Raw genomic sequence first — 112,441 nt, 5'->3', positions numbered from 1 at the left:
GAGGTGCCCGAAGATGACCGCGCCCTGGCTCGGCCAGAACCGGACCGGGATGCGGCGCGCGGGCGTTTCGGTGGGGTCCAGTCGGATCGTTAGCCCGGAGTCGTCGGCCATTTCAGTTACCTCGGGTCGCGGTCGATGCCGGGCCGGATATCCGCCGGGTATCTGGAGTTCGGCTGGGAAGAACGGGTTAGCCACGATCAACCTCCTCGGCAGTCATGGCGTCGGCGAGGCGGCGCAGGCCGATCAGCTGGGACTCGTCTGCGAGCTTGATCACGAGGTACGCGAACGCGTTGAGCACCTCGGGGACGTAGACGTGCGGGGCGATGGCGGCGAACGCGACCGGGTCGCCGCGGTGGACGGCTTCGACGATGGCGACGACGTCGCGCATGGCGTCGCGGTGCTCGCCGGTGAGGTCGGCGGGGAACGTCATCGCTCCCCCAGCCTGCGCATCGCGGCGTCGAAGTCGGACTGCTTCGCCGCGAGATCCTGGTTCAGCGCGTCGATTTCGGCGAGCAGCGCGGGCGCGGCGTTCGCAGCCCACGCCATGTACTCGGCGACTGGGCGGGCCCACGTGCACAGCGGGCCGGTGATGGCATGACTGGGAACTCCACAGCCGCAATGGCATTCGATCGCGATGCCGCCTTGCTCGATGACGAGCTTGGTGGTGGTGGGGTCGATCGCGATGTCGAGCAGTCGGCGGCCCTCGGCGATCAGGTCGGTCAGGTCGGGGGCGGTCACCACTCACCGCCCAGGTTCTTGCCGCGGGGCTCGATGGTGACGAGGGACCGGCCGTAGCCGCAGTGGTCCGGCGGCAGGCACGACACGCTGTAGCGCGTGATGGTGATTACGGGATCGGGGATGGGCGTGGTCATCGCGCATCGTCCTTGGCGGTGGCCGCGGTCGCTGCGGGGGCGAAGATCGTCGCGTCGACCCGTGTCGGCGCCTCGTCGGTGACGAGCTCGAAGTCGCGGCCGGTGAGGCGCTCGGCCGTCATGGTGGTCGGCTTCATCTGCTGGGTGCCGGCCGCGGTTGTGCGGGACACGGTGCAGGTGACCGAGCAGACCGTCGTTGACTCGACGATGCCGTATCCGGGCCGCTCGTAGACGCCGATGCTCTCGACGATGAGGTCTCGGAACTCGGCGCGGTTGGCGTCGCGGTAGTGCTCGCCCAGCCGCACTGTGCGGCCCTTGGCGGTCGTGAATTCCGTTGCGTGCTGGGTGTTTTCGTTCATCGGTCCTGTTCCTTACGTTCCTGGGCTGCTATCGCCTGCTGTGCTCGCAGGCTGGGGATTCGTTCGGCGTAGTCGGTGACGTCGCGGGGTCTTGGTCGGTGGATCGGGCAGGCTCGCATCACGTCGGCGTCGGGCGGGGACAACCAGCCGTTGCGACAGTTCGGGTCGTGCCAGTCGGCATCGGGCTCGTCGTCGAGCTCGTCGCCGCTGCGGTCGCGGATCACGGCTCGACCTCGGGGACGGCGCCGGGCCGCTTGGCGGCGAGGGTGGCTCGGACAAGCGCGGATCCTCGTTTGGCGCGGTCGACGGTGTCGGGGTCGTGATCACACACCGCGGTTCCCCGGTACCCGTCGTCGTCGCACAGCGCGCAGTCGGCGACCTCGCGGGCACGGTCCTCGGCGGCGGCGATCCGGGCGTCAGCGTCTCGCTCAGCCCGCCACCGGTCCCGCTCGGCGTCCCACGCTGCCCGTGCTCGTCGGGCTTCGCCGCAGGGACCGCACGGGGCGGTCGTCGGGTTGTCGAGGTGCTCGGGGCAGCGCACGGGCGGGACGGCCCGGGCAGCCTCGGCGGCTTTGGCGGCGAGCCGGTCGCCCTCGGCGGCTTCGAGGATGTCGCACTCGGGGCAGCCGGACACTCGTCCGTCGGGGTGCTCGTCGTGGAATCGCTGAGGGGTGGGGGTGGTGTCCGTTTCGGCGGGCGTCGCCAAGTGAGTTACCTCGCCGGGGTGACCACCATCGGGGTATGTGGCTGGGGCAGGGGCAGGGGCAGGTAGGGAGGCGACCCCCTGATGAACCCCCCTATGGAGCCCTTCGGTTAGGGGGTAATCGAAGGGGTAACCGATCCCCTGATCGACGGGGTAACCGACCTCCTGATCGAGGGGCGAACCGATCCCCTGGTCGACCCCTTCGGTAACCCCTTCCGAAACCCGCTGTCCGATGGGCTGAGCGACGGGCTCACCGAGGGGGTACGTCGCCGGGTCGATCGCCGTGCGGTCGAGCAACGCAGTCACCACGTCGCGACCCCACCCCTTCGACTCGGGGCGGTCTGCGTAGAGCCGCTTCAGCTCGTGCACGACCACACCGCGCAGAACACTCGAGGCGATCCCACCGAACGCGATCGACATGCTCACCGCGACGTTCGGGTTCTTGAGGATGTCGTCATTGCGGATGAAGCTGCGCAACAACGCCTCTTCCGAGTCCTCGTCGATGACGACGTACAGGGTGCGCACGAGCTCGGCCCCGGCCTCGACGACTTCGCCGGCAGTCCAGCCGTGCGCGTTCGCGGCGATCCGGCCGGGCCGCCAGTCGCAGACACCGGCATAGCTGAGGCTCGGGCTGGTCAGCAGCACGAAGTACAGGTGCTGCGCTTGCGGCGACAGTGCCCGGAAGTGGTCGTCGGACCAGATCCGTAGCCAGATCCGTGCATGCTCGCGTGCCACGCTCGTGGCCTCCTCTCGATAGTGGTGGGTCTTCATGTCGTCGCCGGATCTCATCCACCCGGGGATGCGTGCCGGGCGTCGATCCGGTCGGCGAGATCGCGCAGGGCGCGGGCGAGTAGCGCGTCGTCGACGTTGCGCTCGTTGTGGATCTCCTGGGCGCACAGTGCGTCCGGATCCGCGGGGTCGTTGCCGATGAGCACGACCGCGCACCGGTTGCGGATCGCGGCCACGATCAGCACCTCGGCCGCGTCTCGGGGCATGGATACCGGCGAGCTCACGACTCCCCCTCGGGCTCCGGCTGCTCGCCCTCGGTACCGATGTCCTTGTCTCGCAGCGCGGCGAGCAGCGCGTCGAGCTGGTCGACAGGCACGAGCACATCGCGCAATGGCGACTCGCCGCGCGGGGCGACGATCCCCGCGGTTTCCATCTGCTCGATGAGCCGAACGGCCTTCGCGTACCCGATGCGCAAGCGCCGCTGCAACATCGACGACGAGCCGAACTGTGTGCGCACGACCGCCTCGACAGCGGTCAGGAACAGGTCGAGATTGGTGGTCTCGTCGAACTCGACGGCGTCGATACTCACCGGATTAACCGCGGCCGCGACCATTTCCGAGCGAGCCGCCGCCTCCATCGCGGGCAACCGCTGAGTCCATCCACGCGCCCAGTCGGCCATCTCGCCGCGCTGGTTCTCGGTGATCGTGCGCGGCATGATCAGGCCTAGAAAGCTCTCGCCGCAGCGCACGAGCAGGGCACGCGCACCCTCGTGTGCCTCGATCTCGAGCGCCTTGCTGTAGGCGTTGCCAGCGGCTCGGAAACGGGCGATAGCGTCGCCGCCGAACATCATGTCGGTGGGCACGATCTCTGGCGACGTGTGCTGTTTGTGGACCATGCCCGGGATCGAGCACAAGGTGCCACCATCAGTGGGCATACGCGGGATGGTGAGCGCGCGCCCGTCGACTAGGCCCGAGCAGTCGGTGATCGTAAGCCGGTCCGGTCCGACGTCGAGCCGCAACATCAACTCGGGTTCGTCGGCCTTGTCCTTGCCGCCGGGGTGGATGCGCAACAGCTTCTCGACATCGCCGGGCGAAAGGTCGACGGTGACCGCGGCGTCGGGGCCGGGGCCATCCCAGATCGACACGATTGCCAGACCGGCGGTGTACATGTCGGTCGCGATCACGGTGACGTGCTCGTGGTCGATCGTCAGCCGGATGCGGTGCACGGTGGAGATGTCCTTGTCGGCGCAGGCGTGCACGCGTACCGAGGTCAGTGCCTGCCGGAAGTCGCAGGTTCCGACCTTGATCGTGTAGTCGATGGTGTTCACTCAGCACCCCCGGCGGTCTCGTCTGCGGGCGGGCCCGTGAGGTTGTCGACGAGCAGACCGGAGATCCGGTCCGCGTCGGCCGCGGTGAGGTGGTGCAGCACGGTGATCTCGCGCCCGGCCTTGTCGGTCAGGTACTCGTAGATCTGGGCGTCGTCGGTGAGGCCGTTCTCGCCGAGCAACTCGCCGAGGCGCTTCAGCTGCGCGTCGGTCGCGGCCAGGTTGTCCACTTTCTCGCCCTCATTCGAGGCGCTCTCGTCCGCCTTCCCCTGCTTCGGCTCAGCCGCGGCGCGACCCCGGGGTGCGCGCTTCTGGCGGCCGGTGCCGGTGATCTCAGCAGCGGGCACCCCCGCCTCTGGAACCTCGTCGGCCGAGAACTCGTCGCCGACGGTGGTCTCGCCTCTCTTGATCGACGAGTAGATGACGCCGAGCTGCCCGACGTCGTGACCCGACCAGATGTTCGACGAGCGGCCGAGCTTCGCCTCGAGCTGGCTTGCCGTCACCCCGATCGCGTCATACAGCGCGATGGCGTCGGCGATGCGCTGGGCGATCGGTTTGCCGTTCGCGCCACCGGTTTCGAGGGTGCGGTCGCAGTTGGCTTTTGCCTCCTCAACGAACCATGCGGGCAGCACCGCGAGGATCTGTTCGCGCAGTCTTCTCGCGCCCGCGTTGGCGTTGTTCTCGTAGATGTCGCGCGTCGAGGTCAGCTTGCGCGAAGCCCCGCCGCTGAGGTCGCGGATATGGGGGACGATGAACGTGGTCGAGGCCCTTGCGTTGGTCTGCATATCCCATGCATGGGCGAGCATCTCGGACTCGGCTTTGTCATCGTCACGGCGCAGTTCCTTGATGCCGTAGTCCACGTTCCCCCAGCAGCGCGCCAGCTCACGGGCGAGGTGGATCGAGACGCCGGTGACGTTGCCGTCACCACCGCCGCGGTTGTAGCGGAAGTAGGCGCGGCTCGCGACGGAGGTCTGTGCGGTGGCGTCGCGCATTTCCTGCACGGCCAAAGCTCTGTTGCGGGGGCGCTGCTGGGCGACGGTCACCGCGGCTTGCACCTCGGCGACGGCGCGAGACTGTTCGATGATGGTGGCTTGCGAGGTGATCGACTGCCGGGCAACGGCGTCGGTCGGCTGGTAACGGTCAGGGTGGGTCATAGTGCGAGCAGCTCCTCAGCTCGGTAACGGGTCCATGCGGGGATAGAGACGGTCGGGATTTCGTTGCTGTCGTCGGGCCACACGTCGGCTTCCATGCAGTCGGCGAACATCTCGATGGCGCGGCGGTTGCACCGGCGGCCGAGCTCGACGTCGGCGGCATCGATGCGGGCGATCGTGATCCGGTAGGGCGGTGTCTTGCGCTGGTTGATGAACACGAAGTCGGACACCTTGATGCCGAGCACGAGCAGCCCGTCGACGTAGAACGGCTGCTGCATGAAGTAGCCGTACTCGCCGGCGCTTTTGCCGAAAGCGCGGCGACCGCTGGACTTCGACGTCTTGTAGTCGACGACGATCCATCGGCCGTCGGGCAGGCGAGTCAGCCAGTCCAGGCGCAGCCGTAGCCGCGCGCCGGTCGGCTTGTCGATCCACCAGCCCGAGAGCTCGGCGTCTCCCTCGGCGAAGTAGGCCCCGGCGAGCTCGTGCTCGAGAGCGACCTGTGCCATATCTCGGGCTTGCTGGTCGTCGCCGATAAGGATCGGCACCCGCCCGGCCGCGCGGATCTCCTCGCGCGCCTGCCGGGCATCCTTCGACCGCCAGTCCGGTGCGTCGACTACGACGAGCTCGGCGCCCTTGCCGAGCACATACAAATGCGCGGCGTGCCCGAAGTCGTAGTCGCTCTTCTCGATCCGCGGCTGATTGCGGAACTCGTTCGGGCTGTCGAACAGGATCGTGCGCGCCCCCGACGAGGACAGCGCGGTGCGGTCCGCGTGGTAGACCTCGTCGGGAACGTCCGGGTACAGACCCATGTCGGGGTAGCCGGTGTCGCCGATCAGTGCCAGCGTCATGCACTCACCGACTCGGCGAGCTCGACGGAATTCAGCCAGTCATGCAGCGCCTCACGCTCACGCGCGATCGGCATGTTGAACCCGGCCCAGATCCCGAACCGCTCTTTGCCGTCGCGAGCGAGCTTGCCGCACGCCACGCGCACCGGGCACTCGGCGCAAACCTGCTTCGCCCGCTTGGGCCCGACCGTCTCGCCCGCGGCTGGCCACCACAGTTCGGGATCGGTTGTGCGGCATGTTGCGCCGATGATGTCGCTCACGGCTGCTCCCCCTCGACTACCTGCACGAGCTTTTCCGCGACGGCGTAGGGGATGCCACTACCGGGTATGTGCAGCAGCCACGCACCGCGCAGCTCCTTCGCCCACACCCGCGCACCGGCTGCGAGCACACCGACGGGCGTATCGATGTCCTCGATCGCCTCGACGAGCTGCTTGCCGGGCGAGCCGCCGCGCTGCTGCCGCCCGTAGCACGAGCTGCACATGCCCTTCGCGTGCTGGCGCACGTGCCCGATGCCGTTGAGCTTCGACATCGGCCGTAGACACACCGAGCACGGCGTCGTGACGCGACCAGTGCTCGACGCGGTCAAGCCGAGCATCGCGAGCAGGTCGGCCGCGTCAGCAGCGTCGGTGGCGTGACCGCAGACAGTGAGCACCGCCGCGCGCCGGTCGTCCTCGGTGAGCTCCTCGACCTCGCCGATCGACTCCTCACCGCGCAGGTTCGTGTCGCGCATCAGAACGGCACCTCCTCGGCCTCGAACCGGATGACGAGGCCGTCGTCGTAGGCGTGAACGGTCATAGAGTCGTGCTTCGGCAAAGTGCCGAACGCCGCCTTGTAGTCATCGAGGGCTTCGTCGATTCGCTGCTGTAGCTGCGCGATCGGGATGCCGGGGCCGCCGAGGTTGGTCACCCCGTGTGCCTCGTACTCGTAGCGGCGGATCAGCCGGATTCGTGCGGGCATCAGGCAGCTCCCCACTGTTCGTCGATCCACTGGTCGTGTGCCCGGTCCCATTCGGCGCCGGGATCGTCCTCGGCACTGGGGTCGCATTCGATGCACCCGGTGTCGTCGCACCCACACGGCCCGTCGAACGGAAACTCGACGGGGAATGCGGCAGCGTGGGCCTTGGCCTTGAGGTAGTCGACGGCAGCCGTGCCGCCGAAGAGAACGAAGACGCCGATGAACGCGCCGCCGAGGATGGCGACCTGCACGACGTGCGCGAGCGGGCTCACTGCTCGCCCGCCTTCATTCCGGCGAGGCGGGTGACCGCCACCGCGAGCAGTGCGCCCAGCAGCTCGGCAGGCCACCGTTGGATCGCGACGTGGATCACCGCGTCGTAGTGCTTGAGCGAGTTCGCGGCATGTCCGCAGTCGCAGGTTGTGGTGCTCTCGATCAGCTTGTCGAGTTCCCGCGCGGCTGAGTCGTGCGAGCCTGCGACGGCCTCCCAGCTCTCGCCGTAGACCGTCTCATCGGTTCGTCGGGTCATGACACAAGCTCCTGTCGGGTGAGGGTGGCGCGCAGGGCCGCGCGGGTACGACGGGCCCGATGGATTCGCCTACGCAGGCGCGTTTTCGTGTGGTCGGCTTCGACCAGGCGCTGAATCGCCACGGCGAGCACGGCCGAGAGTCGTTCGGAAGTGCTGGTGGACAGGTAGTTCGCGATCCCGGCGAACTCGGTCGCGGGGTCGACGTTGCGGCCGGTCGTGGCCGCGACCAGGAAATCGAGCGTCTCGCCGGTGAGGGCGTAGACCTCGGCGAGCTCGGCGGTGAGCTGCTCGGCGATCGGGTCGGCGCTCATCGCGGCACCGCACCTTCACCGGCGCAGTCCTCGCAGCGGGTCAGCCCGCCACGATCGAACCGGATCAGGCCACGCCCGGAGCACGGGTCGCAGATCTTGTGCCCGCCGGCCTGCTTGCCGGTCGCGACTGCAATGGCGGCGTCGAGCTGGTCGCGCAGAATGGTGGCCTGCTCCGTTGGCAGGTGCCAGCTCATCCCGGCCCAGCTCTCGCCGACCGAAACGATGATCCTGTCGATATGGGCGAAGTACTCGGTCTTGAGGGGGCCGTGAACCGAGAAACTCGGAATGAAGTCGCTCATCGCACACCAGCCAGCGCGAACTCCAGCTCGTGAGCGGGGCGGCCGTCAGTGATGGCGAGCAGCTCGTCGCGACGCAGCGGCAACGTGGGAGGGTCGTCGACGATCTCGGCGTCGATCACCTCGACGTCGACGATCGGCAGGGTCAGCGTCGGCGCATCCATGGCGGCGACGACCGCGGTCTGCCGGGCGACGGACGACGGGTAGGCGGCCAGCTTTTCGGCTGTGCCGTCCTCGTCGGCGAGCCGGGCGCGGATGGCATCGACGGTCAGGGTCGCGTGTTTCGGCGCGCGGCCGAACAGCCAGGCGGTGAATTTCGTGACGTGCACTAGGATCTCCTGTGTTCTGGTTGGTTACTGGGATCGCGTCCGTCGAGTGGCTGCTCGGCGGACGCATTGGTTACTGGGCTGGTGGCAGGTCGCCCGACGCGGGGATGTACGGATCACCCGCGTCGGGCGACGGGATCCCACGGTCGGAGCCGTGAGACATTTCGGGGCGGACCGCCGCACACGACGCGCATACAGCCAGCAAGGCGAGCGCGAGGTACACGGGCGATTCCCACGTCAGGGCGCACCACAGGATCACGACGCTGCCGAGCGGGACGCTGGCGCGAGCGAGATCAGTGGCGAGGGCGAAGGTCTGGCGTGTCGAGTGCTTCATGCGGCGGCGCTCGGGGTGCGCGGAGTAACGACGATCCCGGCGAACGCGCGGCGAATGACGTGCTGCTGCGCGGCGGTCAGCGGCGGGAACTCGGCCAGGCGTGCAGCGATCCACGCGGCCTTGCGTGCCTCATAGTCGGCGGCCGCTTTGCGCGAAGCGGCCCGCTGGGCGGCATTCATTTGGTGCCGTCCTCGGCCAACGACGGCACCAGGTCCTTGGACTCGATGTCCAGCGCTTCGGCGAGCGCGATGACCTGGCCCGTGTCGATACGCGTCGCAGCGCAACGCTCGATCCGGTTGATCGCCCACACGCTGACACCGGCAGCATCGGCGAGCTGAGCTTGAGTGAGGTTGCGATGTCTTCGCGCCGCTCTCAGCTCAGCTGCGAGGTGCTCCACGCGAGAATTGGTCATATCGCCAAGTTACCGCGCCACATGACCAAGTGCAAGGCCATCTTGCCAATAACTTGCTAGGCGCGCCCACGGCACAGTCACAGGTGGGAGAGCTTGCAAAATTGGCCTATCGGCCCCCAGAATTGGCGATATGGAAAACAGTGACAGCGAAGGCGCCCTGCTGCCACGTGCGCATCGCGCGGTCGCCGCCCAGCTCAGGGCAGAGCGCGCACGACGAAACATGCGCCAAACGGAGCTAGCGAGTATGACCGGGATTCATGTGTCCACGCTCAGCAAGATCGAGCAGGGCAAGACCACCATGTCGTTCGATCAGCTATTCCTGATCGCGAAGGCCTTCGAGATGGAGCCCGGCGACTTTCTCAACGCCGCGCAGCGGGAAGCGAGCCGCGAGTAGATCCGACGCGGGCACGCCGCGAACGATTGCCGCAGCAACCATGTCGGCTGGCGAATGCTCGCTGGTATGTAGGCCTGTCGTCTGACCCATCTCACTCACCCCGTTGTGCGCAAAGCGTGTCACCATCGATCACGGACCCCGACCATCCGCTCAAGTTCCGACTCGACGCAAAACAGCGGGGGGGGGGGCGCCCTTTGCCTCCTCGTCACCCTTCGCATGTGGTGCGGGTCAATGGTTCCTTCGAACATACACGCGAGTCCGAATTGCCGGAATGCCATCCGCGAAAGTCCAGCAACCGCAACGTAATTCATCCTACGGTTCGCGCGGAGTCACCCTAATTGATTCCGGCTGGAAGCGAACCCCCTGCCGCGTCGGCTCGATCTCGATCAACATCAGCGCCGAAATCACTGCGCGGCAACGCGACAACCCACCCTCACTCTCGCGCAGCTTCGTCCACGCGGCCAGCACATCGACATCAGGTCCGATCAGGCCCTCGAAGAGTTGCACGCGCGCCGAGTCCGCCATCGCTGATTCCGCTTTCGCCAACCGCGCCTTCGCCTTCTCCGTGCCAGTGCGCAGTTGCTCGCGCGTGATCTCATCCGCGACAAACGCACTCGCCAGCTCCGTCAGCTTTGTCGAGGCGCTCTTCGCCTCGCGTCGAAGCGCGTCGAGGTCGACCTGCTCGCGGTCGACGAGCAACTCGACCGCATCCGGCTGCGAAAGGCGCCCGATCACAAGGCCATCGATCAGGTCGTCGACGGCTACTCGCTTGCGACTGACCTTCATGCATCCATCGGCACGACACGAGTACTGCGAATGCGATCCGTACACAGGCGATTTGCACGGACCGCACCGGGCAATGCCGCTCAGCAGATACTTACGCGACCGGTCGGGGCCGCGTTTGTCGCGGGCTGGGTCGCTCAGGATTTCGTGCGCGGCCAACCAGACGTCCTCGGAGACCAGCGCGGGAAACGCATCGCGCTTGACGATTTCGCCGAGGTGCACGAGGTGCCCGGCGTTGCGTGGGTGCGACAGGTAAGCGCTCACCCGGGTGCCGTTCCACTCTCCACCGACAGTCGTCTTCACGCCCGCCGCGCGCCAGGCTCGGGCGATCGCGGAAGACTTGATGCCGGCCAATAGATCGTCATAGGCAGCCACGGCGAGCGGGGCCTCGACTGGATGCAGGGTGTAGTCAGCGTTGCGGCCGAAAGACCTCGTTGCGCCCCACGGCTTACCCGCCTCGGCCCGCTGCTGGTGCTGGAGCTTCTGGCGCGCGGACTTGCGCTCCATCTCGGCTTTCGCCACGGCCGCCTTGATCCTCGCGAACAGTCGACCGCTGTCGGTGGACAAGTCAGCGTCGCCACCGCATGTGTTGAGCACCAGCCCGTCTCGCTCGGCCAGGTCGATCAGATGCTCAAGCTCGACCGGCTTGCGGTAGAGCCGGTCGAGATCGAGGGCCACGACGCCCTGGATCTTGCCGGACTCGATGTCGCGGACCATGCGGTCGTACGCGGGGCGAGTGCCCTTGTCGGGGCCGCGGCGCTTGCCGACTGTCGCCGAGACATCGTTGTCGACGTACTCGACGATGTCGGTCCATCCCCGATTGGCGCACAGCGCAAGGCACTCTTTGCGCTGGCGGGCGATGGCCAGACGGTCGTCACGGGAATCGAGAGACTGCCGTAGGTAGATGGCAATGCGCATCCCAGCAACATACCTGTTTGGTCAAGCTGTTAGCAGATACCGAGTTTCAGGTATGTTTGCTCGCCGTGCCTGCGGAGCGCGGTCTCCGCCCGCAGCGGGTCGTTGGTCTCCAGCGCGGCGAGCAGTTCCTCATGTCGGCGCACACCTTCGCGCCGGGCGCCCACCTCGGTTTCCTCACGGAGATTGCGTGCCATCGCGAGCTGTAGCTTCACCAGGATCTGCTCGTACACGAGGTCCAGTTGCCGATTGCCCGCCAGCGCGACGATTTCGGCGTGGAAGCGGCGGTGTGCGTCGTCGCGGGCGACCCAGTCCCTGCGCCGGTCCGCCGCGGTCAGTTCCGCGAGCGCCGCGCGCACCCGCCCCAGCCGCAGGTCCGTACTCGGCAGGGCGACGGTCACCGCGTGCTGTTCCAGCGCCCGCCGCACCTCGAACAACTCGACGATGTCGCGCGCCGACCACACCACGACCCGATACCCACGCCGCGGCAGATGCTCGACGAGGCCCTGCTCCGCCAGGCGCCGCAGCGCCTCCCGCACCGGCGCCCGACTGATCCCGAGCCGCGCGCACAGGGCTTCCTCGCCTACCCGCTCCCCCGGCGCCAACGCGCCGCTGAGAACCTGCGCGCGCACGTGCTCAGCGGTCATCTCCACCAGACTCGCCGGGAGATCGGTCGAATTCGATGCGGCTGCCGTCATGAGTCGAGTCTACGAACAGCGACCGGGGTGGTGCCGACGCCGCTAGACCAGGCGCAGGCTGTCGATCATCTTCTTGGCCTGTTCGGCGGTGAGTTCGCCGGTGGTGCCGCGGTCGACGAGGATGGTCAGGACGAGAGTTGTATTCGCGGCGTTGCGAAAGCCGAAGGTGTAGACGGAGTAGGCATTCGCGGTGCAGCCCGGGATCTGCGGGGTCCACGGGCCCGAGGTCTCGACGAATTGGCCGCTGATTCCGCTCTGGGTCTTCAACGACGTCGGCGCGCTGATCTTTCCGCCGGTCGGGTCCGAATATCCCCCTGCCGCGGCTATTTTCGCGACACTCTTCGCCGCGGCCGCCGCATCGGTCTCGGTGGTCGAGGTCACCGCGGCCATGGCGCGATACACCGAGCCGGGGCAATAGTTGGCGCCCTCGGTCGCCTGACCGCGACCGTCGATCGCGCCCGTCGCATTGGAGAACGACATGGTGTCGCTCTCGGAGTGGAGGGTCCAGGCCGACGGCACGTCGTAGGCGACGCGATAGGAGGCGATGAGCACGCCCTTCGAGCCCGGCGCGAGCGGTGCGGTACTGGTGCCCGACAGTGGTCCTGATTTCGTCGTGGTGGTGGACGTGCTCGCCGAGGTGGTGGACTCGTCCGAGGAGCTGGCAGCGAACCCGACGGCGACGGCGACCCCGATCACCAGCACGACGACCACCGCGATCGCCGCGATGATCGCGCCCGAACCGCTATTGCGCCGCGGTGGAGGCGAATACTGCTGTGGCGCATAGCCGTGCGGCTGCTGGCCGTACGGCGGCTGCTGGGCGAACTGACCCGGTCCGAACTGGGACCCGTACGGCTGCTGACCGATTCCGGGCTGAGACGCATAAGACTGTCCGCCACCGGACTGCGCCGCATACGGGTTGTGACCCGCCCCGGGTTGCTGCCCATACGCCTGCTGACCGCTTCCCGGCTGGGCCGCATACGGATCGTGGCCCGCCCCGGGTTGCTGCCCGTAGGCCTGCTGCCCGGTCCACGGTTGTCCGACCACTGTCGGCGGCGCGAACGGGTGCTGCCCGCTCCCCGGCTGTCCCACTCCGGGCTGCTGCCACTGCTGCCCGGTCCCGTGTTGCTGCCCGTACGGCTGCTCGCCCGTCCCCGGTGGTGCGAATTGCTGTCCGAACACGGTGGGGGGCGCTATCGGATGCTGCCCGCTTCCAGGGTGATTCGCTCCCGGCTGCGGGGTGGCGGTGGGTTGCGGGCCATCTTGCGGTCGGGGGGTCGACTGCTCGGCCGGGTTGCCGGGCGAGCGCAGGATGGTGGGGTCGGCGGGGGGTTGTGCGGCGGGGTCAGGGGTGGGGCCTGACATTCCGGGCGCCTCCCACCACCGATCACTGTCGTTTGCCACGGCCCGTCCTTCCTCGCCATCTGCCTCCACGACCATCGAGCGGGTCGCGTCCGGTCAGATCCCCTCTCAGAGTAGTGGCGAACCACCGTCGCCGAGAACTCGAAATCGTGCGCTCACGGCCCGTTGGGGTTACTCGGGTGTCACTGGACACCGACCGCGGGATCAGTCCCTCAGCCCACCGGAGGTGATTCGGTCGGCGGCGCTCACCGTTGCCGCGCCGAGCTCACTCAAGGCGAGGGCGGACAACCGACTGTCGGGGCAGCTCACGACCGCGGCGACGACCGCACCGGCGCGGTCGCGGATCGGGGCGGACAGCGTGACGACGGCGTTCTCGGGGCCGAGTTCGTCGGGCAGGTAGTCGATGGTGATCAGTTCGGTGATGACGGAACCGAGCTGGGCGCGCAGTGCGGCCGTGATCGGTGAATCACGCAGGCCCGCCAGCACTTCCAGCATCGGTGTCGAATCGTCGACCAGCCGTTCGACCGAATAGCCGCGGGTGCGGATCTCGGCGAGGACGCGCGCGAGGCGGTCGCGGTGGGTCGGGTCGGCGGTGGCCAGCCAGGCCTGCTGGACGGGTTCGGGCGCCCAGGCGATGAATTCGCGACAGACGGGGGGCGCGAGCGGCAGGCGCCTGCCCGGACGGATCCAACCGGCCGATGGATGCCCGACGACCTCGGTGACCACAATGCTGTCCCCGGCGCGCTCGGCGAGGAACACCGGTACACCCACCTCCTCGGACAGGTCTCGCAGGTGCGGCACCGCGGTGCGACGCAGCGGAAACGCCGCTTCGGCACGCCGGGCGACGGTCAGCAGCCGCAGCCCGATGCCGTAGCAGCCGTCGTCGTCGCGCACGGTCCAGCCATCGGCGGTGAGCTGGGTGAGTACGGCGTGCGCGGTGGCGCGCGACAGCCCCGCTTCGCGCACTATCCGAGCCAGCGACAAACGGTCGGTGGCATGTCGTGACAGCAGCTCGAGCACCTTCACCACGCGCTGTGTCGGCGGCGACGCGGCGCCAGGAATCTCGGCATCACCCATCGAATCCGGGGTCACCTCTTGACCGGCGCGCTCGGCCCGGCTTATCGTCGGTGTCACAATACCGAACGATAGCGTCGAATATTCGACATCGCAACCCGTCGGGGAAAGTTCCCCGGCGAACCGCGCGAACGAAGTGGGTGAACAGTGCAGGCGGGGTACGAGTTATCGCATCTGGCGGCCTTGGAGGCCGAGTCGGTGCACATCTTCCGGGAGGTCGCGGCCACACTCGCGCGACCGGCCCTGCTCTTTTCCGGCGGCAAGGATTCCGCGGTGCTGCTGCACCTGGCGCGACGCGCGTTCTGGCCCGCGCCGCTGCCGTTTCCGCTGCTGCACGTGGACACCGGCCACAACTTCGACGAGGTGATCGAGTTCCGCGACCGCACCGCCGAACGCACCGGCGCGCGCCTCGAGATCGCCCGGGTCCAGGACGACATCGACACGGGTCGCGCGGTGGAACGCCCCGGCGGCACCCGCAACCCGCTGCAGACCACCACGTTGCTGCGCGCGATCGGTGAGCACCGATTCGACGCGGCATTCGGCGGCGCACGCCGTGACGAGGAGAAGGCGCGCGCCAAGGAGCGAGTGTTCAGCTTCCGCAACAGCTTCGGCGAATGGGACCCGCGAGCACAGCGACCCGAGGTGTGGAACCTCTACAACGGCCGCCATCAGCCCGGCGAGCACATCCGGGTGTTCCCGCTGTCGAACTGGACCGAGCTCGACATCTGGGAGTACATCGACCGCGAGGCCGTCGAGCTGCCGTCGCTGTACTACGCGCACCGGCGTCAGGTCATCGAACGCGACGGCATGCTGTTGTCGGCCGGCCGATTCATCACACCGAAGGCCGGTGAGCGCACGTTCGAGGCGACCGTCCGATTCCGCACGGTCGGCGACGCCACCTGCACCGGTTGCGTCGAGAGCGGCGCCGACACCGCGGCGAAGGTGATCGCCGAGACCGCAGCCACCCGACTCACCGAACGCGGCGCCACCCGCGCCGACGACCGGATCTCCGAGACCGGCATGGAAGACCGCAAGCGAGAGGGCTATTTCTGATGCGCCGCAACCTGTTACGACTGGCGACCGCGGGCAGCGTCGACGACGGCAAGTCCACCCTCATCGGCCGGCTGCTCTACGACTCCAAGTCCCTGTTCGACGATCAACTCGCCGCCATCGAACGAGTCAGCACCGAACGCGGCGGCGCGGCGGCCGATCTCGCGCTGGTCACCGATGGCCTGCGCGCCGAACGCGAGCAGGGCATCACCATCGACGTCGCCTATCGCTACGTGACGACACCACGCCGCAAGTTCGTCATCGCCGATACCCCCGGGCACGTGCAGTACACCCGCAACATGGTGACCGGCGCGTCCACCGCGGACCTCGCGCTGATCCTGGTCGACGCCCGCACCGGCGTTTCCGAACAGACCCGCAGACACGCGTTCCTCGCGACGCTGCTCGGCGTGCCGCACCTGGTGGTGTGCGTGAACAAGATGGACCTGGTCGACTGGTCGCAGGAGCGTTTCGAGGAGATCCGCACCGAGTTCGCCGCGTTCGCCGCCAAGTTGACGGTGGGCGATCTGAGCTTCGTGCCGGTGTCGGCGCTGCTCGGCGACAACGTGGTCGACGGCTCGGAGCACATGGACTGGTATCCGGGACCGCCGTTGCTGCGCCACCTCGAGGACGTGCACATCGCCTCGGACCGCAACCTCATCGATGCCCGGCTGCCGATCCAGTACGTCATCCGGGCGCAGGAAGGACTCGACCACCGCAGTTACGCGGGCACCATCGCGGGCGGCATCTTCAAGCCCGGCGACGAAGTGGTGGTGCTGCCCGGCGGGCGGTCCTCCCACGTCAAGGAGATCTGGGGCCCGGGTGGCACGAAGGTCGACGAGGCGTTCACCGGCATGGCGGTCTCGCTGACGCTGGACGACGACATCGATGTCGGGCGCGGGGACCTGCTCGCCCGGCCGGGTAACCGTCCACACATCGGCACCGACCTGGACGCGATGGTGTGCTGGTTCTCCGAGAGTGCTCAGTTGCGCGAGGGTGCCCAGTACTTGGTGCGCACCGCGGCGCAGACCTCGTCCGCGGAGGTCACGGCCATCGACTACCGCCTCGATGTGAACACGCTGCACCGGGTCGAGGACATCACCACGTTGTCGCTCAACGACATCGCGCGCATCCGGTTGCGCAGCCGTCGTCCGCTGCTGTCGGACCCGTATCGGGAGAATCGGCGCACGGGCAGCTTCATCCTGATCGATCCGGTGACCGATCAAACGGTCGCCGCGGGAATGGTGACCGGCCGGGAATCCGGGATCGATTCCGCGAATGTCGGCAGCGAACGCGCGGCCCCGGCCGTGGTCTGGCATCGGTCGGCAGTCAGTCGCGCCGAGCGCGACCACGCGGGCGCGACGGTGTGGTTGACCGGCCTGTCCGGGTCGGGGAAGTCCACCCTGGCCGTCGAGCTCGAGCGACTGTTGGTCGCGACAGGCCGGCCCGCCTACCTGCTCGACGGTGACAATCTGCGGCACGGTCTCAACGCCGGTCTCGGCTTCTCCCCCGCCGACCGGGACGAGAACGTTCGCCGGGTCGCCGAAGTCGCCGCGCTGTTCGCCGATTCGGGTGCGGTGGCGATCGTGTCGGTGATCAGCCCGTTCGCCGCACAGCGCACCGCCGCACGGACCGTCCACACCGACCGCGAACTGCCGTTCCACGAAGTCTTCGTCGACACTCCGCTCGCGGAATGCGAGCGCCGCGACTCCAAGGGCCTCTACGCGAAGGCCCGTGCGGGCGAACTGCCCGGCTTCACCGGAATCGGCTCCCCCTACGAACGACCCGACCATGCTGACCTGGTCATCACTCCCGAGCTCGGCTCGCCTGCCGAGATCGCCGCCCACATCCTCCGAGAGCTAGGAATCACAGACCGTTGACCCACTCCAGTACCGCCACCGAATCCGGTAGCAGCACGCCACCGGAACCACTCACCGCGCCGTTCCTCGCCGCGGTAGCCCAGGCCGAAACGCTCATCGCCGGGGCGGAATTCGTCCGCAGCGATCAGGACCTCGCCGAGGGCTACGACTATCTCGCCGCCAGCGTCGCTGCCTGCCTGCGCCTTTCGGGTGCCCACGGCACTTCGCATCCCTATTTCGTGTCCTCGACCGGCCCGTACGCCAAGATGGGCCTGGACAACCCGGACACCCTCTACTACCACGCGACCATCGAGCCGACCGCCGAGTACCTCGTGAGCGGGGTGCGCGGCAGCACCGTCGATCTGAGTTTCCAGGTACTCAAAGGCGACTACACCGCGACCGACGTGCCCGGTGGCGCCGACGCCTTCGACGACCGGCGCATTCCGATCGCCGCCGACGGCAGCTTCTCGCTGCGCTTCGGACCGCCGAAGGCCGACGCCGGGCCGGACTACTTCCCACTCGGGGAAGGCGCGTCCATGCTGGCCGTGCGCGAGGTCTACAGCGACTGGACCGAGCGCAAGGGCTCGATCCGGATCGAGCGGGTCGACACCATCGGCACCGCACCGGTCGAACCGGATCTGGCCCGTCTGCGCAAACGGTACGGTGCGGCGGCGAAGATGCTGCTCACCCGGGTGCACACCTGGTTCAACTTCCCGAAGTGGTTCTACCTCGATCTGCCGGTGAACACCCTCACCGCGCCCCGGCTCACACCCGGCGGACTGAGCACCCAGTACTCCTCGGTGGGCCATTTCGATCTGGCCGACGATCAGGCGCTGGTGATCACCGTCCCGAAATCCGATGCACCGTATCAGGGTTTCCAGCTGGGCAGTCTCTGGTACATCTCCCTGGACTACGTCAACCACCAGACCAGCCTCAATCACACTCAGGCCCAGGCGGATTCGGACGGTCTGATCCGGATGGTGGTGAGCAAGCAGGATCCGGGCATCGCGAATTGGATCGAGACCACCGGCCGCACGCGCGGAATTCTGCAGTTCCGGTGGCAGCGCACCGATCGGCCGATGACCGAGGCCGATGGGCCGACGGTCGAGGTCGTACCGATCGACGCAGTCGCACAACACCTTCCGTATTTCGAACACAACCGGATCGATGCCGCCGGCTGGCGCGACCGGATCTCGGCCCGGCAGCGGGCTTTCGCCGAAAGGATGCTGGGATGAGCGGGGCACTGTTGGACGGCAAGGTCGTCGTCGTTTCCGGGGTCGGACCGGGTCTGGGCCGGTCGATCTGTCTGGAGGCGGCCGCGGCAGGGGCGACGGTCGTGCTCGCGGCGCGCACCGAATCCCGACTGCTCGAGGTAGCCGCCGAAATCGAGGCCGCGGGGGGCGCCACGCTGAGCGTGCCCACTGACATCACCGACGAGGCGGCGGTCCAGAATCTCGTAGCGCGCACGGTCGACACCTTCGGCCGGGTCGACGCGCTCGTGAACAACGCGTTCTCGGTGCCGTCGATGAAGCCCCTCGACCGCACCGATTTCGACCACATCCGGTCGAGCCTGGATATGACGGTGCTCGGCGGCTTGCGGATGACGCAGGCGTTCGCGCCCGCGCTCGCCGAGGCCAAAGGCGCTGTGGTGATGATCAATTCGATGGTGGTGCGCCACTCGGAGCCGCGCTACGGCAGCTACAAACTCACCAAGGCCGCACTGCTGGCCATGTCGCAGACCCTGGCCACCGAACTCGGCGGCAAGGGCGTGCGGGTCAACAGCGTGCTGCCCGGCTACATCTGGACCGATCAGCTGAAGTGGTATTTCGGTCAGGTCGCCGAGAAGTACGGCATCACCGTCGAGCAGGTCTACGAGCAGACCGCGTCGAAGTCCGATCTGAAGCGGTTGCCCGAACCCGACGAGATCGCCCGTGCCGTGGTGTTTCTCGCCTCCGACTGGTCGTCGGCGATCACCGGTCAGACCCTCGACGTCAACTGCGGCGAATACCACAACTAGGAGCTTGTAGAAGATGACTGTGCGCACCGATGTCGGCACCGTGGCCGACCTGCACGCCTCAGCCACCAAACTCACCGGTCTCACCGATTTCGGGGCCGACGACTACACCGAGGCGTTGCAGGTTCTGCTCGACTCGTATCGCGACGAAGCCGGGCTCACCGAGATCGGCTCCAAGATGTCGCGCTTCTTCCTGCGCGGCACGCTGGTCGCCCGCGCGCTGAGCGAAGCGGCGTGGGCGGCGAATCCCGGCTATGTCGACACCCCGGTCACCCGGCCGATTTTCGTCACGGGTCTCCCTCGCACCGGCACCACCGCGCTGCACCGGCTGCTGGCCGCCGATCCGGCCAACCAGGGGCTGGAGATGTGGCTGACCGACTTCCCGCAGCCGCGACCACCGCGCGAGACCTGGGGCGACAATCCCGCCTACCAGCAGATCGACGCGGGCTTGCGACAGCATCAGGTGCAGAACCCCGAGTTCATGGGCCTGCACTACATGAGCGCCTCCGACGTGGAGGAATGCTGGCAGCTACTGCGCCAGTCGGGCATGTCGCATTCCTACGAATGCCTCGCCTACGTGCCGGGCTACTCGCAATGGCTGTCCGGCCAGGACTGGACGCCCGCCTACGCCCGCCACCGCCGCAACCTGCAGCTGATCGGCATGAACGACACCCGCCGCTGGGTCCTCAAGAATCCCAGCCATCTGTTCTGCCTCGATGCCCTCCTGGCGACCTACCCCGACGCCATCGTCATCCAGACCCACCGCGACCCCGCCACCATCATCCCCTCGGTCTGCAGCCTCAACGAACACGCCACCCGAGGCTGGTCAACCACCTTCACCGGCGAAACCATCGGCCGCACCCAGCTCGACCTGTGGTCGCGCGGCCTCCACGAATTCACCGCCGCCCGCACCCGACACCCCGAAGCCACCTTCATCGACATCGACTTCGACGATCTCCGCACCGACCCCCTTGGCGTCGTCGACCGTGTGTACGCCCGTACCGGTGCCGCCCTCACACCCGAAGCTCGAACCGCCATCACCGCCCTCGACAACGAAAGCCGCACCGGCGCACGCAAACCCACCCACCACTATTCCCTCGCCGACTACGGCCTCACCGAGAACATGGTAGCCGAAAGTTTCGGTAGCTGATCTCGAACGGTCAGGCTACCGACGCTCGCCGGGCATCCCCGACCGGATGCCGGCGAGCGCTGCGAAGTCGTGCTTGTCAGCGAGGCCGGCATCGACCCCGACCGGCCGCCACCTCGTGCGGCTTCATTCGTCGACGTCGACCCCGTACCGCCTGGCCAGATCGGCGAGATCGGTCTCGTACCCCTGGCCGACCGCGCGCAGCCGCCAATCTTCACCGCGCAGATACAGCTCGGCGAGCAGCAGGGTGCATTCCACGGTTGCGGCATCGAGCGTGGAACGTATCGCGGTGCTCGATTCCGTGCCTGCGGCGAACTCCAGCTCGATGGCGCCGACGTCGCCGAAGGTAAGACCCGCACCGTCGAGCGAAGCGGCGAGGACGATGCGAGTGCAGTGCTCGGGCAGGTCATCGAGGACCAGGGTGATCGACTGCTCGTTCGGCCCGTCCTCGGAAAGCTTGGCGCCCTGCGATTCTGGCTGGTTGTAGAACAGGAAGTCGTCGGAGTCGTCGACTCGCTCATCGCTGCCGAGCAGGAACGCGACGAGATCCACGGTCGGCGCACTGAGCTGGCTCCACGTTGCCCGCAGAGTCCACGTATTGCCGCCCTCGGCGATCGGTACGTCGATCACCTGACCTCGCGACAACACCGTCGGTTCCGCGGGCCGGATTTCAGCACGAACAGGTGCGGTCGATGCCGCGGGGATCGCCGCGGGCGCGATCGCACCCTGCTCGAGCAGGTCTGGTCCGTGGACCGCCAGTGCGAGTTCGTCGGCCTTTCGCGCGCGCCGGTCGGATTCCCCACCTGCGAGAAGGAGCAGATCTGTCACCGTCGCGGAGAGATTGACCGCGGCCGAACCACCGAGCTCGACGATCCGCGAGCGCGCCGCCGCAGCCTCGCCGTGGGTTCCGCCCAGTACCAGAATCCGCCGACCGGCCAGCGGACCCGATATCGCCCGTGCGGGTGCCGTCGACCGACGTGGCGCCGCAACCGCAGGTACCGCCGCTCCTTTCCGGTGCCCCGGTTCTACCGACTCGAGCAGCGCGGCGAACCGAGCCTCATCGATCACCGGCGTTCCGAACTCGAACGCCTTGCGCGCCTTGCCCGTTTCCGCATGGGCGTTGTTGGTGACCAACACACTGGTTCGGTTGCTCACCGTGCTCGTGACGTCGAGCCCCGCAGCCTCGGCACGGGCGACGAGCTCTTCCCGTTCGATCCGGGTCTCGCCGGTCAGCGCTACCTTCATCCCCTGGCGCAGGGGGCCGGCCACCGCCAGCTTCCCGGGATAGGCGAAGTCACACGGCTGCTTCGGGCCGCGACGTTCGACCGGCCACCTGGACTGCGTCGGCCTGGCCGAATCAGGTGCGCAGTCGAGCAAAGGGGGTGCGATGCCGAGATGGGCCGCGTCGGCGACCAACGCGCGAAGAACATTCGCGAGAACACGGGTGTCGTCGAGCGCATCGTGCGCCTTCTGCTGCGGCACACCGTAATACGTCGCCAGCGTGCCCAACCTGTAGTCGGGTGTCGGCAGCGCGATGCGGCGGGCCAGTGCCAACGTGCACAGTCGGCGCTGCACCGGCAGAGCTCCCCCTGCCCGGGCGAACTCCTGCAGCAGGAACCCATAGTCGAACAGCGCGTTGTGCGCCACCATCACCCGGCCGTCCAGCATGGCCGTCAGTTGGTCGCGCACCTGACCGAACTCGGGCGAGCCCTGCAGCACCTCGGCAGTGAGCCCGTGAATGTGCACGGGACCCGGATCACAACCCGGATCGATCAGGCTGTGGAACTCTCGCGTCACCCGGCCGGTGCCGTCCAGCGTCACCGCCGCGACGGACAGCACCCGGTGCTGGTGCGGCCGTAGCCCGGAGGTCTCGACATCCACCACGGTGAACGCACCGAACCCGGCTGTTTGCTGCTGCTCATCGACCTGCGTCATCCCCTGCATGAGCATCGCATCGTTCGCCGAGCCCGGAACGTTGCACTCGAACGATCAGTGACGCGCGAGTTGCGGTGCGAGACTTCGGCACCGAGTCGGGGCACCCGATCCGGGCCGTTGGCGCCGACGACTGGGGTAACGGGCCGGGGACACCTAGTGCCGCCGAAGGATCACTCGCCGCCCATCGCGATTCGGTAGAGGGTGGCGAGGGCGTCGTCGATGGGGTGTGGCTTCGGCTTTCCGTCGGGGCCGATCTCGTTCCACCGCACGAGGTTTGTCGCGACCGACATCTGGCGGGTGCCGTCGGCGCTGGTCAGAGATAGCGCTTGGGCGCCGAAGACACTGCCGTCGTGACCCCAGAATGTCTGTCCGCCGGGAGTCCGCACCCGGTGCAGGCCGAGACCGTACTCGATCCGCGTACCGTCGAGTGCGATGACGGGCACCGTACGCTGCATCTGCGCCAACGACTCGCGGCTGACGATGTGCCCACCGAACAGCATGCGGTAGAAGCGATTCAGGTCCGCCATGGTCGAGACGAGTCCGGCGCCGGGCATCGCCCACGACATGTTGTAGACGCTGTAGTCGCGCGGCGGATCGATCATTCCGAACAGCCGCTCGTACATTCGCGGGTGCGCAACCGTCAGGGTCGGCCCATCCGGAAACGCGGTGTGCTCGAGCCCGGCGCGTCCGATCACCTTCTCGGCGACATAGGTCTCGAATGCAGTTCCGGTCACCTGCTCCAGCAGTTCGCCCAGCAGGAAGTAGTTGGTGTTGGAGTACACGCCGGGGGTCGCTCCGGGCGCCCGGGTGGCGGGCGGCGCGCTGACGCCCATTCCGATCAACTCGACCGGGTCGAACTGGGTGAACTGATGCTTGTCCAAGCTCTCCGATGACAGCTGTGTCCCGCCGAAAAAGGCTGCGAGGGAAGGAAATGAGTACGGCAGGTGCTCGGCCAGACCGCTGGTGTTGTTGAGCAGCATCCGAACCGTGATCTGCGCGCCACGCTCACCAGGGACCAAGTGCGGCAGGTAGTCACCGATCGGTGTGTCGAGCCCGATCCGCCCCTGCTCGACCTGCTGCATGATCGCGGCCGCGATGAACGTCTTGGTGATGCTGCCTACTCGGTGGACCATGTCGGGGCCGATGGCTTCGCCGGAGGTGACGTCGGCGACCCCCGCCGTGCCACTCCACACCCGGTCGCCGTCACGTACCTCCATGTACACACCGGTCATTCCCGCGTCGCGGACCGCATCCAGCGCGGATTGCAGCGCAGCCGGATCGAGTCCGGAACCTGGTTGCGCAGTGTCTGTTTCGCCGGCCGCCGGCCGCATCGCGCATGCGCTGACGGTCAGGACGGCGACGCCTACCAGCATTGTCAGTGGGATCTTCACGATTTCTGTCCTCTCGTGGTCGGCCGCTGTCGTTCGAAGCGGCGCACCGATACCGTGGCAGGTGTGACCGATGGGGCGCTTTCGAAATCGTGTGGTCCGGCACGGTAGCCGGTGGTCTGGATCCGGCCATGTCATGCTGGGTATTTCGGGCCCCGACCTCGGCGTCGACCGCGGGCGCCGCCCGCCTGATAGGCAAGGCGGCGCCGAGGTTCACTCGCCGCGTTCAGTCGCCGGTCTGCGCCGAATCCAGGGCCGCGAGTAAGGCCACGCCGCGGGGTGCGATCCGATAGCCGGTGCCCAGGCTGATGGTCAGGCCGAGGTTCTTCAGCTTGCGTACGTTGAGTTTGAAGCGGTGCGGGTCACGCCCGAGTTCCTCGGCCAGGTCAGGGGCCCGGGTCGCGGGGCGACGCTGGATGATTCGGAGCGTGTCGTGGGTCCACGGGCCCTCGGGATCGGTCCGGTCCATGCGGGCGAGGCGGGCGACCAAGGCCGCGGCATCGTCGATCCGGTCGTCGGCGGCCAGCGCGTCGCGCGGGTCTTCGTCGGTGAGACAGCGGATCCGGAGCAGATAGATCGGGTCCTGCGGGCCGCCGCGGAGATCGGCGATCACCTCGGCGGGTGCGTCGTAACCGGCGGCGCGCGCGTCCTCGATGCTGATCTGATCGGCGGTGACCGTCGACAGCTGGTCGACGGCGATGCGCCCCGCGCCGGTGCGGTAGACCTTGCCCTCGGTGGCCTGCCGGTGACGCCACCGGCGAAACAGCACCGTCACCGCCCCGCTGCGGATCCCGGCCCAGCGCTGCTTCTCGATCAGCATGCGACGGCCCGCTGCCGCGCAGCCCGGTGGGGTTGGATCGTGGTCGGCTCGTCCTCGATCATTCCGTCAGGCTATCGTGCGCAGCGCTGACGGAGTCACCCCCGCGGATGCCGTCGGTATGCCATTCACCGTCCGGGTAGGTGATGTAGAGCGGGCCCAGATTGCACGGGTTGAGGCAGCCGGTCGGCGTGATCAGGGCGCCGGGGTGGTCGCGGCGCAGAGTCCGGTGCAGCTCGCCCGCGCCGTACACGGTGCAGCGGGGGCCTCGGCAGACCAGGATGTGCGAGGTGTGGTCGGGGATTTCGGACCAGGCCGGGCTGCGGAAGGCCCGCGGGCTCGCCGTCACCGGTGCGCCGTCCTCGGACATCCTGGCACGCACCACATCGGCGAATCCGGCGGCGGTGTCGATGCCGTCGGTGATTCGCACGTCGAGTTCGCTCCCGCGCGTTTCCTTCCAGTTCGCCACCGCGCGCGCGATCCAGGTCTCGAGGTAGCGGTCGCGTGGCACGGCGAGCGGGATCAATGTGACCGGCGATCGGTCGCGGGCGGCGGTATCCAGGGCGGTGTGGATGGTCGGCTCTTCCTGGTCGAGTAGCGCGTAACCGACACCGCAGGCCTCGGCCAGAGCTCGGACGGACGGCAGGTCGACGCCCGACGGAGTCGGCCGGGCGATGAGGACATACCGGCGCGTCATGCGGTGCGCACCGTTCGCGGGGCCGGAATCACCAGCGGTGTGCCCGTCATCGGGTCCTCGATCACCGTGCAGTCGATGCCGAAGACTTCCGACACCAGCTCGGGGCGCACGACCTCGGCGGGTGAACCCTGAGCGACCACCCGGCCGTCCTGCACGGCGACGAGATGGTCGGCGTAGCGGGCGGCGAGGTTGAGGTCGTGCAGGACGACGATGATCGTGCGCGGCAACAGATTTCGCAGGACGTCGAGCACGTCGAGTTGGTGCGCCAGGTCGAGAAAGGTCGTCGGTTCGTCGAGCAGCATGACCTCGGGGTCCTGCGCCAGCGCGAGCGCGATCCACACCCGTTGCTTCTGACCGCCCGAGAGTTGATCCACCGATCGGTCGATCAACGCGAGAGTGTCGGTGGCCACCAGCGCTTTGCGCACGGCCTCGTCGTCCTGCGCCGACCACTGACGAAACCAGCGTTGGTGCGGATGACGGCCACGGCCGACGAGTTCGCCCACGGTGATGCTGTCGGGGGCAACGGGCTGCTGCGGCAACATGCCGAGCCGCCGGGCGACCGTGCGCGCGGGCTGCGGTGCGATATCGGCGCCGTCGAGCAGAACCGCGCCCGCCGTGGGCGCGATCAGCCGGGCCAGTCCCCGCAGCAGGGTCGATTTTCCGCAGCCGTTGCGGCCGACGATGACAGTGATCGCACCGGTCGGGAAGTCGATGGTGGCGTCGGTGACGATCGCGGTGTCGCCGTAGCCGAGGGTGAGTCTCTCGGTGGTCAGGTGTGCGGTCATCCAGCATGTCCGATCCGGGTTGCACGGGCGAGGAGGTAGACGAGAACGGGAGCGCCGAGGATGGCGGTCACCACCCCGACAGGCAGTTCCGCCGGGAACAGCCGCCGGGCGGCCAGGTCGGCGGCGACCACCAGCAATGCCCCGGTGGCAGCCGCGGGCGCCAGGCCCGCACCGCGTTCGGCCAGCAGCCGTCGCGCGATCTGCGGCGCCACCAGGGCGACAAAACTGATCGGCCCGGCCGCGGCCGTCGCCAGGGTCGCGGCGGCGGCTGCGACGACGATGAGCGTGATGCGGTGTGGGCCGCGCCGCCCGGCCAGCGAATTCGCCAGTTCGTCGCCCATTTCCAGCAGCGGCAACGAGCGAGCGAGAACGATCAGCGGCGGCACGACCACCACCAGCGCCGCCGCGGCGAACCCGACGTGGGTCCACTCGCGGTTGGCCAAGCTGCCGGTGAGCCACATGGCGGCCGTGTGCGCCTGGTAGTTGTCGGCGATGGTCAAGATGAACGCGATAGCCGAGGACAGCATCGCTGTGACGCCGATACCGACGAGCACGAGTCGATAGCCGTCGAGTCCGTCCTTGGTGGCCACGGCCACGATCAGCGCCATGGCCACCCCGGCACCGATCATCGCGCCGCCGACCAGCCCCAGCCCGGCGCCACCGAGCAACACACTCACCACCAGCGCGCCGAGCGAGGCGCCCGCGTTGATCCCGATGATCTCGGGACTCACCAGCGGGTTGGTCGCGATTCGTTGCAGGATCGCCCCCGAGATCGCGAAGGCCGCGCCGACACACAGCCCGGTGAGCACGCGCGGCAACCGATCGGCCACCACCACGTCGTACTCGATGAGCGTGCCACCGCCACCGAGGACCCGCACCACGTCAGCGACCGTGAGCGGGTAGTAGCCGATCGTGAGTGACCACGCCGCCACCGCCAGCGCGGCCACCGTCACCAGCACGGTGACGATCGTGGACCGTGTCCCGACGCGAAAGACGATGCGCCGGTCCGGTGTTCGCAGCAGCAGCGTCCCGCTGGGCAGTACGCCGCGCTCGGTGCCCGTCACAGTGTGGCCACCTTTCGATTGCGCACGAGATAGAGAAAGAACGGCGAGCCCGCGAAGGCGGTGATGATGCCGACCTGGATTTCCTGTGGCCGCGCCAGCATCCGTCCGAGGATGTCGGCCACCAACAGCAGCGTCGGGCCCAGCAGCGCGCACCACAGCAGAATCCACCGGTAGTCGTGTCCGGCGAAGAATCGGGCGATGTGCGGGATCACCAGACCGATGAAGGCGATCGGTCCGGCGATGGCCACCGCCGAGCCCGCGAGCAGCACCACGCTCAACGCGCCGGTCGCGCGCGTCGCGACCAGCCGCGTGCCGAGCGTGCGCGCCATGTCGTCACCGATGGCGACAGCGTTCAGCGGCCGGGCCACCACTACCGCCAGCAACAGCCCGACAGCGATGAACGGTGCTGTCTGCCACACGGATTCGATGTCGGCGCGAGCCAGCGAGCCGACCACCCAGAAACGGAAGTTGTCGAACAGGGTGCGGTCCAGCAGGGTGATCGCCGTGGTGATCGACCCACACAACGCGGTGCAAGCAGCGCCCGCGAGCGCCAGTTTCACCGGTGTCGCGCCACCGAACCCCAACGATCCCAGCGTGTAGACGAACGCCGCGGCGACCGCGGCACCGAGGAAGCCGAACCAGATGAATCCGCCCGTCGCCGTGAGGCCGAACGCACCCATCGCGATCACGATCGCCAGGGACGCACCGGCGTTGACGCCGAGCAGGCCGGGCCCGGCCAGCGGGTTGCGAGTGAGCCCCTGCATCACCGCCCCCGCCAGCGCCAACGCGACACCGGCGAGGAGTCCCGCGACAGTTCTGGGCAGCCTGATGTAGCGCACGACCCGGTCGGTGTCGGTCCCCTGGAAATCGGTGAACGCGACCACGGCCTGGTCGAGGGTGAGCGGGTGCGAGCCGATCAGGATGGACGCGACGCAGACAGCCACCAGCGCGGCGCCGGCCACGATCGGACCGGCGCCGCGAGCGCTGCGCGTCACCGCCGGAACAACTCGGGATGGATCAGGGTGGCGACCAGTTCAGTCGAGTGTGCGATCCGCACCCCTGCCGCCCGGTCGGCGAACAGGAACGGGTGCACAGTCGCGTTCCGCACGGCCGCCAGATTCGCGAATGCCGGGTTTCCGACGATCTTGTCGACCTGGGGCTGACCGTCGGCGCGCGTGTAGGTCGCCTTGCAGCACAGGCTGGTCAGGATGATGTCGGGGTCACGGGCGATGAGCTCTTCCGCGCCGACTGGCACGTTGCGCTTCGCGGTGAGATCGGCGAAGGCATTCACGCCACCGGCGGCCTCGATGATCTGGGTGATGAAATCGATGCCGCCTGCCACGGTGTAGGAGCCGTCGTCTTTGGGGGTGACGACCGCGACCCGCGGCTTCCCGGCGTTGCCGACCTTGGCGCGGACCGCGTCGATGCGTGAACTCAGCTGCGTGACAACTTCTTCGGCGCGCTCGGAGGTGCCCCAGAGGGCACCGAGGTCGCGCAGGTCGGCGTACACGTTGTCGAAGCGCACGGTATCGGGGTCGATCGCCTCATCGGCGAGCCCGTCGGCACTCGGGCACAGCGGACTCAGCACCCAGGTGCGCACACCCAACTCGTGCAGGCTCGCCCTGGTGCCGACGCTGTTCTGCGCCGAGGACGCGAACACCCCGTTGAAACCCGACATGACGAAGTCGGGTCGCTGGGCGAGCAGTTCGTCGCGACTGGGCAACTTCTCGACGTATGGCGAGCGTGCCTGCGCGCCGACGTACTCCGGAAGCACGGCGGAGTCCAGGAATGCTGTCCCCACCAGCCGATCGGTGACACCGAGCGCGTGCGCGATCTCGATCGACGGCTGATACGCCGCGTAGATCCGCTGCGGTGGGCCATCGACGGCGACGTCGATCCCACAGTTCACGCGGGTGACAGCAGCTGCGCCCTCCGCGTCGGAGAGGGGTTGCACACCACAACCGGTGACAACGATCGTGCAGGCGAGCAACGCGCCGGAACGTAGGCGCGCGAAAACAGAGCGGGTCAAGAGACGGCCTTCCAGGTCCTCGTGGAATGGGGTACTGCGTAGCCGTGGCCGGTCTCCTGGCTGACGGGATAGTGCGCGGTGAATCCACCTTCCCAGGGCAGGGCCCCAGTGGCTCCGGATGACAGATGTCGTCCGGATCGATTCACAACTCCCGATCACAGTGGCGAGGGCCGCACCGGTTCTACACCGGTTTCCCGAACACCACGGCTGGTGAACTGTAGCAACGTCGACTGCATCGAGGGGGCGGCGCCGGGGCGGGGTGCTCGCGCGCGGTCGCCGAATCCGATACACAGCCGACTCCCAGCCGGGTCCCACCGGGCTCGACGGTTGCGCCGCGAAGATTCAGCTATCGGCCGAGCACTTCGGCCGGCCGACGATCTCGGCGGTGAGATCGAAGATCAGGAGGAACGCTCATGAGAATGAAGTCGACAGTGGCCAAGACCGCGGTGGCGAGCACTCTCGCCCTCGGGGTGCTGGGTGCCACGGCGGGCGTGGCGAGCGCGGATCCGGGTGGGCACGACCAGCAGCGGCCCGGGCAGGGTCAGGAGCACCGGCCGCAGCAACAGCCGGAGCATCACAACGACGCGCCGCAGCACGGCTTCTGGTTCTTCGGCACCTGGGTTCCCCTGCCCTGAGCCTCACCGCGGACCCGGTGCTCCCCGGGTCCGCGGTGCTCGTCTGTGCGAGTTGCGGTGCAGGACTTCGCTGTCCAGCTCGCGAACCCCATCCGTGCCGACGCCGGTGACGAATGGACTGAAGGCGGGTCGGCACCGTATTTCCGGTACCATTCACTCCCCTGAAGCCGACCCGCCTGCTTGTCACCGGCGCCCATCCGGCCTTCGAGCCCTGGAAGAATCAGCCGTCGCGGTTCCGGTCGGCGCACCGATACTCTGGTAAGGGTGACCGACGGTGCGCCTGCGAAATCGTGTGGTCCGACCCGCTCACCGATGGCCTGGATCAGGCCGGGCTATGCCGGGTACATCGGACCCGAACTCGGTGTCGACCTACATTCCACCTCTGTCGCGGTGCTCAGCGTCGGACTCGACGGGCCGTTCGCCCTCGAGACCGCCACCCACGGCGAAATACTCACTCGCAGCGCGTACAGCCCTGCCCGGGCGGTGCATCGGGTGAATACCCTCGGCAAATGGATCCTGCTCCTGTGGTCGCCCGCTTCGGCCATCGCAGGCCAGATGACGACCACCGAGGGGCCGTACGGATTCGCCCACCTGCGCGAGCGCGAACTGGTCGAACAATGCCGGCTACCTGATGCGGACCCCGGCCGAATCCTGGCGATCGCAGTCGGCGGTCCCCCGGCCGATATCGATCCGCGCATCGAACGCGTGGCGGCCGCGATCCGTCGGCATCCGGATCACGCGTTTCGGGCCGAACCGATCGCCGCGACCCTCGGTCTGTCGACATCGCACTTTCTCCGGTTGTTCGTCCAGCAGTACGGGACCACGTTCCGCCGCTATCAACAGTGGGCCCGCGTCATCCACGCGATGAGAGCTGTCGCCGCCGGCCACGACCTGACCCGATCCGCGACGGACGCGGGATTCGCCACACCCTCGCATTTCAGCGAGACCTTTCATCGCATGTTCGGAATGTCCGCCACAGCAGCCCTGCGCTCGGGGCTCCGATTCGACCTCGAAACCACGTCAGCACCTTGATGGTTACCCCGGTCAGCAATCCAGATCACCGCGGGTAACCACGCTCAGGACCGGTCGGACAGGGCGGTGGCGGCTGGGTTGGTGGCATCCCGGATCACGCGCAAGCCGGTGATCAAGCCGTCGAGTTGAGTGGGGGTCAGCTGACCGGTGAGCCATTGCTCGAGGGCAGCGAGATAGTCCGGAAGGACCTCTTCGAGGCGGCGGATGCCCGCATCGGTCAAGGCCGCGTAGGCGCTGCGCCGATCAGCCGGGTCGAGTTGGCGTTCGACCAGACCCGCGGTGGCCAGCCGGTCGACCAGACGGGTGACCCCACTGGTCGAGAGCTCGGTTTGCGTGGCCAGGTCCGACATCCGCAGGCGGCAGCCCGGGGAGCGACTCAGTCGCAGGAGGGCATTGAGGTCGAGACCCGACAGGCCGTGCGCTTTCCAGGTCGGCTCGAGTTTGGCGATGAGGCCGTTGTGCGCCTCGAAGAGCAGGCCGGAGATGGTGAAGCGGGGGTCGTCGAACAGCTCGCGCACGGACATAACGCCAGCATAGCCGATATTTGCCATGCGGATAGTTGACATGAGGAATACCTACGAGTAAACCTATGCGTAAGCATTATTCCGCACGGCAAATATCGGAGAGATCATGCAGAACAACACGTGGGTAGCCGGTTTCCGGACCGGTGTCATCGACCCGAACGAGCAGATCAAGCTCGCCGAATCACGGGAGTTCAGCGACGAGACCGTGCGCCACGTCCTGCACATGGCAGGCGGCGGCGACGCGGTGCGCGTGCGGTTGACCAACCGCTACGGCGCCGCCCCGCTGCGGATCGGTGCCACCCGGCTCGCCCAGCGCAAGACCGGTTCGGCGATCGGCACGGATCGCGAGGTCACGTTCGGCGGCGCGGCGGACGTCACCATCGACGCGGGCGCCGACCTCGTGAGCGATCCGATCGATCTGGCGGTCGCCGCGGGCGAAGACCTGCTGCTCAGCCTGTATATCCCGGCGTCGACCGGCCTGGCCACCTTCTCCCACCAACCCGGTGAGATCGCCTACATCGTCACCGGCGACCACACTGCGGACGTGGAACTCACCGGTGCCCACGAGGTTCCGTTGCGCTTCTTCGTCACCGGGATCGACGTGCTCGTCACCGATCCGACGGCGGTCGCCGTCGCGTTCGGCGATTCCTGGTTCGAAGGCGTCGGCACCACACTGAGCGCCAATCACCGCTCCGTCGACGTTCTCAACGCCCGCCTCACCACGGGATGGGTCGTCAACAACGGCATCGCCGGCAATCGTCTCACCGCCGAGGAGATCGGCGAATCCGGTGTACGCCGTTTCGACTCCGACGCGTTGCAGGTCCCCGGTGTCACCGACATCCTCATCAATTTCGGTATCAACGACCTCATCCTCGGCGCGATGGGCGGCCAGTCTTCCGCGACCACCGAGGAATTGATCGCCGGTTTCACCGACCTGGCCGCGCGCGCCCACGCCGCCGGACTGCGCATCCACGCCGCCACCATCGGCCCCTACGCCGGCTGCGTCTACCCCGGCATGCCGCTGCTGGAAACCCAGCCGACTCGCCACGCCGTCAACGAATGGCTGCGCACCACCGACGTTTTCGATTCGATCTTCGACGTCGATCGCGCCGTGGCCGACCCGCACCGTCGCGACTACATCCGCCCCGAGTTCGACAGTGGCGACGGCATGCACCTCAACGACGCGGGCGCCGCGGCAATGGCAGCCACCGTCGATCTCACCGCCCTCTTCCGCTGACATAAACGATCGAGATCAGCACGCTCGCACCGTGTCCGCTTCGGTGCGAGCGTGCTGATCGGCAAGGGCGCTCAGTGCTCGCGGTCGGTCAACCGCAGGGTCACCTCGATGGGTGGGACCCAGGGCTCGGGTAGTTCGTCCAGATCGGCGAGGGTGGTGTGCACGAAGGCCGCGATCCGATGGCGGGCCGCCGAACTCAGCCGTTCGACCCGGTCCGAGGTCAGCGGACTGTCCGCGAACTCGACCACGGGAGGATCGCCGGCGTCCCCCGCGATCGTCTCCGACCTGTTCTCCGTGCGTCGCACCATCGCGTCCCCCACCCTTCCGAACGGTCTCGGCGGTCGCTCGGGCACAAGCAACCAGCGCCGCCGACATTCATCAGCAAACATCTGGATTACAACATGACCAAGCGTCCACAACAAGCGTTCTTCTCGGCGAATGTTGCGTAGATCGTGACGCCGCACGCCGATCGACACCATGGTTTCAGCGCGTGTCGCCAGCAAGCTATGTTCGGGCGAATCGGGCGTACCAAGCGAGCAGTGCGGGGTCGTCGACGGCGCCGGGATCCACGACGGTCGTGGGATCGGCGCCCTGCAGGAGCTTCTTGATGGGGACTTCCAGCTTCTTGCCGGTGCGGGTTCGGGGGATGCCGGGGGCGATGATGATGTCGTCCGGGACGTGGCGCGGGGAAGTCCGCGTGCGGATGATCGCGCGGATCCCGGCAGTCAGGTCGTCGGTCAGGGTGATGCCGTCGGCGAGCACGACGAACAGGGGCATCCAGTAGCCGCCGTCGGGTTGCTCCGCGCCGATGACCAGGGAGTCGGCGATTTCCGGGAGCTGTTCCACCGCTTGGTAGATGTCGGCACTGCCCATGCGGATCCCGTGGCGGTTGAGAGTGGAGTCGGACCGGCCGTGCACGATCACGCTGCCGTGTTCGGTACGGGTGATCCAGTCGCCATGGCGCCATACACCGGGAAAGGTGTCGAAATAGGCTGCGCGATACCGAGTTCCGTCCGAATCTTTCCAGAATCCGACGGGCATGGAGGGCATGGGCTCGGCGATGACGAGTTCGCCGACTTCGCCGTGCACCGGGTTGCCCTGTTCGTCCCAGGCTTCCAGGGCCACCCCCAGGTAGGGGGCGGACAGCTCTCCGGGCCGGACCGGGACGGTTCGCGCCCCGCCCGCGAAGGCCGAGACCACGTCGGTGCCGCCGCTGATCGACGCGACCGGAATGTGCGCACCGACGTTGTCGCACAACCAGATCGACGACGACGGAGGCAGCGTCGACCCGGTGACACCGATCAGGCGCAAGGCCGTCAGGTCGTGTTCACGCTGCGGCACCACACCTGCCTTCGCGCAGGCCAGCACATAGCCGGGACTGGTGCCGAGAACTGTCGCGCGTACTCGAGCGGCGATGTCCCACAGCGCATCCGGGGCCGGATAGCCAGGGCTACCCGCGTAGCAGACGATGGTCGCGCCGACCAGCAGGCCGGCGACCTGGAAGTTCCACATCATCCAGCTCGGGCTGGTGTACCAGAGAAAGGTGTCGTCGGCACCGATGTCCGACTGCAGCGCCATCGCTTTCAGGTGCTCGAGGAGCACCCCGCCGTGACCGTGGACGATGCCCTTGGGCAGACCTGTCGTGCCCGAGGAGTAGAGCACCCAGAGCGGATGGTCGAAACCCACCTCTGCCGTCGAGAGCGTGGATCGATCGCCGCCGGCGGTGACATCCGCCCAGCTCAGCGTGTCGGACAGCCGCTCCTGCGACACCACGATCGTCGCCACCACCGTGGGCAGACCGGCGCGCAGTTCGGTGACCTCGTCGGATCGCCGGTGCTGCTTGCCTGCGTAGCGGTAACCCGTACACGTCACCAGCACCACCGGCTCGAGCTGCCCGAGCCGGTCCAGCGCCGCCTTCGCCGAGTAGTCCTGCCCGCACGCACTCCACACAGCGCCGATGCTCGCGGTCGCCAGGAAGGCGATCACCGCCTCGGGGATGTTGGGCAGGTAACCGGCGACCCGGTCCCCTGCCCGAACACCCAAGCCGCGCAGCGTCTGCGCGAACGCCGCCACTTGGTCGAGCAGATCGTCCCATGACAACTCGCTGACCGACCCGTCCTCCGTCACCGACACGATCGCGCGACGATCGGGGCGGGCCTGCCGGATCACCTGGTCGACATAGTTCAGCCGAACCTCGGGAAACCATCGCGCCCCTGGCATTTCCGAGGAGGCCAGCACCGGACCGGGGCGGTCGCCGAGTTCGAAGTAGTCCCATACCGAACCCCAGAATCCGTCCAGATCGTCGACCGACCACTGCCACAACGCGTGGTAGTCGGGCACCGCGACGGTGTGCCGCTCGGCCACGAATCGCGCGAAGTCGGTGATCCGAGCTCGGGCGATGTCGTTGTCGTCCGGCACCCACTGCGGTGCCGCTGCCACTGCGGTCATCGGGCGCTCCACCCGCCGTCCATGACATAGGACGAGCCGGTGACCATGCCCGCGGTGTCGGAGGCGAGCCAACCGACCAGCGCCGCGACCTCGTGCGGCTCGATCAGCCGTTTGATCGCGCTCTCGGTGAGCAGCACCTTCTCGAGCACCTCCTGCGCCGGGATCCCGTGCGCGGCGGCCTGCTCGGCGATCTGCTTGTCCACCAGCGGGGTTCGCACATATCCAGGGCTCACACAGTTGCTGGTGACCCCGTGCGGGCCGCCTTCGAGCGCGGTCACCTTCGACAGCCCCTCCAGTCCGTGTTTGGCCGTCACATACGCGACCTTGAACTGAGAGGCGCGGATCCCGTGCACCGAGGAGATGTTCACGATCCGGCCGAAACCCCGCGCGTACATGTGCGGGAGGGCAGCGCGGATGAGCAGGAACGGCGCTTCGACCATCAGTGTCTGCATGGTGCGGAACCGGTGGGGTGCGAAATCCTCGATGGGGCTCACGCTTTGCACGCCCGCGTTGTTCACGAGAATGTCGGTCTCGAGCCGCAATTCGACCAGTGCCTCGACCTCGATCAAATCGACGTTCCACGCGTGCCCGCCGATTTCGTGCGCCACCGCCTTCGCGGCGACTCCATCGATGTCGGCGACGGTGACCTCGGCGCCGCGCGCGGCCAACTCCCGCGCGCACGCGGCCCCGATACCGCTCGCCCCACCGGTGACCAGAGCTCTGCGTCCCGTGAGATCGGTCATGCGGGAACACCTTTCGTGGCGGAAGCGTCGGCGAGGTCGACAGATTCGAGGTCGATGCCTCGGGTCTCCTTCGCGCACACCACCGCGATCACGGTGACCGCCGCCGCGCACGCCAGGTACCAGGCGATCGGGACCGACGAACCGAACTCGTCGAGCAGCTTGACCGCGATGATCGGCGCCAGCGAACCCGCCACGATCGAGGTGACCTGGTAGCCCAGCGACACACCGGAGTAGCGCATCCGGGTCGGGAACATCTCGGCCATGATCGCCGGCTGACCGGCGTACATGAATCCATGGAACACCAGCCCGATGATGATGGCGGACAGGATGATCACGCTATTGCCGCTGTCCATCATCGGGAAGGCGAAGAAGCCCCAGGTGGCCGCGGCGACCGCTCCGGCCAGGTAGACCGGGCGGCGCCCGACACGGTCACCGAGGCGACCAGCTACCGGAATCACCACCATGTGCACGGCGTGGGCGATGAGCAGCCACCACAGAATCGTCGTGGTGTCGGCGTGCACGTGAACCTTGAGATAGGTGATCGAGAACGTGACGACCAGGTAGTACATGATGTTCTCGCCGAAGCGCAGACCCATCGCGGTGAACACACCGCGCGGGTACTTGCGCAGCACCTCGAACGGGCTGAACGAGGCGGCCTTGGCCTGGTCCATCGACTGCTGCGCGGCCACGAAGATCGGGGCGTCGGTCACCTTGGTGCGCACGTAGTAGCCGACCAGCACGACCACCGCCGACAGCCAGAACGCCACGCGCCAGCCCCAGCTCAAAAACGCCGCGTCCGACAGGGTCGAGGTCAGCACCAGCAGCACGATCGTGGCGAGCAGATTGCCCGCGGGTACGCCGGCCTGCGGCCAGCTCGACCAGAAGCCGCGACTGCGACTCGGGCTGTGTTCGGCCACCAGCAGCACCGCGCCGCCCCATTCGCCGCCGATCGCGAAGCCCTGGACGAAGCGCAGGATCACCAACATCGCCGGTGCCCAATAGCCGATCTGGGCGAAGGTCGGCAGACAGCCCATCAGGAAGGTCGCCGCACCGACGAGCACCAAACTCACCTGCAACAACTGCTTGCGGCCGTATCGGTCGCCGAAGTAGCCGAAGACGATGCCGCCGAGCGGGCGCGCCGCGAAACCGACGGCGTAGGTGATGAAGGCGGCCAGGATCGCGTCGAGGTCGCTGGTGTCCTTGGAGAAGAACACCTTGCTGAACACCAGGGTCGCGGCGGTGCCGTAGAGGAAGAATTCGTACCATTCGACGACGGTGCCCGCCATCGAGGCGGCCACGACCCGCCGCAGTCCGCTGGGGGCTTCGTCCGGGTCGTCGCCGGTCGGTCGTATCGCGTTCCGCACGCTCATCGCACTACTCCTTCGATGTTCCAGGCCACATCACGCCGTCGATGTGATGTGGCCCACAAGCCGTGAGGAGAGTATTCGTGCAGATCCATCTCGGTGACAATGGCCAGTTTCGCAGCAGCAATCTGCGAAACTGCACATGTGAGTCATTCTTCGTCGACCTCGGGACGCAGGCCGAGCGCTGATGATTTGCTCGTGCTCCTCGCGGTCGGCCGGTCGGGGCGCTACATCACCGCCGCCGAAGAGCTCGGCATCAACCACACGACGATCTCGCGTCGCATCGCCGCCCTCGAACATGCCATGGGCGGACGGGTGCTGACCCGGGTCACCGGCGGCTGGGAGCTCACCGACCTGGGCCGCGAGGCACTGACAGCGGCCGAAGCCGTCGAGGCCGCCGTCCGATCCCTCGACTCGAGCGCGGGCGAACGCACACTCGAAGGCGTGGTGCGGATTTCGGCCACCGACGGTTTCAGCGCCTACCTCGCGCCACCGTCCGCGGTGCGCGTGCAGCGCAGACATCCGGGCGTCACCGTCGACATCATCGCCGCGACCCGGCGAGCATCCACCCAGCGAACCGGCCTCGATATCGAAGTGGTGGTCGGTACACCGCAGGTCCACCGCGCCGAAGCGATCGAACTCGGCGACTACTGCCTTCGCCTCTACGCCTCCCGCGACTACCTCGCCGAACACGGCGTCCCGACCACCGTCGCCGAACTCACCCGCCACCCGCTGGTCTACTTCATCGAATCCATCCTCCAGGTCGACGACCTCGACCTGGCCCTCGCTTTCGCCCCCACCCTGCGCCGATCCGTCTCCTCGACCAATGTCTTCGTCCACGTGGAAGCCACCAGGGCCGCCGCGGGGATCGGGCTACTCCCCTGCTTCATGGCCGACCGCCACGCCGACCTCGTCCGGGTCCTGCCGGACGAGGTCCGCGTCCAGCTCACTTACTGGCTCGTCGCCCGGCGCGAAACCCTGCGGCGCCCCGAAGTCGCGGCGGTCGTCGAGGCACTGCGGGCTACGGTCCACGAACGCCGTGCGGAGCTACTCGGCGACCACGGCGCCGAGTAGACACGTTGTCTTCCGCAGGTCTCAGGCGGCTGCTTCTGGTGCGGGCTCCGGTGAAGGCAACGCGAAGCAGAGCGCCGCACTCACCACCAGCGCCGCGATGATCGTCAGGGCGCACGCCGTCAGAGCGCTGCGGTAGCCGTCACTGGCGGCGACCCCGAAGAAGATCGCGCTCAGGGACGCGACACCCACTGCGCCACCGAACTGCTGGCCGGTGGTCCAGATCCCCGACGCCGACCCCGCGTATCGCGTCGGCACCGTCGACAGGAACAAGGTCGTCAACGGCGGCTGGACCAGGTTGATGCCGACACCGACGACGAACAGCCCCGGCGCGAGCAGCCATGGATTCACATCGGTGGTCGCGGTCAGTGCCGCGCCCAGCACCGCCAAGGTGCCGACGGCGCCGAAGAGGGTACCGGCGACGACGGCGTAGCGGCCGAACTGCATGGTGAGCCGTCCCACCAGCGGGGCGACCGCCAGTCCGCCGACCGAGAACGCGACGGTCACGACGCCTGCGCGCAGCGCGGTGTAGCCCTGACCCTCTTGGAGCCAGAGAACGAACACGAGCAGGAATCCGCTGAAGGCGGCGAAGGCGACCAGCTGAACAACAAGGGCGACACTGCTGATGCGCGCGCGGAGCAGTTCCAGTGGCAAGAGCGCGCCGGCCCGGCCGACGGCATCGCGATTCTCGACGATGGCGACGAGCGCCACCGCGGCGATGCCCGCGGCCAGCAACAGCCAGATCCACGGCGCCCAGTCATAGGTGCGGCCTTCCAACAGCGGGAACACGATGGCGACCAATCCGACGGTCAGGCCGACCGCGGCGAGCCATCGTGGCCGCAGCGCACCTTCGGCACGGTTCTCCGGGACCAGCCAGGCGCCGAGGCCGAGCAGGATGACGGCCGCCGGGACGCTGACCCAGAAGATCGCGCGCCAACCGAGACCGGCGACGTCCGCGGTGACCAGGACGCCACCGAGCAGCAGCCCGCCGGCCTGCGCGAGTCCCGCGACCACACCGAATATGCCCAGGACAGTGGCGCGTTCGGGACCGCGGAACAGGACGAACAGGCTGGACAGAACTTGCGGCGCCAGGATCGCCGCGGCCGCGCCTTGGGCAGCGCGACTGGCGATCAGTTCGGTGGGGCTGTTCGCGAGTGCCGACCAGGCTCCGGAGAGAGCGAACAGCGCCAAACCGACCAGGAACACCCGTTTGCGGCCCCACAGGTCGCCCAGTCGGGCCGCGGTGATCAGCGCTGCCGCGAAAGCGAGCAGATAGGCCGTCGCGATCCAGCCGACCTGGGACGGAGTTCCCCCGAGGTCGGCCTGGATCGCCGGGAGGCCGACGTTGACGATGGTGACGTTGAGCAGGTCCAGGGTGAATCCCAGGACGAGCACGACCATCGCGGCCCAGCGCCGCGGGTACAGCGCTTCGGTCGCGTCGTCTCGGGTGGAAGTCGATGTGCTCATCAGGTGTAGCTCCCTGCGTGGCTAGGTGTCCGGTGTGTGGTCGTCGATGGCTCCGGCACAGACGCCGTCAATGCTGTGTTCGGCGCCACGTGGTCCGACCCGTCGCCGACCAAACCGTGCCGGCGCAGGATCGCGTGCACTGTCGACACGGCCGGGACACGGGCCGATCCGGCTCGCAGCAGGTGCGTCCGGATTCTGCGTGCGCCCCACTGCGGGCGGTCCAGCCGGACCCGCACCACGACGGCCTCGATGTCGGCCGACGTGCGGGCGGGGAAACTCTTCGGGCGGCGCGACCGCGGCGCCAACCCCGCCACGCCGTGTTCCCGGTAGCGCGCGAGATAGCTGTAGTAGCTCTTGCGCGAAATGTTGTATCGCCGGCACACCTCGGTCACCGTCAACCCGTTTCGGTCGGGTGCCTGCAGGATCTCCAGCCACGGCTCGGCCTCGAGACCGATCACCGCGCCGCGTTCGTTCGGCGGGCGGGTTCCGCCTCGGCGAACATGCTGGCGGGCAAGCGGATCGAGCCTGTCTCCGGGGGTTTGCATCATAGATATCTCCCGACGTGGAACAGAGCAATTGAACTTGCTGGTTCACTTTAATGTCCTCGCATACACCTCGCAACTCGGTATATAAAAATGAACCCGCCAGGCAACTTCGACCGCGATTGCGCTATGGTTCAAGGATGGCTGTAGCAACACCGCCGACCGGACAGTCGGCCTCGCGTGGACGGATCGACAAGCGGCAGGCGATCCTGGACGCGGCGTTCGTCGTCTTCGCTCGCCGCGGGTACGCGCAGGCGGGCGTGCAGGAGATCGCCGAGGTCGCCGGTGTCGCCAAACCGACCATCTACAACCACCTCAACGACAAGGAAACGCTGTTCCGGCACACGCTGGCCGCCGTGAGCGATGCGGTGCTGGCCGAGAATCTGGCGGTGGTCGAACGCTTGCGCAATCCTGGTGAGGATCTGCGCGCCACCCTGGAAGACGTGGCGTACCGACTGATCCGGTCCTGCTGTACCGAGCAGTCCCGGTCGCTGCGCTGGCTCACCTACGGTCAGGTCGCGCAGTTTCCCGACCTGATGGACGTCGTGGTGAGCCGGACCTCTGATCAGCTCGGCGACGCGCTCGCGGATCGGCTGGCGCGCTTGTCGCTGTCGGGCCACCTGCGCGCGAGCGATCCGGCGATCGCCGCCGAGCAGTTCCTCGTGCTGATCACCGGCCCGATGGAGGGCCGCACCCGCCTGGGCACCCGCAAGGTCTCCACCGCCGAGATGCACGCGGTCGCCACCGCTGCCGTCGACACCTTCCTGCGCGCCTATGGGACACCGGAGAACTCGTGAGCCACCAACCTTTTCGATTCGGCCTCGTCACCGTTTCCCCCGCCGACCCGAAGGCATGGACCTCGACCGCGCGATGGGCCGAGGACACCGGGATCTCGGCGTTGCTGCTGCCCGACCTGCCCGCACCGGTGCCCGCGCCACTGACCGCGCTCGCCTACGCCGCCGCGGCGACGACCACGCTCGGGGTCGGAACGTGGGTGCTGGCCAACGACTTCCGCAATCCGTTCGTTGTCGCCCGTGAAGCCGCCACCCTGGACCTGGTGTCGGGCGGCCGCTTCCAGCTCGGGCTCGGCGCCGGTCAAACCGCCATCGGCTACGGCGAACTCGGGATCGCGGCCGAGTCCGACCGGATTCGGTTCGAGCGCCTCGCCGAGTCGGTGGGCATCGTCAACGCACTGTTTCGCGGTGAGCGGGTCGAGGCGACCGGCGCCCACTACGCGAACACAGGAACGACCCTGGTTCCCGCACCGCCGCGGAAGGTGCCGCTGCTGCTCGCCGCGGGCGGGCGGCGGGCGATCGAACTCGCCGCGACCGAAGCCGACACCGTCGCGTTCAGCACCTTCTCCCGCGACCAGCTCACCCGTCAGGTCGAGTGGCTCGAGAGTGCGGCAGGCCCAAGGCTTTCCGGAATCGAACGGGCACTGCGCTTCAGCACCCCGACGAGCACCATCGGTCCGCCGATCCCCGATGATGCCCCGAACCTGCTCACCGGATCGCCCGCGCAGGCGGCCGACCAGCTGCGCCGTCTTCGCGACGAGTTCGGAATCTCCTACATCGTTCTCGACGACGACGCGGCGCGCGAGCTGGCGCCCGTGGTGAGCCTGCTGTCAGGTACCTGAGCTCCCGTCGACGAGGTCGGTGCCGGGGATGGCGGCCAGCAGCTGACGGGTGTATTCGTGGGCAGGATCGTCGAAAAGCTGCTCGGTGGTGCCGATCTCGACAATGCGGCCCTGTCGCATGACAGCGACGCGATGGGCGATCTGGCGCACCACCGCCAGATCGTGCGAGATGAACAGGTAGGCCACGCCGGTGTCGGCTTGCAGCTCGGCGAACAGGTCGAGGATCTGCGCCTGCACCGAGACGTCCAGGGCCGAGACCGGTTCGTCGCAGACCACCAGCTCCGGCGACAGGGCCAGCGCCCTGGCGATCGCGACCCGCTGACGCTGTCCGCCGGACAGTTCCGCGGGCCTGCGCCCCAGCGTCGACGCGGGAAGCGCGACCCGGTCGAGCAATTCGCGCGCCCGCGCCGCTCGCGAGGCGCGGTCACCGACGCCGAAGACCCGCAGCGGCTCGCTGATCACATCCTGGATCGAGAACCGCGGATCCAGTGACTCGTACGGATTCTGATAGATCACCTGGGCGCGGCGCCGCAGCTCCCGCAATCGCGCGCCTTTGCTGGCCGTCACATCGTCGCCGTCGAACACGACGCGCCCCGACGTCGGTGGGGCAAGGCGCAGAATCATTCTGGCCGTGGTGGACTTGCCCGACCCCGACTCCCCCACCAGTGCCAGGGTCTCCCCTCGGTGCAGCGAGAAGCTCACACCGTCGACGGCACGGACGATCTTCGCGCGGATCTTCGCGCGTGGCAGCGGGAACTCCTTCACCAAGTTCTCGACCGCGAGCAACGGTTCGGCGCCCAGCCGACATGGCCGGGCCCGGACACCGGCACGTCCGGGCACGCTGCGCAACAGCTGCTGGGTGTACGGATCGCGCGGGTTGTCGAGTATCTCGCGGGTCGGCCCGCTCTCCACGATCCGGCCCCGCGACATCACCGCGATCCGCTGGGCACGGTCGGCGGCGACTCCGAGGTCATGGGTGACCAGAAGCACTGCGGTGCCGAGGGTTTCGGTCAGGCTCGTGATGTGGTCGAGGATGCGTCGCTGCACGGTGACGTCCAGCGCGCTGGTCGGCTCGTCGGCGATGATCAGCGCCGGGTTCGCGGCGATGGCTATCGCGATGAGCGCCCGCTGGCGCATGCCGCCGGAGAGTTCGTGCGGATACTGTCCGGCACGGGTCTTGGCGTCGGGCATCCCGGCCCGCTCGAGCAGGTCCACCACTGCCTCCGGTGCTGAGCGCCGGGTCGCCAGGCCGTGGATGAGCAGGACCTCGGCGACCTGTGTGCCGATGCGCTGCACCGGATTCAGCGAGACACCGGGGTCCTGCGGGATCAAGCCGATCTGCGCCCCACGAATCGCGCGCAGCTCCCTGTCTCCCGCTCTGGCCAGGTCCCTGCTGCCGAACTGGATCCGTCCCGCGTCGATGTGCCCCGCGGCCGGTAGCAACCCGGTGATGGCATGCGCGGTCGAGCTCTTGCCCGAGCCGGATTCTCCGACCAGCGCGACGATCTCGCCCGGCGCGATGTCCAGATCGACCGCCCCTACCGCGCGCACCCGCCCGGTACTGGTGCGGTAGGAGATCGACAGGCCACGCACTTCCAGCAGATTCCCGGTCATCGTCGATTCGCCCACTCTCCATCGAGTGCCCGCGCGATCCGGTTGGTCGCGAGCACGACGAACGCCACCATGAGGCCCGACATCGTCGAGATCCACCACGCGTTGGCGAGATAGTTCCGGCCGCTCGAGATGAGCGAGCCCCACTCCGGCGCCGGTGGCACCGCGCCGTAACCGAGAAAGCTCAGCGACGACACCGCCAGCACGGCGGTTCCGAGATCCAAGGTGGCCAGCACGACCACCGGGCCGATGGCGTTCGGCAGGACGTGCCGGCCGAGCACCGTGTACCAGCGCGCCCCCGACGACCACGCGGCCTCGACGAACACCGCCTGCCGTAATCGCAGCACCTCCGCGCGCATCACCCGGGCGAAGCCGGCCACGCTGGCCACGCCCACCGCGATCGCCACCTTCACGGTGCCGTAGCCGAGCGCGGTCACCAGCGCCAACGACAGGAACAGCGACGGAATCGACAGCAGCACATCGGCGAAGCGCATCAGCACGTCGTCGACCCAGCGGCCGACGAACCCGGCGATCAGGCCCATCGCGCCCCCGACGACGAACGCGACAGCCACCGCGATCACCGTCGCCTGCAACGACAGCGCGGTGCCGTGCACGACGCGGGTGAACATGTCGCGGCCGAGTTCGTCGGTGCCGAACCAGTGCTGTCCGCTGGGCGGCGCGAAGATCTCCGATGGGACGCCGAGCAGCGGATCGCGGGCGGTGAACAGCGTCGGCCACACCGCGGCCAGCACCACCAGCACGAGCGTCACCACCGAGAGCACCAGACCCGGCCGGTACAGCAGGAACCGCGGCAGTCTGCGCCAGTCGAAACCCGTGCGGTACTCGTCGTCGTCGAACTCGTCGACGACGGTTCGGAGGACGGCCGCCTCGGTCAGCACGGTGTCGGTCACGCGTAACTCCTCGGGCGCGCGACCACGATCCGTGGGTCGAGCACCGGGTAGATCAGGTCGACGATGAGGTTCACCACGACGAAGACGAACGCGCCGAACACCACAACGCCCTGCACGAGCGGAATGTCCTGCACGCTCACCGCGCCCGCCATGACTCGCCCGAGTCCGTTGCGCGAGAACACCGTCTCGATCACCACCGCGCTGGCCACCAGCTGTCCGACGAGCAGTCCGACGATGGTGAGCGCGGGCAGCGACGCACTGCGCAGCGCGTGCCGCAGATGGACCCGGATCCGGCTGGCGCCCTTGGCCCGAGCGGTTTGCACGAACGGCGCGTCCAGGGTGGTCAGCAGGCTCTTCGCCAGTACCTGCGCGATCAGCGCGCCGGTCGGGATGGCCAGCGTGATCGCGGGCAACACCAACCCGGCCAATCCCGCGTTGCCGAACGCGGGGAACAGCCGGATCCGAAACGACAGCAGCTGCACCAGCATCAGGCCCGCCCAGAAGGACGGGATCGAGATCGCCAGCGGCGGCAGCGACAGCAGCACCTGCCGCAGCCAGCGCCGCGAGGTGTAGGTGGCCGCCACGGCGAGCCCGCCGCCGAACAGCACGGCGAGCACCAGCGCCGCCGCCGTGAGCTGCAGCGTCGGCGGTAGCGCCGCGGCGATCGTGCCGGTCACCGACCGGCCCGTGGCCACCGAATCACCGAAGTCGCCGACCAGCGCCCGGCCCAGATAGTCGAGGTACTGCACCACGATGGGCTTGTCGAAGCCGTACTGTGCCCGCAGTGCGGCGAGCTCGGCCGGATCTACCGGCGAAGAGTTCAGTCCGCCGCCCGCCATCGCCGACACCGGGTCGCCCGGCAGGAATTCGAGCACGAAGAACGACACGGTGTACGCCGCCCACAGCACCCCGACCGCCTGGGCGAGACGGCGTAACACGTACCGTCCCATGCCGGTTCAGCTCCGCCAAGTGTCGTGCAGCCGGGTCCGGCTCGACGACTCGAAGGTCAGGCCGTGCACGGTCGGCGCCGCCGCGAGCACGGTCTCGAGTTCCACCACCGGGATCACATACGCATTGCGCACGACCAGCTGTTGGGCTTGCTCCACGAGGGGTGCGCGCTTGGCCGGATCGGCTTCGGCCGCCTGGGCGGTGAGCAGCGCGTCGAGCTCGCTCGGTGGGAGCCGGTAGGCGTTGACCTGCTGGGTCGAGTACAGCGTGCGCAGGCAATCGGGATCGGCCCGGCTCAGGTCACCGCCCCACAGTCCGTCGAAGTCACCGGAACCGAGCAGCGCCGGGAACTGGGTGACCTGCAGCTCCTGCAGCTGCAACTCCACCCCGACCACCTTGAGTTGCTGCTGCACCAGTTCCAGCGCCGCGCGGGTGTTCTGGGAGTTGTTGAACCACACCACGGTCAGGCTCAGTCGGGTGTTGTCCTTGCGCCGGATGCCGTCACCGCCCACCTGCCAGCCGGCCGCGTCGAGCAGCGACTTGGACCGGGCGACATCCAGGGCCAGATCCGCCGACAGATCGGTGTAGCCGGGAGTCGTGTGCGAGAGGATGCCCGTCGCGGGCACGGTCCCGCTGGCGAAGACCGCCTCCACGATCTGACGCCGGTCGACCGCAGACTGAATCGCCTTGCGCACCTGCACATCCCGCAGGATCGGCCGAGAGTTGTTGAGGCCGAGGTTGAATACCGCGCCCGGGTGCGATCGCGTCAGCAGGGAGATGCCCGACGCCTTCAACCCCGCTTCGTCGGCGCGGCCCAGACCGGTGGCGACGTCGAGCTGGCCGGACTGCACACTGCCGGCGCGGACCCCTGATTCGGGGATGACGGTGAACTCGATGGAGTCGAGGTAGGCCTCGCCCTGCTTGGTCCATAGCGGCGAGCCCCACCCGTAGCCGACCCGCTTGCTGATCGTGATCGACTGGTTGGGCATGTATTTCGACAGCACGAAGGGTCCGGAGCCGATCACGCCGTCGCTGCAGCGCTGCTGGGGCGTCTTCGCGGCATCGGCCGTCGAGATCAGGCCGAGCGCGGCGGTCGAGGTCGCCTGCAGGAACTGCGCGTTGGGCTGTTCGAAGGTGATCTTGGCGGTGTGCTCGTCGACGACCTCGGTGCCGACGTAGCCGGTGATATAGCCCTTGGACAGGATGGCGAGTGCGCCCAGCTTCGGGATCGCGTCGAAGTTCGCCTTCACCACCTGCGCGTTCAGCGGGGTGCCGTCGCTGAAGGTCACGTCGGGTCGCAGCCGGAAGGTGAACGACCTGGCGTCAGGGCTCACCTCCCAGCTCTGTGCCAGCCACGGCACCGGCTTGCCGGTGGTGGGATCCTGGTCGGTCAGCGAATCGACCGTCTCGCGCAGCGAATACAGGGTGTCGCTGCTGCCCACCTGCTGCGGATCGACACAGCCCGCGTCGGAGGCGACCGAGAACTTCAGCGTGCCGCCGGATCTCGGTGGACCGGCATCGCCGCCTTGCTCGCCACCGGCGCCACAGGCACCGGTGAACAGGGTGACCACCGCCGCCGATGCCACGGCACAGCGAATCGACTTCGAACGCACAACACTGCTCACGCAAGAATTCCTCTGTCTACTGCCCGGATTCACGTGGGACTCACGGCGGGCGACACGACGAAACATTTCACACCTTGAAATACCCGGTCAACAATTCGGATCACCTCGCTCGGAATACATCGTCGCACCGAATAGTGCGGTACGCCATCGGGCGGTATCGAGCACCGTGCTAGCTTCGCATCGTGTCGATTACCGAACGGCGCGCCGCGCGATGGGTTGTCGCCCGGCAGAGAAAGGACCGACGTGACCGCTGTACATGACAATCTGCTCGCCACGATCGAAGCGGAGCGGGCGATCTTCCGAACGTTCTACAAATTCTTCCGGATCGCCGACACACAGGAGAGCGAACGGTTCAGCGAGTGCTTCACCCCCGACGCGCTGATCGAGTACCGGATCATGCCCGGCCCGCCGGTGCTGTTCCACGGTCGTGACGAGTTCACCGATCACATGAGCCGGGTGCCCAAGTCGCAACGCTCCCTGGTCGCCCATGTCATCGGGCAGGCCACCATCGAGTGGAACGGCGACAAACCCCTGCTCACCGCCTATGCGACCGTGTGGCACTGGTTCTCCAGCACCGCCGCCACCGATGTGGGCCGACCGGCTGACTGGGTGGTCATCGGGCTGGTTCAGGACGAGTTCGAGCAGTACGAGGGTGAGTGGCTCATCTCGCACCGGGATGTCCGGCATGTCGCGGGCCGGGTCGCCGCGGGCCACGGCCCGGGCTGAATATCACGGTTGCCCACCGCCGGAGATCGGGCCGGACTCGGCGACGAGTCCGGCCCGATCTCGCGTACACAGAACTTCGCCCGCAATGGCAAGGCGAATTGTTCGGAGACATCGGTGACAATATGTTCCGGTGACTTGGGAAACAATTCACTCGCTCGATTTACGACGCCATGATCGAAATGTCACCGATGTCTCCACAACACTTGCGCGACCGTCCAGGCGATATTCGAACCCTGCGGGCGTGGCAGTCGAAACCTACGGTCGAACCGCAGGGTTTCCGACGCGACTTGTGACCTCTGAATATCGCGTGCAATGGTGATTCCAGCCCGGCCGGAGAAACACGGTGGCCGCGGTTTTCCCGGAGTCCGCTCCGGTACGTGTACGGAACGAGAGGTGTCACAGCGATGTCAGAAGTCCTGGACCTGGTCGAACAGGTCGAGCAGCTCACCGAACGACTCGAGACGCTCGAGGCCGTCCGCGCGCTGAACACCTTGCGCCACGACCTACCCCGCTACATCAACGAGGGCCGATGGGACCAGGTCGGCGAACTGTTCAGTGCCGACGCCTATCTCGACTACCGCCATCTGGGCCAAGCCGACGGTCGAGCCGCCATCCAGGCGTACTTCGCCGGGCTGCCGCAGCTCATCGAGGACAACAGCCCGGCGGGTCAGGTGCTGGTCAAGCAGTTCCTGCACGGGCACGACGTGGAGATCCTCGGCGATCGGGCCACCGGAGTGTCGTTCTTCGAGGAGAAGGTCGTCTTCGACACCGAAAGCTCGTTCGTGGCAGGCAAGTTCACCGACGAGTACGTCCGTGAGGGCGGCCGGTGGCGGTTCGCGCGAATCGCCCTCGACCTGTACTGGGTCATCCCGTACTCGCGCGGCTGGCAGCAGTAGCCGACGTTCGACAACAGAGAGGCTCGTCATGCTCCAGAAGAACACGACCAAGCGCATCGGGTACTGGCTGCTCCACCTGCACCAGCAGTTCGACGTCGCCACCGGCGCGCTGCTGCACGAGCAGAAGCTCACCCGCCGGGACTGGCAGATCCTGCACGCCCTGCAGATCGGTCTGGGCAGCGTCGCCGAACTCGACGCGGCGTTCGAGCCGTTCCTGGTCTCCGACGGCGCCCAGACCTACCAGCCGATCGTCGACGACTTCGTCGGCCGCGGCTGGGTCGAGATCTCCGACGCGACGCTGCGACTCACCGCCGCGGGCGAGACGGCGCACGAGCGCGCCGAAGCTCTGGTGAACGCCCACGCCGACGAATCGCTGCGTGGCATCACCGAGGAGGAATTCCTCGCCGCGAACGCGGTCCTGGCCAAGATCGCCGACAACATCGCCACCGAATGAGCTCGCGAGGAGCGTCATGACTTCCCTGTACGACCGACCGTTCCGCTTCGGTCTCTGCCTGTTCACCCCGTCCACCAGGGCCGAATGGATCGCCAAGGTACGCAAGGCCGAGGAACTGGGCTACGACGTCATCTCGGTGTCGGACCACCTCGGCATGCCCGCCCCGATCCCGACCCTGCTGCTGGCCGCCGAGGCGACCGAGCGGATCCGCATCGGCACGCTGGTGTTCAACACCGCGTTCTACCATCCGACGGTGCTGGCCCGCGACCTCGCCACGGTCGACCGCTACTCCGGCGGCCGGGTGGAACTCGGGCTGGGCGCCGGCTACGACCGCGCGCAGTTCGACGCGGCCGGCATCCCGTTTCCCACTGCGGGCGAACGGGTTTCCCAGCTGGAGCGCACGGTCGCGGAGTTCCGCAAACCCAAGTCCGAGCTCGACCAGTACGCCCGGTTCGAACAGCCCGGCGGCCCGCCGATCCTGATCGCCGGTCGCGGGGCACGGGTCCTGCGGCTGGCGGCCGCCCACGCCGACATCATCGCCTTCACCGGCACCACCGAGGTCCGCGACGGCGACGGGCTGAAGCTGGGTGGCATCACCGAGGTCACCGACCGGATCGACTACGTGCGCGGGCTGCTCGGCGACCGGATCGACCAGGTGGAGTTCAACATTCCCATCCACAAAGTGCTGCCCAAGGGCGCGACCGACGGCGTGACCGACGTCTGGCAGAACCGGCTCGACCTCACGCCCGACGAGCTCGCCGAGCTGCCGTCGCTGCTGTTCGGCACCCCCGAGGAGAACGCCGACACCCTGCGCGAACGGCGCAAGACCCTCGGCCTGACCTACTACACCGTGCTCGAACCCGAGATGGAGGCCTTCGCCCGGATCATCCAGGCGCTCCGATAACGGGCCAGCACAACGTCTTTCGCACGCGGAGGAGACCGATATGACCGAACGAACCACGGTGGACACCGGTACCGGGTACGGCCGCAAGGCTCCGTCCTACGACGCACGCCTGACCGAGGTCGGCCCCGGCACACCGATGGGCGAGGCGCTGCGGCGGTACTGGCACCCGATCGCCACTTCAGCCACCCTCACCGCCGAAGCACCCCATCGCACCCGTGTCCTCGGCGAGGATCTGGTCGTCTTCCGGGACGGAAGCGGCCGCGCGGGGGTGGTTTTCGAGCGTTGCGCGCACCGCGGTGCCAGTCTGTTCTTCGGCCGGATCGAGGACGACGGGCTGCGCTGTGGTTATCACGGCTGGAAATACGATGTGCAGGGGCGATGCCTGGAGCAGGCCTGTGAACCCGATCGTGGCAAGCGCCGCGATGCCGCGCGTCAGCCGTGGTATCCGGTCGAGGAACGCTACGGGCTGGTGTTCGTCTACATGGGCCCGCCCGACCGCAAGCCCGTGCTGCCACGCTACGACGTGCTCGAGGACCTCGCCGAGGGTGAGCAGTACTTCGCCGAGTGGCCGTTCCCCGGACTGTCGGTCACCGGCGCCGAGCAGGATTTCCACTGGCTGCTGATCTACGAGAACACGATCGACCCGGTCCACATCAACTGGCTGCACTCCCAGCACAGCGGCTACCAGTTCCTCGGCACCGGCACCACCGGCTTCCCCGAGGACTTCTTCGACCCGTACACCCTGCCGGGCCGCGTCAGCTACGACCGCACCGATTTCGGGGCGAAGTACGGTGTCCGGTTCCTGGACAAGGAGCGCGACGGGGTGCGGACCGAGCGGGTCTGGGGCGCCGAGTTGCACCTGCCCAATGCCACAGTGCTGCCGGACTGGGTCGAACTGACCCCGGATACCAAGGCCGACATGGTGATCTGGGCGGTCCCGATCGACGACACCCGCCATCGCGCGTTCTTCTCCATCCGCGCGAGCGATCCCGCACGCGTGCAACGGTTCCTGTTCGGCATCACCCAGGACGGCAAGAACTCCTGGGAGCTGACCGACCAGGAACGTCAGCGCTTCCCCGGCGACGGCGAGGTGATGACCTCGCAGGGTCCGGTCGCGCTGCACTCCGAGGAGACCTTGGCGACGACGGACCGTGGCGTGGTGCTGCTGCGCCGGTTGCTGCGGACGATGATCGACGACGTGGAGGCGGGCCGTGATCCGCAGGGGGTGAGTCTGATCGAGGAGCCGGTGAGACACACCCAGGCTGGTCTGTTCACCCTCGCCACAGCCGCCGCGGACGGAACCGTGGCAGCGGTGCCTGCGGCCGGTGTCTGACCGGGGCAGCCCCGTGACCTGGATCGATGCGGTGGTCCATGCCCGCACCCCGGCGACCTCCGAGATCGCGGTGTTCGAACTCACCCCGGTCGACGGCACCGAGTTCCCCTCCTACACAGCGGGATCCCACGTCGATGTGCACCTGGGTTCGGGCCTGGTCCGCCAGTATTCACTGTGCGGACCGCCCGAGCCTGGCCGATACCGCCTGGCAGTGTTGAACGTCGCGAACTCGCGCGGCGGGTCGCGGGCGATGCACGCGCTCACGGTGGGCGAACAGGTGCGGATCTCTCCCCCGCGCAACCACTTTCCGCTCGCCGAGACAAGCAGCCATGTACTGATCGCGGGCGGCATCGGAATCACACCGCTGCTGGCCATGCTGACGCACCTCGAGCAGACCGGGGCCGACTACGTTCTGCACTACAGTGCTCGAACCCGCTCTCGCGCGGCCTTTCTCGACGAGCTGTCCGCGAATCCCCGCGTCCGGTTCCATTTCGACGGCGAAGACCCGAGCCTACTGCTCGACATCACCCGCGATCTGGGCGATCCGAGACCGGACACCGCGGTCTACGTCTGCGGGCCGGACGGCTTCATGGACTACGTCGTAGGCAAAGCCGAAGCCCTCGGCTGGCCGCGCACAGCACTGCACACCGAACGATTCGGCACCGACCTCACCGCGCCGACCGAGTCGCAAGAGGCCGGATTCACGGTCCGCCTGGCCTCCACCGGCGCCGAATACCTCGTCGGCGACGACCACAGCGTGCTGGATGTCCTCCTGGACAACGGTGTCGACGCGCCCTTCTCGTGCCAGCAGGGCATCTGCGGGGAATGCGTCGTGCGGGTACTGGCCGGCGAACCCGACCATCGCGACGACGTCCTCACCGACGCCGAACGCGCCGACGGCATGTTCACCACGTGCTCGTCACGAGCCCACTCCCCCGTCCTCGAGGTGGACCTCTGAAGACAGTCAGCCGAGTCTGGGCACGAATCTCGAAAATGAGTGGCGGCATCCGGTTCCCGAGGGCAAGGTCGGCTGTGTGGTGAGCAGCGATATGTGGGATGCCGCACAGGCCGAACGCTACGACCGCGATTCGGCCTTCATGCGCACGCCCGAAGCGCTCGATCCGACGGTGCGGTTCCTGGCGGACGCGGCAGACGGTGGTGCCGCGCTGGAATTCGCCATCGGGACCGGCCGCGTCGCGATTCCGCTGATCGAGCAGGGCGTCGACGTGAGTGGAATAGAGCTGTCCGCGCACATGGTCGACCAACTGCACCGCAAGCGCCCCGAGGTGCCGGTGATCATCGGCGACATGGCCTCGAGCCGGGTGCCGGGCGAATTCTCCCTGGTGTACCTGGTGTGGAACAGCCTCGGGAATCTGCGAACCCAAGCCGAGCAGGTCGAGTGCTTCCGCAATGCCGCACGGCATCTCGCACCCGGCGGCAGATTCGTTGTCGAGCTGTGGGTTCCGGGCATCCGCCGGTTTCCGCCCGGGCAAGCGGCGGTGCCGTTCCATGTGGGCAGCCACCATGCCGGATTCGACACCTATGACCTGAGCACTCAGCAGGGCACATCGCATCACTACCGACACCGTCCGGATGGCACGGTGACCTACGGCGTCAGCCACTTTCGCTACGTCTGGCCCGCGGAGTGCGATCTGATGGCGCAGTTGGCCGGGTTGTCGCTGGAGCGACGGAGCGCGGATTGGCTCGGTACTCCGTTCACCGACGACAGCGAGAACCATGTGTCGGTCTGGCGTAAGCCGCCGGACCGGACACAGGACCACGACGAGTCGACGGTGAGGTAGCCGACCGCCGACTCAGTGCCGCCCTGGTGCTTCGAGCCTGGAGCGGGCGATACCCGCCGCGCTTTCCCCCACGGCGAGCCACAGCGAGGCGATGTCCTCGACGAGGCTGCTCCGGTCGATGGGCGCGGTCCCTTCCGCCCAGGACAGGATCGCCTGGGCGGTTCCGCCGATGACGAAGGCCGGAGCACTCGCGGCGAGCGAGTCGTTTTCCAGTTCGACACCGTGCACGCTGCGGGCATGGCCGATGAGAATCGCGGTGAGGCCCTTCATCGCCTCTGCTCGCCGAGCATGGGCAGTAGGACTGTCGGCCACGCCGCCGAGTAGGACCAGCGCCTTCCGCGGGTCGGTCCCCAACGCGCCGACCACCGCATCGACCGCGGCGCGCGCCTGGTCTGCGAGGGACAGCTCGATCGAGTCCACGTAGGCGGCGACAGCGGCCTGACCCACTTCCACCGCTACCTCATCGATTACCTCGCTCGCCAGCGTGTCTAGATCGACGAAGCTCTCGTAGAAGTACCGCTTGTTGAGTTGCGCCTCGACGCAGAGTCCCGCGACGGTCGCGGATCGCCACCGATTCTCGGCCATCGCAGTCAGGGCCGCATCGATCAACTGGGAGCGCCGCCGCCGGACGCGATCCGGTGCGGACTCTCCCCCGTAGCTGCGTTTACCGGCTGAGGACACGCGCAGCATTCTCCCACCTCCGCGACAGCCGGTTCACCGTTGACATCCGTCGAGCAATTCTGGCACAGTTTCGTACCAGTTGATTCAGGTACCACTACGTACCAGATCGGAAGTCGAGTGATGACCGCAGACCTGAAGGGTGTCGAGATGCCCGAGGAACACCTGCCGAACGCCACCGCGATGCTCGATGAGCTCCGCGCGCTGGCCGAGCACAGCCCGACTCGGGCGCGGACGGAGACGTGGTCCTACCTCCGTGCGCTGGGAAGCCGAGACGACCACGACGCGCTGTCACAGCTCTTCGGCGCGGGCGTGGAACCCCGCGATCTGGACGGCAAGCTCGAAGGCCAGATCGTCGGGAAGCTGTTCGGCATTCCCGAAGCCGCACTCGCCAACCAGCTCATGAAGGTCGACCCGACGTGGCGGGGTAAATCCTTCGATCTGGCGGCGGGCACGGGATCGAATCGCCTGTCCCCGATCGCGCTGCTGGCGATGCCCCTGGTCACCTTCGGCTACCTCGGACTCCGCATGGTCGGCGGCGAGGCCGAAGGGTTCCACTTCCACCATTCCGTCGACCGGGGTCTCATCGAGCCGCGAGTCACAGTGCGCGCCTTGGACTATGGCGTGCCACACCACAAGAACCCCGGCGTTCGCACCTTCCCGATCCGCAAGACGCGCGACGAGATCGTGGAACTGACGCCCGGCGTATACCTCGGCCGCGCACTGTTGTTCACCGGGGCCGAGAAGATCCGTCTCATCGCCTATTTCGCCCTGCGGCACCCCGTGGGCAGCCCGCTGTGATCGGGCTCGACGGCGCCAACGTCTGTGTGACCGGTGGCGCCCGCGGCATCGGCCGCGCCACTGTCGCGGAACTGACCCGTCGGGGAGCGACGGTCTGGATCGGTGATCGCGACCTCGCCGCCGCCCAGGAAACCGCCGAGACACTCGGTGCCCAGGCGCGCTACCTCGACGTCACCGACGAAGCCAGCTTCCAGGAATTCCTTCGCGCAGCATCGGAGCGAGCGCCCATCGATATGCTGGTCAACAACGCCGGAATCCAGCTGATGGGCCGTTTCGTCGATCACGACCTCGCCGCGCTACAGCGTGAGCTGGCGATCAACCTGGGAGCGGTACTGACCGGAACGCACCTCGTCCTACCCGACATGATCCGACGTGGACGAGGACACATCGTGAACGTGTCCTCGATGGCGGGCAAGGTCACCACCCCGGGTATCGCGACCTACTGCGCGTCGAAATTCGGCGTGGTCGCCCTCTCCCGGGCCGTCCGAGCAGAACTCGCCGGAACCGGCGTCACCCTGACCACCGTCATGCCCGCCGCCACCCGAACAGACCTGACCGCCGGGGTGTTGCTTCGCCTACAACCCACCCTCACACCCGAAACCGTCGCCGCTGCCATCGTCGACAGCGCGGAACACGGCCGAGGCGAGGTGACCGTTCCCCGATACCTCGCCCCGATCGGCCTGCTCGAGGAAATCATCCCCGCGCAGATCATGTGGCACCTCAAACGATTCGTCGGTGGTGCCGATTACGGCGCTTTCGACCCGGTCGGACGACAGGCGTACCTCGAGCGGACCCGATCATCCTGAAAGCGCCCGCCGAGATCGCGCCACCGCTTGCGTCAACCCACCACCCGGTGACGTCTGGTGGGTAATCGGCTAGCTCTGCTGTTCGGGTGTGGAAATCGCCGTCGAGCTGACGTCGGGCGCGATGCGGCGGGAGAATCCGGTCAGTACCTGCCCCGGTCCCAGCTCGACCAGTTCGTCGTAGCCGTCGCTCGCGGCCCGTCGGACGGTCTCCACCCAGCGGACCGGGGCCAGCAGTTGGCCGCGCAGCAGTGCGCGGATCTCGGTGGGGTCGGTGACGTAGTCGGCCGTCACCGCGCTGAGCACCGGAACGAGCGGCGGCCGGAGGGTGTAGCGGTCGAGTTCGGCGCCGAATTCGGCGGCGATGTCGGCCATCAGGGGCGAATGGAAGGCTCCGGCGACCTTGAGCCGCACCACTTTCGCCGCGCCGGCGGACCGGGCCAGGTCCTCGAGGTCGGCTACGGCGGAGGCGGCGCCGGAGACCACGGTCTGGGTCGGCTGGTTGTAGTTGGCCACACCGACAACGCCCGAGGTGACGCGGGCGCACAGCGCGTCGACCTGCTCGGCGGGTAGGCCGATGACGGCGCTCATCGCGCCGTCGTAGCGGCGGGAGACCTCGGCCATGAGCTCGCCGCGGCGGCGCACCAGTTGCAGGACGGTGTCCTCGTCGAACACTCCAGCGACGGCCAGGGCGGTGAACTCCCCCAGGCTGTGACCGGCGACCGCCGCGGGCGGCAGTCCCCGCTGTGTCCGGACCGCGCTGAGGGCCAGGCTGGTGGCGACGATCGCGGGCTGGGCCACATCGGTGGCCCGCAACTGCTCAGCGGTGCCGTCGACGCACAGCTGGGTCAGCGGGATACCGAGAATGTCGTCGGCGCGGCGGAAGACCTCCTCGGCCACCGGGTAGTCGGTGATCCACGCGGCCATGCCGGGCCGCTGGGAGCCCTGCCCGGGGAACAGTGCCAGGGTCCTCGGGCCCGTCGCCAGCTGGTCGGGCTGTTCTCGGATGAAGACATCGACGGTCATGACTGGGACCTCCTGGATGTGACTGTGGTTGTCATGGAACGACTTTCGCCGGTGCGGATGCCGCGGAGGCGCGAAGTTCGCTGCTCGCGGCGAGGACCGCGAGCAGCCCGGCGACCGCGATCACCGCCGCCGCGGGACGATAGGCATCGAAGGCCACCGCCACTCCGACAGTGATCGGCAGCACGAACGCCGCGCCGAACTGGACACCGGTTTGATACAGCGGCACCGCGATCGGGCGGAGTTCGGCGGGCACGGTGGCGGTCGACTGCATGTTCAGCGCGGCGAACGAGAGGACGAACCCGGCTTCGATCAGCAGCAGCACCGGCAGCGCGTCGGTCACGTAGTCGTGGATCTCGGGTCGGGCGAACAGCAGCAGGTGCCCGGCCAGCGTCGCCACCGCGCCGGCGAGGATCAGGCGCGCGGTGCCGTACCGCTCCACGAACCGTCCCGCGAACGGAACCGACAGTGCCAGCGGCAGACTCGCGGGTAGCAGTCCGACGGCGATCTGCCACGGCACCCAACCGAGCGACTCGTGCAGCTGCACCGCGATCACCACCAGCAGTGCGAGGTAACCGCCGTTGAGCGCTCCCGCGCCGAGGCCGGATCGTGCCAGCGAACCATTGCGCAACAACGGTTTCGACAGCCGCGGCGGTGTGGCGACCGGCGGGTCGGGGATAACCCGCCACGCGGCGACGAGCAGGGCGAGCGCGATCGGCGCGGGGAACACGAACAGCAGGTGCCAGTTCAGCGCGGTGAGCCAACCCGACAGCAGTAGACCGGTGGTGAATCCGGCCGCGCCGAAGACCGCGTACACCGAGATCGCGCAGCGCTGCTGGGCACCGGCCGGGAACTCCGCGGCGATCACCGCCAGCCCGGCGGGTGCGGTCAGCGCGGCGGCGGCGCCCTTCACCACGCGGGTCGCGACGAGCAGGGCCAGGTCGTCGGTGAGCCCGCCGATCACCGAGGCGACGGCGAACAGCGCCATGGCGACGAGATAGACCTGCCTGCGCCCGAACCGGGCGGCCAGCGCGGGCCCGGCGAGGAGCAGCGCGGCGAACCCCGCCGCGAAACCGCTGAGCAGCCACTGGGTTTGCCCGATCGACCGGTTCAGTTCGGTGGTGAGCACACCGAGTGCGGGCACCAGGATGGAGCCTTCGATGGCGTCGAGAATCATATTGCCCGACAGCACCAGCAGCAGTATCCAGCGGCGCCGATCCCAGGTCGGCGCCGCTGGTCGCACGTCAGCCATGGCCGTTGCGCGCCGAGATCGGGCCGCCGGTGCTCACCTGGAACTGCTTGTCCAGCAACGGTGGCAGCTGTTCACTCACCAGCTCGATGTGGCGGGTGACCAGGTCGTCGGGCATGCCGGCGATGCTGGCCCAGAAGATCAGGTGCCGCACCGGCAGACCGGCCACCCGTTCGTGGATCCGCACGGCAGCCTGTTCGGGGGTGAGGATCTCGAGCAGACCGAAGGATCCGTCCTCGGGGCGTTGGCGCAGCTGATCGAGTTCGAGGGCGGGCGGCACCGGCGCGTCGGTGCCCTCCACCGACAGCTGCCGGTAGGAGTTCATCTGGTGCGCGAGGTGCGGTGCGACCCGAGCCCAGGCGGCCTCGGGGTCATCGGCCAGCAGGATCGGCAGCAGATCCGAGACCCGCGCGGACTCGGGATCGTGACCACCTTCGATGAGTCCCTCGCGGTACAGCGGGAACAGCTGGTGCGAGATGTGCAGGAATCCGATGCCGAGGCGCCCGGCGAGGCGGGCGCCGCGCGGACCGTAGAACCCGCCCCACAGCGGCACGGGATCCTGGATCGGCCCCGGCGTGATCCCGCCGGTGGCCCACAACCGCTGGATCTCGGCGATGTTGTCGCCGGTACGAGCGAACCGGCGGCTGAAATCGGTGTCGAAGAGCTGGTATTCGGGCAGGCGGTAGCCGGCGCCGAGACCGAGTTCGAGACGGCCGCCACTGATCAGATCGACCAGTGCCGCCTCCTCGGCGAGCTGGGCCGGCTTGCGCAGGGCCGGCAGCACCACGGCGGTGCCGATGCGCACCCGCTTGGTTCTGGCGGCCGCCGCGGCGGCGAAGGTGAGCGGCTGCGGGAGATAGCCGTCCTCGAACAGGTGGTGCTCGGTGAACCAGACTCCGCCCGCGCCGCGCAGGTCGGCCTCCTCACAGAACTCGAGGGTGCGGGCGTAGTGGTCGGCCCACGGGCGCTGCCACTGTGCGGGGTTGCGCAGGTCGAAGAGCAGTCCGACGTCCATGGTGGCTCCGTTCGTCAGCGGGTGGATCCGGTCCACGCGCGGGGGTCGGTGAAGGCGGGTCGGCGTTCCAGACGCCGCCAGCGAGCGACGGGCCTGGTCGGGGTCGGCGCCACGGCGGCGGCCCGTCGCCGGGCGAGCAGCAGCACGAGCAACGCGCCGAGTTCGTCCGGGTCGGCGCTGCCCTTCTCGACGCGAAGGAAGGGCACCGGGTCCTCGACGCTCATTGCGGCGGATTCCCGTGCTTGCGGCGGGGCAGATCGGTGTCCTTGCCCGCCAGCATGGCGAAGGCGCGGATCAGCACGCCACGGGTGTCGCGCGGATCGATCACGTCGTCGATGAGTCCGCGCTCGGCCGCGTAGTAGGGATGCACGAGTTCCTCGCGGTACTCGGCGATCTTGCGGTCCCTGGTGGCCGCGGGATCCTCCGACGCGGCGATCTCGCGCCGGAACACCACGTCGGCCGCGGCCTCGGCGCCCATGACGGCGATCTCGTTGGTCGGCCAAGCCAGCGCGAGATCGGTGCCGATCGACAGCGAGTCCATCACGATGTAGGCGCCGCCGTAGGACTTGCGCAGTACCAACGAGATTCGCGGCACCGTCGCGTTGCAATAGGCGTAGAGCAGTTTGGCCCCGCGACGGATGATGCCCGCGTGTTCCTGGTCGACGCCGGGCAGGAACCCCGGCACGTCGACCAGGGTCAGCAACGGAATGTTGAACGCGTCGCAGAACTGGACGAACCGCGCGCCCTTCTCACTCGCGTCGATGTCGAGCACCCCGGCCAGGCTCATCGGTTGGCTGGCCACCACCCCGACCACGTGGCCGTCGAGCCGGGCCAGCGCGCACACCAGGTTGGTCGCCCAGGTGGCCTGTACTTCGAAATAGTCTCCGTCGTCGACGATTTCGGCCAGCACCTCGCGAATGTCGTAGGGGCGGTTGCCGTCCAGCGGCACCAGGTCGGTCAAGGCGGTGGTCTGCCGGTCGGCGGGGTCGGCGGTGAACGCCACCGGCGGCAGCTCCCGATTGTTGGCGGGCAGCATCGACAGCAGCGCGCGAACATCGGACAGGCACGATTGTTCGTCGTCGTAGACGAAATGGGCCACCCCCGAGATCGAGGCGTGGATGTCGGCGCCGCCGAGTTCGTCGTGGGTCACCACCTCGCCGGTCACGGTGCGCACCACATCGGGGCCGGTGATGAACATCTGCGCGATATCGCGCACCACGAAGACGAAGTCGGTGAGCGCGGGCGAGTACGCCGCCCCGCCGGCGCACGGCCCGAGCATCACGCTGATCTGCGGGATGACTCCCGAGGCCCTGGTGTTGCGGCGGAAGATCCCGCCGTAGCCCGCCAGCGCCGTCACGCCCTCCTGGATGCGGGCGCCCGCACCGTCGTTGAGCGAGACCAGCGGAGCGCCCGCCGTGACGGCCATGTCCATGATCTTGTGGATCTTCTGGGCGTGTGCCTCGCCGAGTGCGCCGCCGAAGATCCGGAAGTCGCTGGCGTAGACGAAGACCGTGCGCGTATCCACGGTTCCCCACCCGGTGATCACGCCGTCGGTGTGGGGTCTGCGCGCCTCCAGTCCGAAGCCGGTGGCCCGGTGTCTGCGCAGCGGCTCCACCTCGACGAACGAACCGGGGTCGAGGAGCAGGTCGATGCGTTCGCGGGCGGTGAGTTTGCCCTTGGCGTGCTGGCGTTCGGTGGCCGCCGGGTCGGGGCCCAGACGTGCGGCGCGCTTGAGCGCGTCGAGTTCGTCGAGCCGTTGGGTGTACCCGGTGGGTTCTTGCACTGTCGTCATCGGATCTCCTGATGTGGTCGGCGGCGGCCGTGCTGTCAGCCGAGTAGCGTCCCGCCGGTGGCGTCGATGAACGCGCCGGTGATCCAGCGGGCTTCGTCGGTGGCGAGGAAGGTGACGACATCGGCGACGTCGACCGCCTCGCCGACGCGTTTGAACGCCGAGAACTGCGCCATCTGCTCGACTGCCTCCGGGATGTCGAACACGGCGCTGCCGTTGTTGGTGATGCCGGGCGCGACGCTGTTGACGGTGATCCCGCGTGGTGCCAGGTGTCGGGCGAAGTGCAGCGTGATCTGTTCCACCGCACCCTTGGTCATCGAGTAGGCCACCTGGTCGGGGCTGGCGAATCGGGTGAGTCCGGAGGAGATGTTGATGATGCGCCCGCCTTCGGGCAGCAGGCCGAGAGCGCGCTGCACGATGAAGAACGGCGCGCGCACATTGACCGCGAACAGCCGGTCGAAGTCCTCGGGTGTCACGTCCTCGGGGGCGACGCCGGCCGGGGTGGTGACACCGGCGTTGTTGACCAGGATGTCGAGTGTGGTCTGCCCTGTCCGTTCCTTGAGTCCCTGTTCGAGACCGAGGAACAACTCGTGTACGCCGCCTGTCGTGCCGAGCTCGGCCCGCACGGGAAACGCACGGCCGCCGTCGTTCTCGATGACCTCGACGGTCTCGCGGGCCGCGGCCTCGTTGTCCGCGTAGTGCACGGCCACGAGCGCGCCCTTGGCGGCGAGCTGGCGGGCGGTCGCGCGGCCGATGCCGCGGCTGGATCCGGTGACCAGGGCGGTCTTGTTCGTCAGGCTCATCGATATCTCCTTGGAATCGAGTGGTGCGGGCGCCGGGTCGCCGGGACCGGGCAGGCCGCTGATCATGCGGGCGAGATGGGATCGGACATCGCCGAGCCGCAAGAGCTCGGCGAACAGCTGCCTGGCGGGTTCGACTTCCGGTCCGCCCAGCAGCAGCAAGGTCTGGGCGCGGATATTGGTCAGGGTGCGCGCGCCGACGGCGTGGCGGGTGCGGTGATAGCCGTCGAGTTCGGCCTCGCCTGCGGTGCCGGTGATCGCGGCGATCAACCGGCTCGACAGGTCGGCCGCGTCCTGCAAGCCGAGATTGAGGGCTTGGCCGCCCACCGGCATCTGCCGATGGGCCGCGTCACCGGCGAGCAGGACCCGGCCGCGCCGGTACCGGGTGACCTGCCGGCTGGTGTCGTCGAACGCGTTGCGCCACAACGGTGTTCCGTGTCCGATCGACTCGCCGGTCACCCGTTCCCAGGCGTCGGCGATCTCGGCGAACTCCGGCTCCCCGCCCCCGGCGCGGGGTGCGGCGCCGTAGACGTGCACCATCACCCTGGTGCTGCCGTCGGGCCAGCGCGAGGACACCGCCAGCCCGTGCGGGAGCCGTTCGAATCGACGGGCCGGGATATCTATTCCGGCCACGTCGGCTCGCAGCATCTCCCGCCCGGCCTCGAGACCCGCCAGCTCGAATCCGGCCAGCTCGCGCACGGTGCCGCGTTCCCCATCGCAACCGACGAGGTAGGCGCCCCGGTGGGTGTGCCGTTCACCGTCCGGGGTGACGGTGTCGATCAGCACAGCGCCCGCCCGCGCGGTCACGGTGGTGACTCGGTGCCCACGCCGGAGCACCGCGCCCGCCTCGAGTGCTCGTTCCCCCAGCACCGCTTCCAGCCGGACCTGCGGGCACTTCCGCTGGCCCGAGAACCGGTGGGCCGGATCGGCTTCGGTCAGATCCAGGCGCAGTCCGCCGAAGTGTCCCGGCCCGCCGTCGGGCAGCGGCCCGAGCCGATCGAGCACGCCCCGCTCGGCGAGCACGTCCATGGTGCGGGCGTGCAGGGTGGAGGCCCGCGATTCGGTGGTGGGGGTGATCCGCTGTTCCACCACCGTCACGCGGACGCCCGCGCCGGCCAGATCGCCCGCGAGCAGCAACCCGACCGGCCCCGCGCCGACGATCAGGACGTCGGTGTCATCGACGAGCTTCGGCATAGTTCTTGGCGTGGTTCAGCGTGGCCCGGCTGTTGCCCCCGAGCGCCTCGCGCAGAAAGGTCCGCGCCTCTGGCACCCCGGCGTCGGGGCCGAGGATCTCGGTGATCTGTGTCGCCTCGATGATCACCGTGTGCTGCGAGGACGCGGTGGTCGTGCCGTCGGGGTTGGTCCGGAACTCCCAGTAGCCGGTGTGCAGGGCCATCAGGGCGGGCAGGGTGGTCTGCTTGTAGGCGATCCGGTGCTGCGGGAAGCAGACCCGGACCGACTCGGTGGTGTGACTCGATCCGTCCTTGGTCAGGGTGTCCATGCGCAGCACCTGCACACCGGGGGTGTTCTCGGTGAGCTGCACCGAGGCCACGTGCGGGAGACGCTCGGTCCACAGGTTCGCCTCGTTGACGAAGTCGTAGACATCACTTGCCGCACCGGCGATCTCGACTGAGTCGACGAACGACAGGGTCAGATCGGCGGTGCGCACCACCGACTCCACCGCGGCCTTGAGACCGGGCAGTTCCGCACGGCTGTTGTCGTCGACCGCCTTCTCGATCCACGCCAGCCCGTCCGGATCGTCGTCGATGGCTCGGTAGGAGTGCAGCAGCCGCAGCTCGGTCCCGCCGTCCTCGCGCGGTTCGATGATCCAGGTGCCGCTCATCTGGGCCACCGGGGGCGCGGACACCTCCTGCCAGAAGGTGATCCGCAGTTGCTCGGGATCGAGCACGCGGCGCGAGATCCAGGTCTTGGGTTCACCGTTGGCGGTGGCCCAGATCTGGATGCGTTCCTCGTTGCCCTCGTGTTCGAGGCGGGTCACATACACCGAGGGTGGGAACAGCCGGGGCCAGTTCTCCACCTCGGCGAGAAGGCGGTACACCTCGGTCGGCGGGGCCGCCACGGTGATCGTGTGCTCGACCTCGCGGTTGGTCTGCGTCGTCATGGAAGTCTCCTGGTGCTCGTCGGCCGGAATCAGAAGTTGCCGAGTCCGCCGCAGACGTTGAGCGCCTGCGCGGTGATGGAGGCGGCCAGATCGGACGCCAGGTAGCCGACCAGGCCGGCCACCTCTTCGGGGGTGGAGTAGCGGCCGAGCGGGATCTTGGCCTGGAACTTGGTGAGGATCGCGTCCTCGGTGGTGTCGTAGGCCGCGGCGTAGCCGGACCGAACCCGTTGTGCCATCGGCGTTTCCACGTAGCCGGGGCACACGGCATTGACCGTGATCCCGGTCGGGGCCAGCTCGTTGCCGAGCGCCTTGGTGAACCCGACGACGCCGTGCTTGGACGCCGAGTACGGCGCCCCGAGCACCACGCCCTGCTTGCCCGCCGTCGAGGCGATGTTGATGATGCGGCCGCGCTGTTTTTCTCGCATGCCGCCGGTGGTGAGTACCTCGCGGCTGGCCAGGAACACGCTGTTGAGGTTGGTCGCGATCACGTCGGACCACAGTTCCTCGGTGAGGTCGGCGGTGACGCCGCCGCCGGAGCGGCCCGCGTTGTTGACCAGCACGTCCACCGGGCCGAACCGGTCGACCGCCGCCCGTACGAACGCCGAGATATCCTCGGCCGCACGGACATCAGCGGTCGTGCCGTCCACGTCGAAGCCCTCGCCCCGCAATTGCGCGACGGTGTCGGCGACGGCTTCCTTGTTGCGTGCGCACAGGAACACCCGGTGTCCCTGCCCCGCCAGTTGACGGACCGAGGCGAGGCCGATGCCGCTGGTGGCGCCGGTGACCAGAGCCACCTTGTCGTCGTTGGTCATATCTGTTCTCCTGTCGGGCAATCGGTGTCGCGCTCAGCTGGGCTGGGGCGCTTCGAGCAGCTGTTCGTTGACCAGGTCGACCAGCGCGCGCGGCGTGGTCACGGCGACGACGGCGTCGTCGTCGAGGGTGACGCCGAATTCGCGTTTGATCCGGCCGGTGGTCTCGAGCAGCGCCAGCGACTCGTAGCCGAGGTCTTCGAACTCGATATCGGCGAATTCGCCGTCGAGGCCGGGGCTGTCGCCGCTGCCTTCTCGTAGGATGCGGCGCAGATCGTCGAGTGTGAACGATGTCGACACGGGCTTTCCTTTCCTCAGGGGCGAAGGTGTTCGGGGCCGCGAACGACCATGGCGGAGTTGAACCCACCCGCACCGCGGGCGAGCACGAGCGCGGTCCGCACGGGTGCGGGCCTGACCTCGGTGACCAGGTCGAGCTGGTAGTCCGCGGCGAGATCGGTGCCGATGGTCGGCGGGATCACCCCGTCGCGGATGGACAGGAAGGCGGCGGCCAGATCCAGCGGTGCCGCGCCCGAATAGAGCCGTCCGGTCATGGTTTTCGGTGCTGTCACCGGCACGCCACGCGCACCGAACACCGCGACCAGGGCGTCGACCTCGATCCGGTCGAGTTCGCCGATGCCTGCGGCATCGGCGAAGACGACGTCGATCTCGGCGGGAGTCACCCCCGCGTCGCCGAGGGCGAGTTCGATCGCCCTGCGCAGCCCCGGCTCGCCCGGACCGTCGGGGCGCGGGTCGACGGTGGCCGCGTGCCCGGCGATCTCGCCGTAGATCTGGGGCGCATCGCGTTGTCTGGCGTGCTCGGCGTCCTCGAGGACCAGCAGCGCGCCACCCTCGCCCGGGACGTAGCCGCCGGCCTGCGCGTCGAACGGCAGGTAGGCGCGGTTCGGGTCGGTGACGGTGCTCAGTCCGCCGCCCGCCAGCTGTGCCACCCAGCCCCACGGGCAGATCGAGGCGTCGATCGCGCCGGTCACCACCAGCGTGGTCCCGCGCCGAATCTGCCTGCGCGCCTGGGCCACCGCGTCCAGCCCACCGGCCTGGTCGCTGACCACCACGCTGCTCGGCCCGCGCAGCCCGTTGCGGATGGAGATCTGTCCGCTGTTGACCGCGTAGAACCAGGCGAAGGACTGATAGGCGCTCACGTACTCGCCGCCCTTGCTCCACAGTGCGCGCAGTTCGTTCTGCCCGAACTCGAAGCCACCCGAACTGCTGGCGGTGATCACGCCCGCGGCGTAATCGGGCAGCTCGTCGGGTCGCACGCCGGCGTCGGCGAAGGCCCAGTCCGCGCTCACCAGAGCCAGCCGCGTCATCCGGTCGGTCTGCGGCAACAGCCTGCCCGGCAGGTGCTCCTCGGCCTCGAATCCGGTGATCTCCCCGGCTAGTTGCGCGGGGTAGGACGCGGGGTCGAACCGGGTGACCCGGCGGATCCCGGTGCGCCCGGCCAGCGTGGTGCGCCAGTACTCTTCCAGCCCGAGACCGGTCGGCGCGGCGACGCCGAGCCCGGTCACCACCGCGGCGGTCATCGTCGGCTCCGGAAAGGATCAGCGAGCACGACCGCGCTCTGGAACCCACCGAACCCGCTGCCCACCGACAGCACCACGTCGACCTTGTGGTCGCGCGCGGTCAACGGCACGTAGTCCAGATCGCATTCGGGGTCGGGATTGTGCAGGTTCGCCGTGGGCGGCACCACGTTGTTGACCAACGCCAGCACCGACGCCGCGATCTCGATCGACCCGATCGCGCCGAGCGAATGCCCGACCATCGACTTGATCGAGCTCATCGGCGTGCGGTACGCGTGATCGCCGAGAACGCGCTTGACCGCGGCGGTCTCGTGCCGGTCGTTCTGTTTGGTGCCGGAACCGTGCGCGTTGATGTAATCGATCTCGGTGCCGTCGATCCGCGCCTGGCCGAGTGCGGTGCGGATCGCCTCGGCCATCTCCTTGCCGTCCGGGCGCAAGCCGGTCATGTGGAAGGCATTGGAACGGGTGGCGTGTCCGGCCAGCTCGGCGTAGATCGTCGCGCCGCGTTTGCGCGCGCTCTCCAGTTCCTCGAGCACGAACACCGCCGCGCCCTCGCCGAGGACGAAGCCGTTGCGGCTGGCGTCGAAGGGCCGCGAGGCGTGCGCGGGATCGTCGTTGCGCGGGGTGGTCGCCTTGATCGCGTCGAAGCAGGCCACCGTGATCGGGCTGATCGGGGCATCGGTAGCGCCCGCGATCATCACGTCCGCGCCGCCTTCGCGCAGCACTTCCGCGGCGTAGCCGACCGCGTCCAGACCGGAAGTGCACCCGGTGGACACCACGGTCGACGGCCCCTGCGCGCCGACCGCCCAGGCCACTTCGGTCGCGAACGAACTCGGGACGAAGTAGTTGTAGAGGTGCGGCACCGCGTAGTTGTGATCGACCAGTTCCAGCCGCCCACCATCACTGACGGTGCGGTACTCCTCATCGAGGCCCATCGTGGCGCCCACCGCGCTGCCGATGGTGACACCGGTCCGGAACGGGTCGATATCGTCGAACTCGAGCCCGCTGTCGGCGACCGCCTCGCGGGCACTGACCACCGCCAGCTGCGCCGCCCGGTCCATCCGCCGGATCTCCTGCGGGGTCAGGCCGTGTAATTCGGGGTCGAAGTCGATCTCGGCGGCCACCTGGGACCGGAACGGCGCCGGATCGAACAGCGAGATCCGTCCGGTCGCGGTGCGGCCGTTGGAGATCAGGTCCCAGAAGCTCTTCGTTCCCACCCCGCCGGGGGCGCAGACCCCGACGCCGGTGATCACCACGCGACGTTCGGGCGCGCTCATCGCGCGTTCCAGTCGTAGAAGCGGTGCGCCATCGCGTCCGCGGGTGAGCGCCAGGTCTTCGGGTCGTAGGCCTCGATGAACGGCTTGAGATCCTGACTGATCCGCACGAAGCGGTCGTCGGTCTTGGCGTCCTCGATCCGTTCGCCGCCGTTGTCCTCGTCGAAGTCCTGCAGATGGAAGTACAGGCCGCGGTAGTGGAAGAGCTGGCGGCGGCGCGTGCCCATCCGGTGCGGCAGCTCGGTGGTGTCGAATTCCCGGAACAGTCCGGCGACATCGCCCGCGGACGCGAGGTCCATGCGGGCCACGATCAGTGTGCTGAACATTGACTTCCCCTTCTCTCGGATGTTCATCGGGCCGGCCCGAACCAGCGGTCCAGGACGGTCGGCAGGTCGTTGTGCGTACCGGGGGCGACCCAGGCCACATGGCCGTCGGGCCGTACCAGCAGCGCGGTGGTGCGCGCGTCGGCGTCGATCGGTTCGGTGGCGGTCGCGGTGACCACGTCGATGCGGTCGGTCCACGGCTGGGCCCGGTGGCGCAGCGCCGGGTTGTCGGTGAGGTCGAGCAGAACGCCCCGGCCCGGCCGCAGCAGGGCGGCGGTGTCGGTGGCGTGCGCGCCGCGCGCGAGCCGGCGCCGTGGCAGCCGGGCGCCCAGCAGCGGGTGGGACCCGCCGCCCACGTCGTAGCGGATGTCGAGTCCGGTGACCCTGGCCGCGAGGTGCCGTTCCACCTCCGGATAGGCGACGAGTTCGCGCAGCACCTCACGCAGTGGCCCGACCTCCTCGCCACCGAGGATGAACAGGCTCTGCGCCTTGGTGTTGGCCAGCAGCCGCTGCCCGACCGGGTGACGTTCCCCGTGGTAGGTGTCGAGCAGGGTGGCCGGTGCCCTGCCGCGGCTCACCGCGGCGAGCTTCCAGCCGAGGTTCACCGCGTCCTGGATGCCGGTGTTCATGCCCTGCCCGCCCGCGGGCAGATGGACGTGCGCCGCGTCGCCCGCGAGCAGCACCCGCCCCCGCCGGTACTCGGTGACCAGACGCGCGGCGTCACCGAAGGCGCTCACCCAGACCGGTTCCGCGTGCGAGATGTCGACATCGGTCAGCCGCTTCCAGACGTCGGCGACCTCGGCGAAATCCGGTGGGCCGGTGCGACGCCGGGGTGCGGCGCCGCGTTCGCCGACGATGATCCGATAGGCGCCCCCGGGCAGCGGGGCGCTCATCACCATGCCGCCGGATACCTGCTGGCCGATCATCCGCGGCGCGATCTCCACCCCGCGGACATCGGCGAGCAGCAGTTCGGTGGTGGCCGGGGTGCCGGGGAAGTCGAACCCGGCGGCCTTGCGCACCACACTGCGGCCACCGTCGGCGCCGACGAGATAGCCGGCGCGCAACGGCGCGTGCTCCGCGAAGTGCACGGTGACGCCGTCGGCGTCGCTGTCGAGCCCGACGACTTCGTGTCCGCGCCAGATGTCGGCACCCAGCTCACGCGCCCAACCCTCCAACACCGCTTCGGTCGTCGACTGGGGCACCACGCGTGGCGCTTCCAGCGGTGCGCCGAGGACTGTGAGGTCGAGCGGAATCCCGCCGAAATGCCCCGCCGAACCGGTCTCCACCGCGCCGAAGCGGCCGAGCAGTCCGCGCTGGTCGAGCACTTCGGTGGTGCGCAGGGTCAACCCGATGCCACGCGATTCCCCGGTGCGGGCGGGCAGCCGGTCGACGACGATCACGTCGACGCCCGCCAGCCGCAGTTCCCCGGCCAGTGTCAGCCCGGTCGGTCCCGCGCCTGCCACGATGACGGCAGCGTCCATGGTTACCTCCTGAATTCCGTTCATGCCGCATGACTTCCGGAGTCGTCGAGGCGGCACACTGTGGTGCCGGAGCTCACCGTCGTGCCGACGGTGGCGGTCAATTCGCGCACGATGCCCGCCCGGTGCGCGGTGAGCGGCTGTTCCATCTTCATGGCCTCGAGAACGGCGACGAGGTCGCCGGAATCGACCCATTGCCCTTCTGTCACAGCGATTTTCACGACGGTGCCCTGCATCGGCGCGACCAGCGCGTCGGAGGCGGAGGCGCCGCGTCCACCGCGTGCGGTGCGAGCGCTGCGGCGTGGCGCCGCGATGCCGATGCGGTCGGGGGCAGGCAGCGAGACCTCGACCCGGCGGCCGCTGATCTCCACGACCACCGTCTCCCGCTGGGGTTCGACTGTCGTCTCCGCCGTGATGTCCTGCGCGGCGATGCGATTGTCGAAGTCGGTCTCGATCCAGCGGGTGTGCACCGTGAACGGCACGCCGGTGAAGGCCGGGTCGTCGAGCACCGCGCGGTGGAACGGCAGCGTCGTCGCGACGCCGTCCACGGTGAGCTCGGCGAGCACCCGGCGCGACCGCGCCAGCGCTTGATTGCGGTCGGCGCCGGTGACGATCACTTTGGCCAGCAACGAGTCCCAGGCCGGGCCGATCACCGATCCCTGCTCCACGCCGGTGTCGACCCGCACCCCCGGACCCGAGGGCGTGGCGAACTTCGTCACCGTGCCCGGCGCAGGCAGGAAGCCACGCCCCGGGTCCTCGGCGTTGATGCGGAATTCCAGCGCGTGCCCGCGCGCGGGCGGGTCGTCGTAGCCGAGGGGTTCACCGCGGGCGATCCGGAACATCTCCCGGACCAGGTCGATCCCGGTCACTTCCTCGCTCACGGGATGTTCGACCTGCAGCCGGGTGTTCACCTCCAGGAACGACAGCGTCCCGTCTCGCCCGATCAGGAATTCGCAGGTGCCCGCGCCCACGTACCCCGCCTGGGACAGGATCGCCTTCGACGCCCGGTACAGCTCGTCGCGTTGGGCGTCGGTGAGAAACGGTGCGGGCGCCTCCTCCACCAGCTTCTGGTGGCGGCGCTGCAACGAGCAGTCCCTCGTCGACACCACCACCACATGCCCGAAGACATCGGCGAGGCACTGGGTTTCCACGTGACGCGGCTGCTCGAGGTAGCGCTCCACGAAGCACTCCCCGCGCCCGAAGGCGGCGGTGGCCTCGCGCACCGCCGCGTCGAACAGCTCGGCGATCTCCGCGCGCTCACGCACCACCCGCAACCCGCGACCTCCGCCACCGTGGGCGGCTTTGATCGCGATCGGCAGTCCGTGCCGGTCGGCGAAATCGACCGCCTCGGCAGCGCCGGCGATGGGGTCCCGCGTGCCCGGCACGAGCGGCGCGCCGACCGCCTCGGCGATGCGCCGGGCCGACACCTTGTCACCCAGCGCACGGATCGCCGCGGGCGGCGGGCCGATCCAGGTGAGACCGGCGTCGAGCACCGCTTGCGCGAAATCGGCGTCCTCGGAAAGGAATCCGTAGCCGGGGTGCACCGCGTCCGCACCGGCGGCGGCTGCCGCGCGCAGCAGTTTCGCGGCGTCGAGGTAGCTCGTCGCCGGCGTGTCCCCGCCCAGCGCGTACGCCTCGTCGGCCAGCCGCACATGGGGTGCGTCCCGATCGGGTTCGGCGTAGACCGCGACCGCGGCCAATCCTTCGTCGCGGCACGCGCGCACGACGCGGACCGCGATCTCGCCCCGATTGGCGATGAGTACCTTGCGCATGGTCGCTGCTCCCTGTCGCTTCGTCACGGTCACAGGTAGACGGTGTTGGGCGGCAGGCCGACCAGCGAACGGCCGTACAGCTCGATGTTCACGCTGGGCGTGATCATCGCGTGCAGCGAGGTCGCGTGGATATCGCGCTGCAACCGCGCGATCGGCACGTCGCGCTGGATCGAGGAACCGCCACTGGCTTGGGCCAAGATCTCCACCGCCTGCTTGGCCTGGTGGGCCACCCAGCCGATCTGCACCCGCGACCAGACCCGTTCCTGTTCGGTCCACGCCTCGTTCGCCGCGGCCTTCGCATCGATCACGTCGGCGTAGGTCCGCGCCCGCGCCTCGGCGTCCTCGATCAGCAAGGCCGCCTCGCCGACCTGCAAATGGGTGACCGGGGCGTCGAGCTGGCTGGCGTAATCGGTGTAGGTGATGGGCCGACCGGGCAGCCGTTCGACGAACGCCGCCAGCGCCGCCCGCGCCGCACCGACCAGCTGACCGGTCTGGATCGCGGTGACCGGCACCAGCACCGGCGCCGCGTACTGCGGCTTGAGCACGTTCACCGCCGACTTGGACCGATTCTGGTAGAAGTCCTCGCCGGTGATCACCCGGTGCTCGGGCACGAACACGTTCTCGGCGATTGTCGAGACGCTGCCGGAGCCTTCCAGCCCGGAGGTGTACCAGTCGTCGACGATGCGCAGATCAGCCGTGGGCACCAGGGCGAAGATCGGCACCGGCTCGGCACCGGGCTCGGTCGGCAGCGCCACGGTGACCTTCCAGTGTGCGTGCAGCACACCGCTGTTGAAGCGCCACGTGCCGTTCAGTACCCACCCGCCGTCGACTTTCGTCGCGGTACCGGTGGGCGCGGTGGTGCCCGAGATCCGCACGTTCGGTGTCGCGAAGACCTCGTCGAGTGCGGCGTCGGGCCACAGTGCCGACATCCAGGTGAGCGAGGCGTAGATCGACAGGCAGAAGGCCACCGACGTGTTGCCACGGGCGACCTCGGCGAGCACGTCCACGAAATCCCGGGTGTTGGATTCGTAGCCGCCGTACTGCGCGGGAACCTGCATGTTCAGCAGCGAGGATTCCTCGATCGCGTCGATGACATCGTCGGGCAGGCGGCGGTTCTCGTCGATCCAGCGAGCCCGCGAACGCAATAGCGGCGCCAGCTTCGTGGCCCGCTCGACGAGTTCCTCACGGGACGGGTTGGTAGACATGGTCGATTCCTCTCGCCGAATATCGTGAATACCGAAGCGGTATCGAAGAAGTTCGAGAATTATTCGGCGACAACGCTGCTCACCGATCACCGAAAATCTCGCACAGAATTCGGCGACGATTCAAGAGCTGCGGAACGACTCTACGGTCGACCCGTAGGTTCTCCCCGGGGAAACCACAGGATCATCACCAGGGCAACGCCTTCGGAACCGATGGCACACGCACAAAAGACGGCAGTCGTGTGGAACACGACTGCCGTCCGAGTAATTCGACTACCGGAAACTACCTCACGCGCACTCCCGCGCATTCATTACCCCGGCCAGTTGACGCCGACCCGCGATACCGAGTTTCCGGTACACATTGGACAGGTGGAACTCGACGGTGCGCACCGTCAGGAACAACTGCTCGGCGATTTCCTTGTTGCTGAGCCCCCGCACCGCGAGGCCGGCGATCTTGCGCTCCTGTCTGGTCAAGCCGGTCTCTCGATGCTGTGTGTCCAAGGCGCCGAGGACCGAGCCCGCGCGCTGCAGTACGGGGCCGCTACCGGCGGCGGCCGCGAGCTCGGTGGCCGCCGTGACAGCCCACCGCGATCGCTCCACATCGCCCTCGACCGCGTGCAACTGCCCCAGATCACACAGTGCGCCCATCAGCTCGTAGCGTGCTTCAGCGAGTTCGAGCAGCTCTACGGCACGTTCGAGCGCGCCCACCGACCGACTGTCGCGCCGCGCCATACCGACCGCGTGCAGGGCCCGTCCCACCGCCCCCGGTGAACCCCAGCGCCGGGCTGCGGCCAGCTCGTCGTCGGCCAGTGCCGACGCGAGATCGCACCGGCCGAGCGCGGCCGCCACCAGCGCGGCGCGGGAACGCCACGGAACGATCGCCGGATTGGCCACATTCAGTGCGGTCAACACCTTTCCGCAGGCCAGGTAGTCCGCCAGGCTGCGCTCGAGGTCGCCTTCGGCGCGATGCAGCGCACCTCGGGCGGCGAGCACGTGCGCGTGGTCGGGCATCGCGTCCACCGCGCTCATCCGGTCCTCGAACAGACACCGGGCACTGCTCAGATCGCCGACCTGAACCAGCGCCTCGACGAGCCAGGCCAGCGCCATGCCGCGCAGCGCGGGTGACACACCGCGACGCAGCAGCGGTTCCATCGCCGCGATCGCCGCGGCGGGGCGACCGGACTGCGCGTCGATCCTGGCGCGAATGAGCGTCAGCGCTTCGAAGAGGCGGAACGAGATCTCGCCGCGTCCGTCGGACAGCAGCCGGGTGCAGTACGCCGCGGCCTCGGCACATCGGTCCGCGTAGACCAGGGCCAGCAGAGCCAGCCACAGACATCCCGGGTCGGGCTCGTCGGATTCGGCATCGAGCACGACTTCCGACCGCCGGACGATGGTCTCCCGGTCCAGAACTCCGCAGTGCACGAAAAGCATGTTCTGCACGCCGCCGCACAGGGTCTCGGCATCGCCGAAACGGAGGCGGGCCTCGGCGCGACCGACGCCGGACAGATAGTCGACCTTGTCGGTGAGCCGGGAGTCTCGGCGTTCACACCATGTCGATTCCGCGTGACCACATCGCACCGGCTCGACGCACCCCGAGTTTCGGGGTGTTTTGATCGACAACACCTTCTGACGTTCCGACATAACATTCATTACGCTCGGGGCCGATAGGCCTTCCGAACGGGACACAGGATGATCGGTCATGAAGTCTCCCTGGTGCAGCAAGCCGAGCTTCCACGACCATGCCGTCGAAGGCCGCGAAAATCCCCCCGGTTGTCAAAGTACCAGCGACACAGCGCAATTCTGAGTGATGTTCAACATATGAATACGATGATCTTATCTCTTGCAGATCACATCGTGAATTATCGACTCGCACACGCTATTACCCGAACAAGATCGAGCATTGCCATGACACCGAATGTGATGGTAATCGTACGCGCAATGGGATGGATGCCACCGAGAGGCCTTGGCGCAGACCTCGAACCGGGGCACGCCCACGGCCCGGCGCGACTGGAGCCGGGCAAGTAGCCTCCTCGTCTCGTCGAACAGTCCCGATGTTCAACGGTAACGGGATAGTTCATCCATGTCATCTCGAAAGACCAGGCAACTGTATCCACGAGTTCAACTCGATGGCCCGAGAGGACACGGGTTTCACTCACGCAGATCGGTGGTCTGGTGCGAGCCCGGCGGTGCTCGCTAGATTCGGAATCCAGTGCCCACCAGTGCAATCGGAGGTCCCCATGGGGCAGACCGTCCATGACACGGTGTCCGTCTCCTGGCTCCGTGACCATCGGGGCGAGCCCGACCTGCTGGTCGTGGACGCGAGCACCGACTTCACTGTGCTCGACGACGCGACATTCACCCTCGAGTCGGGGCGCACCGCGTACGCGGCAGCCCATGTCCCGGGCGCGGTGTTCGCCGACCTACTCACCGACTTCGCCGATCCGGCGTCCGATCAACCGTGCACCGCACCGGAATCGGAGCGCTTCGCCGCGGCCGCAGGCGCGATCGGCATCGGCGACGGGGTACGCGTCGTCGTCTACGACCAGCACGACGGAATCTGGGCCACTCGCTTCTGGTGGCAGTTGCGTTTGGAGGGTTTCGACGACGTCGCGGTCCTCGACGGCGGCCTTCCCGCATGGCGGGCGGCGGGCGCCGAGGTTTCGGACTCCCCGGTGACACCCACACCGGCCACCTTCACCGCCCGCCGCCGCCCTGGCCTCATCCGATCCACCGACGAGGTGGAGGCGGCGACAGCCGATGACAAGTTCCTGCTCGTGGGCGTCCTGGACGCCGCGACCTATCGTGGCGAGACAGACGTTTTCGCCCGACCCGGCCACATCCCTGGAAGCATCAACCTGCCGATCGACCAGATCCGCGACCCGGAGACCGGCGCACTACGCCCCCTCGAGGAACTGCGGGTCTTGTTCGCTGCCGCGGGTCTGCTCGATCCAGCGATCACGCCCGTGACCTACTGCGGCGGAGGCGTCGCGGCAACGGGAGTCGCCCACGCGTTGGCACTGGTCGGGCGCGACGACGTCGCTGTCTACGACGGATCCCTGACCGCATGGACCGCCGACCCCACGCTACCTCTGGTCGTCGGCGAGCAGCCTGGTTGACCCAACAGCTCCGGTCGGCACTACGTGTGCCGGAACATGGAGGCATGGACAACGGTGGACAGAATTCGACGGGAAAGCTGGTCATGGTGCGCCATGGCGAGTCGCACGGCAATGTCGGCAAGCGGCTCGAAACTCGTATTCCCGGACCATCTCTCACCGAACGCGGCACCGCGCAGGCCGCACGATTCGGAGCCGCCGTCGCCGGTTCGCCGCGACTGTTCTGCTCGGCCGCGCTGCGGGCCCGCCAGACCGCCGAGCAGATCGAGTCGGTCGTCGGAGGTCCGGTGATTGTGCTGGACGGTGTGCACGAGGTGCAGGCCGGCAACTTCGAGGGAGTCGACACCGACGTCGCGCACCAGGCATTCCACCAGACCTATCAACGGTGGCACAGTGGGGAACTCGACCTGGCGGTTCCCGGCGGCGAAGCGGGCAACGACGTGCTCGACCGGTTCCTGCCGGCGCTCGAGGACCTGCGCACGCGGTACCTGACGCCGGGTGCGGGCACTGATGTGGTGCTGGTCAGCCACGGTATGGCGATGCGGCTGGCGGCCGGCGCGATCAGCGGTGTGCCCACGGCGTTCGCCGCGAGCACACGCCTCGACTTCACCCAGACGATCGAGCTGACGCCGCGCTACGGTCCGGCAGCGCAGTTCCTCGGCTGGGGATGTACTCGGTGGGGGCACCACGTCCCACCGTTCGGCGACATCGCTACGTAGCTCAGACGCTGTCCCCCAGCAGGTTCAGCGCCCGGAAGTCGGCGAGATACTTGCCGATGAGGGCGCGATCGAGATGCGGGACGGCCAGGCCGACGGCGCGCAGTGCTTCCTGAAACTGCTTGGTGGGCAGTGCTGTTCGTGGCTCGGCAGGTTGCCGATAGGCCGGCAGCAGCGGGAGCACCGAGCGACGGCGGAGCGGTTCGGGCAAACGGGTCAGTGCCGCTTCGAACCGGCCGAGCCACTCCGGATAGCTGTCGATCCGCCGCACGGGCAGCCCTGCTTCGATCAGCCAGTCCACCAGCCGGTCCAGTGAGACGCCGTCGTCGTGGGGATTGGCGACATGGAAGACCCGGTGATCCGGTCGGGGATCCCCCCCGAGCGCCGTGATCGCCGCGGCGGTGAAGTCGACCGGAAGCCCGTCGTAGTGATCGTGGACAGGCCCGCCACGGACGAACGACCGCGGCGCGACCCCGGTGGCGCCCAGGCTCACCAGCAGCCGGGTGAAGGTATCCGCGACATTGAGCTGACCGATGTAGCGGCGGTGTGCCAGGGCCATGTTCGAGCGGAACACCGTCACCGGGAGTCCGCAGCGGTCATGGGCTGTGCGCAGCAGTATCTCCCCCGCCCACTTTCCTGCCTCGTAGCCGTTGGCGTAGCTGTCGTCGATGCGGCGACCGGGTGCGGCGACCTGGATGTCAGCGTCCTCGTCGAGCGCCGAGGAGTCGGCGACCGCGATCGTGGACAGGAAGTCGACCGACTTGACGCGGGTGCTCGACGCCAGCCGGATGATCTCGGCGGTCCCCACCACATTCGCGTCGAACAGATGCCGGTACGGGAGAACATGATTGACGTGCGCTGCTGCATGCACGACATGGTCGACCCGCGCAGCCAGCCGCTCCCACTCCGAACGGCCTACGCCGAGAGCGGGTTGCGCGATATCGCCGACAACGATCTCGAGATGCCGGGCCGCCAGCGCCCGGAACTCCGCACGCAGATCGACGTCGCTGTCGAAGACGTCGTCGAGCCTGCATCGCGCCGCCGCCGGGTCCGCACCACGCACCAGACAGATCAGCGTGCCACCGATATCGGCCAGCCGGCGCAGCCATTCCAGACACAGGAAGCGCCCGATATAGCCGGTCGCACCGGTCAGCAGGACGGTGCCGGCGACCTCGGCGACCGAAGGTAGCGCGTGCGCCCGCGCGACCGTCGCCGGGTCGAGGAACGCCTCCAGCGTCAAGTCCTCGGCACGCACCTGGACAGTGTCGTCCCCGTGGACGGCAGCGAAGCTCGGGCGCGCGAACTCCGGCTGTCGTTGTCGCCTAACGTATTCCGCGATCGCGGCGAAGTCCGTGCCCGGACCGGTGAGCAGCCCGGCGGGCAACTCCACGTCGAGCAGTTCGCTCAGCAGGCTCGAATACGTCACGACAGCCAGCGAATCACCGCCCAGATCGGTGAAACTCGCGCCGACGGGCAGATCCTTCTCGGCACCGCCGACGACCGCCCTGGCAGCCCGCACGACGACATCGAGCAACGGAAGCTCGGCCGCGCGCGCCCGCAGTTCACGCAGTTCGGCCGCCCGGTCGTCGGCGTGATCACGATAGATCCCCTCCAACCTCGCCTCGTAGCGCTCCCGCACCTTCGGGCGAAGCAGCTTACCCAGGCCGGACAGCAGACCGTTGTCGGCGGTGAAAGGTGCTGTTTCGACCAGGAAGTCGCGCGGGATCTCGTGCGCGGCCAGCCCCGTCTCCGACGCCACCTCGTGCAGGGCCGCCGTGAGCGCCGAGTCCAGTGACCCGGCGGCCAGTGCTTCGTCGGTCGGCACGATCACCGCGAGCAGGTAGGCGCGCTCGCTGGAGCCGTAGACGAAGATCTGCCGGATCAGCGGGCTGGTCCCATAGACGGCCTCCAGCCGGGCTACCGTCACGAACTCGCCGTTGGACAGCTTGAGCACGTTGTTGCGCCGGTCGAGATAGACGAGGTGGTCGGGTGCGATCTCGGTCATGACATCGCCGGTGCGGTAGTAGCCCTCGGCGTCGAAGATCGCCGCGGACAGCTCGGGCCGGCGGTAGTAACCAGGGATCGCGGTGGATGCGCGCACCAGCAGTTCACCGCGCGGATGTGGCCGGTCGGTGGTGAAGTAGCCCAGCTCGGGCACGTCGAGCAGCTTGTAGTCGGTCACCGGCGGACGCTGGATGCGATGGTCGAGCAGGATGTCGAGTGCTTCGGTGGCGCCGTACCCGTCGTGCAGTGCGAAGCCGAGCAGTGCCTCGGCGAACAGTTTCGCGTCGGCTGCCATCGGGGCGCTACCGAAGATGGCGTACACCGCGCGCCCGCCGAGCACCTCGCGGCGCAGGGTGTCGAGGGCGGCCTCGCGCGCGAGGTCCGGGTCCGCGCCCGTTGCTCGGCGCCGGTCCACGTCGTCCCGGAACCGGTGCAGCAGCAGCTCACAGACCCTCGGCGCGAAAGCGATCTCCGTGGGCCGCACCAGCGCGAGGTCGTCGAGCAGAGTCGAACGATCGGGACACCCCGTGAAATAGGTGGTGCCGCCACGACCGAACGTGCCGTAGAGCGAAAGCCGCGCCGCCACATGGCTCATCGGCATATACGCCAGGGTGAGGGCGGGCACCGGACTGGCGTTGAGCCACATCCTGGTGACCAGCCGCTGGGTGTAGATCGCGCCTTTGGGCGTTCCGGTGCTGCCCGAGGTGTAGATGAGCAGGCTCATCGAGTCGGCGTCATCGACGAACAACGGAGCCGACGGCTCGGCACGGCCGTCGCTGACGATCTCGTCGAGCGTGCGCACGGCGACAAGGGGCAGTCGGCGTCGAGCGTCGGCGAGAATGCGGGCGTGCTCGTCGTCTCCGAGGTTCACATCGAAGATGATCAGAGCCCGTGGAAACCGCTGTGCCGGAATGCTTCCCACTACCCGGTCGAGGAACTCCACTCCTACCGCGAGGACGCGCGGCGCGGTCTCGGTCAGGATCGTTGTCAGTTCGCCACCGGAAGCGTTGGCCTGCAGCGGAACTGCCACCGCGCCCAGACGCACGCACGCGAGATCGAGCGTCGCGTAGTCGCCACCGGTGACCCCGAGGATCGCCACGAAGTCACCGGGTCGCAACCCGAAGCCCCACCAGGACGCCGCGACCGCACCGACGCGATCCCACAGCTCACGATAGGTGATGGTGTGGAACTCCGGCCGCAATCGTGTTGTTCGACAGCCTGTCTCACTGTCGACAACGAGTTCGGTGACCCGCTGCCCGACGGCGGGCCGATCACCGTAGCCGGTCATCACCGTCTCGGCGAGATGAGCCAACGGCAGTGCGGGTTGTCGAAGCTTCGCCGAGAGTTCTGGGTCGCGCAGCGCGGCCCTGGCCTGCGCGTCGCCCTCGCACAGGATCTCGATCCGGCGTTCCAGCGGAATGCCCGCACTGCCCATGGTCTCAGCCCCTGCCCACGAACGGCATCGTCGTCGGAAAGACGCCGAGAAATTGGATATTCGTGTCCAGCGGCATCGAGGCCATCAGCACCAGCGCCTCGGTGAACCGCTCGGCCGGGATGGTCTGTTCGACCGCCAGTGTGCCGTCGGCCTGCCGCGCCGCCGGTTGCCCACTGCCGTCGGGCGGCGTCACATTGCCGACATCTATTTGCCCGCAGGCGATTCCGTGCGCGCGCCCGTCCAGTGACAGCGCCCGGGTCAGGCCGAGCAGCGCGTGTTTGGCCGTCGTGTAGGCGATGGCATTGGGTCTGGGCGCGTGCGCGGACGGCGCGCCCATATTGATGATCCGGCCACCACAGGGCGACTGGGCACGCATCACGCGGAAGGCCTGCTGCGCGCACAGGAACGCCCCGGTGACGAGAGTGTCGAGTGCGCGATTCCAGTCCTCGACTCGGATGTCCTCGATGGGACAGCGCGGTACCGCCGCCCCGGCGTTGTTGAACAGCAGATCCAGGCGGCCGAAATACCGCTGCACTCCGGTGAACAGGTCGGCGACCGCGGTGGGATCGGTGATGTCGGCGGGTGCCACCAGGACTCGGCTCGCGGGGACGTTCGCGAGGTCGGCGGTCTCCTTCAGCAGTGTTTCGCGACGGCCGGTCAGCGCGACCGACCAGCCCTGCTCGAGCAGCGCGAGGGCCGCCGCGCGGCCCAGCCCACTACCCCCACCGGTGACCAGGGCGATGCGACCTTCGGTGCTCATCGGTTCTCCTTGTCCACCCACAGCCGCAGCACGCGGCGCGCTTTCGGTCCCGGTTGGTCGATGTAGGGCGATCGACCGTGCAGTGCCCGGCTGTTGCGGATGATCAGCAGATCGCCCGCGGCCAGCATCAGATCGAAGCCGACGCCGGGGCGGTGCAGCACCTCGTCGAGTACGTCGAGCGCGGCGAGCCGGGGTGCGTCGGCGGGGTCGTCGGCATTCAGCGAGGCACGCACGGTTCGGGTCTGGTAGTAGCAGCCGATGGTGCCGTCGGGCTGGGTGAACAGGATGGGCGACACCACGATCTGCGGTCCGGCACGGCCGGTGCGGTCGTAGGTCCAGTCGCCACGCAGCAGCGAAAGGGTCTCGCGGTCTTCGGCTTCCAGGATGTCGTTGACCCGGCGGGCGCCGGCGAGCCGCGTGAATCCCTGCCCGTCCGCCGCCGGTTGCAGACACACCAGGACCAGCAGATCGCAGGTGTCGCAATGGAATCCGAGTGCGGTGGCGCCGTCTCCCTCGCGATCTCGCAGGACCTGGCGCAGGTCGCCCGCGCCGTTCTGCGGAACGACCACGCCGATCCCGTCGAGCACGAACAGCAGCGTGCGGGTGATGTCGTCTTCCGAGGCGGCGGGATCGACGAAGTCGGCGACGTGGGCGAACCCCACCCGTTCGATAGCGCCGTCGACGAAGGCGTGCACGGCGGTCCGCACCTTGCCCGCGTCGTCGTCGGTCGCGGCGAGGGTGTCGCGGTCGTCGCCGGGCAGTCGCAGCGACCACACCGCGGGGTCGCGAGCGATCTCGGCTGCGTCCCAGCTGATCTCAACGGATTTCGACATGGTTGGTCCCGTTCCTTTCTGCGCCGTCACCGGTCGCGAGGCCGACGGCCTTCGACCACAGCGCGACCGCGGTGTCGATCTGGTCGGCTGTCACCACCAGCGCCGGAATCATCCGGACGACATTTCCGTAGGGTCCACAGGTCAGCAGCAACAGCCCCAGCGCCGCGGCGGCCTGCTGCGCGCGTTTGGCGGTGTCGGGATCCGGTGTGCCCTCGGGCGTGCAGAACTCGATGCCGATCATCAGGCCGAGCCCACGGACGTCCGCGATACCGGGAACGGCCAGCGCGTCGGCGCGAATCGCGGCGAGCAGTCGTTCACCCTGGACAGCGGCGTTCTCGACCAGCTGCTCGTCCCGGATCACCGCCAAGGTCGCCAGGGCGGCCGCGCAGGCCACGGCATTGCCGCCATAGGTTCCGCCCTGCGAGGACGGCCAGGCCCGGCGCATCAGCTCGGTCGACGCGGCGATGGCCGAGAGCGGGAACCCGCTCGCCAAACCCTTGGCGGTGACCAGGATGTCGGCGCGCGCATCCGGTTCGTGCTGATGCGCCCAGAATTTCCCGGTGCGGCCGAACCCGGTCTGCACCTCGTCGAGGATCAGCAGCATGCCGTGGCGATCGGCCCGTTCACGCAGTCCGGCGAGGAATCCCGGCGGTGCGGGCACATAACCCCCCTCACCGAGCACGGGTTCGACGAGCAACGCGGCGGTCTCGGCGGGCGCGGTCACAGTGGCCAGGACATGATCGAGACCGTGCAGCGCGTGGTCGACGGCGGCCTCCTCGCTCAGGCCGAGCCGGAACGCCGCCGGGAACGGTGCCACCGCCACACCGGGCATCAGCGGCCCGATACCGGCCCGGTATCGGGTCGAGGCGGTGGTCAGGGCGGCCGCCCCCATCGTGCGGCCGTGGAAGGAGCCGTCGAAGACGACGACGTTGGGTCTGCCCGTGGCGTGCCTGGCCAGGCGTACCGCGGCCTCGATCGCCTCACTGCCGGAGTTGCTGTAGAACAGCGAATCCAGACCGGGCGGCAGCACCGAGCCGAGCTGCGCGGTCAGTTCGAGCAGCGGCTCGTGCAGGACCGTCGTGTACTGGCCGTGGATCAAGCGAGCGACCTGCTGTTGCGCGGCCTCCACGACGCGGGGATGGCAGTGGCCGGTGCTGGTCACCCCGACACCGGCGGTGAAATCGAGATACTGCTCGCCTGCCGCGTCGAACAGATACATTCCCGCACCGCGGCATGCGGTGACGGAAGTGGCCTGGGCGAGAACCGGGGAAAGCTCGGACATTCGACCTCCTATCGATGAGATGTGGGTCAGGCGGTGCGGTCGGCGGTCGCGACGGCCGGGAAGTACCCGGCCTCGGCCCCCCACGCCAGCGCGGTCGACCACCATCGCGGGGTCGGCGCGGCGAAATGGATGCCGAGCCGGTTGAGCGCGGCGACAGTCCAGGAACTATCGATCCGCACATTGCGGTCCGCGTCGTGGTGCGACCACGCCATGGCCTGCCGCACCGCGGCCGAATGCGACCGCTCGACCCGGGCGAGTGCGGCCGTGAACGCGGTGTCGTCGGTGAGCACGACCGGGTAGCCGGCCGCGGCACTCCAGGCCACGAGCTCGTCGTGGGCCACCAGATGCGGGGTTTCGACGTGATAGACCCCGGGCGCGCAGGCGGGTCGGCCTGCCAGTGTGGCGATCGCCGCGGCGACGGTGTCGACATAGGAGAACCCGAAACTCACCGCGGGCCGACGTGGCGCGGCACCGGCGAGCAGGTAGCCGCGGATCATCTGGTAGACGCGGTTGTCCCCGATATTGCGTTGGAACGCCCCGGTCCGGCTGTCGGCCGCGATGTGCCCGCTGCGATGGATATAGCACTGCCGACCCTGGGCCGCCCACCGTCGCACGGTCAGTTCGGCCCCGAATTTGGCCCGTTCGTAGGGCGTTCGGAAGTACTGGCCGATCCGCAGGTCGGCTTCGCTGAATCGTCGCACGGTGCCCTCGACACCGCCGGCGACGCCGAGGGTCGACAGGTGGTGGAACCGGGCGTCGGGTGCGTGCGCGTCGATCCAGGCAAGGAGTCCGGACACCGCGGTGTGGTTGGTTCGTTCGAGTTCGGCGGGTGCGGCGACCAGTCGGGTGTCGGCGGCGGCGTGGATGATCACCTGCGCCCGGCCCGCCGTGCGGGTCGCGTCGACCGACATCCCGAGGTCGGTCCGGGTGATGTCACCGGCGAGCACCCGGATACCCCGCACGTGGCGCAGCCGCTGCCGGGCCTCGATGTCGCGCTCCCCGCGCACCAGACACGTCACCTGCGCGTTGCGTGCGAGCAGCGCCGAGAGCAGATGTCCGCCCAGATAGCCGGTCGCGCCGGTGACCAGCACTCGGGGCGCCTCCTCGACCACCCGCACCGCGGCCCGCGGTGCGCGCGCGCCCGCGAGCAGAACCTGCCCCGACGTCGATAGTGCCGATGTCGTGGCGGGGGCGGCGACCGTGCCCGCGTACTCGGCGACGGCACCGGCGAAACGGGTCATGATCTGGCGCGCCCGGTCGTCGGAGTCCGGGGACCCCGGGTGCACGAGGTCGGTGACGAGGCGGCCCTCGACGATGCGAGCGGTGAGCTTGAGCCGATAGAGCAGGTCGCAGTGGGGATTGCGCGCGGTACCCGCCTGTTCCGGCGCGACCGACCAATCCAGGGTCTGCTTGTCCGGCAATTCGTACGTGCCGAGAAAATTGAACCCGATGTCGGGGCGCGCACCCACGGTGTCCATCGGCTGCTCGGGCGTGCCCGCGAGGAGGCGTTCGATCTCCGCGGCGGAGTGGGTGGGCTCCGACGGTGAACGTCGTTCCAGCAGTATCCATTTGGCGGCGGTGAACCAGCCGACCGTATCGAGGTACTCACCGCCGCCGTCACCGGCGTCACGGCCGTGGGTCTCCACCTCGACCGCGAGCGACTGCTCCTCACCGCGCTGCACCGCCGCGGCGAATGCCGACAGCAGCAGGGCTTCGAGCCCTTGCGCACCGCCGTACTCGCGGACGAGCGCGGCCGTCGCGGTCCGGTCCAACGTCCACACCAGGCTCGCTGGTCGTGGCGCCGGCCCGATCGTGCGAGCCGGGCGCCGCACCACCGCGGCCACGGAGCCGCCACGATCGGCCGCCCAGCGGTAGTAGTCACCGGTACCCGGCAGGTCGAACTGCTTGCCGTGCAATGCCGTTCGATACGCGTAGGCGAGATCGTCGAGCAGGATGTGCCAGGAGAACCCGTCGACGGCCAGGTGGTGGACCACGATGGCGAGGCGATCGTCGTGGTCGTCACCGCCGTCGAACAGGTGCACGCGCAGGAGCCGCCCCGCCGCCGGGTCCAGGCCGAGGTGCAAGTCGGTGCAGGTACCCTCGACGAACTCCGCGATCCCCGCGGCCGATCGCGGCAGCCGGGAGAACGAGACCGTCGCCACCTCGTCGACGGCGCGACAGGCGCCTGGTCCGGTGGGCCCGATCTCGGTACGCAGCACAGCATGTCGCTCGGCAAGATCGGTCACTGCGCGCGACAGGACACCGGCGTCTACAGCGTGACCGCAGCGCAGCACCACCGACTGATTCCACTGCCGGTGATCACCGACCGGCTGTGCGAACATCCACCGCTGGGCAGGCCCGAGCCGGCGACCGGGCTGCTGTCCCCCGCCGGCCTTCGACGCGCCGGCGTCGATCGGTCGTGCGACCGCCGCCAGCCGCCGCGGAGTCGCATGCTGGTAAAAGTCGTCGAAAGTCACGCGCTGACCACGCCGGTAGAGGTAGGCGATCGTGCGCATGGCCAGAATCGAATCGCCACCGAGGTCGATGATGTCGGCCTCCGGATCGACCGACTGCACTCCCAGCGCACCTGCCCACAATGCGGCGATGCTGTGCGCGAGGCCGCCCGCCGGATCGTCGCCTCGACGAGTCGAGCCGGCGGCACCGCCCGCACGGGAGTCGAGCAGTGCGGTCACCATCACGCCGACGCGGGGGCGATCCAGCTTGCCCGTGGATCCCAGCGGCAGTTCCGGCAGCACGAAGATCGGCTGTGGCACCGCGTAACCCGGCAGCACTTCGTGCAAGTAGGCACGCAGTGCCGCCAGTGTCGCGGCATCGTCGGTGCGCGGCGTCAGCCGAACAGCCGCACGGAGCCGAGGGCCCACGGCCGTCGACTGGACGACCACGGCTGCCCGCTCGACGCCGGGCACGCACTCGGCGGCTCGTTCGACCTCGGCGGGATCGACCCGGAACCCCCGAACTTTCACCTGACGGTCGACGCGGCGCACGAACACGAGTGCTCCGTCCGCGCGCCGCCGACAGATGTCGCCGGTGCGGTAGACCCGGTCGTCGTCGCGCGGTACGAACTTTCTCGCGGTGTCGCCCGGTGACCCGAAATAGCCTGCGGTGACCCCCCTTCCGCCGATGTACAGCTCACCCTCCGATCCGTCGGGGACCGGCTCGCCCCGGTCGTCGAGCAAGCGCAGCGTCGTTGTCGCGCCGATGGCCGTTCCGATGGGAACGACCTCCTCCTCTGGCAGTTCGGCCGCCGTGGTCGCAACGAAGCACGTCGCGCCGACGGTCGTCTCGGTGGGACCGTAGTGATTGACCACCCGGTGCGCGATACCGCGGGTGAGCAAGCTCGCGGCGAAGGTGCGGGAGAGCGGTTCGCCGCCGAGCAGCACCGCGTCCAAAGGCTCACGGTCCGCGTCCTGTTCGAGTGCGCCCAGGTGAGACGGCGTCGTCTTCAGTACCGAGATACCCGCCCGGCGCACCGCGGGCCAGAAGGCCGCTGGGTCGCGGGTGTCGCGATCGGCGACGACGTGCACCGAACCAGCGCTGGCCAGTGCGAGCAACCACGCCGTGTGGCCGAGATCGGCCGCCAATGTCGTGACATGTCCGACGCACGGCGCGTTGCCGGCATCGAAACCCAGCCGTTCGCACAGTGCCCGCGCATAGTGAGTCGCGTTGCCGTGTGTGACCGCGACCGCCTTCGGCTCGCCCGAGGACCCGGACGTGAACGAGAGATAGGCGAGGTCACCGGCATCGACGTGGCACGCACCGCCCCGTGCGTCGCTCTCGATCGCCTCGACCGGATCGATGACGACCGATCCGTAGTCGGTGACCGTCGCCGACACCGCACAGCGTGCCCCGACAGCGTCGAGTCGGCGACGCAATTGACCTGCACTCCACGAGGATTCGACCGGAACCGCGACCGCCCCGCGGCACCACACCCCGAACATCAGCGCGCATTGCCGGGCGTCTCGTTCGCCGAGAACAGCGACACGATCGCCTCGGGCGACCCCCGACGCGCGCAGTCGGTCCGCGGTCACCTCGGCTATTCGCTCGACCTCGCGATAGGTGAACACGCGGTCGGCATCGGCCAGTGCGGGTCGCTGTGGGTGTTCGCGCGCGTTACGCCGCAACAGGTCGATCAGCGTATCCGCGTTCATCGCCGCACACCTTCGCCGCGCAGCTCACCGGCCACGACACCGTCGATCAGATCCCCCTCGGGCAGCCTGCCCGCGAGTTCCCACGCGATCATGCGGTGCAGCCCGTCGAGGTGGAACAGTCCTTCCTCGGCCCGCAGATCGGCATAGTCGCTGTGCCCGGCCGGAGCGGCGCTGAGAAACACGGTGGTGAACGGCGCTTCGGTCAGGGCGGTGATCAGCCCCGTGCACACCGGGTTGGCGGCGGCCAGATCGGCCCGTTCGGTGCGCAGTCGCGCGGCCGCCTGTTCGACCGTCAGCCCGGTGCGCGGCACCAGTTCCCGCTCGCCGCCCTCGCTCAGATGCCAGGGCAGGGTCACCGCGGCCAGATCAGCCCGCGACAACAGCACCCGGGTCCAGGTGCCCGACAATTCGTCACCCCGGCGAAGATTGTCCTCCCCTTCGCGGAACCGCACGCCCTCTTCGGCCCCGTGCGCGCAATGCTCATCCCGGTAGATCGCCAATACCTTGGCGAGATCGCTGTCTCCGACGATTCTCATGATCGGGCGCCCCTATCTTTGTGCGATATCGTCTCGGAAATGCTTGTCGGCGAACAACTCCGGCGAAAGCCCGGTGCCGAGGCCCAGCTCACGCGCACGTGCCAACATATGGCGCCAATACGGTTTCACCGGCCGCCAGCGCGCCGCGCCGGTCTGGCAATAGGACGCGTCGACGAAGTAGCGATGCCGGTCCGACGTCGTCGTCGACAGTCGTCGCGCGTGCAGTAACGCCGAATGCAAGAGCACCGTCGAACCCGGTGGTAGCGAATCGATCACCACTTCACCATCGAGATGGTCGGTGCCGACATGCGCCATCGCTGACTTTTCGCGCGACTGATGATGCGACCCCGGCAGAATCACCAGCGCGGCCATGGTGTCATCGAGTCCGGTGAGGTAATGCAGCGTGTGCACCATCGCCAGGGTGGAATCGGCCAGATCGTTGGGTTCATAGTCGTGGTGCCACGATTTCGCCGCGATCGTCGCGTCATGGCGGTCACTGTGCAGATGGTGGTAGACGAAATCGGGTCCGAGCAGCTGGGACAGGATCGCCATCAGCGGCCGATACGTCAGGATTTCCCCGTGCGCGGGCAATTCCAGCTCCATCACCGGCGGTATTCCGTAGGTCGCGGGATCGCGGCAACTGTCGATGGACCGCGCACGTAATCCCTGGTCCACCCAGCGGTCCACTTCCGGCAACAGCCGTGCGCGCAGTTCGCCCGGAATCAGTCCCGGCACGATCAGATAGCCCGATTCGGCGAATTGTCTCGCCGCGAGAATTCCGGTGTGATCATCATCGAGAACAGGCCGCATCAGCCCGCCCCTCCCTTCGACAACAAGCGATTACACGGTGGGAACCAGAGACGCTTGCGCGTCCCGCAGCCAATTCAGGGTGCGTTCGATGCCATTCGGCAGGGCGGTGGTCGCCTCGAGGATTCGCTCGGCGCGGGCGCGGGCGACATCGAGGCAGCTGCGGCGCACTTCACCGTCGCGAGCGGCGGCATAATGCGGCAGCCACGCGGTCGGTTGCAGGCCGGCGGCGGTGCGAATCGCATCGACCAGTCCGTTGACGGTGATCTCGACCCCGGTGCCCACGTTGTATTCACCGAAACTGTGCTGACCACATTGCGCGGCAGCGATATTGGCTTCGACCACGTCGTCGACGTAGACGAAATCCCGGGTCTGCATTCCGTCGCCGTAGATGATCGGCGGACGACGATCCAGTGCGGCCGCGCAGAAACGCAGCACGACACCGGCATCACCGTCGAGTGATTGCCGCGGACCGTAGACATTGCTGTATCGCAGGGCCACGACATCGATATTCGTGGTGTCGGCGAACCAGCGCCCGTATCGTTCGCCCGCCCATTTCGCCAACCCATAGGCCGACGGTGGATCGGGCGCGGTCGCCTCGGGTGTCGGGTAGTGCGCGGACTCGCCGTAGATCGCACCGCCGGTCGAACTCAACACCACGCGCCGCACCCCGGCGGCCACTGCGGCGGCCAGCACACTGACCACACCGACCACGTTCTGCTCGGCGTCTGTCACCGGATCCGCGATCGAATAATGGACGCTGACCTGCGCGGCGAGATGGAACACCACATCCGGATGAAACCGCTGCATGATCTCGCGGACGGTATCCGCCGATCGGACGTCCGCACTGACCAAGTTCGCGCCGCGGTGCAACGCCGACTCGAGATTTCGAACATTGCCGTGGCTGAGGTCGTCCACCACGAGCACTTCGGCGCCGCGTGCCACGAGCGCATCCGTCACATGCGAACCGACAAATCCGGCACCTCCGGTCACCAACGCACGCATCACTCAGGCCCCCTGAGAAGAAGTGGTCGAGAACCATCACGAGTGGATGGCTCGAGTTGTGAACGATGTTGTCCTACAGAATATTTCGGAACATCTGCCGAACCCGACGGTCCAGTCACCGTAACACGCTGTTATCCAATGATGTTGCAACTCAACAGGTTTCAATATTGCGTTCGCAGTGCGAGTCATGATGTGACACCGGGTCGAGTATCGGACACAGTCGAGGAGGTGCCGGCGGCGAGGTGCCCGGCCAGCAGATGCGCTGCGGAATCAGGGGATCACCTAGCGCGCGCCGAACGGGACATAGGCGACTCAGCTCTCGTTCCCGTCTTGCTTTGCGCCACACTGTGTTTGGATCGAAACAATCGCATTACGCACTGCAGGTGGGTAATCGGTCGATCAACGGCAGGAGCGATCTCATGCGCGGCACCGTCATCCACGCCCCCGGCGACATCCGCGTCGAACAGCTGCCCGACCCCCGGATCGAGGCACCGACCGACGCGATCATCCGCACCGTCGCGACCTGCGTGTGCGGGACGGACCTGTGGGTCTACCGCGGCATCGAGGCCGTCCACGAACCGCAACCGATGGGCCACGAGTACATCGGTGTCATCGAAGAGGTCGGTGCCGAGGTGCGCACGCTCCGGCCCGGCCAGTTCGTCGTCGGCTCGTTCGCCACCTCCGACAACACCTGCCCGAACTGCCGCCACGGCTACCAATCCCGCTGTGTGCACCGCGCATTCCTGAGCACCTGCCAGGCCGAATACATCCGTATCCCGAATGCCGCGGGTACCCTCGTCGCGCTCGACGAGACCCCTGATCGCCGTCACCTCCCCAGCCTGCTCGCCCTCTCCGATGTGATGGGCACCGGCTGGTACGCCGCCATCGCCGCCGAAGTACACCCAGGGGCGACCGCAGCTGTGGTCGGCGACGGCGCGGTCGGGCTGTGCGCCGTGCTCGCCGCACGGGAACTGGGCGCCGAACGGATCATCGCGATGAGCAGGCATCCCGCACGACAAGAGCTCGCACTGGCGTTCGGCGCAACCGATATCGTCACCGAACGCGGCACGGAGGGCGTCGCGGTAATGCTGGAGCTCACCGGCGGCATCGGCGCGGACTCGGTGATGGAATGCGTCGGCACCGGCGAGTCGGTGACCCAGGCTCTGCGCTCGACCCGCGCGGGCGGGAATCTGGGCGTCGTCGGTATCCCCCATGCTGTCGAACTCGACAGTGCCGAGATCCTCGCGTCCGCGGTGGGTGTGCGCGGCGGCGCGGCCCCCGTGCGCCGGTTCCTTCCTGATCTCATCGACCGCGTCCGCACCGACCGCATCGACCCCGGCCGAGTCTTCGACCTCGTGCTCCCCCTGGACCGGATCGCCGAGGGCTACCGCGCAATGAACGAACGCCGAGCCGTCAAAGCCCGACTACTACCGTAATTTTGGGCGCGTCGGATCCCGCACGACCAAGGTCGGTGGCCGTCAACCGAGCCGGCAGCTCACCGTCGCGGCCAGGGTCGCCATAGTGAGTCCCGGCAACGCCGCGACAGGCCCCGGCGCGTAGTCGCGCGCTGCCTTTCGGCGACCGATATTGCCGTGGGGCGCGGGAAGCATTCCCGCGCCCCACTGTTCGCCGTTGCTCGAGCGCCCTCGAATCAGTGGCCTTTGCCGAATCTGCTACCCGCGTGCGGCGTTCGCGGTCGTGATGAACTCGATCTGCGCGGGTGAGGGTCCGCAGAACTCGCTCTCGATCCGGTCGGACTCCTGGGCCTGCATCCGGTACATGCTCTCGCGCAGGCCTTCGTCGCCGCCGTGGAAGCCCTCCAAGAGCCTCATCCACCGAGCCGCCATTTCCTGCGCCTCGGGCGAGGTCGGGTCCGTGCCCGCCGCGATCGCCGCGTCGACCTGGGGGATCAGCACGGCCCAGTCCGCTTCGGCTTGCTGAATGCGCTGTTCACCGAGTTCCTCCCGGCGCAGCGCGAGCTGGGTCAACTGCTCTTCGGTGAAGTATTGCTTGATGGTGTCGTCGACCATGACGGTCCTCCTGATCAATTCCAGGAAGTGATCCGTGGATGCGTCCGACCGGCTTTGCACCGTGGCGGTCAGTGCCGCGACCAAGGCATGCAGATCCCGGGTCGCGGCCAGTTGCGCGGCCAGATAGTCGCGGTGAGCGGCCAGTACCTGCGTCATCGCCACGGAGCCCGCGAGCAGATCCGCGATCTGATCGAGCCCCAGGCCCAGTTGCCGCAGAGCCAGCACTTGATACAGCCGCTCGACATCGCTCGCGGTGTAGAGCCGGTGACCCGTGCCGGACCGTTGCGCCGGGTGTACCAACCCGATCCGGTCGTAATGATGCAACGTCCGCACCGTCAATCCGGCCTCGGCCGCGAGCTCACCGACTTTCCACACACGCCCGGTTCCGCGCTGGTCCATCCGCTTCATCCCACTTCCACCAGCGCCCTGTGCGCCGGTGTCGTCGACGGTAGAACCTGACCTTACGTCAGGTACAAGCCCGAATACGCCCGCCGAATCCAGAGTTCAGCACATCGCTAGACCCGATCCAGGGCCTTCCACGGCTGCGGCGGAAGTTCGGCAACGATACTGTCGCCGGGGCGGACCTCGCCACCGGTGACGACCACGCCCATGATTCCGGCCTTGCGCACAAGGGTGCCTGCCGCATCGTGGTGGACTAGCTGCTTCAACAGCCCGTCGTGGAACCTGTCGATCTGGACGCACGGGTTGCGTAGGCCGGTAATTTCCACGACCGCGGCGAAACCGATCCGCAGCAGCGCCCCCACCGGAAATGCGAGTAGATCCAGGCCGCTGGTGGTGATGTTCTCGCCGAGATCGCCGGGGAATACGGCGAATCCGTGTTCGGCGACCTCGGTGAACAGCTCCTCGTGCATGAGGTGAACCTGCCGCAGGTTCGGCTGGGTCGGGTCCTGCGCGACCCGAGAGCGGTGTTTGACCGTTGTTCCGGCGTGGACATCGCCCTCCACACCGAGTCCTGTCAGGAGCCGAATGCTCGGTCTGGTCGGCTTGCTGAACGAGTACTCACCGTTGCTGTTCACCGCGATCACTGTGCCGCTCATCGTGTTTCGTGCCCCTCGTCGTTCGAAACGTCACGGCGAGCGTAACCCGGCACAGCGCTGCCTCTCGGATGGTTTTCGACTCAGCGAGGAGTGGGGCACTGGCCTTCGTAGCGGCTCAAGCCGAGACCGTTGGCCTTCTTGCTGCGGCCTACGGGACCGTTCTTGGCGGAGCGGACCCAGGTGCCGTCGGTGTCGAGGACAGGCATGCGTTCGCTGAAGGCTCGGCTGTAGTGGATGGTGCCGTCGACGGTGAGGATGCCGTCGCGCACGTCGATATGGGCGACGGTGGCCCAGAAGGAGCTCTTGCCGTTGCCGATGATGACCGTGATCTGGTCGGCATCCTTGTCGGGGAGGCCGTCGGGACCGGGACGGCCGTACCGGACGCGCACGCGCGGGTTGCCGAACTTGTCGATGGCGCCCGCACCGTTGTCCACGGATTGGTAGACGTTGAGGAGCAGATCACCGTTCTCGGTGGGGCGGACGGTGACCTGTTCGGTGGCGGGGAGGTTGTCGGCCCCGGGGCCGCGGGTGTCGCCCTGGTGATGGATGAACGGCCACTGCGTGATGTCGCCCTGGTGGCCCTTCTCCCCGCTGAGGACCACGTAGTCGCCGGTGATCTCGTTGCGGCAGAAGAAGTACACGTCCAGGTCGCCCGTGCCGAACTCGGTGACACGACCGTTCGCGTCGTATTTCGCACCGCGGCCGTCCCACTCGAGACCGACGGTCAGGACGTAGCCCGGATCACCCTTGCGCAGGTCGATCATGGCGCGGCGATCCGGCGACTCCTTGGTCAGCACGACATCGACTTTGCGTAGATCGACCGAGGGCGCCGGAGACGTAACACTCTGGGGTGCAGGCGCTTCGGCCACGTGCGAGGAGACGTGGGCCGGTTCTTCGTCCGCGTCGACGACGATGCCGTGATCGGTCGCGAACGCCGCCAGCCCCGCGCTGTATCCCTGACCGATCGCGTCGAGACGCCACCCACTCCCCCGCCGATACAGCGCGACGGCTTGCAACACCGTCTCCGAATCCAGCCCCGGCGGCACGAAACTCACCGATTGACTGGAACCGACGGCGCAGACCCGTAGCCCGGCGACCGCGCCGAACCGAATCCCCTGCGCCTCGGTGCTGCCGGTGATCACCACCCGATGGATCTCGGCGGGCACTGCCGAGAGATCGACCGCGACAACAGCATCGGATTCCAGCCGAACGCCCGACGCCGCCGGATTGTTGAAGAACACGAAGTCGGCATCGGAACGCACCTTGCCGTCGGCGGTCAACAGCACCGCCGCGATGTCCACCGCCCCGGCCGGGCTGTCGAGATCCAGGCGCACCGTGTACCGCCCGTCGACGAGATCGGTCTTGGACCCTTTGGACACCTCGACCATCGTTGCCGCACTCCCACTCATGATTTCTACCCCTCCACCGGTCGGCTGAGCCCCACGGTACCCGCCGGGCCTGCCATCGGGTCTGCGTTCAGTGACCGGCACGGACCTGTAGGTATGTCCAAGCACGGGCGGAAAACCGTTGGGTCCGGTCACAGATCGAGACGCAGCGGTAGCGGAGGTGACGAGTGTGTCGTTGACTGGCTGGATGGACGTCCGTGAACTGATCGACCGCAAGGCGGGTCGTCGGGTCTCGGTGGTGGTGCCCGCGCTGGATGACGAGGACACCGTCGCCGGGGTAGTCGCTTCGGTGACGCCGCTGCTCGGTGGGCTGGTCGACGAGTTGATCGTGCTCGATGCGGGGTCCGCTGATCGGACCGTCGCGCGGGCGCGCGCCGCCGGGGCCGAGGTCTTCACGCGAGAGCAGGCATTGCCGGGGGTGGCGGTGCGGCCGGGCAAGGGCGAGGTGCTGTGGCGGTCGATGGCGGTGTGTACCGGTGACCTGATCGTTTTCCTGGACGCGGATCTCGTCGACCCCGATCCGATGTTCGCGCCCACCTTGCTCGCACCGTTGCTCGCCGACCCCCACATCGCCCTGGTGAAGGGCTTCTATCGCAGGCCGACGACCGATGACGCCGACGGCGGTGGCCGGGTCACACAGCTCGTGGCGCGTCCGCTGCTCACCGCGCTCGCACCCGCGCTGGCCGAGATCATCCAGCCGCTCGGCGGCGAATGTGGCGCCACGCGTGCGTTTCTCGGGCAGATCTCCATCGCCGGCGGGTACGGCGCGGAGATCGGGATCCTGCTCGATTGCTGGCAGCGGCGCGGTGTGTCGGCCATTGCCCAGGTCGACCTCGGGATCCGCGTGCATCGTCATCGGCCGACGCACGAACTGGCGGTGATGAGCCGCCAGGTCGTGGCGACTCTGCTCGACCGACTCGGCATCCGGGATTCCGGGATCGGCCTGGTGCAGTTCCTGCCTGGGGAAACCGGGTGGCGGCGAACACCTTCCGAGGTCAGCCTGGCCGACCGGCCACCGATGTCGCGCCACATCGCCGAGTACCGCGACATCGCCTGACACACGAGAACGCCGGCCCCGCGAGGGACCGACGTTCACGCCTCACACAGCGACGAGACCGAAGTCGAGCTTCACCAATTGGTCGGCGCAATCGAAATACCGGTCGTCGTGGGTGATCACGATGACCGTCTTACCGCGGCGCTTCAGATCGGTGAGGATCTCGTGGTAGAACACATCGCGGAACCGCGGCTCCTGATCGGCGGCCCATTCGTCGAAGACATAGATCTGGCGGTCTTCGAGCAGGGCGGTGAGCAGGGCCAACCGCTTGCGCTGCCCCTGCGACAGGTCGACGGTCGACAACCGCCCGTCCTGCACCGTCACCTTGTGCGCGATCTGCAACTCGTCGAGATAACGCTGGACTTCGGCGTCGATACCGGGGCGGTCGAAACCCAGGTAATCCTCGAACAGATGGAAATCGGTGAACACCGCCGACGAATTCTGCCGGTACCACTCGATGTTGTCGTGGTCGATCCTCTCCCCGTTGAGCGACAACGACCCCGAGCGTGGCACATACAGACCGGTGATGAGCTTGGCCAGCGTCGACTTCCCGCTGCCGTTGCCACCGACGATGAACGTGATCTGGCCCGGTTCGAAAACCAGGTCGATCGGACCGAGCCGGAAACCGGCGTCCTCGGACTCGTCGCGCCCGGGCGGCGGAGCCAGCGGGCGCACATCCACGCCACCGTGGTCGACCCAGTTCTTGCCGTTGACATCCACCTGACCGCCACCCGGATGCGCGCCGGGGTGAGCGGGATGCGGATGCGGCGGCCTGCCGTCGCCCTCGCGCGGCGGCATCCCCGGACGCGGTGGATGCCCACCCGGCCCGTGCGATCCCGGCGGCTGTGGCACCTGCGAGGGCGCCTCCGAACGATAGATGTAGCTGACGTTGGTCAGTTCCAGCTTGGCCTCCCCTGCCGCTGGACGCTCCGAATACGGCAGCGACTCCTCGTCGTGCAGCGTGGTCATCGACAGGTTCATCGCCCGGATCTTGGCCAGCGCCACATCACCACGCAGCAGATCGGGGATGCGGTGCATGAAGTTCTGCATCGGCATCGCCAGGAACGTGGTGACCAGCACGTAGCCGACCATCGTCTCGCGCGGCAGATCCAGTGCGGCCGCGATGACGAACAGGATCAGCGCCATCGTGCCCAGCTGCAACGCCTGGCCGAAGCCTTGGGCGTAGGAGAACTTCGAGCCCGCGTCGGTGTTCTGATCGCGCAGCGTGCCCGCCGAACCGAGCAGGTGCCGGTCCATGAAGTCACGGCGACGACCACGGTGCAGCTTCAGTTCCTTGATGCCGAGGGTGACGGCCTGGAACGATCGCAGCAACGCGTCCTCGTTCTCCCGAGCTTCCCGGTAGATACCGCGGACGCGCTTGAGAACCAGTTCGACACAAGCGATGCCGACCAATGTGCCGCCGACCGTGACCGCGAAAATCGGTCCCGAAACCACGGCGAGGAACACGAAGCAGCCGACGATGGTCGCCACATCCACGCAGATCGAGGGAATGGCGGTGACGGCCTGCGACAGCGAACGCACGTCCTCGGTGAGCGTCGCCATCAGGCGATGCATGCCGAGCCGTTCGAGGTGTTCCAGTGGGGCGGAGACGATTCCGGAGCTCAGGTCGCTGCGCAACCGGTAGATCGCGTCCTGGGAGAGCCGGATCAGCAGAACCTGCGACAGCACACCGCTGACGAGGATCACCAGACCCGTGCCACCGAAGCGCAGCAGCAGGTTGTCCGGCTGCGGGCGCGGCGAGACGACCGCGTTGATCAGCGTCACCAGGTAGGTGTTGGCGGCGCCGCAGATCAGGCCCGCGGCGACGACGGCCGCGATCCTGGCCGGCGACAGCGCGGCGAGAAAACGGAGCAGATGCATAACCTTCGGCTCTCAGCTTCGGATGACATCGAACACGATGCCCTCGAGGGTGACACCGGGTGCGAACGAGAACGCCACACCGGTAGAGATCGGTGCCGCTGTCTGTGCGTCGCGGATCATCCGCTCCAGCACGAAGATCAGCGAGACACTGAGCATGTTGCCGTGCTCGGCGAGCACCGCCCAGCTCGGCGCCGCCAGCTCGGCGGGAATGCCGAGCGAATGCGCCGACTCCTCGATGATGCGGGGGCCACCGGGGTGGATCGCCCACAACTCGATATCGGACTTGCCGAGTCCGTTGCGCGCCAGCACTTCCGACACCACCGGGTCGACACCGCGGTAGATGTAGTCGGGCAGGCTGGTCGCCAGTTCGCAGGTGATGCCCGCGTCCTTCACGCCGAGCACGATGCCGTCCTCGGCGTCGTCGAACAGGTGGCTGAAGCTGTCGCGGATCACGACGCTGCCTGCCGCGAGCGGCTTGTGCACCTGGTTGGCGCCGATTACCACCGCCCCGCAGCCGTCACCGAACAGGCTGTGGGTGATCACGTCGTTGACGTCATCGTCGAAAACGGCGTTGACCGAACTCAATTCGATGCACAGCACCATCGCCTTCTTGTCCGGATGGGCCCGGACATAGTCGACGGCGGCGCGGATGCCGTTCATGGCCGCGGCGCAACCCATGAAATTGATGACCATCCGGCCGACCTTCGGCGACAGACCCAGCTGCTTGACCACCGCGACGTCGACGCCGGGAGCGATGAAGCCGGTGCTGGTCACGAAGATCAACTGGCCGATATCCTCGGCCGGGTCGTCCAGCCCCGCGACGGCGCGCTGGGCGACGTCGACGGCGAGCGGCACGGCGTGTTCGAAGAACAGGTTCATCCGCTCCCGGATGGTGCCGGGCTGGCGGCTGAACTCGAGGAACTCGGGGTCGAGTGGGTCGATGGCGAGGTGGCGGGTGTCGATCCTGGTCTTGGCGTAGATCCGCGGAATGCGCTGGCGCTGAGCGGGATCGGAGAACAGTTCGGCGACCCGGCCCGCGTTCACGGACTGCTCGACGACCAGCGAGGGCGAACCGGTGGCGACCGCTTCGATCACGCCGACGGTCGTCGGCGGCGTGGGTGGTAGCAGGTCGTGCCCGCGCTCGACGTCGGGCGTGCGGAGCAGGTCAAAGGAAACAGACACGGGCACAAATCCTTTCGAGACAGATCAGAGGTGGCAACGGGCCGGGTCAGACGGTTCCGATGCCGGAGAAGCCCTGCGCGGTGTAGACGACACAGGTCTTCAGCGCTGATGGTGCGCAGTGTTCGCGCACGAAACCCCACCGGTTCTCCTCGGCCTCACGGGAGGGCGCGAGCAGATAGGTCCGGCACAGCTTGGGGAAACGATCTCCGAAGAAGCTCTTGGCGGGCAGCCACTCCACGCCGAACTTCGCGGCCTCCTCACGCACCACGTTCTCCGACGCGATGTTGGCGAAACCACTGCGCTGGAACGGAAGTACGTGATGAGCACGGTGCGAGCTCAAGCCCGCCGAGAGGAAGCAGTCGACGTACTTGTTACCGACCACGGTCAGGTCGTAGGCCTGCTCGAGCTGGTTCACCGCCCAGTCCTCGGTCTCGGTGTGCAGTTCCTCGGTCGGGATCTCGAAGTCGTGGCTGGCCACCACCATGAAGGTGCTGATCCACAGCGTGATCACGAACTGCAGGCCCCAGGCGAGCAGGTCGCCCGCGATGGCGAAGGCCACGAACTCGGCCACCAGCAGGAACCGCATCCCGAACGAGCCGATGAAGTGCGGCAGCGCGCCACGCCAGCTGCCGTACATGTCCTTGATGCCCACCTTGCGGGTGAGCCGGCAGACATCGAGGAGGCGAATGATCATGCCCGTCAGCAGATGTCCGAACTTGTGCACGGTGTGCACCGGCACCCGGTACAGGCGCGGGATCTGCATCATCATCGTGAAGACGTTCTTCTTGATGTCGACTTCACTCTGGGTGTGCGGGTGGTGCAGTAGCGCGTGCCCGTCGGCGGTGACGAAAGACAGTGCGACATAGTTCATGTCGAAGGCGTTGACCGCGTACTTGTTCAAGCCCTTCTGCGCGCGGTGGATCGCGTAGTGACCGAACCCGGCCAGTGAGCTGCGCAGCAGCACCATCGCGATCACGAAGGCGGGCAACGGCATCCAGCTCGTGTCGTAGAGGCGCAGCGCCTGCACGGCGATGTAGGCGAAGATCAGCACGCCGACGACGATGTTGAACGCGCGGTCCATCCGCTGCAGCCGGGCCGCCAGCTCGGGTTCCTTGAGCCGGGCCTTCACCTGGTGCAGCAGATCGGACTTGTTGTCGAACTTGTACTTCGGGGTGTCGTCCCAGCTGTTGAAGCCGTCCTTGAACAGGAAGTCGGGGGCGTTGTTCTTCGGATGGATGTCCTCGGGCGTGGCATCGCGACCGAGACTGTAACGCTCGATCATCCGCGCGATTTTTTCCGGATCACGGTGGTAGGAACCGATGATCGAGGTGATATCGCGATTTTTCGTGCGGCCGATGAAGAATTCACCGCCTGGATGCTTGGAGATCCAGTCACTCAGGTCGTAGGCTCTGCCGTTATAAACCCATACGTTGTTGACGGGAGGCCGACCCCTCGGGCCGGGCGGTGGCGGGAGCTCGCGCTCCGCTTCATCAGGTCGATCATCGATCGTCATTAGTTCTTCCTCCGTGTCCGATCGGCGTCCGATGCGTGTTGCCTGCCGACCAGCGTCCCGACACGTATAGTCCTTGTGGCGCCTTGCATCTCGCTGAACATTCTCTTATTGGATGCGTACTCGTGCGTTCGTGATTCGTTTACCGCAGGCGACACCCAGACGACACACCGGCCCGGGGCTGCGGAGGGCACTGCGTGCCAGGCTCCGCTGACCCCGGACCGGTGTGGGTTGATCCGGTATTACCGGCGAATATCAGCCGGCGGGCTTGATGATGTTGACGGGCTTGGCCCAGTTCGACAGGCCGACGGTGACCTCGCCCTGATCCTTCTTCACCACGGCGCGAACAAGATTCGGGCCGTCGCCGGTGGACGCGGCGTCCGAGGGCTTGGTCGAATCGGAGGCGGGCGGGGCGGTGTCCTGGATCCACACGGTGATCGGCATGGTGCCCGCGTTCTGACCGATGCGCGGCACGATCGGGTCGATCACAGCGGCGTCGATGGTGCCGGAGACCTTGACAGTGTTGATGCCGTCGATCACCTCACGGCCCTCGGTCTTCGCGTTCTGGATATTGGCGATCACATTCGCGATGCCCTTGTCCTTGTCCAGGATGACGCCCGGATCGTAGACCTTCTCCGCCGGACCCGACGGCACGTAGCGGCCACCGGCCTGGGTGTACAGGACCTTGTCCACCACAAGGAACTTCGCCTCGGTGAACGAGGCTTCGGGGGTGAGCTTGACCTTCGCGTCACCCATCGCCGCGCCCGAGCCCTGGGTCTCGTTGGTGACATCGGCCGACACGGTTTCCACCGGCAGGTCGGGCAGGTTCTTGACATTGATCTTCAGGTGCACGTTGTGCAGGGTCTGCGTGGTCTTCGCCGACTCCTTCACGATCTGTGCGCCCTCGGGCAGCTGGCCGGTGGGCGCCGGGCCCGCCGTGGTGGCCGAATCGTCTTTGGTGCAGCCGGATACGAGGGCCGCGCAGACCGCCGCCGCCGCGACGACCGAAGTGATGCCGGAACGTCGCGCGAAGCGCCGACGCGAGGTGGGGTTCGGTGTCATGTGGATCAAGTTTCATCCCCTGGAGATGGTCGCATATCGGTATAGGGCAGCCGAAGACCATCGTTCATCTCGTGCTCCCCCGTCGGCGATAGTACCTGAGGAATTCAGTTTGCGAGTTGTGTCTTCGCGCTATCGATTTCGGATATCTGAGTCCCGGCGTGATCCGCCATCACCCCAGGTCAGCCGACCGGTGGAATCGCCGCCGATGATCTTCGCCGGGACGCCGCCGCTCGTCGTCCGACATCGCCAGCAGCACGGAGAGCTTCGCGGCCTCGGCGGCGTCGACCGGGGTGAAGATCTGGATCCACTCGCCGTCGGTGGCGGGCAGACTCATGATCGTCAAATGCATCGCGAGGTCACCCACAGCGAGATGCTGGATCACCTTGACCAGGTTCACCGGCACCGCCACGTCGTTGCGAGCCCACATTCGGGCGAACTCGGCGCTGGAAGTACACAGCTCGTCGATCAACTCCTGCCAGGCCGGATCGTCGAGGTGACGGACCGACGCACCGCGCAGGTAGGCAACCATGCGACGCAGATCATCGATGTTGTGCCGATAGGGATTGCAGCACTCCGGTGTCAGGAACACCGTGCGCAGCACATTGGCGTCGGGGCGGGCGAGGCCGGGAAACAACACGCGATAGGCGTCATTGTGCGCCAGGACGTCGTATCGGGAATCGAGAAGCACCGCGGGCAAGGGTGCGAGCTGGTCCAGGATCATCGGCAGACCGGGCGGCATCGCCGACTCCACCGCCGCAGCGGGCACCGACGGCACATCCGCGAGGCGATAGAGATGCACTTTCTCGGCGTGATCCAGGCCGAGGGTGCGCGCCACCGCGTCGAGCACCTGAACACTGGCGTTGATCGGTCTGCCCTGCTCCAGCCACGTGTACCAGGTGATGCCGATTCCCGACAGCTGCGCGACTTCTTCGCGCCGCAGACCCGGCGTTCGCCGCCGCGGGCCCGGTGGCAGACCCACATCCGCGGGGGTGATCTTGGCGCGACGGGACTTCAGGAACGCACCGAGCTGGGCTCGACGCTCGGTGCTCACCGAGCGCAGGTCGACCGCTTCACTCATCCCATCATCGTGGTCCATGCCGATCCCGGTATCCAGGTGGTGCTGGTACCCGGATCAGCTTGCGCTGCGTCGAATTCAGTGCGTGCGCAAATGCCGGTCCCGGCCGGTTCGAGCGCCGGATCACCGCTGCGCGATCAGTAGATTGTGGTCAACTCGACGCGCTCAGGAGGTTCCGCTGTGGCGGTACACACGCTCACCCTCGCCGTGGCCACGGCCGACGGCAAGGCCGATTCCTTCCTCGCCTACCCCGACGACAACGCGCCCCATCCCGCGGTGCTGGTGTTCTCCGACGCGTTCGGGCTGCGGCCGGTGGTGCGCCATGACGCCGAACGCCTCGCCGCTTATGGCTTCACGGTGCTCGTTCCGAATCTGTTCTACCGCCACGGTTGCGCACCGGTGGTCGACCTTCCCGATGTCATCGGGGCCGACCGTCGCGGTGAGATCTTCGGTGTCCTGCGCCCGCTGCTGACCGCGTTGACACCCGAGCTCGTCGTCGCCGACGCCGACGCGTATCTGTCGTGGCTGGCGGATTCCCCGCTGACCACGGGCAATCCGGTGGGCCTGTCCGGCTATTGCATGGGCGTGCGCCACGCACTACACACCGCCGCCGCCTACCCCGACCGAGTGGCCGCGGTGGCCGGCTTTCACGGCGGCCGGCTGGCCACCGAAGACTCCACCAGCCCGCACGCCGTAGTCGACCGAATCACCGCCGAGGTGTATCTCGCGCATGCCGACGCCGACCCCGGCCTCCCGCCGGAACAGATCGAACAGCTCGACGCCGCCTTCAGCGCCGCAGGCACCATCTTCCGCACCGAGGTGTATCTCGGTGCCGGCCACGGCTTCACCCAATCCGACACCGATGTCTATGACGCCGGGGCCGATGCCCGGCACTGGACCGAACTGACCGGCTTGTTCACCCGCGTTCTGCGCTGAACCTGCTCGGTAGGGCAGCCCGCGGGTTCAGCGACATCGGTGGCCAGTGGCCCACGAACAGCCACCGGCTGTGATCAGCAATCCGGGCTCGTCGCTCGCGCAGCGACCATGTCGGTGAAGGCGGTGGCGACGAGGGCAACGGAGTGATCGGTGTCCGCGCTCAGTGCCCGCAGGGTCGCCAGCGCGCGGGTGCCGGGCAGCTCCACCAGCGCTTGGACGAGCCGGATACGGATGCCGGCGTCGTCTTCGTGTGCGGTCAGCGCGGCGGTCAGCGCGCCCAGTATTCGATCCGCGGATGCCGGGTCCTGCGACAGCGCGCCGAGCACTTCACCGGCGTCGACATCGTTGGTGCCCGCGATCACCATGGCCACCAGGATCGGCTCGGCCGCTCTCGTCCCGCGGCTGCCGGCGGCCAGGGCTGCGGGAGCGCGGACGGTCGGGTTCGGGTCGTCGAGTGCGGCGGTGAGCAGCGCGGTCGCGGCGTCGCCCGGGATTTCCGCCACGGCCAGCACCGCCCGGCGCCGGACCTCGGCATCGGCGGCGGCCAGCCCGGGCGCGAGCCCGACCAGTCCGTCCTCGCCTGCCCGCGACAGCGCCCAGCGAAGGGCGCCTGCCATATTGGGTTCGGCCTCGGTGAGCACGGCCGCGGCCAGCATCTCGGTCGGCACCGGCACGTTGTCGGCCGGGTTCAGCACTGCCTGCAGGCGGCGGTGGGGGTCGGTCGAGCCGAGTGTGCGCATGAGTTCGACGATGCGTAGCGCGTCGTGCCAGTCACCGGGCTCGGCGTTTTCGACAGCGCGCAGACGTTCGAGTAGTTCGCGCTCGCGCGCCAGCCGTTCCTCGGTGCGTGCGATCAGCTCGCTCACCAAGGTCTGCGGCGTGAACGATCGGTCTGCGAGTACGCGAGCGATCTCTCGCAGCGAAAGCCCGAGGGAGCGCAGGCTCTCCACGTGGAAGATGCCGCGGATGTCGGCGTCGGAGTACTGGCGGTAGCCGCCGACGGTGCGCCCGGTGGGCCGCACCAGTCCGAGCGAGTCGTAGTGGCGCAGCATTCGGGTGCTGACTCCCGAACGCCGCGCCACCTCGCCGATCAGCACGGTGCGCCGTCGAGCGCCGCGACTCTTTTCGCCGCGTCGATGTCGGGATCGAAGGCCGCGTCCGGGTCGCGCAGCAGCCGCTCGGTGGCCTGTGCGTGACCTCGCACGTGCGGGTCGGTACTGCCGGCCGCCCGGTGGAGCACCGTGGTGATCACCTCACCCAGGGTGGCCAGCGCCCGGCTCAGGCTGCGCCGAACATCTCGATCACCGCGTCCGAATTGGGTGGCCAGTTCGGTGGCCAGCGCCGCGCGCTCGGCATCGGGCACGAGAACGACCGCGGCTCGCCATGCGCTGCGGGCCACGTCGTCGTCGGGATCGCGCAGCAGCGCGGGGGTGATCGCCGGCCAGACTTCCGGATCGCCGATCTTGGACAGGGTGTGCAGCGCTTGGCTGCGGGCCTGGGCACCCCCGGATTCCAGCTCGGCGCGCAGCCGCGGCACGGTCAGCTCGCCGGGGAGCCTGGTCAGTGCCCAGGTGAGCATGTCGCGGACGAAGAAGTCCGGCTCCACGGCGCAGCGGTCGATCAGGACTCCGAGCAGCGCCGGGCCTGGATGTGTGCCCGCGGCCAGAGCGGCCCGCAGCCTGATCGAAGCATTCTCCGCGCTCAGCGCGGCAAGCAGCTGCGGGTCTACCGAGTGTGCTGGTGTCGAGTTCATGGGAACCACCTCCTGCCTCCAGTGAAGACGTTGTCACTGTGTCAGGGTCAAGCCCTCGATCGCGTCATGATCCTCAGCCGTGTCGCGGGGCCCCGATCCGTTGGATTCGACTGCCGAACGTGCCTCGGTGGACGAATTGATCCTCGGCGCCCTCGCTCAGGTGTGGCTGTGCGACAAAAATGCTGTGCCGACAAGGGTTTCCAGTGCGGCGCGGGCGTTGGCGACGGCGATGCGGGCGGCGATGACGGGCGAGAGCAGTGCGCGGGGTTTGTCGACGAGTCCCATCACCCGGTACAGGGTTGTCGCGACCGCGGTGTCACGCTCGGCGGCGATCAGCACCGGCTCGAGCGCCGCCACGGCGGCTCGGACCGGCAACGAGACACCGGCACTGACGTGTGGCATGGCGCCGTCGGCGATCACGGTGAGTTGCCAGGCGTTGTCGATTTCCGGCGTGACCGCCGTGTAGAACCTGGTGGCAAGATTCTTTCCACCCCGCGCGAGGCACTCACGCAGCACGGCCATCTGGATCGCGGCGACAGTCATGCCCTGCCCGTAGACGGGGCTGAAGCTGCACAGACTGTCACCGACCGCGAGCAGTCCCTCGGGAAAACGATCGAGCCGCTCGTAGCGCCGGCGCAGGTTGGCCTTGTAGCGGAAGGTCGAGATATCGCCGACCATTTCACCGTTCTTGATGGCATCGAGCACGTCGGGCGGGGCGATGGCTGCGGCGAAGTCGAGGAATCCTTCCTGGTCCCTGGGCGGCTCCTCGCCGTCGTGGCCGATCAGCGTCAGGATGTGCCGGTTGCCTTCGACGGCGAACAGGGCGAGGGCACGCGGGGGTAGATCGCGTACGCCGATCGTGACCAGCTTGTCGTGGGGCAATGCGTTCGGCGGCAGCTGGATGAAGGCGCTGCGGTAGATGATGTCGATCGCGGTGCCTTCTTCGGCTGGGCGGTCGTAGCCGAGCTTGTCGAGCCATGAGGGGACGACGCCGGCTCGACCCATCGATGCCACGACCAGGTCCGCGTCGATGGTTTCACGCGCGCCGTCCGAACGGTCCACGATCGCGACCCCGGATATCCGCGTTCCATCGGTGCTGACAACGAGCGACCCGGCATCACACCTGTCGCGAATGGTGACATTGGGCAGCGCCGCGACCCGCGTGCGAAGGTGCTGCTCGAGGTGTGGGCGACTTGCCTGAAAGGCCCTGTGTCCGGTCGATACTCGCTTGAGGGTCCGACCGGCCATGGTGAAGCGGACTTCGCGGAGCGCGTCGCATTCGACCACACCGCTTGTTCGCATGTCCTGCCCGAACCCTGGGAACAATTCCTCGAGGATGTCCTTGCCCCGCGGCAGCAGCCCGTGCACATGACGCCCCTGCGGGACACCTTTTCGCGCCTCGGAGTCCGGGAGCAGGGCATCCCGCTCGATCACCGTCACGGTCGAGTAGGCCTCACTGAGCACCCGAGCGGCCAGTAGCCCGCCGATGCCCGCGCCCAACACGACCGCGTGATCGCCGATTCTCCGCATGCCATACCTCCGAACGTCGTTGTTCCGAGTCCTGTTCATGGATCGAGTCAGGGATCCATGACTGAGACCGAATGTCAATATAGTCTCAGTGCTGACGTGGCCACAACCGGGCGTGCCATCCCGGATCGGGACCAGGAAGAATGACCGGCATGACCAACGCGACGCAGTCGTCCTCCTTGCTTGTGGACACAGCCTTGGCGATGATGGCCGAGACCGGCCTGGATGATCTGACGCTGACCGCGGTCGCTCGCCGGGCGGGCGTCTCACGCGCGACCGCCTACCGTGAGTTCGGAGACAAGAACGGTCTCATCGCGGCCGTCAGCAAAATCGAAGTAGCCCGCATGATGAGCGCCGCCTACCTGGAGATAGACATCTTCACGCCGGTACGGCAGCTGGCGAAAGAGGCAGTGGTCTTTGCGATCCCCTACCTGCGCCGACACCCGGTGATCTCCCGACTGCGCGACCAGGAACCAGGATGGCTGCTCAATGTCGCGATCGAGCACGAGGGGTCGAAGCTCAACCTGATCGAAACCGTCGGCGCCTTCGTCGCACCACTGCTGGCGGCCCGCGACGACAGCGCAGCACTGGTGGTCACACCGGCACAGGCGGCGGAGATCGCCGTCCGCACCGTGCTCTCGCATGTGCTGATCCAGCGCAGCAGCCTCACCGACGAACAGGTCGGCGACACGGTAGCCCGCGCTATCAGCCGCTAGCAGATCCGAGGACTGCAACGGATCATGCTATTCGTATCAGTGATCGCCGGATCCGTGTACGTCGTCGGCCATGCCGATTCCGGTCTCAACATGGTGCTGGTACCGGACAGCGACAGGCCCCGTCCTCGGTGAGATTCACCCGTTACGGGGGATACGGACCCATCGACGGCAGCTCTACCGTCGAAACCATGACCACCACCTCACAGGTCGTCATCAGTGAGCGGGCCGCCGACGACATCGGCTCGCTCGGCGCCGACTTCTCGCACACGCGTCCCGACTCATGTCCGAACTGCTGTTGGCAGAACTGAAATCGAAGGGATAACCATGTCGCGCAGGCGCACTCACGTTCCTCAGGTCTCCCCGGCATACACCGGGCGGCTGTCGATGGCGCCGGTACCCGCGCTGCGGATGCCCGAGGAATCGATGGATCCTGATGTCGCCTATCGATTCATCCACGACGAACTGATGCTCGACGGGAGCAGCAGGCTGAATCTGGCGACCTTCGTCTCGACGTGGATGGATCCACAGGCCGAGAAGCTGATGGCGGAGACGTTCGACAAGAACATGATCGACAAGGATGAATACCCCGCGACCGCGGCGATCGAGCAACGGTGTGTGTGCATGGTCGCCGACCTGTTCCATGCGGAGGGCCTGCGCGACGACGACCCGTCCAGTGCCACCGGGGTATCGACGATCGGATCCAGCGAGGCGGTGATGCTGGCCGGGCTGGCGATGAAGTGGCTGTGGCGCGAGAAGGCCGGCGACGGGTGGAAAGGCCGCACACCGAACATGGTGATGGGGTCCAACGTGCAGGTGGTGTGGGAGAAGTTCTGCCGCTATTTCGACGTCGAGCCGCGGTATCTGCCGATGGAGAAGGGCCGCTACGTCATTACACCCGAGCAGGTGCTGGCCAACGTCGACGAGGACACCATCGGCGTGGTGGCCATCTTGGGCACGACATTCACCGGCGAACTCGAACCGATCAGCGACATCTGCGCGGCGCTCGACAAGCTCGCTGCCGACACAGGACTGGACATCCCCGTGCACGTCGACGCGGCCAGCGGCGGCTTTGTGGTGCCCTTCCTGCATCCCGATCTGGTGTGGGATTTCCGGCTGCCGCGCGTGGTGTCGATCAACGTCAGTGGCCACAAATACGGGCTGACGTATCCCGGCATCGGCTTCGTGGTGTGGCGCGGCCCCGAGTACCTGCCCGACGACCTGATTTTCCGGGTCAACTACCTGGGCGGCGACATGCCCACTTTCACCCTGAACTTCTCCCGGCCCGGCAATCAGGTCATCGGCCAGTACTACAACTTCCTCAGGCTCGGCCGATTCGGCTACAGCCTGGTCATGCAATCCCTCTCGCAAACCGCGCGCTGGCTCGGCGACCAGCTGCGCGCGAGCGGACACTTCGAGGTGATCACCGACGGCTCGGCGATCCCGGTGATCAGCTTCCGGCTGTCGGGCGACCCTGAATACACCGAGTTCGACGTCTCGCACGCGCTGCGCTCCTACGGCTGGCAGGTGCCCGCGTACACCATGCCGGACAACGCCACCGATATCGCGGTGCTGCGCGTCGTGGTGCGGGAGGGGTTCTCGGCGGACATGGCCAGGGCGTTGAGCGAAGACATCACCGCCGCGCTCGGGCACCTCGACACGCTCAAACCCAATGGATACTTCGACCGGCTGAAGCCGTTCGCCCACTAACCCGTCCGCGAATCACCCCGGTGCGCTCACGTCGCGTGGAGATACACCGGAACACTGGTGTGCCCGTTGGAGATGAAACTCGGCACCGGCGTCAGTTCGGTCCGGGTCGTGGCCAGGCTCATCCGAGGGAACCGATCGAACAGTGCAGGCAACGCAACAGCCGCTTCGAGACGGGCCAGTGACGCGCCGATGCAGTGGTGTGCGCCATGGCCGAAGGCGAGGTGCTGATCGCGGGTGGCACGGGTGGGATCGAACTCGGCGGTGCTGGCGCCGTGCACTTTCGGGTCGCGGCCTGCGCCTGCGTAGGAGGCCAAGATGGCCTCGCCCTTGCCGATTCGGTACTTCCCGGCGATGTCGATGTCCTCGACCGCGTATCGGAGGGGCAGGTGTGCCACCGGTGCCTGGAAGCGCAGCGTCTCCTCGACCACGTCTGCCCACGACACCTGCCCTGCGGCCACCGCGGCGCGCTGCTCAGGATGGGTGAGCAGGGCGACGATCGCTTGGTCGAGCAGATTGACCGTGGTCTCGTGACCGGCATTGATGATCAGCATCAGGGTGTCGGCGAGTTCCTTCTCCGACAGCGCGGAGTCGTCCTCGTCGCGCGTGGCGATCAGCGCGCTGGTGACGTCGTCACCAGGATGCGCACGACGGTAGGCGACGAGTTCGCCGACCAGTCCATACATTTCGAGGTAGTTGGCCTGAGCCTGCTCGGCGGTGAACGAGCCGTCGAAGAAGCCGTCCACGCACTTGTGCAGCGCAGGCCCCAGCCCTTCGGGCACACCGACCAGTTCGGTGATGACCCGGATCGGAACCGGATAGGCGAAGCCGCTTCGCAGATCGACCGGTTCGCCGGCCGGGGTGGCTGCCAGCGCGTCGAGCAGGTTCTCGGTGATCTCGGCGATCCGCGGACGCAGCGCGGTACTGCGGCGATGACTGAAAGCTGGGGACACCAGCCGGCGCAGCCTGCGGTGATCGGCGCCGTAGGCGGTGAACATGTTGTCGACCGCTACCCACGGCAGCAACGGCCACGCCTCGGTGATCTCGCCGTTGATGAACGACATCCAGTGCTGTCTGGGGTCCTTCGACACCCGAGGATCGGCGAGCAGACTCCGCAGCACTGCCTGATCGGTGACCGACCAGGCGGGCACGCCACCGGGCAGTTCGACCAGCGCCACCGGGCCACGTTGCTGAATGCGTGCCGACTCACCTTGGATGTCGGCACCGGTCGTATCCAGCACGATCGGTTCCATGAAAATCTCCTCCACCAGGGTCTACGCCCGTAATCGACAGCGCCGCAGCCAGTTTCACCCGACCGATTACGAACTTACCCCTCGGCTGAGCGATCCAGGGGACGAATAGGGGCGCCAACGGCGGACGTTGATCGGTAGCCTCGTCATCGCGCGGGACCGGCTGGGGGCGCGGCGGACCCACACCACCCCAGCCCCGGCCGGTGTGGTTCGAGGTCACCGCCGAGGGCGCGATCCAATTGTTCACGGCCCCGGATTCGGTGAAGATCTCGCGATTGCGAAGCGACCCCCGCGCCTCGATCGTCGTCTCTGCCCCGGTGGGTGAACGCGAGCGCTGGGTTTCCGTCGCCGGCCACACCACCGTCTCGCCGGATGGAGCTCACGACCTGCCCGCCCGCCTGGCCGCTCGCTACTGGGACCTCGATGACGAACGCCGAGCCGACGACCTCGCCGAGATGCAGGCCGCCGACTGGCTGCGCGTCACCATCGAGCCAGAAGCCGTGAGCCGATACACGATGATGTGACGGCTGTTTCCCGTCGGGGCGATGATCCACCGGTAGCGTTGGCAAGTGGCCAACCATGAGGAGACGCGGCGATGCCGAAAATTGTACTGTTCGGGGCAACCGGCTACACCGGACGCCTGACGGCCGAAGCCCTCACCGCACGCGGCGCATCGCCCGTGCTGGCGGGACGCAACCGGGCCGCCCTCGAGAAGCTCGGCGCCGAACTCGGCGGCTGCCGGACCGCCGTTGCCGACGTCACCGACCCCGCGTCGGTCCGGGCCCTGCTCGGTCGCGGCGATGTTCTGGTGACAACGGTCGGGCCGTTCCTGCGCCATGGGGGCCCCGCACTGGCCGCGACGATCGCCGCGGGCGCGCATTACATCGACTCCACCGGCGAAGGGCCCTTCATCCGCACCGTGTTCGAGCACGACGAGCAGGCCCGTGCCGCCGGCGCGGGGCTGCTCACCGCGTTCGGGTTCGACTACGTACCGGGCAATCTCGCGGCCGGGCTCGCCTTGCGCGAGGCTCCCACCGCGGTGCGTGCCGAAGTCGGCTACTTCATGAAAAGTCCCGGCACCAGCGGTGGTACCCGCGCGTCCATGGCGGGGATGCTGTTCGAACCCGGCTTCGCGCTGCGCTCCGGACAGGTGGTCACCGAACGCACCGGCGCGCGTCTGCGTTCCTTCGATGTCGCCGGAGAGAGCCGGACGGGGGCATCGATTCCCGGGTCGGAGCATTTCGCGCTGACTCGCTCGCACCCACACCTGCGAGAAGTCGATGTGTTCCTCGGCTTGCCGCCGCTCGCGGCACAGACGCTGCGCGTCGGCTCACGACTGACCTCGGTCGTCGCACAGGTGCCTGCGCTGAAGCGCGGATTCGACGAGGCTTTGGCCCGAACGGTCAAGGGGTCGACCGGTGGCCCCGACGCCGAAGCTCGACGCCGCACCCGCACCTGGGTGGTCGCCGAAGCTCAGGACGCGGCCGGCACGACGTTGGCCACCGTCACCCTGAAGGGCGGCGATCCCTACGATTTCACCGCGGCGATTCTGGCCTGGGCCGCCGACACCGCACTGGGCGGCGGCCTCCTCGGCTCCGGTGCGCTCGGCCCGGTCGACGCGTTCGGCCTGGACGTGCTGTACACCGCCGCCCGCGACGCAGGCTGGTCGCCGCACCCGGGCCCCTCCATCGAGCCGAAGGCACCCTGACGCCGGCCGCCACCGCGTCGCGGCGCTAGGCCGCGTGGGTGAGTCGCGCGGCCGCCGCGCCGACGGTCGGTCCGGCGCTGACCAGTGTCCCCATGAACCGATCCTGTTCTCGCGCACCGCGATTCGCCGCACGGTCGAGTCCGCCGGGCAACAGCCGGGTGACCGAGCGCGCGACATTGACGGGGATTCGGATCGCCGGGTACCACGGAACGATCGCCGTCGGCAGCCCGAGCGCACGCATCGTGTGGCGGCCGAGGAAGGTCCCCGTCACCGACAGATGCTGGGCATAGGCAAGACGGCGCCTGATCGTGGGCAGCCGGTCATAGTTCCACGACAACGGGTCTCGTGACATCGGTACCGCGAGTTGAGGAGTCGACTCGTCGGGGTCGGCCAAGGCAGAGAGCGTGTGCACCAGGACGCGCACACCGTCACGGAAGGAGTGCGGCAGCCACTGTTCCTCGACACCGAGCAGCCAGCCGACGTAGCGGACCAGGTGCGCGACAGCGTCGGTTTCGGCGGGGGTGAGCAACAGACCCAGGCCCATCCCACCGATCGCCGGTGCGATGAAGGCGCCGACGAGCGTTGCCGCCATGTCCGTCTGGTTGATGGGCAGGCCCCAGTCCTCGGTCCGCCAGTCCGGCATGGCGGCCACGTGCCTGCGGACGAAGGCGTGGATGAGTCGCACCCGGATCGTGGATCGGTATCCCAGACCCAGCGGGGACAAGCCGTCCTCGGACAGGACATCCATCGCCCACTGCATCGTCTCGGCCCACCGCTGATTGGAGCCCTTTTCCAGCGCTCCTGTGCGCAACAGGGTCTTGTTGAAGCCGGAGAACTGGTAGCCGCCGAGCATGGCGACATCGCGCGCGATGTACATGCCGTCGGAACCGCTGGTGAGCAGGACCTTGGCCCCGCGCACAAGTGTGTCGTGATCGACCCACGCCGGAACAGTCTCGACCGCGGTGAAGAACTCGCGCAGCGGATCCGGCGCCTGTGGCACCGCAGCGATGCCGTCGGTGAGCGCTCGATCGAACAGCGGACGCATCTGCTTCGAGCCCGCGGCGACCATCCAGTCCACCAGCCGATCCATCGCGTCGTCACCGACGAGCAGGCCCTCGCCGAGATGTTGCCATTGCGTCGAGTCGGGGCTGTGAACCCCTAGCATCGCCGCGAAGCCGCCGACGAGGGGCGGGACGCGGTGGGGACGATCTGGATGACGGGCGGGAACGGTGGTCATCGACACTCCTCGTTGAGCGCTCCATTGTGGATAACGACTGATATCCAAAATAGGTCGACTGCTAAAGTCCTGTCAATGGCGCGTGCAGAGGTGGTCCGGTCCTACCGTGGAATCAGCGCGGCGACTCGACGTGACGAACGCCGCGACAAACTCCTCGCCGCAGGTCGCCAGATCTGGGGCGAGGCCGGCCCGAGCGAAGTCACCGTGCGCCGCGTGTGCGCCGCGTCGGGGTTGACCCCGCGCTACTTCTACGAACAATTCGCCACCCGAGACGCACTGGTCCTCGCCGTCGCCGAGCAGGTGCAGCAGGAGCTGTTCACCACCCTCGTCGACGCGAGCCAGGCCGAGCCGGGCACCTTGAAACGCAAACTCCTGCGGGCACTGACGACCTACCTCGACACGATCGCCGACGACCCCAGCATCCACCGCATCATGACCAGCGATACCCACAGCGTGGCAGGGCTCGAAGAGTTGCGCTCCCGTGCCGTCGGGATCGTTACCGACCTCGTGATGCAGTACAGCGCGGAATTCCTCGACGCTCCCGCGAATCCGGAGATCCGGCGCCAGGAAGCACTTTTCGTCGTCGGCGGGATCAACCAGCTGGTGGCGACCTGGCTGGGCGACCCCCATCGGCCGACCACCGAAGTAGCCGCCCTCTGCACCGAACTCGCACTGGCCGTGGTGAACCGAGCACCCTGACAGTCGGTGCAGTCGAATCAGTAGTTCGACCGCACCGCACGGTCGGCAACGACGGTCGTTTCTGGCCGAGTGGGCGGCACGGGCGCCGGTGAATCACTCCCTTCCGTGCGGTACTGCCCGATCCCGGGCGCGCGTGGCGGGTGCGCTGGTCTACCGGTTGTGCCCGCCCACGCTGGTATCGAGCGCGCCGAGTTGGAGTTGGGTGGCGAGGGCCTGGAGCGCTGCGGGGTCGTGCGGTGGCACCCGTTCCATCGCGCTGAAAGC

At 67.8% G+C, this 112,441-nt stretch carries 114 protein-coding genes, 1 pseudogene and 1 riboswitch (2 of these 116 only partly in view); of the genes and pseudogenes, 31 read left to right on the top strand and 84 right to left on the bottom strand.

The features are described 5' to 3' along the window. The 22 genes from ACWFRF_RS20710 to ACWFRF_RS20605 form a co-directional block, all read right to left on the bottom strand. Positions 1–111, bottom strand: the 5' end (the start) of a protein-coding gene (locus ACWFRF_RS20710; protein WP_452451688.1) for a hypothetical protein. Its footprint begins 135 nt before the window's first position; 111 of the gene's 246 nt are visible here — the first part of the coding sequence; it begins with the start codon at positions 109–111; its stop codon lies off the left edge, out of view. 76 nt (positions 112–187) lie between these two features. Beyond that, the gene (locus tag ACWFRF_RS20705; protein ID WP_452451686.1) at positions 188–430 is read right to left on the bottom strand and encodes a hypothetical protein; all 243 of its coding nucleotides are present in this window, start codon (positions 428–430) and stop codon (positions 188–190) included. Further along, positions 427–738 (bottom strand): hypothetical protein, encoded by a 312-nt coding sequence (locus tag ACWFRF_RS20700; RefSeq protein ID WP_452451684.1) that lies wholly within the window; start codon positions 736–738, stop codon positions 427–429. The genes ACWFRF_RS20705 and ACWFRF_RS20700 overlap by 4 nt, the downstream gene beginning before the upstream one ends. After that, positions 735–872, bottom strand: coding sequence for a hypothetical protein (locus ACWFRF_RS20695; protein WP_452451682.1), 138 nt, complete (start codon positions 870–872; stop codon positions 735–737). Before ACWFRF_RS20695 ends, ACWFRF_RS20700 begins: the two co-directional genes overlap by 4 nt. Continuing rightward, entirely contained in the window at positions 869–1,231 is a 363-nt protein-coding gene (locus ACWFRF_RS20690; protein WP_452451680.1) for a hypothetical protein, read from the bottom strand. Before ACWFRF_RS20690 ends, ACWFRF_RS20695 begins: the two co-directional genes overlap by 4 nt. After that, entirely contained in the window at positions 1,228–1,455 is a 228-nt protein-coding gene (locus tag ACWFRF_RS20685; RefSeq protein ID WP_452451678.1) for a hypothetical protein, read from the bottom strand. Before ACWFRF_RS20685 ends, ACWFRF_RS20690 begins: the two co-directional genes overlap by 4 nt. Continuing rightward, entirely contained in the window at positions 1,452–2,669 is a 1,218-nt protein-coding gene (locus tag ACWFRF_RS20680) for a hypothetical protein (protein WP_452451676.1), read from the bottom strand. The genes ACWFRF_RS20685 and ACWFRF_RS20680 overlap by 4 nt, the downstream gene beginning before the upstream one ends. Before the next feature lie 50 nt (positions 2,670–2,719). Continuing rightward, positions 2,720–2,947 carry a hypothetical protein gene (locus tag ACWFRF_RS20675; protein ID WP_452451674.1) on the bottom strand — a complete coding sequence of 76 codons (228 nt, stop codon included), beginning with the start codon at positions 2,945–2,947 and terminating at the stop codon, positions 2,720–2,722. Beyond that, positions 2,944–3,990 (bottom strand): DNA translocase FtsK, encoded by a 1,047-nt coding sequence (locus ACWFRF_RS20670; RefSeq protein ID WP_452451672.1) that lies wholly within the window; start codon positions 3,988–3,990, stop codon positions 2,944–2,946. Before ACWFRF_RS20670 ends, ACWFRF_RS20675 begins: the two co-directional genes overlap by 4 nt. Then, positions 3,987–5,141, bottom strand: a complete 1,155-nt coding sequence (locus ACWFRF_RS20665) for a hypothetical protein (protein WP_452451670.1) — start codon at positions 5,139–5,141, stop codon at positions 3,987–3,989. The genes ACWFRF_RS20670 and ACWFRF_RS20665 overlap by 4 nt, the downstream gene beginning before the upstream one ends. Beyond that, positions 5,138–5,986, bottom strand: a complete 849-nt coding sequence (locus tag ACWFRF_RS20660) for a PD-(D/E)XK nuclease-like domain-containing protein (RefSeq protein ID WP_452451668.1) — start codon at positions 5,984–5,986, stop codon at positions 5,138–5,140. The genes ACWFRF_RS20665 and ACWFRF_RS20660 overlap by 4 nt, the downstream gene beginning before the upstream one ends. Then, positions 5,983–6,243, bottom strand: coding sequence for a WhiB family transcriptional regulator (locus ACWFRF_RS20655; protein ID WP_452451666.1), 261 nt, complete (start codon positions 6,241–6,243; stop codon positions 5,983–5,985). The genes ACWFRF_RS20660 and ACWFRF_RS20655 overlap by 4 nt, the downstream gene beginning before the upstream one ends. Next, positions 6,240–6,713, bottom strand: a complete 474-nt coding sequence (locus ACWFRF_RS20650) for a hypothetical protein (RefSeq protein ID WP_452451664.1) — start codon at positions 6,711–6,713, stop codon at positions 6,240–6,242. Before ACWFRF_RS20650 ends, ACWFRF_RS20655 begins: the two co-directional genes overlap by 4 nt. Continuing rightward, positions 6,713–6,940 carry a hypothetical protein gene (locus ACWFRF_RS20645; protein WP_452451662.1) on the bottom strand — a complete coding sequence of 76 codons (228 nt, stop codon included), beginning with the start codon at positions 6,938–6,940 and terminating at the stop codon, positions 6,713–6,715. The genes ACWFRF_RS20650 and ACWFRF_RS20645 overlap by 1 nt, the downstream gene beginning before the upstream one ends. Next, on the bottom strand, positions 6,940–7,209 hold the full coding sequence (locus ACWFRF_RS20640; RefSeq protein ID WP_452451660.1) for a hypothetical protein: 270 nt from the start codon (positions 7,207–7,209) through the stop codon (positions 6,940–6,942). Before ACWFRF_RS20640 ends, ACWFRF_RS20645 begins: the two co-directional genes overlap by 1 nt. Further along, entirely contained in the window at positions 7,206–7,463 is a 258-nt protein-coding gene (locus ACWFRF_RS20635) for a hypothetical protein (RefSeq protein ID WP_452451658.1), read from the bottom strand. Before ACWFRF_RS20635 ends, ACWFRF_RS20640 begins: the two co-directional genes overlap by 4 nt. Beyond that, complete coding sequence (locus ACWFRF_RS20630; protein ID WP_452451656.1) at positions 7,460–7,774, bottom strand: hypothetical protein; 315 nt, start codon at positions 7,772–7,774, stop codon at positions 7,460–7,462. The genes ACWFRF_RS20635 and ACWFRF_RS20630 overlap by 4 nt, the downstream gene beginning before the upstream one ends. Then, positions 7,771–8,073, bottom strand: coding sequence for a hypothetical protein (locus tag ACWFRF_RS20625; protein WP_452451654.1), 303 nt, complete (start codon positions 8,071–8,073; stop codon positions 7,771–7,773). The genes ACWFRF_RS20630 and ACWFRF_RS20625 overlap by 4 nt, the downstream gene beginning before the upstream one ends. Beyond that, positions 8,070–8,399 (bottom strand): hypothetical protein, encoded by a 330-nt coding sequence (locus ACWFRF_RS20620; protein WP_452451652.1) that lies wholly within the window; start codon positions 8,397–8,399, stop codon positions 8,070–8,072. Before ACWFRF_RS20620 ends, ACWFRF_RS20625 begins: the two co-directional genes overlap by 4 nt. Before the next feature lie 70 nt (positions 8,400–8,469). Beyond that, complete coding sequence (locus tag ACWFRF_RS20615; protein ID WP_452451650.1) at positions 8,470–8,730, bottom strand: hypothetical protein; 261 nt, start codon at positions 8,728–8,730, stop codon at positions 8,470–8,472. Continuing rightward, complete coding sequence (locus ACWFRF_RS20610) at positions 8,727–8,909, bottom strand: hypothetical protein (protein WP_452451648.1); 183 nt, start codon at positions 8,907–8,909, stop codon at positions 8,727–8,729. The genes ACWFRF_RS20615 and ACWFRF_RS20610 overlap by 4 nt, the downstream gene beginning before the upstream one ends. Continuing rightward, a complete protein-coding gene (locus tag ACWFRF_RS20605) occupies positions 8,906–9,142 on the bottom strand; it encodes a helix-turn-helix domain-containing protein (protein WP_452451646.1) in 237 nt (78 codons plus the stop codon). The genes ACWFRF_RS20610 and ACWFRF_RS20605 overlap by 4 nt, the downstream gene beginning before the upstream one ends. A gap of 130 nt (positions 9,143–9,272) precedes the next feature. On the opposite strand from ACWFRF_RS20605, the gene ACWFRF_RS20600 reads away from it, so the two are divergent. Then, the gene (locus ACWFRF_RS20600; protein WP_452451644.1) at positions 9,273–9,536 is read left to right on the top strand and encodes a helix-turn-helix domain-containing protein; all 264 of its coding nucleotides are present in this window, start codon (positions 9,273–9,275) and stop codon (positions 9,534–9,536) included. A gap of 312 nt (positions 9,537–9,848) precedes the next feature. Here ACWFRF_RS20600 and ACWFRF_RS20595 read toward each other — a convergent pair whose 3' ends face one another. From ACWFRF_RS20595 to ACWFRF_RS20580, 4 genes are all read right to left on the bottom strand, one after another. After that, positions 9,849–11,237: a recombinase family protein gene (locus ACWFRF_RS20595; RefSeq protein ID WP_452451642.1), complete on the bottom strand. Its 1,389-nt coding sequence runs from the start codon at positions 11,235–11,237 to the stop codon at positions 9,849–9,851. A gap of 29 nt (positions 11,238–11,266) precedes the next feature. Continuing rightward, entirely contained in the window at positions 11,267–11,932 is a 666-nt protein-coding gene (locus ACWFRF_RS20590; protein ID WP_452451640.1) for a GntR family transcriptional regulator, read from the bottom strand. A 42-nt stretch (positions 11,933–11,974) separates the two neighbouring features. Then, complete coding sequence (locus tag ACWFRF_RS20585; protein ID WP_452451638.1) at positions 11,975–13,333, bottom strand: hypothetical protein; 1,359 nt, start codon at positions 13,331–13,333, stop codon at positions 11,975–11,977. A gap of 162 nt (positions 13,334–13,495) precedes the next feature. Beyond that, positions 13,496–14,425 carry an IclR family transcriptional regulator gene (locus ACWFRF_RS20580; RefSeq protein WP_452451637.1) on the bottom strand — a complete coding sequence of 310 codons (930 nt, stop codon included), beginning with the start codon at positions 14,423–14,425 and terminating at the stop codon, positions 13,496–13,498. A gap of 87 nt (positions 14,426–14,512) precedes the next feature. Between ACWFRF_RS20580 and cysD the strand changes: the two genes are divergently transcribed. The 5 genes from cysD to ACWFRF_RS20555 are packed head-to-tail and all read left to right on the top strand — an operon-like array spanning position 14,513 to position 20,435. After that, positions 14,513–15,418, top strand: a complete 906-nt coding sequence (cysD, locus tag ACWFRF_RS20575; protein WP_378994976.1) for a sulfate adenylyltransferase subunit CysD — start codon at positions 14,513–14,515, stop codon at positions 15,416–15,418. Next, a complete protein-coding gene (cysC, locus tag ACWFRF_RS20570) occupies positions 15,418–17,292 on the top strand; it encodes an adenylyl-sulfate kinase (protein WP_452451635.1) in 1,875 nt (624 codons plus the stop codon). Before cysD ends, cysC begins: the two co-directional genes overlap by 1 nt. Next, a complete protein-coding gene (locus tag ACWFRF_RS20565; protein ID WP_379317065.1) occupies positions 17,289–18,506 on the top strand; it encodes a hypothetical protein in 1,218 nt (405 codons plus the stop codon). Before cysC ends, ACWFRF_RS20565 begins: the two co-directional genes overlap by 4 nt. After that, positions 18,503–19,288 (top strand): SDR family oxidoreductase, encoded by a 786-nt coding sequence (locus ACWFRF_RS20560; RefSeq protein ID WP_378889518.1) that lies wholly within the window; start codon positions 18,503–18,505, stop codon positions 19,286–19,288. Before ACWFRF_RS20565 ends, ACWFRF_RS20560 begins: the two co-directional genes overlap by 4 nt. A 13-nt stretch (positions 19,289–19,301) precedes the next feature. Next, the gene (locus ACWFRF_RS20555; protein WP_452451633.1) at positions 19,302–20,435 is read left to right on the top strand and encodes a sulfotransferase family protein; all 1,134 of its coding nucleotides are present in this window, start codon (positions 19,302–19,304) and stop codon (positions 20,433–20,435) included. A gap of 123 nt (positions 20,436–20,558) precedes the next feature. On the opposite strand, the gene ACWFRF_RS20550 is transcribed toward ACWFRF_RS20555, so the two are convergent. The 8 genes from ACWFRF_RS20550 to ACWFRF_RS20515 form a co-directional block, all read right to left on the bottom strand. Beyond that, positions 20,559–22,367 (bottom strand): exonuclease domain-containing protein, encoded by a 1,809-nt coding sequence (locus ACWFRF_RS20550; protein ID WP_452451631.1) that lies wholly within the window; start codon positions 22,365–22,367, stop codon positions 20,559–20,561. A gap of 170 nt (positions 22,368–22,537) precedes the next feature. Then, positions 22,538–23,758 (bottom strand): serine hydrolase domain-containing protein, encoded by a 1,221-nt coding sequence (locus ACWFRF_RS20545; RefSeq protein WP_379315414.1) that lies wholly within the window; start codon positions 23,756–23,758, stop codon positions 22,538–22,540. Between the two features lie 223 nt (positions 23,759–23,981). Beyond that, complete coding sequence (locus ACWFRF_RS20540; RefSeq protein ID WP_452451628.1) at positions 23,982–24,575, bottom strand: hypothetical protein; 594 nt, start codon at positions 24,573–24,575, stop codon at positions 23,982–23,984. Between the two features lie 58 nt (positions 24,576–24,633). Next, complete coding sequence (locus tag ACWFRF_RS20535; RefSeq protein WP_379315418.1) at positions 24,634–25,269, bottom strand: (2Fe-2S) ferredoxin domain-containing protein; 636 nt, start codon at positions 25,267–25,269, stop codon at positions 24,634–24,636. After that, positions 25,266–26,054, bottom strand: coding sequence for an ABC transporter ATP-binding protein (locus tag ACWFRF_RS20530; RefSeq protein WP_452451626.1), 789 nt, complete (start codon positions 26,052–26,054; stop codon positions 25,266–25,268). Before ACWFRF_RS20530 ends, ACWFRF_RS20535 begins: the two co-directional genes overlap by 4 nt. Next, on the bottom strand, positions 26,051–27,118 hold the full coding sequence (locus tag ACWFRF_RS20525; protein WP_452451624.1) for a FecCD family ABC transporter permease: 1,068 nt from the start codon (positions 27,116–27,118) through the stop codon (positions 26,051–26,053). Before ACWFRF_RS20525 ends, ACWFRF_RS20530 begins: the two co-directional genes overlap by 4 nt. Further along, the gene (locus ACWFRF_RS20520) at positions 27,115–28,113 is read right to left on the bottom strand and encodes a FecCD family ABC transporter permease (protein WP_452451622.1); all 999 of its coding nucleotides are present in this window, start codon (positions 28,111–28,113) and stop codon (positions 27,115–27,117) included. Before ACWFRF_RS20520 ends, ACWFRF_RS20525 begins: the two co-directional genes overlap by 4 nt. After that, complete coding sequence (locus ACWFRF_RS20515) at positions 28,110–29,147, bottom strand: ABC transporter substrate-binding protein (protein ID WP_379317882.1); 1,038 nt, start codon at positions 29,145–29,147, stop codon at positions 28,110–28,112. Before ACWFRF_RS20515 ends, ACWFRF_RS20520 begins: the two co-directional genes overlap by 4 nt. A gap of 29 nt (positions 29,148–29,176) precedes the next feature. Continuing rightward, positions 29,177–29,382, bottom strand: a riboswitch (cobalamin riboswitch). Positions 29,383–29,566: 184 nt separating this feature from the next. Here ACWFRF_RS20515 and ACWFRF_RS20510 point away from each other — a divergent pair. Next, positions 29,567–29,782, top strand: a complete 216-nt coding sequence (locus ACWFRF_RS20510) for a hypothetical protein (protein ID WP_449962592.1) — start codon at positions 29,567–29,569, stop codon at positions 29,780–29,782. Positions 29,783–30,046: 264 nt separating this feature from the next. Next, complete coding sequence (locus ACWFRF_RS20505; RefSeq protein WP_452451620.1) at positions 30,047–30,814, top strand: helix-turn-helix domain-containing protein; 768 nt, start codon at positions 30,047–30,049, stop codon at positions 30,812–30,814. A gap of 44 nt (positions 30,815–30,858) precedes the next feature. Here ACWFRF_RS20505 and ACWFRF_RS20500 read toward each other — a convergent pair whose 3' ends face one another. Next, entirely contained in the window at positions 30,859–31,338 is a 480-nt protein-coding gene (locus tag ACWFRF_RS20500; protein ID WP_452451618.1) for a MarR family winged helix-turn-helix transcriptional regulator, read from the bottom strand. 106 nt (positions 31,339–31,444) lie between these two features. Between ACWFRF_RS20500 and ACWFRF_RS20495 the strand changes: the two genes are divergently transcribed. Next, positions 31,445–32,575, top strand: coding sequence for a GDSL-type esterase/lipase family protein (locus tag ACWFRF_RS20495; protein ID WP_452451616.1), 1,131 nt, complete (start codon positions 31,445–31,447; stop codon positions 32,573–32,575). A 71-nt stretch (positions 32,576–32,646) separates the two neighbouring features. Here ACWFRF_RS20495 and ACWFRF_RS20490 read toward each other — a convergent pair whose 3' ends face one another. The 4 genes from ACWFRF_RS20490 to ACWFRF_RS20475 form a co-directional block, all read right to left on the bottom strand. Then, the gene (locus tag ACWFRF_RS20490; protein ID WP_452451614.1) at positions 32,647–32,883 is read right to left on the bottom strand and encodes a hypothetical protein; all 237 of its coding nucleotides are present in this window, start codon (positions 32,881–32,883) and stop codon (positions 32,647–32,649) included. Positions 32,884–33,079: 196 nt separating this feature from the next. After that, a complete protein-coding gene (locus ACWFRF_RS20485; RefSeq protein WP_452451612.1) occupies positions 33,080–35,023 on the bottom strand; it encodes an acetoacetate--CoA ligase in 1,944 nt (647 codons plus the stop codon). Continuing rightward, positions 35,020–35,766: a 3-hydroxybutyrate dehydrogenase gene (locus ACWFRF_RS20480; RefSeq protein WP_452451610.1), complete on the bottom strand. Its 747-nt coding sequence runs from the start codon at positions 35,764–35,766 to the stop codon at positions 35,020–35,022. Before ACWFRF_RS20480 ends, ACWFRF_RS20485 begins: the two co-directional genes overlap by 4 nt. Further along, positions 35,763–37,136: an MFS transporter gene (locus ACWFRF_RS20475; protein WP_452451608.1), complete on the bottom strand. Its 1,374-nt coding sequence runs from the start codon at positions 37,134–37,136 to the stop codon at positions 35,763–35,765. Before ACWFRF_RS20475 ends, ACWFRF_RS20480 begins: the two co-directional genes overlap by 4 nt. A 99-nt stretch (positions 37,137–37,235) precedes the next feature. On the opposite strand from ACWFRF_RS20475, the gene ACWFRF_RS20470 reads away from it, so the two are divergent. Then, positions 37,236–38,204 (top strand): LysR family transcriptional regulator, encoded by a 969-nt coding sequence (locus tag ACWFRF_RS20470; protein WP_452451606.1) that lies wholly within the window; start codon positions 37,236–37,238, stop codon positions 38,202–38,204. Positions 38,205–38,225: 21 nt separating this feature from the next. Here ACWFRF_RS20470 and ACWFRF_RS20465 read toward each other — a convergent pair whose 3' ends face one another. Further along, positions 38,226–39,668 (bottom strand): MFS transporter, encoded by a 1,443-nt coding sequence (locus tag ACWFRF_RS20465; RefSeq protein ID WP_378994930.1) that lies wholly within the window; start codon positions 39,666–39,668, stop codon positions 38,226–38,228. Beyond that, positions 39,668–40,216: a helix-turn-helix domain-containing protein gene (locus tag ACWFRF_RS20460; RefSeq protein ID WP_379316563.1), complete on the bottom strand. Its 549-nt coding sequence runs from the start codon at positions 40,214–40,216 to the stop codon at positions 39,668–39,670. Before ACWFRF_RS20460 ends, ACWFRF_RS20465 begins: the two co-directional genes overlap by 1 nt. A gap of 134 nt (positions 40,217–40,350) precedes the next feature. On the opposite strand from ACWFRF_RS20460, the gene ACWFRF_RS20455 reads away from it, so the two are divergent. Together ACWFRF_RS20455 and ACWFRF_RS20450 are read left to right on the top strand one after the other, a co-directional pair. After that, on the top strand, positions 40,351–41,007 hold the full coding sequence (locus ACWFRF_RS20455; RefSeq protein WP_378994926.1) for a TetR/AcrR family transcriptional regulator: 657 nt from the start codon (positions 40,351–40,353) through the stop codon (positions 41,005–41,007). Continuing rightward, complete coding sequence (locus tag ACWFRF_RS20450) at positions 41,004–41,846, top strand: LLM class flavin-dependent oxidoreductase (RefSeq protein WP_452451603.1); 843 nt, start codon at positions 41,004–41,006, stop codon at positions 41,844–41,846. Before ACWFRF_RS20455 ends, ACWFRF_RS20450 begins: the two co-directional genes overlap by 4 nt. On the opposite strand, the gene ACWFRF_RS20445 is transcribed toward ACWFRF_RS20450, so the two are convergent. Genes ACWFRF_RS20445 through ACWFRF_RS20430 form a run of 4 tightly spaced genes read right to left on the bottom strand, consistent with a single transcriptional unit; the run spans position 41,835 to position 46,941 of the window. Further along, positions 41,835–43,460, bottom strand: a complete 1,626-nt coding sequence (locus ACWFRF_RS20445) for a dipeptide ABC transporter ATP-binding protein (RefSeq protein ID WP_452451601.1) — start codon at positions 43,458–43,460, stop codon at positions 41,835–41,837. The genes ACWFRF_RS20450 and ACWFRF_RS20445 overlap by 12 nt on opposite strands. Further along, positions 43,457–44,368: an ABC transporter permease gene (locus ACWFRF_RS20440; protein ID WP_452451599.1), complete on the bottom strand. Its 912-nt coding sequence runs from the start codon at positions 44,366–44,368 to the stop codon at positions 43,457–43,459. The genes ACWFRF_RS20445 and ACWFRF_RS20440 overlap by 4 nt, the downstream gene beginning before the upstream one ends. Then, complete coding sequence (locus ACWFRF_RS20435; RefSeq protein ID WP_357372660.1) at positions 44,365–45,318, bottom strand: ABC transporter permease; 954 nt, start codon at positions 45,316–45,318, stop codon at positions 44,365–44,367. The genes ACWFRF_RS20440 and ACWFRF_RS20435 overlap by 4 nt, the downstream gene beginning before the upstream one ends. Positions 45,319–45,324: 6 nt before the next feature. Beyond that, a complete protein-coding gene (locus ACWFRF_RS20430; RefSeq protein ID WP_452451597.1) occupies positions 45,325–46,941 on the bottom strand; it encodes an ABC transporter substrate-binding protein in 1,617 nt (538 codons plus the stop codon). 243 nt (positions 46,942–47,184) lie between these two features. On the opposite strand from ACWFRF_RS20430, the gene ACWFRF_RS20425 reads away from it, so the two are divergent. The 7 genes from ACWFRF_RS20425 to ACWFRF_RS20395 all read left to right on the top strand — a co-directional run bounded on the left by ACWFRF_RS20425 (position 47,185) and on the right by ACWFRF_RS20395 (position 53,056). After that, positions 47,185–47,667 (top strand): nuclear transport factor 2 family protein, encoded by a 483-nt coding sequence (locus ACWFRF_RS20425; RefSeq protein ID WP_301907190.1) that lies wholly within the window; start codon positions 47,185–47,187, stop codon positions 47,665–47,667. Positions 47,668–48,071: 404 nt separating this feature from the next. After that, positions 48,072–48,563, top strand: a complete 492-nt coding sequence (locus ACWFRF_RS20420) for a nuclear transport factor 2 family protein (protein ID WP_301907189.1) — start codon at positions 48,072–48,074, stop codon at positions 48,561–48,563. A 28-nt stretch (positions 48,564–48,591) separates the two neighbouring features. Next, complete coding sequence (locus ACWFRF_RS20415) at positions 48,592–49,017, top strand: MarR family winged helix-turn-helix transcriptional regulator (protein ID WP_452451595.1); 426 nt, start codon at positions 48,592–48,594, stop codon at positions 49,015–49,017. A 16-nt stretch (positions 49,018–49,033) separates the two neighbouring features. Next, entirely contained in the window at positions 49,034–49,921 is an 888-nt protein-coding gene (locus tag ACWFRF_RS20410) for a TIGR03621 family F420-dependent LLM class oxidoreductase (protein ID WP_452451593.1), read from the top strand. A gap of 40 nt (positions 49,922–49,961) precedes the next feature. Then, entirely contained in the window at positions 49,962–51,254 is a 1,293-nt protein-coding gene (locus ACWFRF_RS20405) for a Rieske 2Fe-2S domain-containing protein (protein ID WP_452451591.1), read from the top strand. 13 nt (positions 51,255–51,267) lie between these two features. After that, positions 51,268–52,212, top strand: coding sequence for a PDR/VanB family oxidoreductase (locus tag ACWFRF_RS20400; RefSeq protein WP_452451589.1), 945 nt, complete (start codon positions 51,268–51,270; stop codon positions 52,210–52,212). 76 nt (positions 52,213–52,288) lie between these two features. Continuing rightward, positions 52,289–53,056, top strand: coding sequence for a class I SAM-dependent methyltransferase (locus ACWFRF_RS20395; protein WP_452451587.1), 768 nt, complete (start codon positions 52,289–52,291; stop codon positions 53,054–53,056). A gap of 12 nt (positions 53,057–53,068) precedes the next feature. Here ACWFRF_RS20395 and ACWFRF_RS20390 read toward each other — a convergent pair whose 3' ends face one another. Continuing rightward, a complete protein-coding gene (locus ACWFRF_RS20390) occupies positions 53,069–53,746 on the bottom strand; it encodes a TetR/AcrR family transcriptional regulator (RefSeq protein ID WP_452451585.1) in 678 nt (225 codons plus the stop codon). A gap of 111 nt (positions 53,747–53,857) precedes the next feature. Between ACWFRF_RS20390 and ACWFRF_RS20385 the strand changes: the two genes are divergently transcribed. Both ACWFRF_RS20385 and ACWFRF_RS20380 read left to right on the top strand, forming a co-directional pair. Then, positions 53,858–54,535: a hypothetical protein gene (locus ACWFRF_RS20385; protein WP_378707792.1), complete on the top strand. Its 678-nt coding sequence runs from the start codon at positions 53,858–53,860 to the stop codon at positions 54,533–54,535. Continuing rightward, entirely contained in the window at positions 54,532–55,341 is an 810-nt protein-coding gene (locus ACWFRF_RS20380; protein ID WP_452451583.1) for an SDR family oxidoreductase, read from the top strand. The genes ACWFRF_RS20385 and ACWFRF_RS20380 overlap by 4 nt, the downstream gene beginning before the upstream one ends. A gap of 69 nt (positions 55,342–55,410) precedes the next feature. Here the strand turns inward: ACWFRF_RS20380 and fabD are convergent, their stop codons facing one another. The 16 genes from fabD to ACWFRF_RS20300 all read right to left on the bottom strand — a co-directional run bounded on the left by fabD (position 55,411) and on the right by ACWFRF_RS20300 (position 73,370). Next, the gene (gene fabD, locus ACWFRF_RS20375) at positions 55,411–56,364 is read right to left on the bottom strand and encodes an ACP S-malonyltransferase (RefSeq protein WP_452451581.1); all 954 of its coding nucleotides are present in this window, start codon (positions 56,362–56,364) and stop codon (positions 55,411–55,413) included. Positions 56,365–56,395: 31 nt separating this feature from the next. Further along, on the bottom strand, positions 56,396–57,613 hold the full coding sequence (locus tag ACWFRF_RS20370) for an MFS transporter (RefSeq protein WP_452451579.1): 1,218 nt from the start codon (positions 57,611–57,613) through the stop codon (positions 56,396–56,398). Continuing rightward, positions 57,606–58,625, bottom strand: a complete 1,020-nt coding sequence (locus tag ACWFRF_RS20365) for an LLM class flavin-dependent oxidoreductase (RefSeq protein WP_387445118.1) — start codon at positions 58,623–58,625, stop codon at positions 57,606–57,608. Before ACWFRF_RS20365 ends, ACWFRF_RS20370 begins: the two co-directional genes overlap by 8 nt. 14 nt (positions 58,626–58,639) lie before the next feature. Continuing rightward, positions 58,640–58,849, bottom strand: a complete 210-nt coding sequence (locus ACWFRF_RS20360; RefSeq protein ID WP_396952750.1) for an acyl-CoA carboxylase epsilon subunit — start codon at positions 58,847–58,849, stop codon at positions 58,640–58,642. Continuing rightward, on the bottom strand, positions 58,846–60,417 hold the full coding sequence (locus tag ACWFRF_RS20355) for an acyl-CoA carboxylase subunit beta (RefSeq protein WP_452451576.1): 1,572 nt from the start codon (positions 60,415–60,417) through the stop codon (positions 58,846–58,848). The genes ACWFRF_RS20360 and ACWFRF_RS20355 overlap by 4 nt, the downstream gene beginning before the upstream one ends. Positions 60,418–60,452: 35 nt before the next feature. Beyond that, positions 60,453–62,408 carry an SDR family oxidoreductase gene (locus ACWFRF_RS20350; RefSeq protein ID WP_452451574.1) on the bottom strand — a complete coding sequence of 652 codons (1,956 nt, stop codon included), beginning with the start codon at positions 62,406–62,408 and terminating at the stop codon, positions 60,453–60,455. Further along, positions 62,389–63,336 carry an aromatase/cyclase gene (locus ACWFRF_RS20345; protein ID WP_452451572.1) on the bottom strand — a complete coding sequence of 316 codons (948 nt, stop codon included), beginning with the start codon at positions 63,334–63,336 and terminating at the stop codon, positions 62,389–62,391. The genes ACWFRF_RS20350 and ACWFRF_RS20345 overlap by 20 nt, the downstream gene beginning before the upstream one ends. A gap of 29 nt (positions 63,337–63,365) precedes the next feature. Then, positions 63,366–64,148 carry a 3-oxoacyl-ACP reductase FabG gene (gene fabG / locus ACWFRF_RS20340; protein ID WP_449987116.1) on the bottom strand — a complete coding sequence of 261 codons (783 nt, stop codon included), beginning with the start codon at positions 64,146–64,148 and terminating at the stop codon, positions 63,366–63,368. 33 nt (positions 64,149–64,181) lie between these two features. Beyond that, positions 64,182–64,445: an acyl carrier protein gene (locus tag ACWFRF_RS20335; RefSeq protein WP_056819520.1), complete on the bottom strand. Its 264-nt coding sequence runs from the start codon at positions 64,443–64,445 to the stop codon at positions 64,182–64,184. Between the two features lie 14 nt (positions 64,446–64,459). Beyond that, positions 64,460–65,683 carry a ketosynthase chain-length factor gene (locus tag ACWFRF_RS20330; RefSeq protein WP_452451570.1) on the bottom strand — a complete coding sequence of 408 codons (1,224 nt, stop codon included), beginning with the start codon at positions 65,681–65,683 and terminating at the stop codon, positions 64,460–64,462. After that, the gene (locus ACWFRF_RS20325; protein WP_396891842.1) at positions 65,680–66,957 is read right to left on the bottom strand and encodes a beta-ketoacyl-[acyl-carrier-protein] synthase family protein; all 1,278 of its coding nucleotides are present in this window, start codon (positions 66,955–66,957) and stop codon (positions 65,680–65,682) included. The genes ACWFRF_RS20330 and ACWFRF_RS20325 overlap by 4 nt, the downstream gene beginning before the upstream one ends. Beyond that, positions 66,954–67,280 carry a TcmI family type II polyketide cyclase gene (locus ACWFRF_RS20320; RefSeq protein WP_067445797.1) on the bottom strand — a complete coding sequence of 109 codons (327 nt, stop codon included), beginning with the start codon at positions 67,278–67,280 and terminating at the stop codon, positions 66,954–66,956. The genes ACWFRF_RS20325 and ACWFRF_RS20320 overlap by 4 nt, the downstream gene beginning before the upstream one ends. Positions 67,281–67,303: 23 nt before the next feature. Next, positions 67,304–68,758, bottom strand: coding sequence for an FAD-dependent monooxygenase (locus tag ACWFRF_RS20315; RefSeq protein WP_452451568.1), 1,455 nt, complete (start codon positions 68,756–68,758; stop codon positions 67,304–67,306). A gap of 20 nt (positions 68,759–68,778) precedes the next feature. Then, positions 68,779–70,527, bottom strand: coding sequence for an acetyl/propionyl/methylcrotonyl-CoA carboxylase subunit alpha (locus ACWFRF_RS20310; protein WP_452451792.1), 1,749 nt, complete (start codon positions 70,525–70,527; stop codon positions 68,779–68,781). 29 nt (positions 70,528–70,556) lie between these two features. Continuing rightward, complete coding sequence (locus ACWFRF_RS20305; RefSeq protein WP_378994815.1) at positions 70,557–71,732, bottom strand: acyl-CoA dehydrogenase family protein; 1,176 nt, start codon at positions 71,730–71,732, stop codon at positions 70,557–70,559. A gap of 285 nt (positions 71,733–72,017) precedes the next feature. Further along, positions 72,018–73,370, bottom strand: coding sequence for a LuxR C-terminal-related transcriptional regulator (locus ACWFRF_RS20300; RefSeq protein WP_452451566.1), 1,353 nt, complete (start codon positions 73,368–73,370; stop codon positions 72,018–72,020). A 596-nt stretch (positions 73,371–73,966) separates the two neighbouring features. Here ACWFRF_RS20300 and ACWFRF_RS20295 point away from each other — a divergent pair. Both ACWFRF_RS20295 and ACWFRF_RS20290 read left to right on the top strand, forming a co-directional pair. Then, positions 73,967–74,845, top strand: a complete 879-nt coding sequence (locus tag ACWFRF_RS20295) for a sulfurtransferase (protein WP_452451565.1) — start codon at positions 73,967–73,969, stop codon at positions 74,843–74,845. 44 nt (positions 74,846–74,889) lie between these two features. After that, positions 74,890–75,561, top strand: coding sequence for a histidine phosphatase family protein (locus ACWFRF_RS20290; protein ID WP_452451563.1), 672 nt, complete (start codon positions 74,890–74,892; stop codon positions 75,559–75,561). A gap of 1 nt (position 75,562) precedes the next feature. Here ACWFRF_RS20290 and car read toward each other — a convergent pair whose 3' ends face one another. Genes car through ACWFRF_RS20250 form a run of 8 tightly spaced genes read right to left on the bottom strand, consistent with a single transcriptional unit; the run spans position 75,563 to position 88,389 of the window. Further along, the gene (car, locus tag ACWFRF_RS20285; protein WP_452451562.1) at positions 75,563–78,997 is read right to left on the bottom strand and encodes a carboxylic acid reductase; all 3,435 of its coding nucleotides are present in this window, start codon (positions 78,995–78,997) and stop codon (positions 75,563–75,565) included. Between the two features lie 4 nt (positions 78,998–79,001). Continuing rightward, positions 79,002–79,757, bottom strand: coding sequence for an SDR family oxidoreductase (locus ACWFRF_RS20280; RefSeq protein ID WP_452451560.1), 756 nt, complete (start codon positions 79,755–79,757; stop codon positions 79,002–79,004). Beyond that, the gene (locus tag ACWFRF_RS20275; protein ID WP_387445134.1) at positions 79,754–80,590 is read right to left on the bottom strand and encodes a TauD/TfdA family dioxygenase; all 837 of its coding nucleotides are present in this window, start codon (positions 80,588–80,590) and stop codon (positions 79,754–79,756) included. The genes ACWFRF_RS20280 and ACWFRF_RS20275 overlap by 4 nt, the downstream gene beginning before the upstream one ends. Then, the gene (locus tag ACWFRF_RS20270) at positions 80,574–81,872 is read right to left on the bottom strand and encodes an aspartate aminotransferase family protein (RefSeq protein WP_449962729.1); all 1,299 of its coding nucleotides are present in this window, start codon (positions 81,870–81,872) and stop codon (positions 80,574–80,576) included. Before ACWFRF_RS20270 ends, ACWFRF_RS20275 begins: the two co-directional genes overlap by 17 nt. Positions 81,873–81,898: 26 nt before the next feature. Beyond that, positions 81,899–86,041 carry an AMP-binding protein gene (locus tag ACWFRF_RS20265; RefSeq protein ID WP_452451557.1) on the bottom strand — a complete coding sequence of 1,381 codons (4,143 nt, stop codon included), beginning with the start codon at positions 86,039–86,041 and terminating at the stop codon, positions 81,899–81,901. Next, positions 86,038–86,577, bottom strand: a complete 540-nt coding sequence (locus ACWFRF_RS20260; protein WP_452451556.1) for a DUF6309 family protein — start codon at positions 86,575–86,577, stop codon at positions 86,038–86,040. The genes ACWFRF_RS20265 and ACWFRF_RS20260 overlap by 4 nt, the downstream gene beginning before the upstream one ends. A 12-nt stretch (positions 86,578–86,589) precedes the next feature. Then, positions 86,590–87,387: a phytanoyl-CoA dioxygenase family protein gene (locus ACWFRF_RS20255; protein ID WP_452451554.1), complete on the bottom strand. Its 798-nt coding sequence runs from the start codon at positions 87,385–87,387 to the stop codon at positions 86,590–86,592. Positions 87,388–87,417: 30 nt separating this feature from the next. Further along, complete coding sequence (locus tag ACWFRF_RS20250) at positions 87,418–88,389, bottom strand: NAD-dependent epimerase/dehydratase family protein (protein WP_452451552.1); 972 nt, start codon at positions 88,387–88,389, stop codon at positions 87,418–87,420. A 419-nt stretch (positions 88,390–88,808) separates the two neighbouring features. Between ACWFRF_RS20250 and ACWFRF_RS20245 the strand changes: the two genes are divergently transcribed. Further along, entirely contained in the window at positions 88,809–89,825 is a 1,017-nt protein-coding gene (locus ACWFRF_RS20245) for a zinc-dependent alcohol dehydrogenase family protein (protein ID WP_452451550.1), read from the top strand. A 237-nt stretch (positions 89,826–90,062) separates the two neighbouring features. Here the strand turns inward: ACWFRF_RS20245 and ACWFRF_RS20240 are convergent, their stop codons facing one another. The 3 genes from ACWFRF_RS20240 to ACWFRF_RS20230 form a co-directional block, all read right to left on the bottom strand. After that, positions 90,063–90,827, bottom strand: a complete 765-nt coding sequence (locus ACWFRF_RS20240; protein WP_452451548.1) for a MerR family transcriptional regulator — start codon at positions 90,825–90,827, stop codon at positions 90,063–90,065. A gap of 107 nt (positions 90,828–90,934) precedes the next feature. Next, complete coding sequence (locus ACWFRF_RS20235) at positions 90,935–91,477, bottom strand: MOSC domain-containing protein (protein ID WP_452451546.1); 543 nt, start codon at positions 91,475–91,477, stop codon at positions 90,935–90,937. 80 nt (positions 91,478–91,557) lie between these two features. Continuing rightward, positions 91,558–92,886, bottom strand: coding sequence for a TerD family protein (locus tag ACWFRF_RS20230; RefSeq protein WP_452451544.1), 1,329 nt, complete (start codon positions 92,884–92,886; stop codon positions 91,558–91,560). Positions 92,887–93,043: 157 nt separating this feature from the next. On the opposite strand from ACWFRF_RS20230, the gene ACWFRF_RS20225 reads away from it, so the two are divergent. Further along, positions 93,044–93,940 carry a glucosyl-3-phosphoglycerate synthase gene (locus ACWFRF_RS20225; protein ID WP_452451542.1) on the top strand — a complete coding sequence of 299 codons (897 nt, stop codon included), beginning with the start codon at positions 93,044–93,046 and terminating at the stop codon, positions 93,938–93,940. A 42-nt stretch (positions 93,941–93,982) separates the two neighbouring features. On the opposite strand, the gene ACWFRF_RS20220 is transcribed toward ACWFRF_RS20225, so the two are convergent. The 5 genes from ACWFRF_RS20220 to ACWFRF_RS20200 form a co-directional block, all read right to left on the bottom strand. After that, positions 93,983–95,818 carry an ATP-binding cassette domain-containing protein gene (locus tag ACWFRF_RS20220; RefSeq protein WP_452451541.1) on the bottom strand — a complete coding sequence of 612 codons (1,836 nt, stop codon included), beginning with the start codon at positions 95,816–95,818 and terminating at the stop codon, positions 93,983–93,985. Between the two features lie 12 nt (positions 95,819–95,830). Beyond that, positions 95,831–97,000: a type III polyketide synthase gene (locus ACWFRF_RS20215; protein WP_452451539.1), complete on the bottom strand. Its 1,170-nt coding sequence runs from the start codon at positions 96,998–97,000 to the stop codon at positions 95,831–95,833. 46 nt (positions 97,001–97,046) lie between these two features. Beyond that, positions 97,047–98,513 (bottom strand): fatty acid desaturase, encoded by a 1,467-nt coding sequence (locus ACWFRF_RS20210; RefSeq protein ID WP_452451538.1) that lies wholly within the window; start codon positions 98,511–98,513, stop codon positions 97,047–97,049. Positions 98,514–98,765: 252 nt separating this feature from the next. After that, a complete protein-coding gene (locus tag ACWFRF_RS20205) occupies positions 98,766–99,572 on the bottom strand; it encodes an LppX_LprAFG lipoprotein (RefSeq protein ID WP_378995946.1) in 807 nt (268 codons plus the stop codon). 169 nt (positions 99,573–99,741) lie between these two features. Next, a complete protein-coding gene (locus tag ACWFRF_RS20200) occupies positions 99,742–100,650 on the bottom strand; it encodes a helix-turn-helix transcriptional regulator (protein WP_452451536.1) in 909 nt (302 codons plus the stop codon). A 177-nt stretch (positions 100,651–100,827) separates the two neighbouring features. On the opposite strand from ACWFRF_RS20200, the gene ACWFRF_RS20195 reads away from it, so the two are divergent. Next, positions 100,828–101,583 (top strand): dienelactone hydrolase family protein, encoded by a 756-nt coding sequence (locus tag ACWFRF_RS20195; RefSeq protein ID WP_452451534.1) that lies wholly within the window; start codon positions 100,828–100,830, stop codon positions 101,581–101,583. A 74-nt stretch (positions 101,584–101,657) separates the two neighbouring features. On the opposite strand, the gene ACWFRF_RS20190 is transcribed toward ACWFRF_RS20195, so the two are convergent. The 3 genes from ACWFRF_RS20190 to ACWFRF_RS20180 all read right to left on the bottom strand — a co-directional run bounded on the left by ACWFRF_RS20190 (position 101,658) and on the right by ACWFRF_RS20180 (position 104,866). After that, the gene (locus ACWFRF_RS20190) at positions 101,658–102,680 is read right to left on the bottom strand and encodes a MerR family transcriptional regulator (protein ID WP_452451532.1); all 1,023 of its coding nucleotides are present in this window, start codon (positions 102,678–102,680) and stop codon (positions 101,658–101,660) included. After that, positions 102,674–103,336, bottom strand: a complete 663-nt coding sequence (locus ACWFRF_RS20185; RefSeq protein ID WP_452451530.1) for a HEAT repeat domain-containing protein — start codon at positions 103,334–103,336, stop codon at positions 102,674–102,676. Before ACWFRF_RS20185 ends, ACWFRF_RS20190 begins: the two co-directional genes overlap by 7 nt. 156 nt (positions 103,337–103,492) lie before the next feature. Further along, positions 103,493–104,866: an FAD-dependent oxidoreductase gene (locus ACWFRF_RS20180; protein ID WP_452451528.1), complete on the bottom strand. Its 1,374-nt coding sequence runs from the start codon at positions 104,864–104,866 to the stop codon at positions 103,493–103,495. A 140-nt stretch (positions 104,867–105,006) separates the two neighbouring features. Here ACWFRF_RS20180 and ACWFRF_RS20175 point away from each other — a divergent pair, with 140 nt between their 5' ends. Next, positions 105,007–105,579 carry a TetR/AcrR family transcriptional regulator gene (locus ACWFRF_RS20175; protein WP_378995960.1) on the top strand — a complete coding sequence of 191 codons (573 nt, stop codon included), beginning with the start codon at positions 105,007–105,009 and terminating at the stop codon, positions 105,577–105,579. 324 nt (positions 105,580–105,903) lie between these two features. Beyond that, entirely contained in the window at positions 105,904–107,286 is a 1,383-nt protein-coding gene (locus tag ACWFRF_RS20170; protein ID WP_452451527.1) for a glutamate decarboxylase, read from the top strand. 26 nt (positions 107,287–107,312) lie between these two features. Here the strand turns inward: ACWFRF_RS20170 and ACWFRF_RS20165 are convergent, their stop codons facing one another. Further along, complete coding sequence (locus tag ACWFRF_RS20165; RefSeq protein ID WP_452451524.1) at positions 107,313–108,536, bottom strand: cytochrome P450 family protein; 1,224 nt, start codon at positions 108,534–108,536, stop codon at positions 107,313–107,315. A 173-nt stretch (positions 108,537–108,709) separates the two neighbouring features. Between ACWFRF_RS20165 and ACWFRF_RS20160 the strand changes: the two are divergent. Continuing rightward, positions 108,710–109,057 (top strand): annotated as a pseudogene (locus tag ACWFRF_RS20160) (pyridoxamine 5'-phosphate oxidase family protein); the annotation flags it as partial. 71 nt (positions 109,058–109,128) lie between these two features. Continuing rightward, entirely contained in the window at positions 109,129–110,241 is a 1,113-nt protein-coding gene (locus tag ACWFRF_RS20155) for a saccharopine dehydrogenase family protein (protein ID WP_452451522.1), read from the top strand. A 25-nt stretch (positions 110,242–110,266) separates the two neighbouring features. Here ACWFRF_RS20155 and ACWFRF_RS20150 read toward each other — a convergent pair whose 3' ends face one another. Next, the gene (locus ACWFRF_RS20150; protein WP_387445167.1) at positions 110,267–111,478 is read right to left on the bottom strand and encodes an oxygenase MpaB family protein; all 1,212 of its coding nucleotides are present in this window, start codon (positions 111,476–111,478) and stop codon (positions 110,267–110,269) included. Positions 111,479–111,553: 75 nt separating this feature from the next. On the opposite strand from ACWFRF_RS20150, the gene ACWFRF_RS20145 reads away from it, so the two are divergent. Then, positions 111,554–112,177 (top strand): TetR/AcrR family transcriptional regulator, encoded by a 624-nt coding sequence (locus ACWFRF_RS20145; RefSeq protein ID WP_379313990.1) that lies wholly within the window; start codon positions 111,554–111,556, stop codon positions 112,175–112,177. 150 nt (positions 112,178–112,327) lie between these two features. On the opposite strand, the gene ACWFRF_RS20140 is transcribed toward ACWFRF_RS20145, so the two are convergent. Further along, positions 112,328–112,441, bottom strand: the final stretch of a protein-coding gene (locus ACWFRF_RS20140) for a hypothetical protein (RefSeq protein WP_452451520.1). 1,158 nt of this gene lie beyond the right edge of the window; only the last 114 of its 1,272 coding nucleotides appear in the window; its start codon lies off the right edge, out of view; its stop codon occupies positions 112,328–112,330.

Source organism: Nocardia sp. NPDC055165 (assembly GCF_053606985.1).
This window is presented reverse-complemented; position numbering and strand designations above follow the sequence as displayed.

Bases quoted from the DNA above. Each gene is read 5' to 3' on its own strand.
- ACWFRF_RS20360 (WP_396952750.1), bottom strand. From the start codon at position 58,849: ATGAGCGTCGAGGACCCGGTGCCCTTCCTTCGCGTCGAGAAGGGCAGC.
- fabG (WP_449987116.1), bottom strand. From the start codon at position 64,148: ATGACCAACGACGACAAGGTGGCTCTGGTCACCGGCGCCACCAGCGGC.
- ACWFRF_RS20495 (WP_452451616.1), top strand. From the start codon at position 31,445: ATGCAGAACAACACGTGGGTAGCCGGTTTCCGGACCGGTGTCATCGAC.
- ACWFRF_RS20435 (WP_357372660.1), bottom strand. From the start codon at position 45,318: ATGGGACGGTACGTGTTACGCCGTCTCGCCCAGGCGGTCGGGGTGCTG.
- ACWFRF_RS20295 (WP_452451565.1), top strand. From the start codon at position 73,967: ATGGGGCAGACCGTCCATGACACGGTGTCCGTCTCCTGGCTCCGTGAC.
- ACWFRF_RS20325 (WP_396891842.1), bottom strand. From the start codon at position 66,957: ATGAGCGCGCCCGAACGTCGCGTGGTGATCACCGGCGTCGGGGTCTGC.
- ACWFRF_RS20475 (WP_452451608.1), bottom strand. From the start codon at position 37,136: ATGAGCGTGCGGAACGCGATACGACCGACCGGCGACGACCCGGACGAA.
- ACWFRF_RS20510 (WP_449962592.1), top strand. From the start codon at position 29,567: ATGAAGTCGACAGTGGCCAAGACCGCGGTGGCGAGCACTCTCGCCCTC.
- ACWFRF_RS20470 (WP_452451606.1), top strand. From the start codon at position 37,236: ATGGCCAGTTTCGCAGCAGCAATCTGCGAAACTGCACATGTGAGTCAT.
- ACWFRF_RS20600 (WP_452451644.1), top strand. From the start codon at position 9,273: ATGGAAAACAGTGACAGCGAAGGCGCCCTGCTGCCACGTGCGCATCGC.
- ACWFRF_RS20165 (WP_452451524.1), bottom strand. From the start codon at position 108,536: ATGGAACCGATCGTGCTGGATACGACCGGTGCCGACATCCAAGGTGAG.
- ACWFRF_RS20645 (WP_452451662.1), bottom strand. From the start codon at position 6,940: ATGCCCGCACGAATCCGGCTGATCCGCCGCTACGAGTACGAGGCACAC.
- ACWFRF_RS20320 (WP_067445797.1), bottom strand. From the start codon at position 67,280: ATGTTCAGCACACTGATCGTGGCCCGCATGGACCTCGCGTCCGCGGGC.
- ACWFRF_RS20455 (WP_378994926.1), top strand. From the start codon at position 40,351: ATGGCTGTAGCAACACCGCCGACCGGACAGTCGGCCTCGCGTGGACGG.
- ACWFRF_RS20650 (WP_452451664.1), bottom strand. From the start codon at position 6,713: ATGCGCGACACGAACCTGCGCGGTGAGGAGTCGATCGGCGAGGTCGAG.
- ACWFRF_RS20315 (WP_452451568.1), bottom strand. From the start codon at position 68,758: ATGGACGCTGCCGTCATCGTGGCAGGCGCGGGACCGACCGGGCTGACA.
- fabD (WP_452451581.1), bottom strand. From the start codon at position 56,364: ATGACCGTCGATGTCTTCATCCGAGAACAGCCCGACCAGCTGGCGACG.
- ACWFRF_RS20535 (WP_379315418.1), bottom strand. From the start codon at position 25,269: ATGACGCGCCGGTATGTCCTCATCGCCCGGCCGACTCCGTCGGGCGTC.
- ACWFRF_RS20480 (WP_452451610.1), bottom strand. From the start codon at position 35,766: ATGACCGATCTCACGGGACGCAGAGCTCTGGTCACCGGTGGGGCGAGC.
- ACWFRF_RS20245 (WP_452451550.1), top strand. From the start codon at position 88,809: ATGCGCGGCACCGTCATCCACGCCCCCGGCGACATCCGCGTCGAACAG.
- ACWFRF_RS20595 (WP_452451642.1), bottom strand. From the start codon at position 11,237: ATGCGCATTGCCATCTACCTACGGCAGTCTCTCGATTCCCGTGACGAC.
- ACWFRF_RS20355 (WP_452451576.1), bottom strand. From the start codon at position 60,417: ATGACGACAGTGCAAGAACCCACCGGGTACACCCAACGGCTCGACGAA.
- ACWFRF_RS20405 (WP_452451591.1), top strand. From the start codon at position 49,962: ATGACCGAACGAACCACGGTGGACACCGGTACCGGGTACGGCCGCAAG.
- ACWFRF_RS20270 (WP_449962729.1), bottom strand. From the start codon at position 81,872: ATGTCCGAGCTTTCCCCGGTTCTCGCCCAGGCCACTTCCGTCACCGCA.
- cysC (WP_452451635.1), top strand. From the start codon at position 15,418: ATGCGCCGCAACCTGTTACGACTGGCGACCGCGGGCAGCGTCGACGAC.
- ACWFRF_RS20420 (WP_301907189.1), top strand. From the start codon at position 48,072: ATGTCAGAAGTCCTGGACCTGGTCGAACAGGTCGAGCAGCTCACCGAA.
- ACWFRF_RS20615 (WP_452451650.1), bottom strand. From the start codon at position 8,730: ATGAAGCACTCGACACGCCAGACCTTCGCCCTCGCCACTGATCTCGCT.
- ACWFRF_RS20260 (WP_452451556.1), bottom strand. From the start codon at position 86,577: ATGAGAATCGTCGGAGACAGCGATCTCGCCAAGGTATTGGCGATCTAC.
- ACWFRF_RS20170 (WP_452451527.1), top strand. From the start codon at position 105,904: ATGTCGCGCAGGCGCACTCACGTTCCTCAGGTCTCCCCGGCATACACC.
- ACWFRF_RS20235 (WP_452451546.1), bottom strand. From the start codon at position 91,477: ATGAGCGGCACAGTGATCGCGGTGAACAGCAACGGTGAGTACTCGTTC.
- ACWFRF_RS20560 (WP_378889518.1), top strand. From the start codon at position 18,503: ATGAGCGGGGCACTGTTGGACGGCAAGGTCGTCGTCGTTTCCGGGGTC.
- ACWFRF_RS20305 (WP_378994815.1), bottom strand. From the start codon at position 71,732: ATGTCTACCAACCCGTCCCGTGAGGAACTCGTCGAGCGGGCCACGAAG.
- ACWFRF_RS20370 (WP_452451579.1), bottom strand. From the start codon at position 57,613: ATGGCTGACGTGCGACCAGCGGCGCCGACCTGGGATCGGCGCCGCTGG.
- ACWFRF_RS20630 (WP_452451656.1), bottom strand. From the start codon at position 7,774: ATGAGCGCCGACCCGATCGCCGAGCAGCTCACCGCCGAGCTCGCCGAG.
- ACWFRF_RS20300 (WP_452451566.1), bottom strand. From the start codon at position 73,370: ATGTCGGAACGTCAGAAGGTGTTGTCGATCAAAACACCCCGAAACTCG.
- ACWFRF_RS20265 (WP_452451557.1), bottom strand. From the start codon at position 86,041: ATGAACGCGGATACGCTGATCGACCTGTTGCGGCGTAACGCGCGCGAA.
- ACWFRF_RS20590 (WP_452451640.1), bottom strand. From the start codon at position 11,932: ATGACGGCAGCCGCATCGAATTCGACCGATCTCCCGGCGAGTCTGGTG.
- ACWFRF_RS20390 (WP_452451585.1), bottom strand. From the start codon at position 53,746: ATGCTGCGCGTGTCCTCAGCCGGTAAACGCAGCTACGGGGGAGAGTCC.
- ACWFRF_RS20415 (WP_452451595.1), top strand. From the start codon at position 48,592: ATGCTCCAGAAGAACACGACCAAGCGCATCGGGTACTGGCTGCTCCAC.
- ACWFRF_RS20410 (WP_452451593.1), top strand. From the start codon at position 49,034: ATGACTTCCCTGTACGACCGACCGTTCCGCTTCGGTCTCTGCCTGTTC.
- ACWFRF_RS20185 (WP_452451530.1), bottom strand. From the start codon at position 103,336: ATGAACTCGACACCAGCACACTCGGTAGACCCGCAGCTGCTTGCCGCG.
- ACWFRF_RS20280 (WP_452451560.1), bottom strand. From the start codon at position 79,757: ATGAGCACCGAAGGTCGCATCGCCCTGGTCACCGGTGGGGGTAGTGGG.
- ACWFRF_RS20210 (WP_452451538.1), bottom strand. From the start codon at position 98,513: ATGACGATCGATGATCGACCTGATGAAGCGGAGCGCGAGCTCCCGCCA.
- ACWFRF_RS20290 (WP_452451563.1), top strand. From the start codon at position 74,890: ATGGACAACGGTGGACAGAATTCGACGGGAAAGCTGGTCATGGTGCGC.
- ACWFRF_RS20310 (WP_452451792.1), bottom strand. From the start codon at position 70,527: ATGCGCAAGGTACTCATCGCCAATCGGGGCGAGATCGCGGTCCGCGTC.
- ACWFRF_RS20330 (WP_452451570.1), bottom strand. From the start codon at position 65,683: ATGACCGCCGCGGTGGTGACCGGGCTCGGCGTCGCCGCGCCGACCGGT.
- ACWFRF_RS20180 (WP_452451528.1), bottom strand. From the start codon at position 104,866: ATGCGGAGAATCGGCGATCACGCGGTCGTGTTGGGCGCGGGCATCGGC.
- ACWFRF_RS20365 (WP_387445118.1), bottom strand. From the start codon at position 58,625: ATGGACGTCGGACTGCTCTTCGACCTGCGCAACCCCGCACAGTGGCAG.
- ACWFRF_RS20350 (WP_452451574.1), bottom strand. From the start codon at position 62,408: ATGCCGAAGCTCGTCGATGACACCGACGTCCTGATCGTCGGCGCGGGG.
- ACWFRF_RS20460 (WP_379316563.1), bottom strand. From the start codon at position 40,216: ATGATGCAAACCCCCGGAGACAGGCTCGATCCGCTTGCCCGCCAGCAT.
- ACWFRF_RS20665 (WP_452451670.1), bottom strand. From the start codon at position 5,141: ATGACCCACCCTGACCGTTACCAGCCGACCGACGCCGTTGCCCGGCAG.
- ACWFRF_RS20465 (WP_378994930.1), bottom strand. From the start codon at position 39,668: ATGAGCACATCGACTTCCACCCGAGACGACGCGACCGAAGCGCTGTAC.
- ACWFRF_RS20540 (WP_452451628.1), bottom strand. From the start codon at position 24,575: ATGCTGATCGAGAAGCAGCGCTGGGCCGGGATCCGCAGCGGGGCGGTG.
- ACWFRF_RS20555 (WP_452451633.1), top strand. From the start codon at position 19,302: ATGACTGTGCGCACCGATGTCGGCACCGTGGCCGACCTGCACGCCTCA.
- ACWFRF_RS20635 (WP_452451658.1), bottom strand. From the start codon at position 7,463: ATGACCCGACGAACCGATGAGACGGTCTACGGCGAGAGCTGGGAGGCC.
- ACWFRF_RS20200 (WP_452451536.1), bottom strand. From the start codon at position 100,650: ATGAGTGAAGCGGTCGACCTGCGCTCGGTGAGCACCGAGCGTCGAGCC.
- ACWFRF_RS20175 (WP_378995960.1), top strand. From the start codon at position 105,007: ATGACCGGCATGACCAACGCGACGCAGTCGTCCTCCTTGCTTGTGGAC.
- ACWFRF_RS20550 (WP_452451631.1), bottom strand. From the start codon at position 22,367: ATGACGCAGGTCGATGAGCAGCAGCAAACAGCCGGGTTCGGTGCGTTC.
- ACWFRF_RS20205 (WP_378995946.1), bottom strand. From the start codon at position 99,572: ATGACACCGAACCCCACCTCGCGTCGGCGCTTCGCGCGACGTTCCGGC.
- ACWFRF_RS20240 (WP_452451548.1), bottom strand. From the start codon at position 90,827: ATGAAGCGGATGGACCAGCGCGGAACCGGGCGTGTGTGGAAAGTCGGT.
- ACWFRF_RS20220 (WP_452451541.1), bottom strand. From the start codon at position 95,818: ATGCATCTGCTCCGTTTTCTCGCCGCGCTGTCGCCGGCCAGGATCGCG.
- ACWFRF_RS20255 (WP_452451554.1), bottom strand. From the start codon at position 87,387: ATGCGGCCTGTTCTCGATGATGATCACACCGGAATTCTCGCGGCGAGA.
- car (WP_452451562.1), bottom strand. From the start codon at position 78,997: ATGGGCAGTGCGGGCATTCCGCTGGAACGCCGGATCGAGATCCTGTGC.
- ACWFRF_RS20610 (WP_452451648.1), bottom strand. From the start codon at position 8,909: ATGAATGCCGCCCAGCGGGCCGCTTCGCGCAAAGCGGCCGCCGACTAT.
- ACWFRF_RS20145 (WP_379313990.1), top strand. From the start codon at position 111,554: ATGGCGCGTGCAGAGGTGGTCCGGTCCTACCGTGGAATCAGCGCGGCG.
- ACWFRF_RS20705 (WP_452451686.1), bottom strand. From the start codon at position 430: ATGACGTTCCCCGCCGACCTCACCGGCGAGCACCGCGACGCCATGCGC.
- ACWFRF_RS20150 (WP_387445167.1), bottom strand. From the start codon at position 111,478: ATGACCACCGTTCCCGCCCGTCATCCAGATCGTCCCCACCGCGTCCCG.
- ACWFRF_RS20230 (WP_452451544.1), bottom strand. From the start codon at position 92,886: ATGAGTGGGAGTGCGGCAACGATGGTCGAGGTGTCCAAAGGGTCCAAG.
- ACWFRF_RS20250 (WP_452451552.1), bottom strand. From the start codon at position 88,389: ATGCGTGCGTTGGTGACCGGAGGTGCCGGATTTGTCGGTTCGCATGTG.
- ACWFRF_RS20345 (WP_452451572.1), bottom strand. From the start codon at position 63,336: ATGACGACGCAGACCAACCGCGAGGTCGAGCACACGATCACCGTGGCG.
- ACWFRF_RS20445 (WP_452451601.1), bottom strand. From the start codon at position 43,460: ATGACCGGGAATCTGCTGGAAGTGCGTGGCCTGTCGATCTCCTACCGC.
- ACWFRF_RS20385 (WP_378707792.1), top strand. From the start codon at position 53,858: ATGACCGCAGACCTGAAGGGTGTCGAGATGCCCGAGGAACACCTGCCG.
- ACWFRF_RS20690 (WP_452451680.1), bottom strand. From the start codon at position 1,231: ATGAACGAAAACACCCAGCACGCAACGGAATTCACGACCGCCAAGGGC.
- ACWFRF_RS20695 (WP_452451682.1), bottom strand. From the start codon at position 872: ATGACCACGCCCATCCCCGATCCCGTAATCACCATCACGCGCTACAGC.
- ACWFRF_RS20485 (WP_452451612.1), bottom strand. From the start codon at position 35,023: ATGACCGCAGTGGCAGCGGCACCGCAGTGGGTGCCGGACGACAACGAC.
- ACWFRF_RS20605 (WP_452451646.1), bottom strand. From the start codon at position 9,142: ATGACCAATTCTCGCGTGGAGCACCTCGCAGCTGAGCTGAGAGCGGCG.
- ACWFRF_RS20530 (WP_452451626.1), bottom strand. From the start codon at position 26,054: ATGACCGCACACCTGACCACCGAGAGACTCACCCTCGGCTACGGCGAC.
- ACWFRF_RS20660 (WP_452451668.1), bottom strand. From the start codon at position 5,986: ATGACGCTGGCACTGATCGGCGACACCGGCTACCCCGACATGGGTCTG.
- ACWFRF_RS20490 (WP_452451614.1), bottom strand. From the start codon at position 32,883: ATGGTGCGACGCACGGAGAACAGGTCGGAGACGATCGCGGGGGACGCC.
- ACWFRF_RS20155 (WP_452451522.1), top strand. From the start codon at position 109,129: ATGCCGAAAATTGTACTGTTCGGGGCAACCGGCTACACCGGACGCCTG.
- ACWFRF_RS20625 (WP_452451654.1), bottom strand. From the start codon at position 8,073: ATGAGCGACTTCATTCCGAGTTTCTCGGTTCACGGCCCCCTCAAGACC.
- ACWFRF_RS20275 (WP_387445134.1), bottom strand. From the start codon at position 80,590: ATGTCGAAATCCGTTGAGATCAGCTGGGACGCAGCCGAGATCGCTCGC.
- ACWFRF_RS20500 (WP_452451618.1), bottom strand. From the start codon at position 31,338: ATGTCCGTGCGCGAGCTGTTCGACGACCCCCGCTTCACCATCTCCGGC.